Origin of the sequence: Okeania sp. SIO2C2, from assembly GCF_010692625.1 — a bacterium.
Classification (GTDB): Bacteria; Cyanobacteriota; Cyanobacteriia; order Cyanobacteriales; family Microcoleaceae; genus Okeania; species Okeania hirsuta.
In genome coordinates this window covers 144,713-260,055 of the sequence record NZ_JAAHGM010000008.1, presented here as the reverse complement: position 1 = coordinate 260,055, position 115,343 = coordinate 144,713, and the positions used below count along the sequence as shown (strand labels likewise).

Here is a 115,343-nt window from a genome sequence, read left to right as displayed (position 1 = left end):
TTGAGAATATAAACCCAAACACTACAGGTTTTACTTTGCAGCCTGTTGTTGATCTAGACAACACGGGACAGCCGCATCCCTTGTTTTCCGCTTTCAACACGGGTGCGGGTTTCTTCAAGCGCTCGACTATTAATGGGCTTATCAATTCACCGACAATTGACACCACAGGTGGGTTTATTAGGGTTCCCCCATTCAGTCTCCCACTAGATGCCGAGCAACCTGGTCTAAAAGAGAAAATCGACACAGGCGACAACAGAATTAGCTCGAATCTGGTTTTGAAAGACGGCTCTATCTGGGGGGTACAATCTGTAAACAACAATGATCGTTCAGCGCTTCGTTGGTTTGAGATTGATGAGGCTACGAATACACTTCTCCAAGAGGGGCTGATTGCCGATCCTGAGCTCGCGTTTTACTATGGCTCTATTGCTGTCAACGATTCAAAGCAGGTTGCCATTGGGTTTAGCGGGTCAAGTGAAAACCAATTTGTCAGCAGCTATGTAGCTATAGGCGAGACTATCGGAGGGACAACGACCTTCGAGAATCCGCTGCTACTGAAGGCAGGTGTTGATGATTACCAGGTCGGCTTTAGTAGAAACCGTTGGGGCGACTACAGTGCAACCGTCGTCGATCCTGATGATCCTTCTACTTTCTGGACTTTCCAGGAATGGGTTTCGGGCGATAACCAATGGTCTACGCAGATTACCCAACTTAATATCACCAAGCCTACATCCGTTCCAGAACCTGTTTCTGTGTTAGGGTTATTGGGTTTTGGTGCATTAAGTACTCTTAAAACACTGAAGCGTAAACACAACAAGCACGGTTAAACTGCCTTTACTGCTCCAAAAAAAGATCATAATCTCCCCCTCAGTCAGTCTACCGGTAATATTGCTATCTTTGCCTAATAGGGTTAATGCTAGAGAAGTTGCAATGAACGTGCCAACTTGTGGTTATTAGCTGATTTCAGCCTGCACTAAGAATCACAAAAAGGGGTAAGATAATTCCACTATCGGTGATGGTAACTAAGGAATCCTATTTATGACAATTAAATAATTAACTGGACAGTACAAAGTTCTGGGTAAAAAAAAACATTCCCCGCTTTTATGTCAGGGAATGGTGCATACTGGATTAATGATTCTAAATTTTTACCAGCTAATCTCTCGGGATGCACATAATACCTCGAGTAGAGCAAATCCTGAGCAATAATCAGGACTTACGCAAAATATGAAATCATACACCATCTGTAGTGGGGGATTGTACTTAACCTCTACTATATGTGGTAGTTATGCGTAAATCCTGTAATAAATGTAACATTATGACAAACATCACAAAAACTTACATATCTACTTCACTCGATCGACACCAAAAAATCACGGTTGGTTGTACTATTAATCACTACCAAATCAGGAAAAAGAGTGGATGATTAAAATATAGAATTCAAGGTTAATCTTATGCTTCAAATTAACTTACTTCCCGGTGCAATCAACGAAATTATGGCTTCTGCTGCCAAAAGTGGCTTTCTCACAAAATTAGACTGCTATGGCCTCATGGCTGCTGTATTAGACGATTCTCTAAGCACAGAAGATCGTTCTACTGTTAAGCGACTTTCATATTTTGTACTCAGAGGATGGGTACGAGTAGAGTAGACATAGAGTTGGCGATCGATACTTTGTCTAAATGTTATGCCTCAACAAATTCATCAGGAAATGCTTACCTTCTTCCTTTTTCCTTCTTTTCCTAAAACAAAAAAATCATCCGAATAATTCCCACAGTAATAGTTTCATTATCCTCGTCATGTTCGGGATTAATAACTACTAAAACTCCCGGATTAATTGAAATATTGTCATTAATTTGATAACGATAAAAACCCTCCAAATGCCAAGCTGTATCATCATCATCTGGACCATTATCAGTATCAGTTACTTTAGGTGGATTTCCAATTACAAAACCAAGCAAACTTCCCTGTTTACCTAAGTCAGTAAATCCGAAAGTAACTGCCCAATTAAAAATAGTTGCTTCATCTCCTTCCTTAACCATACCAACAGATTTTTCAGCATCAGCAAAACTCCATCCAGTCCAACCGGAAACTGTGAAATTATTCAAAGCACGCCAACTTCCTTGAATACCTAAATGATCTGCCGAAGTAGGAACTAAATTACCAAAAGGCGCATTTGCTCTTCTACTACCTGTTGCTGCTGAAACAAATAACTTCCTTTTTGGATAGTAAGAACGTACATAAGTAATGCCAAAACGGAGGCGATCGCTTGGTCGAATATCTAGTTGTGCTAAACCTGCATTACTACCATTAAAAAATCCATTACTTTCTCTTGGGTTTTCCGGGTCTCTTGCTAAATATCCTAATGATAAAGTTACCGATTTATTAATATTATAAACAACTGTTACTCCAGCACCCCGTGCCCCTTGGGCATAGATAGGATTGAAGCGTCCAAACCTAGAAATTGCCCCTGATATTCTCTTTGCAAAAAGTCTGTTGAAGTTATCAGAAACATTCATATTATACCTACCGCCAATAGCGTCAATATGAACTCTAAATTTTTTCCCAATGGGAAAACGATAGAATAATTTACCAATATCAACAGTATTATTAGTATTTCTTTGAAACGCTAAACGCGTCATATTTGTTCCAGTTATTGGCACTCCATAGGCAACAGTATCCAGAACATCTAAACGAGTTCTAAATAAGTCTCGTCCTGTAAAGCTAGTATTAAAATTCAAACTTACTCGATTATTTAAAACGGTATTATCTTCTAAACTACCACCACCAGCTTTCTCTTCTCCAAAGACATTACTAATAGCAAATACAATTTCTCCACCTAGTTTAGTTGTGGTAGAAAACTGATTTGCTTCTAGTTCTGTAGTCCGTGCTTCTAAGCTATCAATTCTTCCTTTTATTTCGGCAATTTCTACAGCAAAATCTTCTTGTAAACGTTGTAAAACTGCTAAATCATCTTTAGTTACTAAGTCTGCTGTAGAGGCAGCAATTAATTCGGTAATTCTGTCTAAACAAGCATTTAAACCTGCGGCAAATTCATAGCGAGTCATAGGGCGATTACCACGATAACTACCATCGGGATAACCAACAATACAACCGTAACGTTCTACTAATGATTGTAATGCTTGAAATGCCCAATCTGTGGGTTGAACATCGGATAATTGAGAGACAGAAGTAACTTGACCCATTGAGTCTGTATTTTGCTCAAGTTGATTTGGTTTAATGATAATTGCGTCTTCAGCAACTGGAGTTATATTTGGTTTTGATGATTCTTTTTCTAATGTTTTTATTTCAGAATTTATTTGTGTATATTTAATTTCATTTGCTTGAGTTACAGCACAAAATATCACGGTTTTATAGAAGATTAATAAAAGAAAATTCAACAAAATTTTTGACATATTTAAATCCTAAAAAAAATTAAATTTATAGCGCTTTGCCCAGGCAACAGGCAACAGGGAAGAAAGATAAAAGTATCTCACTTGCCTGAGAAATGCTATAATAGAACTCTAAAATAAATGCTACTAGTAATTTATATTTCACTCAGGAAATGGGGGAGTTTCATTAATTAATAATTGATAATGGATAATTGATAATTACCTCTGTTTAAAACTGCTCTTGATTGAATATCAGGAAATATTATTTCTTCTCTTGGTCGATTGGATATGGTTAGGAAACCCATCCATCCCACCCTACGGTAAGCTGCGAAGATCGACCACTTTTTTCCCCTTAAAAGGGGAGGCTTCAAGGCGCGAATTATTTAATTATTAATTATTAATTATTCGGTAATTACCAAAACCCTAGAAAAAACTGTGTTATTAATTAATTTTTATCCGTTAAAATAGGCTAGTGGTGTACAAGTAGTGATACAGCGGATTCCACTTTGGTGAGGTACACCCGCGCGAGCAAGATGCTTCCTCGCGAGCAAGATGCTCGGACTGGGAACATTTAATTATTAATATCTGTACTTCATGTAATTGGAATCTGCTGTATCCTAAAAAAAAGTCAAGTAGTTAAGAGAATACTATTTATTATTTATTTAAAACTTAAAGTTTAAAGTACTTTATGTTCCCTATTCTGTGTTCCCTAAAAGCGATTTTTTTTTGCTTTATTCAAAATTGAGATGCAGCAAATTAGTTTCTTCAGCGATTAAAAAAATCTGTCATATTTATCATCCATAATAAAATTCATCATCGGGCAAACTTCCACCAAAAAGTTTAGGATTTTGCTCCAATAAACGAGAATACCAAAACTCTAAATCCTCTTTTGCATCCTTAGCACTCACCATTTCTAATGGCGTATATCCCAAAGATTTTTTAATAACAGGAGCTTTCAATCCTAGATATTTTGCTCCCAAAGCAGCAGCATCATCAGGATTTTTTTGAGACCAATTTACCGCTTCAACTAATCCATCTTGAATAGTCTGAATTAGACCGGGATATTTATCAATTAAAGAAGTTAAAGCTAAAGTTCCTGCCTGGGGAAAACGAGGCGCTCTACCTGTCACTTTTCCCCATTCTTCTTGTAAATTAATCGCCAGTTTTATATCTAATCCTTGTTGTTGACCGCGAAGTTCAGCACCAGTACCCGCTGGTTCAGATAAAAGAGCTGCATCACCACATATTTATAAGCAGCCAAATTGTTCAGTTTGCGGAGAACTTTGAAGAAGGAAGAGGTAAGAAGGAAGAGGGAAGAAGGAAGAAAAAATGGATGGGGATAGTCAACTTAGGAGCTAATTTTTAATACTCATTTTCTCGAATATACCATTTTTCATTGTCGGGGTAAACTTGTATTTTTTTGCTATATTCCCTCTTCCATAAAACCTATAATTTTGAACATCAACAGTATCATAATTGGGGTGCATCTCATATTTGCAAAAATACTTTTTTCCTATATAATTCCTGTTGCCTGTTGCCTGTTGCCTAAAAGCAATAATTTTTTGGCTTTATTCAAAATTGAGATCCACCCAATAATTGCTATCATTATTAGAGTATAAAAATCAAATATATTATAAATTAAGGCTCCTTAAAAAATAATTATAATAGGTATTCAACTATTTTAAGAGATGTTTATATATTAATTACTTAGAAAATTAGTTAAGGATAAAAGTCATTGATTAGCAAAGAAAAATTGCAACGACTCCTCGAACTAGCAAGTGTTTTTCTCAAAGTAGGTAGTATCGGTTTTGGTGGTATGCCAGCCATTATTGCTATGATAAAATCTGAAGTTACTGATAAGCGAAAATGGCTTACTCAAGACCAATTTATCGACTTTTTTGGTGCTACCAACCTGCTCCCTGGACCAAATACTGTGGAAATTGCTACTCATGTTGGTTATTTGCAAAGTGGATGATGGGGATTTGCTATTGCTGGTCTTTGTTTAGTTTTCCCATCAGCTCTAATTGCAATTGCTTTGGCTATCCTCTACAATCAATTTGGCTCACTTCCTGAAGTTACACCTTTTCTAGATGGGATTAAACCAGTTGTTCTATCCTTAATTTTACTGCCTGTCTATAAGTTGGGCAAAACAGCAATAAAACACTGGAGTTTGGCAGTAATTGTTATCTTTGTAATACCAGCATCAATCTTGGGATTAAATAACATAATTGTTATTCTTCTTGGGGGTTTTTTGGGTATATTTTGGCTTCATTTTTATCGAGAATTTACCACTGAAACTCCGGTAAATAGACCTTCGGAAAATTCTAGAATTCGATTACCAAAAACACTGATAATCTTATTGATACTCCTGGGAATATTTTTATTAATTGATATCCTGACAAAATCCCAGATATCTCTATGGAAACTTAGTAGTTTTTGCCTGAAGGTAGGCAGTTTATTATATGGCAGTGGTTATGTATTAATTGCCTTCCTACAAGATTTAGTAGATCAGTTTCATTGGTTAACTCAGCAACAATTGTTGGATGCTATTGCTATCGGACAAATCACACCAGGACCTTTGATTTCCAGCGTCACTTTTATCGGTTATTTATTATTAGGATTACCAGGAGCAATAGTAGGGACTATTTCAATTTTATTACCTGCATTTTTGTTTAGTGCTGCACTCAATTCTTTGGTGCCACAAATGCGTAATTTTCGCTGGACTTGTGAATTACTTGATGCGATTAATGTTACTTCTATTGCTTTGATGGCATCTGCTTTTCTGACATTATCTAGATCGACACTTATTAATTGGCAAACATTGTTGATTGCTCTATGTGCTTGTCTGATAAATTTTCGTTGGAAGGTAAATATTATTTTGATGATTTTTTTAGGCGCTATTTCTGGTTGGATACTGTTCAGATTTTAATTGTTAACTTCAACTAGGCAGCACTGCAAAATCTATGAAGAATAAAACTCTGAATAAAATTGCCAAAACAGCTTTTTTGTCAAAAATAATTCTCTTTATAAATACTGAAATTATCTTTACTTTTGTTTCTTCCTTCTTTCTTCCCTCCTGTCTCCTGACTCCTGACTCCTGTCTCCTTTCTCCTGTCTCCTTCTTTACTGATTTTTTTCACCATAATTCCAAGGTTCTAAAAATCTACGGATGGGGCGAATAACTAAATATTCAGATATCAAAATTAATACCACTGTTACAACCACCCATGCCATTACTTCCGCTGTATCAAGATTAATTCTAGCTAGATTCATTTCTGCACCAATACCTGTTTCTGATGATAATAACTCAGACATTATTGCCACTCGCCAAGCTAATCCTAATCCAGATGTTATTGAAGGAAATAAACTTGATAATAAATGCGGATAATATAAGTCTAATAATAAATTTTTGATAGGGATTTTAAAAGTAAAAGCCATTTCGATTAGCTGTGAATTGATATTTCTCACACCTTCCACAGCACCAATAAAGATAATTGGTAAAGTAGCAACAGCAACGGTAAATATTGAAGTAGAATTACCAGTGCCAAACCAAAGTAATGCAATAACAATCCAAGCAATAGGTGGTACTCCTTGCAAAGCAGTAATTAGAGGTCTGACCGCTCGACTAATCAAAGGTTTTATACCAGCTATTATTCCAAGGAAACAGCCACTTAATGTTGCTATTGTGAAACCACTAATGGCATTTAAAGTAGTAGTTAAAATAGCCAAAGTTAATTTATTTTCCCTTGCCAAATTTTTCAGAGCAACTAGAGTTTCTAGAGGAGAAGGTAGAATGATTGAACTATAGTGCATTGCTAGTAGTTGCCATATAGTTATAAATCCTAGAAAACCTATTAATTCAGGTAAAATAGCTTGAATTAGTTTGAATATATTTTTATCAAATTTATCGGATTTAATCATCAACTGTTGTTTTAAAAGAACTTGACAACGCTCTAGTGCAGGATGGCAGAAATAACTAACCAGTTACAAAATCCTAAAAGCTTTACCAATTAATACTTTTGACTTTTGACTTTTGACTTTTGACTTCCGCGTAGCGGCACTAGATTAATGGGTAATTTAGGTGAGTAATTAAATAGGTACAAAACATCCGATCCTTAACTACATAATTACCATAAACATCTCTACTAATCAGCTTTCGTTGCAAAAGACTTTTCAATACTTCTTCAACTGAATACTTCAGAGGAATCATTAGGTTTTTCACCTCAAAACTAGCAGTTAGCTTTTCAAGTGTTACAGAATTATCATTTTCAGCAAGCACTCTCAGAACTTTTGCCTCATCAACACTGAGGTCAGAACACCACTTTTCAAAAATAGCATTTCCCACATCCCTGACAGTTGCTTGTAAAGCTTTTTCCCAAATGTCAATTTCCACATATCTTGACAGATGATTACTGAAAAGGTGATAGCAGAGTAATTGCATCTCAAATGGATGTCCCCCAGAATATTTTAATATATTCTGCATAACTTCTTGACTGAATGAAACTCCTGTTCCAGCAAGAGATTCTCGGATGGTTTCTTGAACTTCTTTTTCAGTTAAGGAAGTCAATTCGACTCTAGACAAAAAGTATCTAGAGACGGGATGGTGTTTTTGAACAGATGTTATCTCTACCCAATTTGTGGAAGTTGATGCCAAACCAACTAGAATTTTAGTTTCCATGAGTGAATCTGTTAGTGCTGATTTTAATGTCATCAAAATCTCTGGAACTGCTGCCAAATTTTCTAGGTCGTCAAGCAGGATGACAAATACATCGGTTTTATCTTTAATGTCTTCCCATAGTTTAGTGAGAGTGTCTCTTAAAAAAGCTTTAGGTGATATGATCTTCTGGTTATTATTATTGTTACGCTCAATCTTTAGTCCAGTTCCTAGTATATTAATTTCCAGAGCGCTTAAGAATTCAAGCACTTTCTGAAACCGCTCAACAGGGTAAGGTAGATCGTGTAAAATACCTTCTACTATAATACGAGCAACATCCAGTAAATTTGAATCTGCTTGAATAGGTTCGATGGGAACAATACATGAAATATACCCACGACTTTGACAGATTTTTTTATATTCCCTCAACAATGTTGATTTACCTATTCCCCAATCACCAAGAATTAGGAAGTGTTCCCGGTATTTACTATAAATTGCTCTATTGAGCTTATCTTCAAAGAATTGGAGTTCCTGTGTTCTGCCGCCAAAAACAGTAGGTTCCAAACCTGTCATTGGTGTAAAAGGGTTTCCCACTCGCCTGATTTTCTCGTTACGAGTATCTATAGCTCTTTGAACTGCTGACACTAAATCTTCAACTGCTGTGGCAGAAGATAAAATAACCTCATCTTTCAAATTGCCTAATCTTTCACCTTTATTAATCAGGTGTGAAAAGTCTATTCCTAATAGTGAATTAAGTTTTTTAAGACGGTTGATTTTAAAATTTGAATGCTCTTTAATTTTGCACAAATCTTCTATACTTGCTTTCAATTTATTAAGATTAAATGGTTTGGTTAAATAATCATCTGCTCCCGCACAAAACCCTCTTATCTTATCGAGTTTATCTGAGGGTGCAGCTACCATAATTATGATTAAATTAGGAACCTTTTTTTTTAGACTAACTGATAAGTCATAACTATTACTATCCGGTAAATTTCTATCTAAAATAATTAGATCGGGATTAAATATCTCTTGCAATGTTAGGCAAGTCTCACCATCTTCTGCAACTTCAAGAATATATCCCAATTCTTTTAAATAACTAGCAATTTCACTTCGGATGGCAGGCTCATTTTCTACTAGCAATATTTTTTTTTATCTGTTTACTATTATCAGATTGCATAATAACAATAGTTTTATTGACGTGATTCTTTTTTATGTATTAGTCCAACAATTTATGAGTACAGGACTTACGCAAATTGACTTTGAAACCACCATCTGTAGGGGGGTTAGCGAAGCTTTGCGTTAGCAAATGGTATTCGCCCTCCCTACAAGGGTTTTGATTTTGATTATGTGGTTAACTTATCTGATACAAATCAATACTTTTGACTTTTAACTTTTGACTTTTAACTTCCGCGTAGCGGTACTACGAAGCACTACCAATCACAATATCGCGCACCCGCACAGGTACACAACTATGAGTCATTTGAGCTAACTGCATCGGTTCCCCTTTCCCACAAATATTCGTACCGCACTGCTCCCTTTCAGCAGCACTTCCCACCGCATCAACACTATTCCAAAAATCTGTAGTCATCGAATGATAAGTAACATCTTTCAACATTCCCACAACCTTCCCTTTTTTCACCTGCCAAAACGCATCTCCACCAAATTGAAAATTCCGTCGTTGTTGGTCAATAGAAAAACTACCAACACCATCAATTAAAATCCCATCTTCAGTATCAGCAATCATTTCGTCTAAAGTAGCAGTATGACTACCACCATCAGCACCCGCTTCTAACCCCAAATTCGGAATGCGTACCATCGGTACACTCGACCAACTGTCAGCAAAAGCACAACCATTACTACTACCACGTCCAAGTCGATAAGCTGTTTCTCGGTCTGTGAGATAATCAACCAATATCCCATCCTTAACAACATACCATTCTTGTGACTTCACACCTTCATCATCATATCCCATTGTGCTACGACCACCTGGTTGAGTACGATCGCATTTAAAATTCACCCAGGGAGCAGCATATTGAAGTTTACCCATTTTATCAGTAGTGGCAAAACTGGTACCAGCAAAATTAGATTCATAACCATAAACCCTATCTAATTCAGTGGGGTGTCCAACAGATTCGTGGATGGTTAAAAATAGATTCGTTGGCTTTAAAATTAGAGTGGAGCGAATATCCGCAGGTCCTTTGGGAGCATGAACTTTTTCAATTGCTTCCTCCGCAACTCGCTCTACTTGACTCAATAGATTGGTGGGGTTAATATGCTCATAACCAATATTCAAAGGAGGTCGTTCGTAACTGCGACTTTGAGCATCACTATTAGCAATAGCTGTACAAGTAAATCCAGGATAACTGCGGTAAATTGTTTGCTCAATGAGGGAATCATTGGTAGAAGCAAATATTTTCTCTTCTTTAGTAAAGCGAAGAAAAGAAGCAGCTTTTTTCACTCCTCGCTTTTCATAACTCAATAATTTTTCATTCAAATTTAAAAGTAATTCTGCCTTTTCCGCAATGGGTACTGTAAAAGGGTCAATTTCAATCGGAGTAACATAACTATCGCGGTGGGTTTCCACAGGTACTAACTTTACTGGTGTCTGTTGACAGAGACGACTACCCTTAGCAATATCTACTGCTAGAGCAACAATTCTAGCTACCTCTTCTAGACTTTGGCGATGACTGGCAGCAAAACCCCATGCACCATTGAGCAAAACTCTCACTCCAAAACCAGAGTTGACCCTATCTTCTAATCTGTTGAGAGAGCGATCGCGAGCTGTTAAATTCTGAGAGCGATAAATACATAAGCGAATATCCCCATATTCACACCCGGCCTGACGAATTAGGTCTATTGCGAGGGTAGCTAATTCTGTAGTTTGAATCTTTGCTGGTGCTTGTACCATTCTATGTTAATCTGAATTTTATCTAATTTATTTTATATAATGCACCATTTTTGTCCAAAATTTTAGTTTGTAGGTTGTAGGTTAATCAAAAATGGTTGTAGATTTGAGAGAATCGTGAGGAGTTAGCTATGCCCAATCAATATTCATCTCCAAAAAATCTGTTAAAATTAAAGCTTTTATTAAAATTTATTGGATTAGTAGGAACACTGGTAATTAATTTTAGTTTTACTCGGCCAGTTTTTGCAGCCTTCTTAACAAATTGGTTTTTTGACTCAGACAATAATCAACTCCAGTTTACTCTCCCATCAGGTACAACTCCTAGTTTTTCTGTGGAAAATCAACCAGCTCGTCTAATTGTATACATTCCTAATACTGAGGTTAGTGTAGATGTGACTGAGTTATATCCCGCAGGTTTGGTGCGCCGAGTTAGTCTTTCTCAAGAACTACCAGAACAAGCAAAAGTTATTATAGATTTTGCTCCTGAAGTGATTATATCTACTAAACAAGTACAATTAGAACAGGTCGAGTCACAGGAAAATAGTTGGCAGTTACGTTTGCTTGTGGCTGAGGGGGAATTTTCAGAGCTACCAGAAGCAATAATTTCAGAGCGACAGGCGACTGGGCCAGAAACTACAGAAGTAGAAAATTCTCAAACTACTGAAGAAGAAGAACAAGAAAATAATCAAGCTTCTACTCAACTAAAGAAGGATAGTGTAGGTTTGTTAGACACCGCTCCGGAAGAGGAATCTCCTTTACCCAACCCAGGGCCTTCTGCGGAGCCTTCTATACCATTTTTGGTCATTCCCACTGATAGGCCAGGTAGACTTAGGTCTCCAGTAGTAGATGCTCTGGGTAATGAAAAGCCTGAAACGGAAACTTCTCAGGTTGTAGAAACACCGACACTTCAGACTAGAGAGGAACAAGAGACGGTTATTTCACTTCCTCCAGAGTCCAGAGAAAAATCAAAATACAATACTACAGAATCAGTAGGTGTAATTACTTTTGGAGAACCTTTGCCGGGGTCATCGGGACAAAAACAATCTGAAGATGATTCTTCCATATTAATTGAGGAAGGAGAAGTTGTAGGTTTAATTTATCCATCTCAAGATGTTACATTACCACGAGATATTGAGATACAGGAAGTTTTGCTGCTCAAAGAGGCGATCGTTGACGAATCTGGTAGAGTTATAGTACCAGCTAGAACGCCTGTAGTTGGTGGTTTTGATACTACGACTCATGGAAGTAAATTTATCGCCAGAGCTATATATGTAGATGAGCGCTTAATTCCTTTTTCTGCTGAATCAGAATTACTCCGAGGCCATCGTAATATAAATGAAAAAGTTTTGGCTGCCAGTAGCGCTGGTGGGGGGTTAGGATTATTACTACTGACAGGTTCAGGTTTTGGTTTTCTGGCAGGAGCAGCTCTTGGTGCTGGTAGTGTTGTTTTTACTTCTCCTCGTTCTGTTATCCTAGAAGGCAATAATATTATAGAAGTTCGTGTAGTTGAGGATTTACCTCGTTCTAGGTTCTACGAAGATATTGGCAGTTTTTAGAGGTAGACAAAGGGAGCAATATTATGTCCGGTTGAATACTGAATAAATAAACGACGGAGGAGTCAGGAGTCAGGAGTCAGGAGGGAAGAAAGAAGAGGAGGAAAAGGAGAAAGTTTTTTTGATCACTAATTATCCGGAGATGATATAATACAAGTTAATATGCATTAATGCTTAACTTAAGTAGCACTTCAATTATTCAGTAATTAATTAAGTAATTAATATAGACAGAATCACATTTTTGATAATTAGCACCCCAGTTCTTGTTAATTATTCTGATGTTTACTCTCCCTACTCCCTGCTAAACTTCAACTAGAAGTTATTTTCAGGTGCATTCCCCCCAGGTCCTAACTGACCGGGCAAGAAAAGGTTTTGAGCACTATCGTTTTGATAGATACAATTAATCTCTGGATCGTCATTAATATTTCCTGTATAACCAAAGGTATTCATCCGATTTTTACAATCACGTACTTGCTCATTGTTGACTAAGTTTCTTTTCTCTAGAATTGACCAGTTATTTCTGCGGATGACACACCCTGGTTTTATGTTTGGTTGAGATACATATACATTAAAAGGATTTAGAGTCAAGAAAACTCTCATATTCATTACCATAGCACTAGCTCCAAACTGTACACAAAGTTCTGGGTTTGGTACGCTGCGATCGATAAATTCACGAGAGGCCACATTTTGGGGAGTAAAGTTAGCGGTAGAGCTAAAGGCAATGCCAATGCCAATACCTAAAACAAATACTCCTCCTAAAATTGCTATAGTGGCATAGTTGAATCTAGATGGTTGGGTGGTAGTTTGAGGTCTACGTTTCATATAAATAAAAGTTAAGTTATGGAGCTTAGGCTATAAACTAATAGTGGACGAGCTAAATTTAGATTTTTACTTTCCTAGTTTGACAAGCAAGTATGTATAATTTTACCAGGTAGATTATTTGTCCTTAAGTAAGCATAAATAACCATCAGTAAATTACCTAATTTGGAAATTTTTTGATTAATACTATCATAATTCTCAAATTAGAACGATTAAGTCAAAATTTAAAGGTCAAAAGTCAGATAACCCCCTAATTTTGATTTTTTTGATTTACCTTGTTGAGCAATGTTAAGTTTTATGTTATGATATTTCCAATATATGCTCATAATTTTTGAGTGTAGGCCAAAATATATATCAAATAATATTTAGCTATATGTTTGTTTTCGGGTAAGTTCTAATGAGTTAGCATTCCTGAAAGGTAAAATATTTGGCAAATATTATTGAACAGAGTTAAGTATTTCTACTTTATGTCTAGCCTAAGCATTGGTCTAGACTAATGTGTCTATGTCGTATTAGAATTTTTTAATCAGGATAGAGTAGTGTCTGTCGAGACTATAGAAAAGCGTTCCACTTCCACAGTCCGTAAACCTGCACCACGTTATCGTGTTTTACTCCATAACGATGATTTTAATAGTATGGAGTATGTAGTGCAAGCATTGATGAAGACAGTGCCGAGTCTAACTCAACCCCAAGCTGTCGATATTATGATGGAAGCTCACAGTAATGGTATTGCATTGGTGATTACCTGCGCTTTAGAACACGCTGAGTTTTATTGCGAAAATTTAAAAAATCAGGGACTAACTAGCACTATAGAACCTGATGAGTGATTTAATTGTAATATAGAAGCCGAGTTTCTACCTTGAGAAGCTCGGTTTCTCATTTGTATAGGTGTTGGTAGTGCCTAATTTATCATTTGGCAAAATTGCAAAGTTTTCGGTTCCTATCAGAATAGGAATTTTTATTTTAACATTATTTCTGGGTTGGATACCACTAGCAGCACCAATATATTTTTTTGGGCGAGATGCAAATTTGGCGAGTATATTGGCGATCGCTATCCTATATACAGAGTTTATTATTTTGGTCCAGTTTTGGGGACAGAAAGTTTATCAACAACCACACCTACTACGTCACTACGGTTTAGAAATAAGTAGGGTCAACTTTCAGAATTTTTTTCAAGGTTTAGGAATAGGTTTAGTTAGTCTGTTTGGTTTTTTTATTTTAGAAACGTTTCTGGGATGGGTAATATGGCAGTCACCTTCAGCAAAGTTACCTCAATTTATTCTGGAAGGTTTATTGGTATCTGTGGGTATTGGTTTTGCTGAGGAGTTACTATTTCGAGGGTGGTTATTGGATGAGTTGGAGCGAGACTACAAACCAAAAGTAGCTTTGTGGGTAAGTAGTATTGTGTATGCTTTACTACACTTTATTAAACCAGTTGAGGAAATTTTGCGGACTTGGTTTCAGTTTCCTGGTTTGGTGTTGTTAGGTTTAATCTTTGTTTGGGCAAAACGTGGATCAGTTGAAGAAGGAAGAAGGAAGAAGGAAGAAGGAAGAAGGCATCCCCCCTTGCCCCCCTTTGAAAGGAAGAAGGAAGAAGGCATCCCCCCTTGCCCCCCTTTGAAAGGAAGAAGGAAGAAGTGGATGGTGACTCAAAACCCAACTAATTATCAACACCGTGTAGATAGCGGGGTATTAAACCTAAAAGAAAAAGATAAATTGATTTCTTCTCAACAAGAATTATTGGGTTTGTCTATTGGTATTCATGCTGGTTTTGTGTGGGGTTATTACATTATTAATGTAGGTGGTTTAGTTAAATATTCTAGTGTAGTCGAAGAATGGATAGTTGGGATAAATGGTAATCCTTTAGCTGGTGTAATGGGATGGTTTCTTTTAGGAGCGATCGCTTTGTTTATTCAGCGAAAGTGAATTGGTATAACCTAGATGTAGTTATATCATGTCTGGATAATAGACATCTCCAGAAAAGAGGGAGTAGGCAGTAGACAGTAGGCAGTAGGGAGAAAGAATTGATATATCTAGCGTGAGAATTGATTTGATTTTTGATTTTTCCCAGATGTCTAATAGCGTTCTGATTCAATATCAAGATGAATTAGCTATTGGAGAGCAACCTATTACTGCTAAGGAATGGAGGCAGTTAGTTAATGCTAAAAGTACTTTGGTGAAGTTTCGGGGGCAGTAATCTTTACAGAACAAATTTTTTGGGGAATTTTTAATTTCTAAAGCGACAAGTCTAATATGTTATACAGTTGCAACAGAGGGAGGTTTTGTTTGTGACAGTATGCGTTTACCTTTCATTAGCATTTTTACTCCACCCTTGGGTCCTAAAGTTAATCCTCGACGTTGGGGTTTCACTGGTTGATTTTCTGCTAATTCCATCTCGAAATTCGATAATAGAGTTGCCAATACCAAACGCATCTCGAAATTTGCTAGTGCCATTCCTAAACAGCGACGACTGCCACCTCCAAAGGGCAAATATTGATATGGGGAAAACTGCCTCTCTAGAAATCGCTCTGGCTTAAACTTTTTCGGTTCTGGGTACAAATCTTCTCGTTGGTGAGTCAAATAAATAGAACCAACAATCATTGTACCTGTTTCCAAGCTATAACCCTGCAACTCAATAGATTGTTTTGTCCGACGAGGAAATGTCAAAATTGCTACTGGATATATTCGTAAGGTTTCCTGACAAACTGCTGTGAGATAGGGTAAACGGAAAATTGTCATGGGATCAGCATCTATTTCCAGAGTTGTCAACTCTTCCATCAACTTTTGATATACCTCTGGTTGTTTGTGAACCCAATAAACTGCCCAAGCAAGAGCAGTTGCAGTAGTTTCGTGACCTGCAATTAACATAGTTATCAGCTCATCCCGAATTTCTTGGTCTGTCATACCTTGACCTTCTTCATCTCGTGCTAATAGCATTAAGGTAAGGATATCAGTACGATTCGGATCTAATTGAGAGCGACGAGTGGCTATTTCTGTATATAGGAGTTCATCAAGTTTTTGTTGTTGACACTTATACTTACCCCATGGACTCCAAGGACCTAAATCCTTTTGCAACGCCGGAAAAAATAATAAACTAGCTCGGAGTGGAGAAGCTGTGAGTTCAAGAAAATCTGCCAACATTGACCTGATTTCTGATAACCGGGGACTATCATATAAACCAAACACAGCTTGAAGTATCACCTGCATCGTAATTTCTTGCATCAGTTTACGGGCAATAAATGTTTCACTCACTTTTAAGTTGCTAGCTGCTTCTTTGGTGATGTTACAGATTAACTGACCATAGTTCCGCATTCTGTCGCCATGAAAGGGAGGCATTAATAATTTGCGTTCTCGGCGGTGGCGATCGCCTTCTAAGGACAACATTGAGTATTCCCCAAAGAAAGGTTGTAAAATTTTACTACCAGGAGCTTCATATTCATTATTATCCTTTGTTAATATCTCTTGTAAAGCTTGTGGACTGCTGACCATTACAACTTTACCTGCAGCAGTGATCATGGTAAAAATATCTCCATACTTTTTGGCATAGGATTCAAGAGTATTGAGTGGAGCGAGAAGCAATTGCAGTTTCTGAAAGAGGGGTGGTGTTTTTGAGCCTTTGATTAATTTCATATTAGATTTGTTAATTTTTGGACTGTTTAATGTTAGAAGTTAACAAGAGTATTTTATCGGTTTTTTTGTCTCAAATTCAATACCCTAGTGTTAGACAAATTTTGATGTTAGCGACTGCCGTTTGCGTAGCATTCTGTAGGAAAACAATTAATTATTAATTATTACCTCTCTTTGGCCAAGTTCTTTACATTGAAAAAGTTTTATCGACCAAGAGAAGAAAAAATTTTCATTATTAGTCAATCCTCTTCTTTTCAAGTAGAGGTAATTATTAATTATAGCAATTCCCAAGAAGCGTGAGGTACGCGCATTCGTTGGTTCTAGGAAATAGGGAATAAGGAATAGAAGACAAATCAAGATAGGTGTACCTCATTAGGTTGAGAAACGCTATATTAATTATTAATTGTTGAAAGATACCCTCTAGTAATTATTGCTCTGCTGATTAAATCTAAAACCATTGACATATAAAGAAAAGTGCCTTTTTGGGGTCGAAAAAAGTGCAAATTTTTCAGCTCTTCATGCTCAAAAAGGAGCGTATTTTAGGCTCATAGTTGGGCAGAAAAATCACTCTGACAATTCTTATCGATAAATTGTGGTTTAAAGCCTCACCTTTTAAGGGAAAAAAAGAAAAAAATTTTCCTTTTAGTCAATCCTATCCGCTTTCAAGGAGAGGTAATAATTAATAATTAATAATTATATCATGTCCGGTAGCATCGGTATTGTATAGCAAGGGTAGGGAACACCGGAGCTGGGAACAGGGAACAGTCAGGAATACTTAAGAGCAAGAAAAAAACTTAAATTTCCTGTAGATATTCACCTTTGGGTTTACACAAACGCGCCCCAGCGGACATGATATTAATTGTTGAATCCTATCTCCTCGCTCATTCCCATGTCTCCTGTCTCCTGTCTCCTGTCTCCTGTCTCCTGTCTCCTGTCTCCTTTCTCCTTTCTTCCCCTCCTGGGAGGGGGAGGGGCGAGGGGTGGGTTGTCTCCTACCCCTACTAAAAAACTTTTGAGCGCAAACCCTAATTATTGCTCTGCTGATTAAATCTCAAAGCATTGATATATAAAGAAAAGTGCCTTTTTTAGCTGGAAATACCTGGTTTTGATCCCTTCACGCTCATGCATGGAGCGCATTTTGGGGTGACTATGGCAGAAAAATCACTCTTGCTATAATGAACAACCACCTTATCTATAACTCCCTCGTTCCTCCTGACTCTTAACTACTCCCTACTCCCTACTCCCTACCTCAACAAAAAGACTTTCCATAAGCAAACCCTAATTAAATTAGTATTAGAAGGTAGAGAGTTGAAGCGTCATAAAATTCAAATATCTTGTCTATTTCTGGCATCTAAAAATTTTAATTGTTGATACAACATCCCAATTTTATCTAGCTGAATACCTGCTGCACCTGCCATTCGTAAAGGGTTGCCAATAATACTTTCTATTTCTAAAGGTTGTCGTCGCTTATAATCAATTTTCATGCTAGTTAAATAAGGGTTTAACTTGTCAGTATGGTCTAACATATTTTGAATATAACTATTTGGAATTTCGCACTTACAACTTTTTGCACCCTCCAATACTTCTTGCATTATTTCTGTGATTAAGTTTCTAGTATTAGTATCTCCCATCATTTCATCAGTTCGAGCATCTAGAATTACTGACAAGCTGTTATAAGGAATATTCCAAACTAATTTTTTCCATCTTTCTTGGAATAAATCTTCACTCAAATTAACTTGTATTCCAGCACTTTCAAAATCTTGGGAAATTTCACGCATTTTATTAGTAATACCAGCAGGTTGATAATTTGTGGTATATTTTCCGATTCTAATCAAACCATAATCTACATGGCGAATATGACCATAACCTATTTTATTAGAAGCAATATTAGATACTCCTCCAATTACTCTTTCTTCACCAACAATTTTGGCGATTTCAGGTTCTGTACCCAATCCATTTTGTAAGAGTAATACAAGGTTATTTTCTTGGCATAAAGGTGGGAGTAATTCTGGCAATAAATGGTTTTGCGTTGTTTTTAATGCGACGATAATTACATCACATTTTGGTATTTTATTAGTATTGTTATAGGCGTTAATTTGAGGGAGGTTAAAGTCGCCATCTTTGGATTCTATGATTAAGCCATTTTTGAGAACGTGCGGATAATCACTACGCAGTAAAAAATGAACTTCTAATCCTGATTTTTGTAGTTTTGCACCGTAAAAACCTCCTAGTGCGCCACTGCCAATAATAGCGTAAGTATTTTTTGACATTTTATTGTTCTTAAATTAGACTCTGTTTCTATTTTATTGAATCAGGTAGAAGAAAGCTATATAAATCAATTTTTAACTGGTAAAAATATTGTGTTATTATCAAGTCGATGAAAGTCTCCTTCAATATTATGGATAATACTTTTCAAGTTCTAGAATGCGATACTGATATTTTGATGAAACGATGGAGGAGTCAGGAGTCAACCCACCCCTCGCCCCTCCCCCTCCCAGGAGGGGAAGTCAGGAGTCAGGAGGAAAAAAGAAGGAAGTTTTTTATCAGTAATTAAGCGGACATGATATAAGTCAATTGCCTCTTGGTTTTTTCAAGAAAAGCTAGAAATTATTGAAAATGAAGTAAGAATTATCTTCGGAGATATAAAGTTAATTTTCCCAATAGAAGGTATTGAGTGTAAGATATTAAAACTTGGATCTAAAACTTGGAAACCTGGTAAGCTGAGAATTCAAGTAATACTCAAAAATGCTAGTATTCAAACTATGGAATTTTAATTTTGTTATGACGAATCACCACAACAAGAATCACCATTAGACGATATTCGACAAAGAGAAGATTATCAACAACTTTTAAATAATCAATAAACTTATTACTGGCAAACTGGAAAACTAAAAAAATATTCAGTGTGACACTACTAATGATACTGTAAGTATTATTTTAAATTTATTTATACAGCAGATTTCACCTAAGTTAAGTACACCAGTAGCGGAAAAAATACCCGCACCACAAAAGTTTTATTTAAACCCTATTATTAAGGGCGAAGTCTTAATTTTTTTTTACTTCATATACTTGCATTTTGCTGTATTAAACTCAACTCTATCATTATTTTATCTGTTCAAATTTTTCAACTTTAATTTTGCTACATGAATAGTCTTTCCATTATCCAGTTTAAAATTTTTCCTAAAGCAAATTCTCCTGCCAATGCTAAGAAAATATAATACAGTAGATTCCACTTTAATGAGATACACCCGTCGCGGGCAAGATACCCGCACTAGAAACATTTAATTGTTAATCTCTGTACTTCTTATGGGAGTAATCTGCTGTAATTTATATTTATAATTCCAGCTTAAGTTTCTAGAATGTTCTAAACAAAAAAAGATAGAAAAAAATAGCAGGCAAAAACAGTACTAAAACTAAAGTTATAGTGTTTATAAAAGTTATAGCAGTCGAAGGAAAGGTTAGGAGAAATAAAAAACTTAAAACTCAGACAAAGGAATATTTTTCCTTCTTCCCTCTTCCTTCTGCTATATACCAATTCCTCAAAATAATGCTCTACTTATATTCATTGTTAATTTTTGAATAACTAGGAAAACTCAATAACCATTTCCTCATTTCATCAGATAATTTTTGCCTACTTCTACTTTGAGGATGAATACAAACGTGCTTTGTAATAGCTCTCGCCATCCACTTATCTCCTGTCTCTTTTAAAAATACTTGATAGGAAATTTCAAACTCATCATCTCCCCAACTTTTAGGTATTAATTCAATAGTTAACTCATCTCCACAAAACATCGGGCGACGAAAATCAACATTAGCATGAATAATCGGAATAGCCATTTCTTGATTACTAAAAAAGACTTTCAGATTAATACCAAATTCTACCAAAGATGCTTCATAAGCTTCATGGCACATTGCTAAAACATTAGCAAAATAAACTACTCCAGCAGCATCGGTATCTTGAAAATGAACTATTCTTGTATAGTAAAAAGACATTTATAGATATAGGTTTAATAGTAATACCATTTCTCTCTGAAGTTGCACTTAATAAAAGATGAGAATTATCAGAAGAATAAGGTCAGAGCAAAAAATATTAAGTGCATCGTTACAAAGAAATAATATTAGATTGAATAAAGTTTTAGGTAATAGGTATTAGGTTCAATTGAAAATTCAACTCTAACCACTTATAGAAACCGTAAAGGCAGTCATATTTTCTACCATACTTTCTACACTGAGAACCTGACACCTACTACTAAAGTCCCGGTAGGGAGGATAAATCATATATTTAGGAATTAGGCATTTTTGAGTTCTAGAAACTAGATATCTGTAACGTTATAGTTTTTCTCGCTATATATATAGTTGATTTACCTAAATTCCGAATATCTGTAACGTTATAGTTTTTCTCGCTATAGTCATTCTGGTTTAGATTGAGACGAGGTTTTCTTACTGTGAAAGGGTTTTAGCTAAAAAAGTGTCCCATTCTTATTCAGAATGACTATATATCTATATATAGTTTACTTACCTAAATTCCCAGTCCCCTGCCACCTACAACTAAAGTCCCGGTAGACAGGATAAATCATAAGGAATAGGAATTAGATATTTTTGAGTTCTAGAGACTACATATTATCTGTAACGTTATAGTTTTTCTCGCTATATCTATATATATAGTTTACTTACCTAAATTCCGAGTCGCCTACCACCTAGAACTAAAGTCCCGGTAGACAGGATAAATCATAAGGAATAGGAATTAGGCATTTTTGAGTTCTAGAGACGACATATCTGTAACGTTATAGTTTTTGCTCACTATATATAGTCTGTTTACCTAAATACCGATCGCCTGACACCTACCACTCAAGGAAGGGTAGGGAAAATAAATCATATATTTAAGAATTAGGGATTTTTGAGTTCTAAACACTACATATTTGTAACGTTATAGTTTTTGCTCACTATATATAGTAGTCGAAGCAAAGGGTGCGGACATATCAAAAGCTTAAAACTCAGACAACGCAAAATTTTTCAGTCCTTCGTTCCTTCCTTCTTCCTTTTCTGAACAATGAACAATCACTACAATAAAATTGAGTATTGTTCATTGAACATTCATCAGGACTAATTTTGTAATTAAATTAACCCTTATTTTTAATCATTATTACATCAATAATCTTAGTAGCTACTGCTTCGGAAATTTCCAAAGCATTATATAACTCATTCAAAAGTTGTTCCTCCTCTTCAGCAAGGTCTCCATCTACTAAAACCAAGTCTGTACTAACAGCAAAAACTGTTTCCCTTAACTCCTTTGGAAGTTTAGCAACTGCAGCATCAAACAAAGGCTTAATTTCTTGATTTTTAATCATATTGAGAAGACGGTCTTGCATTTCTGTCTTACGTTCCTTTGAATAATCACTAAACAGTTGCATACGAGAGAAAATATTATTAATACCTTGAGATTCACTCTTAGTAATAACACCATCAGCAGCAACAGCAATTAAAGCGATCGCTGCAAAAGCTTCTGCCGGTTCTAATTGAATATCAGTAGCTTGTATTGTTGTTGTTCCTTGATCGAAAAGACCCATTTTAGTACCTCATTAGTGATTTTTTGACCATTTCTATTTTGAGAAAATATTAGGTGTTATCAAATAAGTTTTAGACTTAATCTAAAACTTAAAATTTACCGAATAATTAAGTTTTAAAGCCTCTTCTCTTCAAGGAGAAGTAATTATTAATTATTCATTATTAATTATTCATTATTGAACACCTACTACCTTCTTCAATACTTCTCAAAAACTGCTAAATTAGCTTTGAGAAAATCAATAAATTGTCGTGCCGTTCGCCCGGAGCGACCATTATGTCTAGTAGCCCATTGTAAGGCTTGATAATCTAAATCTTCAGGATTTAGATTAATTTTTGCCTGTTTTGCCAGATGTCTAACAATTGTTAGATAAGTATCCTGGTTAGCAGGTTCAAAAGTTAAAGTTAAGCCAAAGCGATCGCTAAAAGAAAGCTTTTCTTGAACTGTATCCCAATTATGAACCTCATCACTATCTTTTGGGCGAGGGCGATCGTTAAAAAATTCTCTAATTAAATGCCTTCTATTTGATGTAGCATAGACTACCACATTTGCTGGTCTAGCAGTTAAATTACCTTCTAAAACAACTTTGAGAGCTTTAAAAGTATCATCATCTTCTTCAAAGGAAAGGTCATCGACAAAGATAATAAATTTTTGTGGAATATCGCGTAATTTTTCTACAATTAATGGTAAATCTTTTAGGTTTGATTTAGCCACTTCGACTAAACGAAGATTGCGTTGACTATACTCATTTAATAAGGCTTTTATTAAAGAGGATTTGCCAGAACCGCGACTACCATAAAGTAATACATTCAGGGCTGAATATCCTGCCAGGATAAATTCTGTATTTTTGATTAAGGTATCTTTTTGAAATTCATATCCGATTAATTCCTTTAATTCAACTGGGTCGGGATAAGTAATAGTAAGTAGTTGACCGTTACGCCATTCAAAAGCAATTGATTCAGCAAATAAACCTGTGCCATTCTGATAATAATGAGTGGCTAAGGTCTCAATGACATCTGCCCAATTTTCTAATTTTTTTAACTCGTCGTAGATAGCTTCTTTTTGTTGTGATTGTATTTCCCAAACAATGGGATCTTTTTCTAATTTAGCTATTGTTTGTATCCACTGACTAATTTTTTTGCCACTACATTGAGAAAGATTTTGTAAAATTTGCAAATCGTGTTTTGCTGCTGCGATTAAGGTGGGAGAAAGGTCAGTCAGTTTTCTTTGTTGAACTTGTTTACTAAAGGGATTATCATCCTTAATAATCTGAGAAATTATATATTCTTGCCAGGAAATATTTCTACTAGCAATAGTTCTAAAGCAGTTACTATAAGCTTGAATACATTCAATTTCATTGACATTCTTTTTAGATAGAGATTGTAATAGTTCAATAAAAGTTTCACCTACTGGATTTTTGAGTACAGACTGATATAACAACAAGGATGCTGCTTGCTTTTGTAAGTTGTGAATTTGGGCTATGGTTTGGTAATCTAGAGAAGACATAATTAATAATTTGATTGCTTCTGTAATAACTGATAATTATTCAGTCATATTTGTTTTTATTAAGAGTAATTATTGGTGACTCTGAAAATAAGTCTACTCTCTATAGTTATAGAAAACTATTTTTTTAGATTAACTTAATATATTACAGATATTACTTCTGATAAAGGAAGTAGATACTGATGTTTTGATCAACTTGTACAAGTAAGTCTTATAGCATGGCTATTTCATTCTAAACTGTGCCATTTTATGTATTGACGAAACAACGTTATTTACAGCTTTAGGAAATTTATCTTTCCCTGTCTAAAAATCAATAAATTCATTGTCAAAATCTAGAATGAAATGACCCTGCTCTTATAGATAGGAATACTTGAACTTAAGGTTTATTACTACTAACAATCAAAGCAGTCAAAATCAATGAAAAATTTAATTCACCCTCTCAAAAAAAAATCACTTAAAACGAGTTATAGCAATCCTAAATAGGTCGTGACAAATCAAAAAGTAAATAAAAAAACTGAAACTCTTACCAGTTAAGTGTTCCCAGTTAAGTGTTCCCTAAAAAGCAGTAAGATTTTTGACACGAATAAAATAGGATTGCTATATAACTTTCCTCGCTGTAGGATTTTTATTATTAGTTAATACTGCTTGCTCTAATCCAGAACCTCCTCAGATTTCTAGTAGCGATACCACAGGAGTTAAGAAATAACTTTATGCACCTATTCAGAACAAAAAAGTGAAGGTATGTATCCATATAGCGATACAGATTCTTCTCCTAGAGGTAGCGATCGGGTAAAAAGAGAAGCTCAAGATTTAATTGAACAGTCTAAAGCTAATATTCGTAGTACTGACGAACCTGGGGATGTTTTGGAAAATATTAAGCAGGGAGCATCTGTCGTTCCTGAAGATTTAGATGAATCTGTAAAACAAAATGCCAAAGATTTTGTGACAGGAACTAAGCGTGGTATTTGTAATCTATAAAGAAAACACACAAGGTGCAGCTAAAACTGTGAAAATGGCTGCTGAAAATGCTTCTGATACTGTTATGCAAAAGGCTCAATCAGCGAATAAAGCTACTCAAAAAACTATTCAGAACGGAGCAGATGCAATTCAATAATAGGTATTAATTTTTCAATTTAAGTTTTAATTATTTGATTTATTTTGTCGGAAAATTAATATCTGAAATAAACCCTGAAAATCTTTGATAATACTCTTCAGGGTTTGATATATAGCACAAGGAAGAAGGAAGAAGAAAGAAGGAAGAAGGAAAAATCTTACATTGTCTGAGTTTTAAGCTTTTGATCTGTCCTAACCTTTCCTTCGACTGCTATATTTGAGTTTGAAAAGAGTAGGTTTTAATGGAAACAGATGATAATTCAACAATTAACAATTACTTATATTTTATAGATTTTTCAAATCAAGTTTTAATAAAAATTCAATGTAAAGCGATATGAAGTTTTGATAAAAATCATAACTATTAGTAGAACAAACAACAATAATAGCTGTATAAGTTGATTTTAGTTCTTGAAAATTAATACTAATAATTATGAATATTGCCATAATAGCAGCGATCGCCTATGGTATTTTAGCCATTGTTGGGGGCATTATTGGATATCGCAAAGCAGGCAGCAAAATTTCTTTAATATCTGGTAGTGTAAGTGGTTTACTACTAATTGTTAGTGGTATTATCCAATTAATGGGTATGAATTGGGGTTTAATATTTTCCACAGTTATTGCAACTATTTTAGTAATTACATTCATTATCCGTTTAGTGAAAACTCGTAAAATGATGCCTGCTGGATTAATGATTTTAACTGGTATTGCTGCTGTAGCACTTATGGTTTATCAAATTAGTCTGAACAATTCAACCACAATTTAATCAGGAAAATCGGAGCTGGGAATAGAATAAAGACTTAACTGGATAAATATATAAATATATAGTTTTCTAGTAGAAAAAATTTCCTCCTGTCTCCTAATATCAAATCCGGTAGCATCGATATAAAATCTTTTTAAGGTAGGAGTCAGGAGGACCGAGTCAGGAAGACCGAGTCAGGAGAAAATACAGTTATAAAGATTTGGTAATGGTGAAGATGGACAATATTTTTATACCTAATTAAACGGATTTGATATAACTCCTGCCCTCTACAAATTAAGAATCAAAATTTATCTCTAATGTTATTGTATTAATCCACCCATTAGCCGTACTAAAAATATTAATCAGAATCTTACCATCAGTAATCAAAACACTCTGAATACTAAGCTACTCTAAATAACCTGACCTCTATTTCTGGGCCAGACTGAGCGATCGTCCGAACTATATCATCTCTCAAAGTCTCAACTGTTTCCTGAAACTAAGTCGCAATAATTTCAGCTATTTGTGAACTCCTCAATCTCCAAATTATTTACTGTCTGCTCATAAACCATCTCAGCCTCTATGATTGAGATGGACTTAATACTCCTTGAAATAACAAATTTAATCCACGTCGAACATATTGTGACCAAGATTAAATTGTAGGCGGAAAAATTAGAGAATAGAGCATCATTCCACTCATAGAGTCAAATACCAGACCAGAATCTAAATCAGCCTGAATTTCATTCCTCATCTTGGTTCGCTCAATTACAACAGCAAATGCTTCTGGTCAAGGTTGCAGATATTTTGTCCAATAAATTTGGGCAAATTGAGAATTACTAGAAGCACTACTGATAATCATGGCTATAGTTTGTCCTCCTAAAGAACTTTGAGTAATCTGTGCAGCATTTTCAATCAGCTCATCAAAGTCACTCCAAATATTTCCAGTATCAGGGTTCGTTACATCTTGTCTAACACTTGATCAAATTATTACCATTATCTTTTTGGACAAGTGATTTTAAGTTTGATGATTATATAAACGTTAATTATACCCATACCCGTAAAGACCCCAAAATTAGACTAGCAATAAACATTATGTATGATGACTTAATTAAACAGCATGGAGTTTTATGGTTGTATAGTTCAATTTTATTTGTATTGCCATAGTTACTACCATAAGTGTTAATAATTTGGTTTAAGACTCATGGCACAAGAAAATATTACCTTTTCCTAGATTATGAATCTCTACTTAACCGTTCTCTTCTAGAAATACGTCGGCGTTGCTGAGTGGTAATGATTTTGAGATTAACTTTGGGCGCAAAACATCAGTTTTTCAATTTTACCTTCAGCTCATAGACATCTCCAAGAATCAAAAATCAATATCTATATCCCAAAGAAATTATCAATTCTTTACCCCTACAGCAAAGCTGCCTACTGCCTACTCCCTATGGGTGGAGTAGATGTCTAATTATCATTACATTTAAGCAACGCCAATACGTCAGGAGTTTGACCTATTACAATTTATTGGGTAATGAGACTTATACATTTTTTCAGCTATAAAAAAATTCTAAAAGTAAGAAATAAAAATTATTTAATTAATTTTAACTATTTCCTGTTTCTTCAATAAGTTCAAAATAACTATAGAAATCTTTGGATATAGCGTTTTTATCTGGGATGTTTAAGCCAAGTGCTGGAATAGGTATGGAGGAAATAGTAAAGGAGGGAAAACAGAATTAAACTAGCAAATATAAGGATGTAATGTACTGAATAAGCTCGGTTTTTTTATAATAAAAAATCTCAATCTATATTATGTCTCAAATAAAAACACTATATATCATTTTCTAGCTGAATACTCAAAGAAAAACCGACGCAATATTGTTTCCTTTTTTTCTTCCTTCTTCCTTATTATTTTTTCCTTACTTTAATTACTATCGTCGCCAAATTTTAATAGTTCTGTCTTTACTACCACTAGCAATACTATTACCATCAGGACTAAAAGTAACTGTATAAATCTCATCTTTATGCCCGGTCAAAGTACTAACTAATGCTCCTGTTTCTAAATCCCATATCTTAATATTATTATCCTTACTGCCACTAGCAATATATCGACCATCTTCGCTAATATCAACAGATACAACTTCAGCAGTATGACCAAGAATAGTTTTGATTAATTCTCCTGTTTTTAAGCTCCAAATTTTAATAGTATTATCGTAACTCCCACTAACTATTTTTTCCCCATCTGGACTAATATCAACAGACCTAATTACTCCTTCATGTCCAGTCAATGTATTAATTAATTCTCCAGTATATAAATCTTCAATTTTTATAGTTTTATCTGCACTACCACTAACCAATTTTCTGCCGTCCGGACTAATAGCAATAGAATAAACTACATCTGAGTGATCGGGGAAATTAAAAATTAAGAAACCTGTTTCTAAATCCCAAACTTTAACTGTTTTATCTCCACTAGCACTAGCAATTGTTTGATTATCAGAACTCATAGCAACTGACCAAACAGGTGCCCAATGTTCAAATACTCGAAATAATTCTCCTGTTTCCAAATTCCAGATCATTACTCTCCAATCATAAGTACCTGCCACTAATTTAGTACTATTATTATTCACAGCAACTGACCAAATTGGAGAATCATCTCCAGCTAATGTGTTGATAATTTTTCCTGTAGGAACTTCTAAAATTTTTACTGTTGTATCTCTACTTCCAGTAACTAAATTTTCGCCATTATCACTAAATGCAAGAGCGCCTATAGAAGCATTAAACCTAGACAAATCTTCAACTTGATAATTCTGCCAATTTAGACCTTGTTGACAATTTTGTAAAAGAGATTGAGCTTCAGCAAAAATGCTAGATTTTTCACCAATTAGAGTTCCTTGATTGATACATTCTTCATAGTTGCGCTCTCTTTCTAAATTTTTTACAAAATTCAATTTTGCCGATTCTTGTTCTTGCTGTTCTAATACTTGTTGTTGACGTAGTTGTAAATAATTTTGGAATTTAAGAGATCTATATATAGCAAAAATTATTACAATTAAGGTAGCGATAAATCCTAGAATTAACTGCCAATTCAAAGATGATTGTTTATTGTTATTGCTAAATATTTTTTTAAATTTAGTAAGTAGAGATTTTGGTAAAACTCTGTTTTCTATTAATTCTATATCTTCTTGAGTTAGTCCTAAAATTTGCTGTAGACGCTCTAACTCCTGGCGAGTTTCTTGACTAAAAGGATATTCTTCCTGAATCGCAGCTTTTAATGTTTCTTCATATCTTTCTCCTTTCATCCGATATTTACGGTAAGGATTTAATACTTCATCCTCAATTATTTCCGTTTCTTCCCGGGAGAGTTCTAAACTTTCTCTAAGTTCATCTAAAATTCTTCTCCCGACAATAGAAATATCTCCTCTATCGCTAGCTCGACGAATAACCTCTTCCCGATAAATTTCTTTATTATCTGTAGCGAAACTTGGAAACTCATTAATTTTTTTTAAATCTGCTATAACTTCTGCTGCTGACTGGTAACGTTCGTGAAAGTTATAGCGCACCATTTTATCTAAAATATCTGCTAGAGAAGTAGAACAATTTGTTAGGTATCGCCAAAAAATCTCTTTTTTTTCACCATTTTCATTATCCTTTAGTTTCGATAATTCGCTGCTAGGCAATCCCGTAATTGCCTGAATGCCAATCATTCCTAAAGCATAAATATCACTATTGAATTGGGGATTATATTCAAATTGTTCAATTGGCATATATTCCATTGTGCCAATCCTAGCTGTACGATTTTGCTGACCAATATTAATTTCTTTAACAGCTCCAAAATCAATTAATACTAATTGATTATCCGATTTTCTTCTAATTAAATTAGCAGGCTTAATATCTCGATGAATAACACTATTTTCATGCACAAATACTAAAATTTCTAATACTTCATTGAGAATTAAAATTACTTGTTTTTCAGATAGGGGTTTACCAGGTAATATTTCGTTGTCTAAAGATTGACCAGGAATAAAAGATTGAACTAGAAAAAACTCTCGATCTTCTTCAAAATATGCAAGTAGTTTAGGAATTCGATCATGTTGAGAAAGCTTTTCTAGTATCTGTGCTTCTTTTTGAAATCGATCGCGAACGATATTAATTAATCTTCGATCATAAATACTTGGTTGTAGATGCTTAATAAAACATTGTGCTTCTCCAGGACGACGAATATCTAAGGCCAGATAAGCATGGCCAATTTCCCCTGATTCAATAATTTTAATAATTTGATAGCGTCCATCTAAAATATTACCAATCATCATTATTGTGGTAGAGCCTTTTTTAGTTGATTATGGCATGAAACAATTTACTCATTTTGACATCTACAATTATAAAAAAAATAGTTTTAATTAAGAATATTTTCCTGATTCCAAAACTGAAAATTAGAAGTTTAATTGTAACCCTTAATCATTAATTGATAGAGATATGTTACTCCAGAACACAAATTAATTCTGATAAAAAGTGTAATATAGAAACCAAAATAATAATTTTGGCCACTCAAAACAAAAGCACAATTTTAACAGTGCTATCATAGACAGAAGCAAAGCTAAAATCAGGTATAGGGAGTTAAGTGGATGAGCCATGAAATAATAGCAATTAGGAGACCTGTTAGGCCAAAACAGCCTATTGAGCCAAATTCTCCAAAGGAGGCGCTTCACGAACAAATTGAGTCAAAAGTAGAAAAACCAAATCCAATAAAAAATAGCCCCTCATCAAGAACAGAAGGTACGAATGAAAGGCAATTAGGAAAACCAATAAGTAAATCAGAAAGACCCAAAAAACCAGGAAAACCAAAGCTAAAAGAATCTATCCAACAAGTCACCAATGCTAACGGGAAAGTTTTTAGTTCGGGAGATAAAATTTTAGTATCAGCACCCTGGAGTAGTATTGTAGAAGCTGAAATTACGGGTTTTTATAAAAGTCCTGGAGGTTCAATCTGGGCAATTTTTCTTCCCCAAGAATCTCTACCTAAGTGGAAGTGGGAAAAAGGTTGCATCCGAGCTGAATTATTAAAACAAGCATAATTAAGGCAAAAAAAATCTTAAATTCAGGATAATTTACCATCTAAAAAAAATCCTAAAAAATATAACAGGATGATTTGGGTTGTGTAGAAAATCTCCTGAATAAAACTAAGAGGAAACAGGGAAAAAATATCCTGAATAAAGGGAGGGGGGAGAGGATATATTTTAAACTTTTCTCCTGTTCCATAAATATTTAATCAAACTTGATATAACTGATACTAAATCTGATTTAGATAGGTTACTTGTTAAGGTAGTAAATATTTATCCAAATGGTATAATTCAAACAAATCAATTTCTTAAAGTGCTGAAAGTGTTAGTTTTTCAGGAGTTAATTCTTGAGCAAATTGGAAAACAAAATTTTCTTGCTGTTTAGTTTCTATTGTGTATTGAGGAGTTTCTCTGACCTTAGCGATCGCCTCACTATCAGTTCCGGTGCTCCCTACTCCCTCTCTTGGTGAGCGTTCCTTGCCTTGGTCGATTGGATATGGCGTTAGCGCAACGGATCTGCCAGAGCGGGTTTCCTCGCCATTTTACCCTACGGGAAGCTCCAAAGATCGACCGCTTGCGTCTGTCGCACCCCGCGGGGTCGCACCGCTGCTCCCTACTCCCTAAATTTTTGATTGTGGTTATTCAAACAGACATGATATAATAGTAAAAATCCTTAAAAAAATTTAGAGACGCGATCGCCCACATCTCTAAAATTACTATTCGACTATTTCACCCAGAATTGATATCCTCTCGACGTTGCGCTTAGGCGAAAACGTGGGATTCCTAACCATCACTGATTAGGTTTTTCTGTTCCCTCTTGCCTCCGGAGGAGAAGCTGCGCTAACAGAGGATCTGCCTCCGAGGTCTTTCCCTCTTTTTGGTCTTAAGGTTGCTCCACAATACGTCACCAATCCGATAGCTCCCCTATACACTGCTAGCCCAGCAGCCTCAATTTAAGTATTATAGCACATGGTTTGAAAAAAACCCAATATTGATTGGTTTTCCCATAGAATTATCCCGCCCTCAGGAGAGCGCGGGTATTCAACCAACGTTGAAATAAGTAACTTAATTATTGCGTGACACAGAAGCCTCTTCTACAAAATTGTCACCATCTCTCCTCTGATTTTTAGGAGAAGGTTTTTGATGACGAATCTTCGGTGAGCGTGGCTTTGGCTTTGGCTTCGGAGTTTCATAGACAGGGATTTCTTCCTCCTGAGCATAATCAGGCCCCATCCAAGCAGGACGAGTTTCATCATAAGCTATCTGTAAAGCTGCTGCAGCGACCGCGTGGGGGTCATACTCTTCACCCAACTGAGCAATTAATGGTAAGAAAGAAGCCATCCGTTCCCCACTCAGAGCATCTCGTACCTTATTCTGTAACTTCTGCAACTGTCGGGCCTCAATTTGAGACCGCTTAGGAATCGACCGAGTGTCCAAACGTTGACGCAGATGACGTTCTATCAACCGCAACTTTCGCTTATCTAAAGGATTAATCAACGAAATCGCTATACCTTCACGACCTGCACGACCTGTACGACCAATACGGTGAACATAATTTTCCACACTATCAGGTAAATCGTAGTTAATCACATGAGTTAAATGATCCACATCTAAACCACGAGCTGCAATATCAGTTGCCACTACCCAACGTACTTGCTGATTGCGGAAGCGACTTAGCAACCGTTCCCGTTGGGATTGATTCAAGTTACCATGATATTCATCAACACTATGACCTGCTGATTGTAATTGGTTTGTTAGTTCAGCAGCAGCTTGCCTTGTCCGCACAAATATCAAAGCTGCTTCTGGATCTTCGAGTTCTAAAACCGGCTGTAAGGCTTTGGCTTTCGACCAGCCACGAGGCACCATGTAAGCAATCTGAGTAATTCGCTTCGGAGTTGTCTTTTGTTGAGCAACTTTGACTGTTACTGGCGATCGCAAATACTTATTCACCAGTTTCTTCATTGACTGATCCATGGTAGCAGAGAAGAAAGCTGTTTGATGTTCAGTGGGTGCTGCATCCAGAATTCTTTCTACATCCTGAATAAAACCCATACTCAACATTTCGTCAGCTTCGTCTAAAACCATCATTTTCAAACTATCTAGTTTTAAACTATTGCGACTCAGCATATCCAGAATCCGTCCTGGCGTTCCAACTACGATATGAACACCTCTTTGAAGGCGCTGAATCTGACGTTCAATAGATTGACCGCCATAAACAGTTAAGACCTGTAATCGATGTTTCGTTGGACCCTTGTTATCCAAACCAGCAATTTGACGAATCGCTTCTGTAACTTGCAGCGCTAACTCACGAGTGGGAGTCAAAATCAAAGCTTGAACTGCCTTTGTCTCCAGCTCAATTCTCTCCAATATGGGTAACGAAAACGCTGCGGTTTTACCTGTTCCTGTTTGGGCTTGACCTACAATATCGGTTCCTGCCAGCAAATGAGGTATTGCTTGGATTTGAATCGGAGTAGGTTCAGTAAAACCAATTGTTTCCAGATGATTTACACGCTCTTGTGAAATTCCTAAATTTGCAAACGATAAATCCATTCATTCTCCTAAGTAAATTATTTTACATCTGGTTTTGTTACCCAACTTGGAGGCAGATTTATGCTCAACTATAGCTGCTTATCAGCCCTTGCTCACGATAAACCTGTAGTTATTTGGTAGGGCAGTATGCCTTTGCCAATCACAGTTTCTACTAACCTGATAGCATTAGAGTTAGTAGCTAACATTTCAGTAGTGTCTGTATGTTCTCAACGGCTAGGTTTTAACCTGAAGATCGACGACAGAATTAAAGGCAAAATGCCTGTTCCTTTTCTCCCTAGTTGGGTATAGTGAAGTACCTCTGCTTAGTCTGTGACTTAAATGAAGGTTTCGCGTCTCATCCACTGAACTCAGTGTCTCTGGTTTTTTCAACCTTTATTTCCTCAAAAGGACAATACGCGCAGCCACCCTGCTTCTCAAGGCGGATAAATTCTGATTTTTTTGTAGAGGCTTTCCGATTTTACAGGCAGACAAACGCAAACATTATAAGTTCTGTAGTTTGTCTGATTACCTGAACTACCGCTAGTAGATATAATAGAAAATTTATATTGTTTCTACGACCTTTTAAGTAGGTCAGGCAGGTTATCAACCACTACAATTTGACATCCTCCCGACGCTGACCTGACGGTACAGCGCTGGATTCCCTAGCATCACTGTTAGAGACTTTCTGTTTCTTAGCACCCGCCTTCCGAGATTTACTCCCACAAGGTCTTACAGTCGCTCCACAGACTGATACTGCGAGTCCCGCAGCCTTCGAGCGTGGGCGTTCCCTCTCTTGGTCAGCATTCCGCAAGCGAGCTGGCGTCGTCGCGGGGTCTGACCGCTTGCGTCTTACGCCGACGCGGTTTCCCATCCGCAAAATGTTGATCGAAACGTTTATGTCCCTGTCATGGTGACTACCACACTCTGGACAATCCCACTCTCTTTAGATAAAGATATAGAGATTACTACTGTCTCACACATATCAATCTCAGGAATTTTAAGCCCCTGCGATTAAGTCTCCTTTCGTCTCACTCCTAAACCTACGGCCATAGAGAGGAATTTCCTAGAGGGTCTGTTGAGAAAGGTTAGAGCCAATATTTGGCTATCGTTAAGCTGTTGTATATATCAAGTTTCCGTTGGACAAAGGAAGAAAAAATGACCTTAATTTTGAGGTTTTCCATGTCCCAGCGTATCTACCTACGTTACCGTAGGTATTTTATGATACTTAACAGCTCCCTTTGGGTAGCTCGTCTTTATCTTCATAATGATTAACATAATAACAAATGACTTAACATTTGCCACATTTATTACATATTTTCCTGGAATTAACTTAATTTTTTAGATTTTGTACATTGATGTAGAGGTTTTGGGACATTATACACTTTTTACAGAAGTTACTTAAAAGTGATACAGGCGTTACATATAAAGTCTGTAAAGCAATCAAAGTTAAGAAGAATTTCTGATGTATATATTGTAATATGTTAAAATTTTAAGTTGGGCAAGAAGTCTAGTATAGTTTATATCTTCATAAGTATCATTAAGTTGCAAGACTTTATGTGTCTAATGATGCTTTGGCAATCCCTAAAAATTTACCCTACACTTCAACTGAATGACTAATTGCTTGATTTACTCAAATCTACATAACCGTACAAATCGTAAACATCTGCATCTGTAATCATCGCTGGCACAATTGAACCCAAACGAGCTTTTCCTTGGAGATAAACAAGTCCATCCACTTCTGGAGAAAACCGTGGTGACCTACCAATCAACTCTCCTGTCTGAGGATTTTCCTGTTCAATCAGTACATCAACTACTTGTCCCACTGATTTTTGATTCTGTTTCCCAGATATAGGCTGCTGGACTTGCATAATTTCTTCTCTACGGGTGTCCATCACCGCTTTGGGTAACTGATTAGGCAAAGTATAGGCGGGTGTTCCTTCTTCTGGAGAAAAAGTAAATACCCCAACATGATCGAACTCGTGACGCTTGACAAATTTCACTAAATGTGCATGATGATCTTCCGTTTCACCAGGGAAGCCCACTATAAAGGTTGTCCGCAACACGGCATTGGGCATAGCTGCTTTTATTTTTTCGATTATATCATCATTAACCCGACCTTGCCAAGGTCTATTCATGGCCCGCAATATTTGGGGATGAGAATGTTGTAAAGGCAAGTCTAGATAGGGTAAAATATTGGGAGTTTCTTGGATGGCGGCTATTACTTTGGGAGTCAAACCTGTAGGATAGGCATAGTGCATTCTAATCCAGGGTATATCAACTTTTCCCAAAGCGCGGAGAAGTTCGGCAAGTTTGGGTTTGCCATAGATATCCACTCCATAGTTAGTGGTTATTTGGGAGATGAGGATGATTTCTCTTACCCCTTGCTGTGCGAGTTGTTGAGCTTCAGTGACAATAGATTCTATGGTGCGCGATCGCTGATTTCCTCGTAGATGAGGAATAATACAAAAAGCACAACGATAATCACAACCTTCTGCTATTCGCACATAAGCAACTCCTTCGGATGTGGTGCGGTAACGTGGGGTTGTTTCATCAGCAATATAGGTTGGTTGAGGGGAGACTTCTGTGACGCGATCGCCTTTTTCTACCCGTTGCATCACATCAACTATTTTATGATAATCACCAGTCCCCACAAGTGCTACTGCTTCTGGCAACTCTGCAAGTAATTCTTCTTGGAAGTGTTGCGCCATACAACCTGCGATGACTATTTTTTTGTTAGCTTCTGCTAATTCTACCAAAGTACGAACAGATTCTTCTCTGGCAGTTTGAATAAAACTACAGGTGTTAACGACTACATAATCTGCTAATTCTTCGTTAGCATCTACTTGATAACCCGCTTGTGCTAGTAAACCTATGATATGTTCGGTATCGATACGATTTTTTTCGCACCCTAAGTGAGAGAATGAAATGGTAGGTTTTGTAGACATCTATAAGTTAAGAGTTATTAATTTCGATTGGGAACAGTCCTTTAATATAGCATATTACCTAGAAGTAGGGGAGTAGGGGAGTAGGGAGAAGGGGAGTAGGGAGCAGGGGAGTAGGGGAGTAGTAAAAATAAGAATAGGCGTTGCTGATTCTGGGTATGATTTGATAATTTTGTATTTGTGATTTTTTATTTTGGATGGTTTGAACTACTTTTTAATATTAACTGTTCCCTGTTCCCTATAAACCTACTTTCATACTTTAATTCAGCAATGCTTAAGAATAATATACAATTTGACAAATGGTGCAGCAGACGATTATGGCAGAAAAATCACTCTTACAATTTTTCCGACTATCTCCTCTATAATTCCCATTTCTCCTGTCTCCTGTCTCCTGTCTCCTGTCTCCTACCCCTACTAAAAGACTTTTGAGCGCAAACCCTAATTAGCGGGTGTCAAAATAATTACTGTTCGCTGATTGACATCAGCAGCAGGATCGCTACCAGGGAGTGGTTGAGAAAATCCCATTCCTTTGCCAACAACCTGATATGGTAAATTCTGCTGTTTCAAATATTCGACTACTGCATTTGCTCGGTCTTGAGATATTTCTTGGTTTAACTGAGCACCACCGACCTGAGATGTATGACCTTCAACTCTAATCGTAACTTTATTAGGATCGTATTCTTTAATTTCTGAGATGAGACTATTTATAGTTTGCTCTGCTTGGGGAGATAATTCAAATTCATCAAATCCAAATTTTACTTGACCTAAAGTTTTGGCTTTACTCAAATTCTTGCCTTGTGGTTGAGATGTTGTAGATGTGTTAGTAGAGGTAGCAGCAGAAGTTTCGATTTCTGGCGATGATGTAGCAGTTGGTTGTGCAGTTTCAGCTCCAGAGGTAGTAGTAATACTAGTAGTAGGTGATACGGTCACGGATGGAGAAGTAGATACTGAGCTAGTAGTTGTTTCTGTTTCTGGGGTTTGTGTAGTTGTAGTTATAGACTCTGCTTCAGTGGTTTTTGTATCAGTTGTGAAAGGAGTTGGAGACTCTGCTTCTGTAATAGTTGTTTCTGTTTCTGGGGTTTGTGTAGTTATAGTTATAGACTCTGCTTCAGTGGTTTTTGTATCAGTTGTGATGAGAGTTGGAGACTCTGCTTGAGTTGTTTCTGTTTCTGTAGTTTCTGTAGTTTCTGTAGTTGTAGTTATAGACTCTGCTTCAGTGGTTGTTGTATCAGTTGTTTCAGTTTCTATTCTTTGTACTTGAGTAACTTCTGTTTGATCATCTACATCTTCAGTTTCAGTCAATTGAACATCAATAGTAGGTTTTTCAAAAGCTTTAGGAGTTGCAAATGCCCAAGCACAAATCATCATAAAGCCCATACATCCTGCTAAGATACTAGGACTTAAAGTTTGTTGGTGATGTATTTTTTTTTCAGTAGTCATATCTAAAGATATAGCTCCAAACTAGGTTTATCTGAAATAACTTCTATTAAACTAATATGATATTGATAGAATCAGCAACTGGCACAAAATCCCAAATCATTGAGATTCTTTTTCTTATTTATAGCAGTATTTTATGACAAAGGACATAAATCGTAAATTATTTTTTCTAAGTTCTTTATATCCTTTTAATATTACTATTTAATATTACTATATTCTCAAGAAATTGGATTTTAATTGAAAATTAAATATCTTAAAGAGACGTTCCGCCAGAACGTCTCTAGAAAACTTGTATTGTTGTTAACTAGCCAACTGTATAAGCGGTACTAAGTCCCCACAAAATAAGTAAGACTATTGCACCTAGAATCACAATCGCAGAAATGGCGATCGCGCTGGGAGTATCTGCTCCCTTAAATTTCATTATTCCACGGTCAAGGTCTGACATAATATTTATCTCCTAATTATGTTTTTGATTTTAGCTAAGATTTTCTGGAAATATGTCTATATTGCTACTATATTTTCTCCCATTTCTGTTTATGATTTGTCTCTAATATTAAAATAATAATAAAGATTGGCAATGGTCATATTTTAGGCCGTTTGTAAATTAGATAATTCTAGGATTTTGTCATCAGTGTTAATTAATTATTGACTGATATTAGACTTAAATTGTTTCCTAATCTAATCAGGGGTGTTAAAAAAAGGGAAAATACTTCAAAATCTGATAATTATTCTGGTAATTCTGAGCAGGTTAAAACTGAGGAGGAATCTGAGCAAATTAATGAAGTTTTACAGGTTTAAACAGCAGATTCTCAGCAGTTATCTCAAGATATTAGTTTGCTCAGGGATTTTTTATACTTATTTGTACGGTTCCCTTTACAATCCAAGGGCTTAATTTACTTTTTAAATGTTCGGGAAATTAAGAAGAATGGATTTTATGTTTTTTGAACGCAGCACATAAACAACCAGAATTAATGTTTATGATGATATTATTTATTCCAAGTATCACAGTTTCATTGTTTGTGATTTACTGGCTAATACTTCAGTTTATTAAAGCTCTGGCTTTGCTTAAGCAAAAGTTTCTTGAAATAGACTTCTCCGACATTAACTTTAATCCCTTGTAATACCTGGGCAAAAAATTAGTTTCCGGAGATGAATAATCCAGAAATAGGAAGGTAAAAAACATCAAAAAATTCCCGAAAAAAAATGGTCTAAATGTTAGGTATATTGCCAATAATAAATATATAAGCTAGAAATAAGAATTGTTTAGATATATCGGTTATGACAATATGTAGATAACGACTGTACAGATATCTACATTTATAATGATAGCTTTTTGTCGAATATCTTTACTCACTAATAACTTTGATTCAGATATAATAATAAGATCTCAATAAAATATTAAATATATATACCTATGGATACTGCAAAAATTAGCACCGAATCAGTAAAATTACTATCTATTATTACTGGCAATAAACTAAGCAAAAGAGATATTAATCCACCAGTATTGTTTCTGGCAAATTTAGTCATCATATTGATAGGTGTTATTTATGCAGATGGGAAAGTAGCAGAGGAAGAAAGAGCAAGATTAAAAATTACCCTCCATAAATTTATCCCGCCGAAAGGAAATATCTTGGAATTAACTAAGTTAATGATTAAAGGAGTATCAAAGCAACATATTTACAAAAAAATTGAGGCGATTTTGACATTAACTTATCCTCTGTCTCCTCCAGAAAAATTGTTATTAATTTGCTTTGGTTATGAGATGTCTGCTGCTGATGGAAATATTGATGTACGAGAAAAAAAATATTTGGAAATTATTAGTCGTAAGTTAGGCATTAAAACCAAATATTTGCAGGTATTAGAAGCAGGATTTACTCATCAAGAAAATTTCGCCCATAAGGCAATGGAGGAAGTGGCATATTTACTCAACCCAGCACGTTTCCATCAGTTAGATAATATTTTTGTCAAAGCTGCTAGTGAAATGCTAAATTCACTCTTACCCAACTACAATCAAAATCAAAACAAAAAAAATCAGCCTCAACAAACTGTTGTTTATCAAAGATTAAAAGAGTTTCAAAAATATAAACAACAATTGCATAATCTTTGCTCCGAAATTTATCAAATAGTTACAGTATCAACTGAGAGAGATTTACTGCCCGATACTTTAATATCTGAAGTAAATAAAATATTAAAAAAATTACAATCCCAAAAATTCCGAGTTGCAGTGGTTGGAGAATTTAGTCAAGGTAAATCAACCTTATTAAATGCTTTGTTAGGAGAAGAAATTCAACCAGTCAGAGAAATTCCTTGCAGTGGCACAGTTACAGTTTTAAAATATGGCGAACAAAAGCGGGTAATTTGTCGTGATAAAAATGGTAATGAGATAGAAATTTCTTTAGCAGAATATCAGGAAAAATCTACTATTTCAGAATCAGCAGCTTTAGGAGATATTAGTCAAGAATTAGCACAGTCGGAGATAGAATCAATATTTTTTGAACATCCAGATTTAGAGTTATGTAAAAGTGGCGTAGAAATTGTTGATTCTCCTGGTTTAAATGAACATCCAGACCGTAAAACTATTACTCAAAGATTAATAAAAGATACGGATGCTGTGATTTTTGTAACTAATGCTTCTCGTTCATTAACTCAAGGGGAACGAGAGTTACTTCAAAGTTTGAAATTGCAGTTAAATGGAAATCAAATTAATTTACCTGCAGATAATTTATTTGTATTGGTGAATTTTCTAGATTTGGTCAGGAGTGAAAAAGATCGTCAGCAAATTAGAAGGAGTTTAGAAAATTTTGTCTTTGGTGAAAAACCGATTATTGCAGATGAAAGTCGTTTACATTTTATTTCTGCTAAAGCTGCTTTAGATGCAACTTTAGAGGATAAAGAAAATGAATATTTGACATATTTTTATAATTTCACAAATTCCATAGAAAATTTTCTTACTGTTGAGCGAGGTGTTGTGGCAATTCAGCAATTTGTGATGAAGATTAATAGTTTAATTTCTGAGGCAATAAAAGGATTAGAACAAGCAGAAAAAGTTTTAGATGGTAAGGTGTATTTACCAGAAGAGGCAAAACAGAAAATATTGGAAAAAATAGGGGAAGCTAGTGAAGGGGATGTGAAAATTTTATCAACTACTGAAAAACTGAAAGATAAGAGTATTAAAAAAGCGGCTGAAGCATGGGATAAATGGACAGAAGAATTGAGCGATCGCTTATCTGAAAAAATTAATGAATGGGATTCAGAACATTCACCTCTTTGGGATAAGGAAAAAGTTATCAAGGATTATGCTGAAGGATTTACAAGTTCTCTTTCTACAGAATTAGAAAACTGGGGGAATACAGAAGTAAAAAAAATTGTGGTGAATAATTTACAGATTTTAAGTAAAGAAGTTTGCCAAAATTTAGAGGTTGTTAGAATGAATTTACAAGAGGTTGATGAGCAAATAAATTCTAATTTGAATGAGCAATTTAATTTGGCAATTGAAAATATTAAAGCAGATGGATTAGATATAAATTCTGTAATTAAATTAGAGGAGTATGATGATAATGGAGGTGGTTTATGGGAAGGATTACAATTAGGTGGTCTGACGGCAGGCGCATTATTTATGTTTACAGGATTGGGAATTTTACCTATTATTATAGCTGGGGGAGCTGTGGCTTTGATTAGCTCATTTTTTGGTATTGGTGGTGATAAAGAAAAGGCAGATATGAAAATTAAACAACAAGTTTATAATCTGGGTTTTCAAAAGTTTCAGGAATCTTCTGAAGAAATACTTGATAAGGTTTGTGACAATATTGCTGAAGTTTTCTATACTCAGTTTAAATCTGTAAGTACGGTAATTGAACAGGCAATTTTGCTTTACGAAAATCTCTTAGAACAACAAGATAAAGCTCACATAGAAACTCAGTCACAACTACAAGTTAAAAAAGCATTTATATCCACTAAACAACAGCAACTTAAACAAGTACAAAACCGACTTGAAATAATCTTAACTCAAATTAGTGGGAGTAAATAATACCATTGTTCCAAAACTTTTCTACATTTTGTTGAGTAGGGGAGTAGGGGAGTAGAGGAGTAGGGGAGAAGCAAACTTAACGAAGTCAGAAGTCAGAAGTCAGAAGTTATTTTTGTAACGGGAATTTTGAGCAACTCTCCAAAAATATTTTGCCTTAAAAGGCAGGGTTTTAGACCCATATTATTTTGATAAGAATAATTAACATTAACGTCAACATTCAGCAGTCAGCTATCAGCTATCAGCTAAGGAAGAAGGAAGAAGGAAGAAGGCAAAAATTGATTTAATAACAAATACATAACTTCTAACTTCTCTGTTTGGTCAAGTTTTATCTTAAGAAAAGTGTTTATAAAGTATAGTTTTAAGAGCAGAGTTTTATTACTGAGAGCTGACAGCTAATAGCTGTTTGCGCAGCATTCCGCAGGAAATGCTTACATATTAACTTCGCTAAAATTAGCAAAAAAGTAATTTTGCTTGTGCTAATTAGTTGACAACTGAAATATTGCCCAAGTACATCAGTACTTTTGGTAATTAGTATAAACTACTATTGACTGAAATGAAAAATCCTAATTGAAGAGGGAAGAAGGAAAAAGGAAGAAGGAAGAGGGAAGAAGGAATAAGGAAAAATATTGCCTTGTCTGAGTGTTAAGTTTTCAATCTGTGTTAACCTTTTCTTCGACTACTATAATTCAGAGGAATAAAATCAAATGAGTCGCAAGAAACCTTTTTCTTCAGAAGAGTTTAAACTGTTATATTCTCAAGTTCCTAGATTAGTTGTAGAAGTAGTTGTGAAAACTGATTTAGGTGTGGTATTAACTCTCAGAAAAGATGCTGCCTGGAATAATCTGTGGCATATTCCTGGAGGTACGGTTTTTTATCAAGAATATATTGAAGATGCTGTTCAAAGAATTGCCGTAGAAGAGTTGAGTATTACAGTTACAAAACAACAGTTTTTAGGATATTTAGAATATCCGAGTGAAGAAAAACAACGTGGTTTTGGTTGGTCTGTAGGATTAGTATTTTTATGTACTCCTAATTCTCCACTTCCTACAGAAAATCAAGAAGGAGAAAAAATTCAAATTTTCGATTATGTTCCTGAAAATATTGTTGAAGAACACAAGAAAATTTTGACTCAAGTTTTATCGACTTAAGAGGGAACAGAAAACCCGAAATTTATATTATTAAAAATTATAAATTCATTACAGTGTTTTTCACTTTCAATAAAATACATACAGTGCTACGGGTTAAGAGTAGGAATTAGCTAGGGAAAAAGCGTAAGTAGTTCAACAATGAATAATGAATAATGAATAATGAATAATGAATAATTATCTCTCCTTGAAAAGAAGAGGATTGACTAATAATGAAAATTTTCTTTATTATCCCCTTAAAAGGGGAGGCTTTAAACCACAATTTTTCGGTAAGTGGGAAAATTTACAACTACGTCATTGGAACTGAAACAGAGTGGAAGGAAGCAATCTCAAGGGTTTCAACTATATCAACATTTCGTTATATAAGGGGTTAAAAAAGTGCTAGATTTTCGGTGCCAAGAGCTGCATAAAGCTAGTATTTTTGGCTGACTATGGTAGAACAATTTTGTGACAATTCTTGCTCCTACCTCCTCGTTCATTCCCATTTATCCTGACTCCTGACTCCTAACTCCTACCCTCACCCATAAGACGTAAGCATTCAGCCGTCAGCTATCAGCTATCAGCTATTTGTTCAAAGCAATATTTAATTGAGAAACGAAAAATTTTACTACAAAAGTAAGCTCCAAATTCTATATTAGACATCTCCAAAAATTAAAAATAAAATCAATTATTATCCATAAATTATCAATTATTCTTCCCTGTTCCTTGTTCCCTGTTCCCTGTTCCCTCTTTTCTGGAGATGTCTATTCATTTAAACCCCATCCTTAAGCATCGCGTCTTATTGCTGATAGCTGACGGCTAATAGCTGAATGCTTACCATAAGACTTTCTCAGCAAACCCTAATTAAGCTTTATTTCTTAATAAATTTGACTGATTAACTTTCAAATTGAATAGTAAACAACCTGTAACAAAGTAAAGCATTACTCCATTAAATATATGCCACAAAAAATGAGTTCCTATTGGAAATACCGGACAAATTGCTTGGTCAAGTGTACGAAAAAATAAAGCTATTAAAAATGTAACTACTCCTGCTAAAAACATAAACTTCTTCTGTTTTTTCCCTTGAAAATTATAAATTCCCAATCCTAATAAATATACCAAAGCTGGTACATAACTAAGAGAACCATTTAATACCTTGAGCGGCAGAGTTAGCAAACTAGAAATCAGCAAAACCAACATTAAAATTACAGGTATTATAGGCTTTAATTTCATCACTCTACGGATATAAATCCACAAATAAAATAATTGAAACATCATTATCGGTATGACATCCATTAATAATGCCCAACCTGTAGCATAAGTATGAAATAAACTACTGCCAATACCAATACCTATCATTAAATAAATTAATAGTTTTACACTATAAAATTGCACATTTAAATTGTATGCTAAACGCCAACTTACCCATGCCGCAATAAAAAATGCTATGTTACTTATGGCATTTATTGGCTCATCCCATAAACTAGATTGGAGGCGTTCACAATAAAGATCGATCATAATTCTTTCAACAGTTTTACTCCTGATTTAGATTGAGATAACAACTAAATTCAAGAATTTAGAATTAATAATTTAGAATTTAGAATTATCTCTCCTTGAAAAGAAGAGGATTGACAAACAGGAAAATTTCTATTTATTATCCCCTTAAAAGGGGAGGCTTTAAACCACAATATTTCGGTAAAGATACTAAAAATTAAACAAGTTTAAACTTAGATAATTAACCTTTTCTTTCCTATAGCAATTCCCATACTTGTGAGGTACAAAATTCCTTGGTTTTAGAGAGTAGGGAGTAGGGAGTAGGGAGCAGTAATTCTGGTTCCGTAGAATTGATAAAGAAGAAAAACAACTGTACCTCATTAGCTTGGGAAACGCTATATTTTCTACTATAAACTTACTGTCGCGATCGCAACTGCTTTACTATTACGCTCTACTTTTATTATCCAAAATCTAAAAAAAGTAAATTCTCAGTTTTAATATTACACATAGTAGTATAACTGTAATATAATTAATATAGCACTACGCAAATAGGTTAGGACATTTATAAATGCTCAAAGTTAGTCAGGGATAACTTTTGAATTCTAACTTCTAACTTCTAACTTCTAACTTTTGACTTTTGACTTTTGACTTATAACTTGCGTAGCGCCATTGCTGTGCCTCTAAGAATATTTGACAGTAGAATTATGGCAACTTTTCGGGACATCATTAAATACTACCAGGCATACCTACCACTTTCCATCTTAGGGATCGGAGCATCTAGTGCCCTCGAACTAATTGATTTAATAGTTCCTTATGCCATAGGCCAGACTTTGAATATACTTTCAGACCATTCTACAGACTGGCCAATGGAAAATTTGATTGGAGCGGTCTCCAATCTAACTGGACTACCAAGCAATCAACAATTATCCCTATCAGTGACATTAGGACTAATATTTTTAGTCAGCATCACCAAAGGTCCAACTATGGCTTGGTTAGGACACTGGTATCACTGGGTAGTTCCTCTAAACGCACGTCGAGACCATTTCCAAAACGCCGTCAAAAAAATCCTCACCCTACCTATAGAATTTTATGATGAAAATAACCCTGGACGGATAGCTAACCGTATTTCTAAAGGAGTCTTAAACCACACTTGGACTTATCCTGAAATTGCTGGTGTATTAATACCCAAATTAGTGCGTGTAGTTGGAATTTTTATCGTCATCTGTTTAATAGAATGGCAGATTGCTATTCTATTCTTAATTTCTTTTATCTTTATTCTCAGCTTTACTACCAAAACCCTTCAACATCTTGTCAAAATGGAAGTAACTTTTGATAAGTATGAAGAAAACACAGAAAGTCATAATTCAGAAATTATTACCAATATTAAAACAGTCAAAGCATTTGCTACAGAAACTCAAGAATTCCACAAACAAACTACCCGAATTAACCGCGCTCTAAAATTTATTATCTATCGAATTCATCGAGGCTATGTTTGGCTATCTATGTATCAGACAACAGTTGTTCAATTTTGCCTTTTCTTCATTCTGGGTTTAACATTATCAGCAACATTGTCTGGCGAAATTTCTCTAGGATATTTTGTGACTGTATATACCCTAGCAAGTATGGCTTATGCAGAGATAACTCCCATCAGTCAGCTAACTGAAGAATTTGTCCGTCGCTATGCTTCAATGATTCATTTCCATGAATTTATGCAGTTACCTATAGGTTCTGATGCTGCTAATTTATCAGGAGAAATTGCTAGTTCGTCACAGATTAATGCCTATAAATTTACGGGAAAAGTTGAGTTATCTAATTTGAGCTTTGGTTACAACCAAAACCAACCTGTTTTAGAAGAGATAAATCTCTTAATTACACCTTGTCAAACAGTCGCTTTAGTCGGAAAATCTGGCTCAGGAAAATCTACCTTAGTCAAATTAATATTCAGATATTTTCAACCAAATCAAGGCAAAATTTTAATTGATGGAGAAGATATTAATACTCTGGATATTACAAATTATCGACGTAGATTAGCAATTGTTCATCAAGAAGTAGATATATTTAATGGCACTCTATTAAGTAACTTGATTTACGGTAATCCTCAAGCAACTTTTACCCAAGTTAAAGATGCTTGTAAAATTGCTAAAGCTGATGAATTTATTGAACAAATGCCTCAAGATTACTATACAGTTGTTGGTGAAAGAGGAATGCGATTATCCGGTGGTCAACGACAACGTATAGGAATTGCTAGGGCATTATTAGTAGACCCAGATGTACTAATTTTTGATGAGGCAACTTCCAGTTTGGACTATGAAAGTGAGCGATCAATTCAGTTAGCAATGCATAATATTTTTGGTACTCGCACTACGATTATTATTGCCCACAGATTAAGTACAGTTAGGGAGGCAGATAAAATCGTAGTTCTTGACCAAGGTAAAATTGTCGAAGTTGGTAGTCACGAAGAATTATTAGCTCAAAAAGGTATTTATCGCAGACTACATTCATTACAAGAGACTGGAGAGTTAATAGCTTAAGTTTGGCAGGAGGAAACAAGAAAAAAAGTGTCTACTTTCGTAGCATGATCTAGTACACTGACACATCTAAAATGGTGCAATAAATATAGGTTGGGTTGAGGGACGTTAGCGGAAGCAAGCTACAACCCAACCTACATTTTTAGGCATGTCGGTCCACTAGGAAAAGTTAGTCCAAAAAAGAGAATAACTTCAATCTCCTAAAAATGACTAATACCCTTGATATTTAAGTATTTATGCCTTTTTTAGATAAAACCGTCTGCCTGTATATATTTGAGTCTATTCCATCGCTCTGTTTTGTCTAAGTCCCACTAATATCAATTTTATAAATATTTGCTACAAATGACTGAGCTTTTTACCCGGAGTTAGGACTCAGAATCGGGAGTCATAATAAATGGCTTTAATACCATTTTTAAGTCGAAAATCCTCTTTTTTGTCAAAGGCACATCTGCTACAAAGTATGCACTATCACACTTATTATTTGTAACATTATTTTTTTGAATTGGTACAACTACTATTTCTCCCTGTTGCCTGTTGCCTGTTCCCTCTTTTCTAGAGATGTCTAATAAAATTTTTTCCAAAAACTATTGCAATTAATTTTTTTTGTGTTAGGATATATAAATGTGAGTAGTAAGGGTCGATGCCCGAGTGGTTAATGGGGGCGGACTGTAAATCCGCTGGCTATGCCTACGCTGGTTCAAATCCAGCTCGGCCCACTCACAAATAAAAAGGATTGAAAGAAAAACGCCCGTGTGGCTCAGTGGTAGAGCACACCCTTGGTAAGGGTGAGGTCACGAGTTCAATCCTCGTCACGGGCTTTGGAATTAATTAATAGTATTCCTAAATATATAATATCATAATAAATAAGTTTTGCTTTTTTCAATAATATCATTATAGTCATGGTTAGAGCCAGATGAAAAAAGCCTAAAGTATCAGATGATTATGTAATTAAAGCTTTAGTATTTTAAGTAGAGTTATACATATTTATTTAGCTATTTTTCTCAAATAGCTTCAATGGTATGGCACAATCAATAAGCTAAGTATTTTTTGGGGTAAGGTGGTATGACACCTACAAAACTGTCAGATTCAGAAAAATTAGAAATTGTTGATCTGTATCAAACTACAGAAGATAATACTATTACTCTAGCAGACCGCTATGGAGTAAGTAGTTCTACCATTAGACGTATATTGCAAAGTAATATACCAGAAGATGAATATAAAGAGCTAGTTCACCAGAAACAAAAACGTCCATCTCGTTCCCAAAAAAATAATATTGACCAAGATACAGCAGATGATTTGGATGAGTTAAAAGTCAAGGAAGACTTGGATGGAGAAGTATTGGATGATGGGGAAGATGAATCTGGTGAAGTAGTCAAAAAAAGACGACGAGGGTCTTCTTCATCTAATAATCCTGAGATATATTCGCCAACAGAAGCTCCTAAGTTATCCTTAACTTCTCAAGAAAAGCAAAAATCAAGCGATCGCAATGATTATAATTACGCTCTGCCAAAAGAAGAAATAGAAGAGATTTTAGCAGCAGACCTACTAGAGCAAACCCAAAACAACTTAGATGATTTTGAGGATGATGATTTAGAAGATTTTTCTCAAGAATTTGACGATGAAGATAAGCTCGAAGAAGAAGATGTAGAAACCCCCTATAACCTATCTATTCAGAATTCAAGTTATTCTGAAATTATAGTCTATCCTCTTACAGAATCTGTTTTGCCAAAAATTTGTTACTTAGTAGTAGATAAATTTACGGAGTTAGTGACCAAACCTTTGATGGCCTTTGGCGAGCTAGGACAAATACCTATAGAAGATTCTCAAGAGAGGACTTTACCAGTTTTTGACAATCACCGAGTAGCTCATAGATTTTCTACCCGCAACCAAAGAGTGCTAAAAGTGCCTGATGGTAGAATGTTGCAAAAAACTTCAGTATATTTACAAGCAAAAGGAATTACTCGACTACTGATTGATGGTCAAGTATACAAGTTATAGTAACTACTGAGGTCAGGAAATTCTTGACTAAATTCTTTAAATTAAAATCTAAGAATAGGCACAATTTATTTTCCAGAATCAAATCAAAAATCTTCTTGATGCTCTTTCATCTGTCCAATACCAAGCAGAGGTGGTAGGAGAATAGAACTAACGATAACTCCTATACTCACGCTAAATGCCAAAATTACTCCGATAGGTATCTCGATAGACCGGAAAACAATAAATTTCAAAGATATTGGGGCAGAATTCTGGACTGAGAAGATTGCAATACCACTAACCCACAATGCCAGGATTATACTACAGAGAATTGGCGAAATGAATTTTTGCATTAAATTAAAAAATCAGCTTAGGAAACGGAATATAACTAATTATCACCTTACCATGAATTACAAATTGAAGAAGGAAGAATGAAGAAGGAAGAAGGAAAAACTGTAGTCCTGCTCGCGTAATGTTAGATGGGAATTAACAACGGCCCTTTATGGGAGTATCTTGATCCCACTACTGTTGTCCTTAACCAAAAAAATTACAATAGACCACTATTACAATGCACTACCACCGAAAAAACTAAAGGACTGGAAAGGTGGATGGAGATACTAATACAATTTCTGAATAGTCATGCTATGTTTAATTACCATCTCCCCATCTCCCTATCTCCCCATCTCCCCATCTCCCCATTAAAAAGATACATAGCAAACTGTTTGAGATTTGGTCTAAAATATCGCTGCTTGATCGAACCCCAAAAAACTTGTAGATACCGCAGTTGACTTGCGTGGGTATTAAATCCATAAGAGAAAAGATAAAGGAAACTAATGGTAACTAAATAGTATAAAAAATTTGCCAGATCAAGTGTAATAATATTACTCATCTAAATTATATTTAATTCATTGATGTACCGTAGTCTAAAATTAAATCAATTCATCTAAACTTTAAAATCTATCAATGCTAGTTCCTCTAACTCGTAAAACATTTGAGCAACTAATTCCAACTGTAGCTACGAGCGACCAATATAAATATTATTGGGGAAAATTCTCTGATGTGTTGAAACGAGCTTTAATTTCTGCTGTTGCAGTTTTGACCATTGTTTTAATTAACGTATTTGCTCATAACGATGGAGACCCTTTATTTTTACTCATTGGTATCACAGCAGGTCTTTATTGGTTTTGGGGACCTGTTTTATTAGCTAGTCTTCGCAATATGGAATGTAGACGATACCCATACAGTGGTCTATGGCAAGGACGAGTTTTAGATGTATATATTACAGAAGAAGTTGTTGGTGAAGAAGAAACAGTTAATAAGAAAGGGGAACTAATGATCGTAGAAAATTTAGAGCAACGAATCAATTTAGAAGTAGGTGATAAAACAGGATTTGTAACTGAAATTCAGGCTCCACTGCGCCGTCATCATCAAGGGGTTTCTAGAGGTCAGGTAGCTGTAATGTTAGTAATGTCTTATCAAGAAGATTTAGGAAAAATTGTGAAAAGTTCAGATGTTTATCTTCCTACTGTAAATCTCTGGGTTAGTGATTATCCATATCTTAGAAGAGATGCTTTTATTGAAGCAATTAATCAGGTACGCTCATCTCGTAGAAAAAGTAAACAGCCTCAACCAAGTAATATAGAATATTGAAGTAGCACTCAGCAATCAGCTTCTCAAGATGTACAACGGGGGTTTTAGTCCCACATTAACACGCACCACCGGCTTTTTCAAATATAGTGGGGGACTTAAACCCTTAAATTTTTAGCTGACAGCTAAATGCGGTTTGCCTTTGCATAGCATTCCGTAGGAAAGTATTCCGGAACAGAAAAGCTGATAGCTAGTTAATTATTTCTCTGCTGATTAAATCTCAAAGCATTGATAGATAAAGGTTAAAGCCTCTTTTGAGTTTAAAAAAGTGCCAGATATCACGCCCAAAACCCTCAAAAAGTTAGCATCAAAAGTTAGCATTAAAGGCACAATAATTACAGAAAAATAACTCTGACAAATATATCCGAACTACCTCCTCCATAAATTCTATTCTTCCTAACTACTCCCCTACTCCCCTACTCCTCTACTCCCCTACTCCTGAAAAAATACTTTTTCAGCAAACCCTAATTGCCTGGACCTTGTTGACCATAAGCTTGCCAAGCTAAGTCCACTAAACCATTAATAACAGCCACTGCTACCACAGCACTACCCTTACGGCCATCAATTCTAATATGAGGAATCATCGAATCGTATAAACGTGACTTAGCTACATCCACCCCCACAAAACCAGAAGGAGTACCAATAACCAAAGCAGGTCTAATTTCCTCAGCTTCAATTAAGTCAACAATTGCACAGAGGGCAGTTTGAGCTTCACCTATAACGAAAATGCCCTCTGGATAACGTCGAGCTAAAGTTTCAATTCCCCAAGCTGCCGTAGTTTTTTCCTTCTGGGGTCTAGTTATAGCATCAATTGAACAATAAACAGGATTAACAAAGGTACTTTGAATTACTGGCGCAATACCCACCTGAACCATTGGCACATCTACGACAATAGTTGTACGAGCAGCTAAAGCAGCAGCACCAGACTGTAAAGCAAGGTCAGAGAAACTAATTAGAGACTTATATTCAAAATCTGCCGTAGCATATATTACCCGCCTCACAATTTCGTACTCCGCAGGAGAGAAGGCGTGAGGTCCAATTTCTCTATCAATAATTCCTAAGCTTTGGGCATCTGTGATGTGCCATTCCATATTAAATTATTCCCCTGCCTGAAATAGTTAGTTAATATAAAGTTTCAAAAAAATGAAAATATTAGCAATTAATAATACCCTGGAAGGGCAAAATTTTCCATAAATTTCCACAGGAGTAAATCTATACTTTATATAGCACTACAAGAACTGGTTAGGACATTTTTCAATCCTAAAATCCTTTTACAGTTTGCTATTCCCTGTTCCCTGTTTTCTGTTCCCTATTCCCTAGTGCATAGCGCTATAGATATCAAATTAGCTATCAGATTTTTATAGAGATGTTTAATCGTCGTAAATTTATACTTTCTTCTGCTTTGATCGGTGGTGGTCTAATTACTACTAATTTAATAGTTAAATCAAAAAAAGAGCAGTTATCAGTTCCAGGAATTATTACTTCAGAGAAGATGCGTCCTCAAATTCCTTACGGAGTTGCTAGTGGAGATATTTCTGGTGGAGGAAGGGCAGTAATTTGGAGTCGGAGCGATCGCCCAGCTCGAATGATTGTAGAATATGCTACTAATGAATCTTTCCAAAATGCTGAGAAAATTATTGGGTCTGCTGCTCTAGAAACTACAGATTTTACGGCGAAAGTTAATCTTTCTGGTTTACCTACTTCGGAGCAGATATTCTATCGTGTTAGTTTCCAAGATTTGTCAGATATTAATATTTATAGCGTTCCGGTTATTGGTAAATTTCGCACTGTGCCAAAACCAGGGCGGGATATTTTCTTTGCTTGGTCTGGAGATACTGCAGGTCAAGGTTGGGGTATTAATCCTGAGTGGGGAGGGATGAAAATTTATGAAACTATTAGACAGCTTAATCCAGATTTTTTCATTCACTGTGGGGATTATATTTATGCTGATGGTCCAATAAAATCTGAAGTACAGTTGGATGATGGTAATGTTTGGCGCAATTTGACTACACCAGAAAAGTCTAAGGTGGCTGAAACTTTAAAAGAATTCCGTGGCAACTATATCTATAATTTGTTGGATGAAAATGTTCGTCGTTTTAATGCTGAGGTGCCTCAGATAGTGCAATGGGATGACCACGAAACTACAAATAATTGGTATCCGACTGAGAAGTTATTGAGTGATGACCGCTACAAGGTTAAGAGTGTTGCTCTTTTGGCAGCTAGGGGAAAACGAGCTTTTTTGGAATATACTCCCATCAGTATTAATGGCAATGACCCAGAAAGAATTTATCGCTCGTTCAGTTACAGGCCTTTGTTGGATATTATGATGTTGGATATGCGGAGTTATCGGGGACCAAATACGGAAAATCTCCAGACAAGTCAGAGTGAGGAAACGGAATTTCTAGGTAGTCAGCAAATAGAATGGTTGAAACAGCAGTTACTCAAGTCTAAGGCAACTTGGAAGGTTATTGGTAGTGATATGCCAGTTGGTTTGGTTGTACCGGATGGGGATACTGCTGCAGAAAATTTGGCTAATGGAGATGGGATGCCATTGGGGAGAGAGTTGGAGATGGCGGAGTTATTGCGGTTTATTAAAGGAAAGAATATTAAGAATGTGGTGTGGTTGACGGCGGATGTTCATTATGCAGCAGCTCATTATTACGATCCGAATTTGGCTCAATTTCAAGATTTTAAGCCATTTTGGGAATTTGTGAGTGGACCGTTAAATTCGGGAACTTTTGGTCCAAATGAGTTAGATAATACTTTTGGTCCTGTGGTGAAGTATCAAAGTGTTAATGTTGAGGATAAGGTGGTGAATTTTCCTCCGAGTCAGGGTTTACAATTTTTTGGCACTGTGAAAATTGATGGGAGTACGGAGGTAATGACTGTGACGTTGAGAAATATTGAGGGGAAGGTGGTTTATCAGGTTGATTTATTGCCGGAAGAAAGGGGTAAGGCAGAAGGCAGGAGGCAGAAGGCAGAAGGATGAGAAGGATTTGGACAAACTACCTTTTTATAAACGGATTTGGTATCAGAAGGCGTAAAGTTAGAAGTTATAGCTTACGAGTAGAAAAATTCTAGCTTATTGGTAGAAACTTTCTAGGTTAATGAATAGGAGTTAGGGGATACTTCACACAGGATTAATAAGCAGTATTATTTCCTAATTCCCATTATTCCAGCCATCAATTGAAGCAATCAAAATATTAACTGCTGGATGATCTATCAACTCCTTAAAAGCTTCCTTGCCTCCTTGTTTTAAAGCTTCAATTATTCGAGATTTCAGAGAGGGATTTTTATCAATCTCCTGCATTACCTCACCTACAATTATTGCATTTTCCGTAGGAGTTGCAGAATAGTCCGGTTTAGACAATTGTTGTAATAATTGTTGAATTTCTTTTGCTGCCTCGGCTAAATTTTGCTTTTGTTCTGGGGGGTAATTGTACTGATTTTGAGTTGCTTTTCCCTTACCAGTAACACTACCTAAATTAGAATGATCAATTCTATCAATCTTAATATTAGGGTTATTTTCCTCAGTCATTTTTAATCTCCTTATTTCACTATTTACAAAAATGTTAGTACCATTTTAAATAAAATAGATGTATTATCTTCAGTTGAATTTAACTCAATTAACCCAATTACTTGTTGATTAACTGCCTCAAGTACAGAAACAATGCTAGTTGTTTTATTATTAATTAAATTTAACTCTATATTTGATGCACTTAATATTCTGAGATTTCTTATAACAAACTTTGCCAATTGGTCTAATACTTCATCTCGACTCTTATTACCCATAACAATTACCCCAACTACTTCAATTCCTTAACAACCAACAACTCATTCCCTCGGTCGTCGATCGCCTTAAGAGTTATCTCCCGATACTTCCCTGGTTAAAACGTTGCGCTAGTAGTACCTGTCAAATGTTCCCACACCGAATCTTTACAACTACCTTTCAATTCTTTCTTGATACTATCCCAAGCATTTGTTCGTTGACTTCTAACTTCAAATGAGCGATCGCTTCCTTATAATTTTTAACTCTTATCTAAAATTTTAGGAGATATCTATAAATAATAAAAGACTAGCTCCATTAACTTCTAAATTCTAAATTCTAAATTCTAAATTCTAAATTCTAAATTCTAAATTCTAAATTCTAAATTCTAAATTCTAAATTCTAAATTCTGAATTCTAAATTCTACATTCCAAGTTTCCTTTATTTAAAGTCCAACATTTATCAGCTATGGGTAAAAGGTCACTAGCATCATGGGTGACAACCAATAAACTCCAATGATTTTTCAATTTAGCCAGTAAATTGACCAGTTGTTTTCGCATTGACCAATCTAATCCTGCTGTTGGTTCGTCTAACATTAAAAGATGAGGTTGTCTAATTAGTTGTACTGCTAAAGCGAGGCGACGTTGCTGACCTCCACTTAAAGCATGAGGTGATGTACTTAATAATAAATCCTGAAGTCCTACTTCTTCCAGAGCAGAAGATATTTGTTCTGACCGTATCTCTGGATGGCCTAATCGTAATTCTTCGAGAATAGTAGCGCCACAAAAATGTCTCTCTGGAAATTGAAATACTAAACCACCGAGTTGTTGTAGATGTTCGGAGGTTAATTTTTGGTCTCGCCAGCAAATTTCTCCTTTAGAACATTCAGCTAAACCAGCTAATATTTCTAATAATGTAGTTTTGCCGGAACCGCTACGACCAATAATTAGTCCCATTTGTTGAGGTGCTAGTTCCAGGTTTATATTTTTGAGAATAGGGGTAGTACTAGCTGCTGGATGATAATGTAGGTTTTTTAGATATAGCATTTTAAGAAGGAAGAAGGAAGAAAGAAGAAGGAAGAAGGGAGAATTTAATTTTCTGTAATAGTCTTGTTCTTTTAAACATCTTTTTTATTGTTTCTACTCATAAAAATTTCTGAGTTTGGATTAAAACATTTTCTAGATTTATATGAAAATTGTCTAAAAATTTATATATAATCTAGCTTAGATAATAACATAGAACATCACAAAATCCACTTTAGTAGTAAATTTCTCTATTAACAACCTAAGCACCGTAAACATCTAATTAGTCTCAAAATAACTTATGCTAAAAACTTCATTGATTTGGTGTAAAGAAATTCCATTTTTGAAACAAATATCAGTTTTTTCTAGCGCTACTTTAATCGGTTTAAACTTATTAGTAAATCCAGCAATAGGAGACCCGTTTCGCCAAAAAAATCCTATTGAAATAGGAGAAAAAACTGAAGCTGCTTTTAAAGCAATGTTTGAGGAAGGAGATTATAAACAAGCAAAAGATTATCTTAAAATAGCTGAATCTGAAGAGATAAGTGAGCCACTTGTTTATGCAATGATATCTTCCTTACATTACTTAGATGAAAATTGGGAATCTTTAAAATTGTATGCCCAGAAAACTACTGAAGTAGCAGAAAATTTAATTACAATTAATCCAGTTCGCGGTAATATTTATGCTGCCACTGGTCAATTTTTAGAAGGTGCTTATATTATATCTACTGAAGGTACATTAAAAGGCGCTCCAAAAGCTCTGGAGAAACTTCGGAAAGCTTTAAGTCATTTTGAAACAGCAGAGAGAATAAATTCATCAGATCCAGAGTTAAATTTACTCAAAGGATATATGGATTTAATGTTGGCTGTTAATTTACCATTTTCTGACCCAGAAAAGGCAATAAAAACATTGCAAAATAAAGCTTATCCTCATCATTTAGCTTATCGAGGAGTGGCAGTAGCTTATCGAGATTTAGACAAACTTGAAAAAGCTTTAGAATATGTGGATAAAACTTTATTAGAAGTTCCAGATAATCCCGAAGTGCATTACTTAAAAGCACAAATCCTAGTTGCTAAAGCTCGAGATAAAGATAATGATTTATCAATGAGAAAAAAAGCTAGGGAAAACTTTGATATGGCTTTAGAAAAGTCAGATAAAATGCCAAGACGTTTGGTCGCACAAGTATTTTTTGAACAGTGTAAAAATATTAATAATATAGATGATGGTAAACGACCTTGTGACCCAATGCGAGATGCTATTAGGGATGGTTCAGGTACATGGGGACCAACAGAATTACCACTGCTTTAAAGTAGCATTTAGCAATTAGTAATCAGCACTCAGCAGTAGTGGAGCATTCCGGTACGGAAACGCTAAAAGCTAGTTAAATTGTTAATTCAAAAGTATAAATTTTCAACTAAATTATATTTTTTTCTATAACAATTCTTGGGGTAATGGTGGATAAAATATCTGGGAATGAGAGAACAGATGTAAGGATTCATAGTTTTTTTATCCTGGTAATTTTTGATGATTTATACCCAGATTACTATATTGATAAATCGTTATAATTACTCTAAATAAAATCAGGTATGACAAACATTTATGGAAATACAATTTCGAGAATTTAATCCTTTTGATGTGTGGATTTGGTTAGAGTTTAGCACTGTTCCTTCAACGGCAGAAAAGCATTACATAGAGGAACTATTTGATTCCTGGTTTTTATTAGGAAAACTGGGTGGCTTTAATGCAGAAAATCTACAGGTTCAAGATGCAGGAATAGAGGTTAGTTATATGGAATATAGCCAGGAAGTTGCAGGTCAAAGTATGATGGCTGTTATGCACAATATGGGAGAAGTAGAATATCAAGGATTTTGGGGTCGTTGTTGGTTTGATTTGGGAACTAGCGATGCTTTAGCAATAGATATTTTGACTAATAGTTTTCAACGATTAAGTGAGGAATTTGTCAAAATAGAAAAACTTATTATTGGGGGGCAAAATGAGGATTGGCCTGTGCCTGAAAATAATGATGAAATGGGTTTTTATGATAATAATTGATGTTCAAGAATTTAGAATTTAGAATTCAGAATTTAGAATTACCTCTTCTAACTGATAACTGATAACTGAAATGACCTATCTTTCCCCATTAGCCTTGATATTGATCTGAGAAAATTATATGAGTAAGAAAAATAAAATTAGGGTCTTAGCTTTGGGTTTAATTAGAGATGGCGATCGCTTGTTTATTTCTCAAGGTTATGACTCTGTAAAACAGGAATTTTTCTATCGGGTTATGGGTGGGGGTGTTGATTTTGGAGAGTATAGTCGTGATGCTTTACAAAGAGAGTTTCAAGAAGAGATTCAAGCTGAGTTGACTAATATTAAATATTTGGGTTGTATGGAAAATATTTTTTTGTTTAATGGGGAGGAAAGACATGAGTTAATTCAATTATATAAATGTGATTTTGCCGATAAAAAGTTTTACCAAACAGAAGAATTAACCTTTTGGGAGAAGGAACGAAAAAAAACGGCACTTTGGGTTTCGATAGATAGATTTAAGTCTGGAGAATTGAAAATAGTTCCAGAAAATTTTTTAGAGTATTGTGATTAGGAGAATAATTAAAATGGAGATTAATATTCCTGATGTAAGGGAAGGAAGAAGGAAGAAGGAAGAAGTAATACCAAGGGTGATAAATGTTTGCTACATTTTCCCACTGCGGGGGAGTAGGGGAGTGGGTAGGGACGTTGCATAAGGGCGTCCGTACATCGAAGTAAAGATAAGAATAATTAACAAGAATTAGGGTGCTAATTATCAAAAAAGTTATTCAGTCTGTGTTAATTACTTAATAATTGAAGTACAACTTAAGTTAAGCATTCTTTTTTCACGCTTGGTATAAGGGAATAGCAGAAAATAAATTATCCCAATTTTTGTACTCTATCGTTAACTAGCTACTCTCTACTCTCTTACTTTTTCAATTTCTTCCCTACTCCTTACTTCCTACTCCCTACTCCCTTACTTTCATAGCTAATGGGATAATTTTTTATTTGCAAGTCCCTAAGAAGAAATAAAGGGGAACAATTGCTGGAGATAGGTATTTGAAGTAAGATAAATCTAAATTTACAAGATAAAATTTTTTCAACAGGATAATAAATCTGAAAATTATACTCAATTATTATTGGGAATGAAGAGGAAATAAGGAATCAAGCAGTGGAAGGAAAGGTTAGAACATATCAAAAGCTTAAAACTCAGACAATAGAATATTCTTCCTTCTTCCTTCTTCCTTCTGCTATCAAGTAAAAAATCAAATTGCTGGAGATAGGTATTTGAAGTAATATGAATCTAAATTTACAGGATAAAATTTTATCAACAGGATAATAAATCTCAAAATTATACTCAATTATTATCGGGAATGAAGAGGGAATCAGGAATCAAGCAGTGTAAGGAAAGGGGGCGGACATATCAAAAGCTTAAAACTCAAACAATGGAATATTTTTCCTTCTTCCTTCTTCCTTCTTCCTTCTTCCTTCTTCCTTCTGCTATCAAGTAAAAAATCAAATTTTTGGAGATAAGTATCTGAAGAAAGATGAGTCTAAATTTACAAGATAAAAAAACTTTTCAACATGATAATAAGTTCCAAAATTCTACTCAATCAAGTCAAGTAAAAAACTATTACTCTGAGTTATCAAAATCTGAAGAAAATGATGTTGATGCCATTAATAAATTAGCAGAAACTTATTATAATCAAGGGAATTTTACAGAAGCGATCGCTCTGTGTCATCAAGCTCTAAAAAATCAACCAAATTTTGCCCCAGTCTACAAAACTTTAGGAAATGTACTGCAAGCACAAAATAAAGTCAATGCTGCGATTCGTGCTTATTTATTAGCGATAAAGATTAATCCAAAATTTGTTGAAGCTATTGTCAATTTGGGTAGTATGTTTTATAAAAAAGGGCAAATTGATGAAGCAATGATTACCTATAGAAAAGCAATTAATCTACAACCAGATATAGCAGCAGCTTATTGGAATTTAGGTAAAGTTTTAGAGAAAGAAGGTAGATTTTACGAAGCATTTTTTTTTCAAGAAAAAGCTTTAGAAATTCAGCCAGGTTTAGTTAATAACGATCAAAAAAATCATCAAGATAGTGTGTTTAAAAAGTGGCATAGTCAATAGAATTAAATAGGGTATCCTGAAAAAGTTTTTGGCAAAGGTAGTTCAACAATTAATAATTAGGGTTTGCTGAAAAAGTCTTTTAGTAGGAGACAGGAGACAGGAGACAGGAGACAGGAGACAGGAGACAGGAGACAGGAGACAGGAGAAATGGGAATGAGCGAGGAGGTAGGATTAAGAATTGTAAGAATGATTTTTCTGCGCAACTTTTGCCTAAAATACTAACTTTTTGAGCATAATGAATATCATACACTAATTCAGCAACACCCTTATTTCTTATTTTTATGAAATCAGAAGAGCAACAGCATCCTCAATATCATAAAGACCGCGAAATAGTTAACACCCTGTTAACAGAAAAAGATACTCCTTACAATTTAGCGGAATTGGCAAGATTAAAAATTCGTTATCGAGGTTTTCCTGGTGCGAGAGATATTCAGAGAGACTTAGAAAAAGTTCTGCAAAAATGGGAATTAACAGAAGAACAGTTGCATGAAACAACCCGCGTAATTCATAGTAAAGGTCAGGTATATAAACGACAAAATAACGAACAAGAAGATTGGTTTTAGGTAAGCATTCAACTGTCAGCTTCAGGCAATTATAAGCACTACGCAAATAGGGAGCGGACATTTATAAATTCTCAAACTTAGTCAGGGATTACTTCTGAATTCTAAATTATGAATTCTAAATTCTGAATTCTAAATTCAGCTATACCACGTTAAGTATTAGCATTAAGCTGTTTAGTAATTATATTAATTGGAGGAGAACAGTAAACACATAATTCATTAGCGATTTCTACAGCTTCTTGAGGATTTTTATCTAAATACATTGCGGTTAAAGCAAAATGTTCTCCAGCTCCAATAGCCGCAAATTCATTAATTTTTTCCACTAAATAACTATCACAAATGCGGAAAATTTTTCCCTCAATTCCAATTAAATAATCATTTCTCTTAGAAAAAGAATCATCTTTAGATTTAGCCCAAGTGTAAAATTCAACAATGAAATCTAAAACAGCTTCTACGGTTGGCGCTGCGGGTTTGTGATTTCTGGCAAAAATCTGCATAAAGCTTAATTCCATAATCAAACCAACACCACCAATAACTAAACCATTAATTTCAAAAAGTTTACTTTGTTCGTCTCCAGTAACACGATAATTTTCTTTTAAATGACCGGATACTCGAATACTATCAGAGGCAAACATTAAGCGATCCGAATATTTTCTGGCTGCAACAACACTCATAATATTTAATGAAATTTAATCAAATTAATTATCTACTATTTTAATAAAAAGGGAGTAGGGAGTAGGGAGTAGTTAAGAGTCAGGAGAAATGGGAGTTATAGAGGAGGTTATCGTTCATAATGGTTCCTTGATTTGTCCGCCATACTTACTCCAAAATGCGCTCCTTTTGGAACCAAGGGCGACCTAACTCCTTGTACTTTTTCCGGAGATAACAAGGCACTTACCTTTATCTGTCAATGGCTTTATATTTAATCAGCAAGCCCTAATTATTAAGTAACTATTCAGGTGCTGGGGTTGACAAATAATCATATCTATGTATTTATCACTTTCCAGAAACCTTTTAGTCTCATTTATAGACTATTTAGTACTCTTAGATACAGTTTTCAGTTTTGAAACACTGAGTATGCACAAAATCAAGAATAATGCAACTCCAAGACCTGAATGCTTACATTATTAATTATTAATTATTAATTATTAATTATTAATTATTCCCTACTGCCTAAAATTTAACGATCGCCTGTTTCACTTTTTGCGATAAACATGAAACTTTTTGTTCTCATCAATACTAACAAAACTAAATCCAGCTTGTTCCATAATTTCTTCTTTTTTCCATTGCTTAATGTAATTCAACTTAAGTGTTTGTTGAGCTAAGATTTCCCCATCTTTCTTAAAAAAATAACTTTTCTCAATGGATTCAATTTCATCATTTTCCCCAATTTTTTCTATCTCCTGAGAATAAACAATTCCTGTGGGAAGATTTTGTTGATGACTTTTATGTTCTCCTTGAACACTCAACAGAAATAATCCATCTTGACGCAGATGTTTAGCAACATTAATTAATCCCTTAATATCCTCATCAATATCCTTGGTATGATTTCTTAAGTCAGTCCGATCACCTCGTTGACTTATTACCCAAACTCCTCTACTAGAAACAGCAATATCAAAAGTTTCTTCAAGGTTCATATCATAGATATCTGCTTCTACTAATTTTCCCCATTCTCCTAATCTCTTTCTGGCAATTTCGAGCATTGATAAGGTAATATCTACTCCTGTAAATTCAGCTTCGGGAGCAAGTGGCAATAATTTTTCAGCAAATAATCCTGTTCCTACACCTAATTCTAGTATTTTTTTCCGGCCATCTTTCATTAAAGAATAGACTGCATTAGCCATTCCTTGATAATCATAATTGCCTTGGGTCATCAAAAGGTCGTAATAATCAGTAAAACTATCATAATAATCGGTGATATTAGTATATTGACTCATTGTTAATTTTGCAGGAGTAAAGTGCAGTCCCTAATAAATAATTTGGCTTTTAGTAACTATAGCATGATAATTTTTTTGAAAAATCCGTCTCAATAAATCAGCTATTTCTTTTTTAAATTTGATGCAACTTCATAGGGAATTTGTATCATGCTTAATTTGGATACAATTATTTGATTATATGTTTCATTTTTTACGATAAACATGAAATTTTTGGCTTTCATGGATACTAACAAAACTAAATCCAGCTTGTGCCATAATTTCTTCTTTTTTCCATTGCTTAATGTAATTCAAATTAAGTTTTTGTTGAGCTAATATTTCTCCGTCTTTCTTAAAGAAATAACTTTTCTCAATGGATTCAATTTCATCATTTTCCCCAATTTTTTCTATCTCCTGAGAATAAACAATTCCTGTCGGGAGATTTTGTTGATGACTTTTATGTTCTCCTTGAACACTCAACAGTAATAACCCTTCTTGACACAGGTGTTTAGCAACATTAGTTAGTCCCTTAATATCTTGAGGAATCTCATTTGTATGATTTCCTAGATCGGTCCGATCGCCTCGTTGACTTATTACCCAAACTCCTCTACTAGAAACAGCAATATCAAAAGTTTCTTGGAGGTCCATAATATAGACATCTGCTTCTATTAATTTTCCCCATTCCCCCAATCTTTTTCTGGCAATATCGAGCATTGATGAGGTAATATCTACTCCTGTAAATTCAGCTTCAGGAGCAAGTACTTTTAATTTTTCGGCTAATAATCCTGTTCCTACACCCAATTCAAGTATTTTTTTGTGACCATTTTTGATGAAAGAATTGACTGCAATAGCCATTCCTTAATAGTCATAATAACCTTGGGTCATTAAAAGATCGTAATAATCAGTAATGCCAGTATATTCACTCATGGTTAATTTTCCTGAAGAAATTGTTTTTTGATAACTAAGTTACTTTTAAATGATGATATTATCATAATTTGATTGAAAAACCATGATTAATAAAATTAGGTTTTTTTGAATTACAGTAGTCTCAAATTTTTTTCTGGCATTGCATATTTACGAAATGATTTAGGAATTTTGAATGCCTGGATTTTAAATTGTTGGAGTTCCTTATGATATTGAATTTTTGCTTGAATAGGGAGTTATACCAAGGGTCATTTCAGTTATCAGTTATCAGTTATCAGTTATCAGTTACCAGTTAGCCTCCTATCGGAGGAACTTTCCTATCGGAATGCTACGCAAAGGTTAACAGTACCTCTGGAATAAGGAAGCAAGAAAATACGCAATTCTCTTTTTTTTATCCCCTTAAAAGGGGAGACTTTAGACCACAATTTATCGGTAAAAAAGAATGCTTGTGTGAGGTAAAACTTCAATTATTAAGTAGGGTTTGCTGATTAAATCTTAAATAATTACCAGATAAAGGTTTTAGCCTTTTTAGGTATTGAAAAAGTACATGGTTTTCAGCTCTTCATGCTCAAAAAGTTAGCATTTTTAGCAAGAGTTGGGCAAAAAAATTCTCCCCTACTCCCCCGCTCCCCTACTCTTTAAAAAAGACTTTTTCAGCAAACCCTAAGTAATTAATACAGGGGCAATGACATTTTTGATAATTATTAGCTAGTTAATATTAATTATTCTCTTATATTTACTTCTCCCGTACTTCCCCACTCCCCTACTCCTCCGCTCCCCTACTCCCCTACTCCCTTATTCAACTATTTCCTACAAATTTTTGATAATCTTCTAGTAACCATTGAGGCAATTTAGTTATATCTTCGATTCGTAACTGTTCAGAACGACAATATAACATTGCTGCCAATAAATAATTTATAGCTTTCGGCGCTTCTATTCCTTTGGCAAGTTGAGTAGCTAACTGTTGTAAAAATGTTTGTTCGTTATTAGTTAAAGTTTGATTTTGGATTCCGCTACTGAGTAATGCTTGATAACCTTTACCCATTTCACCCAAGTAAAAAGTTTCTAGTTTTTGCGGTTCTAAATTTATCCAAAAATCTGCCATTTGTTTTCTGATTTGACGCAGCTCTTGAACCACAGATTCATCAGATGGGTCAATATAGTAAAGATTTACACTTCCCAATAATTGATTGATAAATTTTTGCTGTGAAATGTCTAAATTATCTGTTTTATTTGCTGTTAAAACTACATTTTTTTCTGGTCTAACTTCAGCAGTTGTGACTGGAGAATTTTCTGGTAGATGAGGCGATTTAGATTTAAAAGTTTTTTCCAACTTCTGGGCAACTTCTCGACTTTCAAATATCTGTTTATAATCTTCTATCAACCACTGAGGCAAACGATTTTTAGCATCTCGGACTAACATTTTGCTTGGAGGAAAATATAACATTGCTCCTAAAAATGTATTGATAGCTTTTGGATTAGTTAAACCCATACTTGTCTCAGCTAATTCTTTGAGAAATTTTTGTTCGTCTTCGGTTTGAGGTTCGTTTTGAATTCCACTTTTTAATAAAGCTTGATATGCTTGTCTAATTTTGCCTTGATAAGTATTTTCTAATTCTTTGGGAGCTACAGCTAACCAAAAATCAGCTATTTGTTTACGAATTTGACGTAATTCTTCTATTAAAGATTGGTCAGTAGGGTCAATTTCGTAGAGATTCACACAACCAATCAAACGATTGATAAATTCAGAAGTTAAAGAATTTTTATCTGTAGATTCTATAGTTTTTGGCGCGTGAATATTTTCCCATTCTTGGAATAATCCTTGAAATAATTTACCTATCTGTGTAGAGTAACTAAGACTGTCTAAAAATGAAGGGTTTTGCTCAATTTTTTCCAGAATTTCTTGCCGCTTTTGTTGACGTAACTGAGGATTAGTTGCTAGTTTCACTGCTAAATTAATATAACTTTCTTCCCCATCAGCAATAAGATCGTCCATCTTTATCTCTCTCAGTAATGCTGATGCTTGTCGAAACCTTAAAGCATTTCCTTCAACAACTACTGGTGGGAGTCCAACCATAAGTGGATCGACCAGAGAGGTTGCACCACCGTAAGGGAAAGAGTCTAAATAAATATCCGCTAATTTCAAACATTCTTTGATATCTGCTTTACTTGGTAATGCTTTAATTACGACCAAGCGCTTACTGTCGATACCATGACGTTTTAAAACAGACCGCATCTGTTTGATAAAAGGGGCAACTCGATAAGAATTAGTCCAGTTAGGATTAAAAGGATACAAGACTAAAATGGAATTGGGCACTTTTGCTAGAATTTTGGCCCAAGTCTCCCGCATCTCCGGTATAATTTTGTAGAAATTAGCCCCAGAAATAAATATGGTGGTTTGGTCGGTTGCCCCCCAACTAGAGCGAATTGGTTTTACTCCTGAGGGAGGGTCGGCGATCGCGTATCGGAAACATAGTCCGGAACCTTCTAGGTTGGCCAGTTTTTCTGTGTAATGTTCTTGGGTTGTATCTGTTGGTGCAGTAATTTTGCCGGAGATATAGTAATCTATGGAGTGCATCCCGGTGGTAGTGGGAGAATTGATGGATGTAATTTGTATTCTGGCCAGTTTGTGTATTGCCAGCAAGGTAGAATTTTTGATAGTAGCAGTAATATTAGAGCCAATAAATAGAATATCAAGGTTGTCGTTGCGAATAATTTGTGCTTGACTTTTCAATTCTTCTGGTAGTTGTAGAAACTTATCGGCGTGACTTTGGCAATATTTTTCTAAGGGATGTCCGTTAGATTTTATTGCATAAAGAAATACCTCGAATTTACTCCGGTCTAAATACTCGAATACTGGTAGTAAGGAATATGTTTCTGTTTGGGGAGAATAATGATCTTTGAGAATTCCTAAGCGAATTTTTTGGCGGTTAAATGGGCGGTCGTTCATCTTATAATCTAACTCTAACCCACGTTTTTTTAGAGCAAATTCGATAATTTCTGCACGCTTGATGTAGAGATTTTTTAAATTGGGGGTAGTGGTAAAATATAGAGGAATCCAATTAGCATTTTCCACAAAAAACCAGGCGATAACTTGCCATAATTCTGAGTCTGGATTAGTGGATATATTGTTATGCACATAATTCAACCATCCTACTAGAAAATTATGATAATTATCTGTTTCTCCTATTTCTTGAAAAAGTTCGGGAGAGGCAAACATAAATTTTAAATAGTCTGTAGCGAACCAGCTAGGTATGGGAGCTTTTTCGTATTTAATTTCTAGTCGATCTGCTCTTTGATAAAGCATTCCTGCCAATAAATACTGAATGCCTAAAGGTTGGTTAAATCCTTTGGCAATATTAGTTTTTATTTTGTCTACAAATCTTTGTTCTATTTCAGTTAAAGTTTCGTCTTTAATACCACTTGCTAATAATGCTTTATGTGCTTGACCAAATTCTCCCAAGTAAATATTTTTGAGTTCTTCCGAAGTTTGAATATTCAGCCAGTATTCTGCAATTTGCTTTCTGATTTCTTGCAATCTAACTAATGCTGATTCATCCAACTGGTTTTGCTGATAAAGCTGAATATTCTGATTTATTTCTGTCAGAGATGGTAATAAATTAGTTTTAACAGTAGGAACAACTTTTTGTTGTTCTATAGACTGAGGTTTTGGAGAATTGACTGACTGATTTGGTGTCTTAATTAAATCTGTTTCCCCACTGACCAAAACAGAGATAAGTAAATTAACTACAGAAGGAGATTGACTACATTTAAGACCTTCACGAATTTGAGCTATCGCTCCATTAGTATTTCCTCCTTTCAACATAGAAGCAGCCATTTTTATTGCTTCAATTGCATAATGTTCCCTAGCTTGATTAGATAATTTTTCAGCCATTTTTATTGGTAAATAAGTTTGAGTAATTTCTATAGCTTTCCGAGCATTTTCTATATTACCGCCAGACTGCATTAAGCGGGAAGTTTCCGAGGAGGAATGTAAACGGAAACAAGCCAAAATTTCCGGTTCAAACCAAATAGGATAAAAAGCAGTTATTCGCTTCCAAATTTCCCAATCAGCCGCCGAATCTGCCTGGGAACAAAAACCTCCTAAATTTTCATAAACCTTACGTTTTACTACCATCCCCACAACTTGAATTCGTTGCTCAATAGTAATTTTTTCTAAGAAATTTTCTATAATACCTGGAGTTTTTCTTTCCAACACAGACAAATACTTTTTCTGGTCATATTCATCTATATAATAGTGGCGACAAAATGCTGCTCCTACTGTTGTATTTTGTTCAATTCCACGACGTAATTTTTCATAAAAACCAGGCAAGACAAAATCATCATCATGGAGTAGATGAATCCAATATCCTTTTGCTCTTTGTAGACAAATATTAAAAATCGGAGCTTGACCAATATCTTGTGGAAAATGTCGATAAAAATTAACTCTTTCTCCCCCTACCTTTCGGACAATTGCTTCTATTTCAACTTGAATTTTATGGTCTGGACAATCATTTACGACTTCTATCTGCATTTCTTCTGGAGCAGGAGCTTGTTGCAATACACTCTTGAGAGTTTGCTCTAAATATTTGACCTTTTTATAAGTAGGAATAATCACAGACCAAAACGGTCGATGGTTATTATCTGGCAATGGATTAATTTCTGGATATTCAATACCCATTTGATTATTTTTAAGAGTAGCTATTTGAGGAAATTTTTCTACACCTACTTCTACTTGTTGTTCTCGTCTTACCGTTGCCCAAATCCAAGGTTTAGCAGATTTTAAAGAAACTAAATTAAACCCCGCTGCCATTAATAAATCTTTTAATTTTTCTTCAGTATAAGCATTGCCAGAAAAATAATATTGTTGATCTTTTGCCCCTTCCTCATCAAAATTTCCTAAACTTTCAGCGCTGTGGTCATGTACTTGAATTCTCAAATATCCTCCCGGTTTCAAAACCCGAAATATTTCTCGGAAATAACTTTTGACAATAGAAATAGAACGGATATGCTGAAAAATTATCGTCGAAAAAACAAAATCATAATATTCATCAGACAACTCTTGTAAATCATAGCCATTATTAACAAATACCTCCCCATTCTGTTTCCCATCAGCTAAATATTGTTTAGCGAATTGAATCATATTTTCCGAAATATCTACACCATCTACCCGTGCAAATTTTTCTCGTAAATACTTAATAAGACGACCAACACCACAACCGATTTCTAATACTTTCCACTCTGGTTTAACAGGGATACCCTCCAGAATTTGTGGCACCCAAATTTCTATTGACTTTTCCCAAGTTTGCTTTTTTTCTTCTGAGGAAAGTTTATCCATTCCACTGTAAGCTAACACTTGCCCAAACATAGCTTCATCGATAGAATTAACATTCCAAAAATGACGCTGCATTTGCAACTGCTCGTGATTTATTTGAAATTGAATTTTGTCTAAATTTTTCCTATCTTCCATAACAGATAATCTCTCCACTTTAATCTGATCGAAAGTCTGAATAAATACATCAGTCATAATCTTAGCCATTTGAGACCAAGAAAACTTTTTAGCTTGTGCTAAACCAGCAGTTATTAATTGTTGCCGAACTTCTGATTTTTGCACTTCACCCAAAGCATTTACCAATCCATTAACATCATTATCATTAATATATAAAGCTGCTCTTGCGGCAACTTCTGGAATTGAAGCATTTTTACAAGTAATAACTGGACAACCACAAGCCATTGCTTCTAAAATAGGCAGTCCAAAACCTTCATATTTTGATGGATAAACTAAAGCGATCGCTCCAGAGTAAGCCGATTTTAATTCTTGGTCACTCAGTTGTAATAAATGAATTTTACTATCTGAAATATATTGGCTTAATTCTGGCTCTAATTTTCTATTTCCCCCTATACAAACAATCTCAAATTCTGGAGACTTTTGTAATTTAGCAAAAGCTTGAAAGAACAAGATAATATTTTTATAACCAAGCCAACCTATTCTCTCACCTACTATCAAAAAGTATGGGCGATTAATGTTATATTTCAACTGAAAATTAGTAACTTCTTGAGGGGTCGCTCTAGAAAATTTAGGTTCAATTCCGCAGGGAGCTACTCTGATAGAATTTTCAGGTATTTGAGGAAAATATTTTACTAAATCACGAGCTGTATTTTCTGAAATTGCAATATAAGAAATTGCCTGTTTAATACTACGATGTTTTTCTTGCCATGAAGGGTTATCAAGATTTTTAGCTAAAACTTCTGGAATCATATCATAAGCCATAAATATAGATGGCGTTAAGATAGGTGTTGTGTAATAAGTAGAAATGAAAATATCAGCATTTTCTTCATCACATATTTGCTGCAAAATTTGACGGTCTGCATCTATTCTGCCGTAATTATATCCAGGGATAACACGATATTTTATGCCGGGAATTTTAGGTGCAGTTTTTGCTCTGTCAAGCACTAAAATATTTTTAGCAAAACTATCTTTTGACCATACTTCCAACAAAGACTTCCAGACACGAGCGATACCTGTATTATTTATTTGGAAAAATACACCATCTATCAAAATCTTTAAATCTAATTGCTGCTGAATTTTTGATTTTCTTTCTAGAATATTTTCATAGTCTAACTCGGTTAGTTGCTGCTGACTTTTCGCTTTTCTTTCTAGAATATTTTCAGAGTTTACCTCGGTTAGCTGCTGCTGACTTTTCGATTTTCTTTCTGTCAGATTTTCAGAGGTTAACTCACTTAGTTGATGCTGACTTTTCGCTTTTCTTTCTGCAATATTTTCAGAGGTTAACTCAGTTAGTTGCTGCTGATATTTCGATTTTCTTTCTGTCAGATTTTCAGAGGTTAACTCAGTTAGTTGCTGCTGATATTTCGATTTTCTTTCTGTCAGATTTTCAGAGGTTAACTCAGTTAGTTGCTGCTGATATTTCGATTTTCTTTCTGTCAAATTTTTAGAGTCTACCTCAGTTAGCTGATGCTGAGATTTTGGCTTTCTTTCTAGAATATTTTGAGAGTCTACCTCGGTTAGCTGCTGCTGATATTTCGCTTTTCTTTCTATAACCTTTTCATGGTCTAACTCCGTTAAAGCTTCTTTCCTTTTTTCAGGTTTATATCTACCCACCCTAAAGATGCTGAAAAACTCAGAAATTGATAAATTTTTCTCAGTTAATAGATGCAGATATTCTCCATCCGAACATAAATTAAGTTGAAACTTTTGAGCAATTATAGATAATGCTTTTTTGCTATATATCGAAATATGTTGACCCTCCTCCGGAACATAATACCACCAATCATTAACATGAGGATTATCAGGCGGCAATAGCTTTGTACTAAACAAAATATTTCTAGTTTTTTGCAGTATCTTCTCAATCTCTGCCAAAGGATTTATGAAATGTTCAAACACTTCAAAAGCTGTCACTAATTCATATTTTTCCTCCCCATCTATATCGCCTTCCCATCCTTGATAAAAAATATTTTGGCAATACCTATCATATCCATAAAAATCTAATCCTAAGTCACGCATCATACGGACAAATAAACCATACCCACAACCATAATCTAAGAACTTATCATCAGTATTAAAAAAGTTCAGAATCAAATTTTCTGTAATCAAAGAAAAATTCTGATTTCTAGATACTAAACCCACATCACTATCAGCAATTGCTTCCTCATAAGCTTCACCTAACCAATAAGGATTTTCCGTTTGTATGAACTGACAATTAGAACATTGAAAATAGTCAACCTTATATTTATTTAAAACTTGAGCCGTATCAAACTTATGAGAAATAGAACCACAAACTTTGCAATGAATATTTTGAACCTGTAAACTACCACTAAACATTATTTTTTCTGTAAAATTGTCAGCTTGAATATTACGAATAATAGAAGCAGGATGATTCAAAGGAAAAATCATTTCCTCCACAGACATATTAGCAAATCTATTTACACTTGAAGTGTGAGTAGCTTCCCCACCAAAACCAATATTAGAAACTAAATTAAACCTAGGTAAAATAGTTAAACTATGATGATTCCAACAGGCAAACATCCAAGCATAAGCCCAAGAATTAAACCCTTGATAATTCTTCTGAAAAATTTCTGACCAATATTGAACTGCATGACTATTTTGCAGGATATTTTCTAACCATTTACTATCTTTAAGTTTCGACCATAATTGCATCTGATTATCATAATTTTTCCATGCTCTTTGCCAAGTTGCCCAACCCCAACAATGAGAATAATGAGAAAAATAATAACTATATTCTGTGGGATTATTACCAAACTGAAAATTATCTCCAGATATAGCCATTACTTGATTATTATCTTGATATCTTTCTAATAACTCCTGACAAAATTGAAAAAATGTGAGATGGGGCACACAATCATCTTCCAAAATAATTGCTGATTTTACTAAGCTAAAAACCCAGTTTAATCCAGTATAAATACGCTTTCTACAACCTAAATTAATTTCAGCATAATTAGTGAAAACTTCGCACTTCCAATCAACTTGGTTAATTATCTTTCTTGCTGCCATACACTTCTCAATTTCTCCTGATTTATTGTGGCGAGGAGCATCAGCTATTACAAATAATTGAGGAGGTTTTACTTGACGAATTACTTGAAATACTTTTTCTGTTGTATCTGGACGATTAAATATAATTATAACTACAGGAGTTGTTAATTGAAATTGAGTCATTTTTAGTTTAATAGGAAAGAAGGAAGAAGGAAGAAGGAAGAGATAAGAAGGAATAAAGTAGATAAATCTACAGATAAATCAAGTTCAACTAAAGATTTGTTTAAGAAGGAGAAAGTCATTTCAGTTATCAGTTATCAGTACCTCTGTAATAAAGAGGCTTTAAATACGAAATTCTCTTTTTTTTTCCTTAAAAGAGGAGGCTTTAGACCAAGATTTTTCGGTAATAAAGTTGATAGCTGATATCTCACTACTTAATCCTGAGAAACTTTTAATTCTGGAAAATATTTCCATGATTTTTTCTCCTTTCAAAGTAATCAAAACTGATAACTGACTGCTGAGTGCTAAATGCTTACTAAAGTAATAAAAGTTGATAGCTGATACCTGAGTGCTGAATCCTGAGAAACTTTTAATTCTGGAAAATATTTCCATGATTTTTTCTCCTTTCAAAGTAATAAAAGCTGATAGCTGACTGCTGAGTGCTAAATGCTTACTAAAGTAATAAAAGTTGATAGCTGATACCTGAGTGCTGAATCCTGAGAAACTTTTAATTCTGGAAAATATTTCCATGATTTTTTTCTCCTTTCAAAGTAATAAAAACTGATAGCTGAATGCTGAGTGCTAAATGCTTATCAGGTAAGAAAGCTGATAGCTGAGTGCTGAGTACTGAATGCTGAGAAACTTTTAATTCTGGGAAATATCTCAATTACTTTTTCCTCAAAAAATCCATTTTCCCAAGTTAAGTAAGAAGCAAGTTTAAGATCTAGCTGATTCAAAGCATAAGATTTTCTCATTAAATCAGGTTTTATTTCTAATGCCTTTTGCTGATAAATATTAGCCTCAAATAATCTACCTTGTTGCTGTAAAATCTCACCAATACTCCAATATATACCTGCCGATTTTGGTTCAAGTGTAATAACTTCTTGATAGTAAGCGATCGCCTGTTCTAGCTGACCTTTTTGGGAATAAATTTTGCCTAGTTTTGCATAAACTATTGCCAAGTTTGGTTGTAATTTTATTGCTTTTTTATAAGAACGAATAGATTTTTCAATTTGACCTTTAGAATAATAAAAATCCCCTAATCCCTGATAAGCTTCAGCAGCATAAGGTTGATTTTTAATAGCTTTGTAATAAGCCAAAATCTGATGATCTTGACTGTCTAGATTTTTATTTTTTCTTTTAGATCTTGCTTCACCTTGACCCAAAGAAATACCCAAGCAAGACTGCTTTTGACTAGGTAATTTTAAATCCGATAAAAAATCATCACTTTTAAAAAAAATAGAAGTACAGCTTTTATATCTTTGACTAGGTACTAAACCATAAAAATCAATACGTTTAAATCCTTGATGATGAAGCAAAATTACTCCCCTATCATTTTCCTCTCTATCCGAATTATCAAATACTATCCAGCCATTTTTAGATAATTTTTCACCACATATTTCAGCACATTTAATTCTCTCAATTCCATCAATGATAATCACATCAAAATAACCATTCTCATAATTCTGAATTTCCTCAACATATCTTTGCCTATCTTCCCTCAAAAATAGCTTCACATTTTGAGGAATACAAGTTGAAATATAGGCAAAATAATCAGGATTATGTTCTACAGAAACCACCTCCTTAACTCGGTCAGCATACCAAAAACTTGACTGTCCGCTCCCATATTCAAACACTCGAAAATCACCCTTTAACTTATCTTCAATAAATTCAATAGAAGGATAAGAATACCAAGGAAGAGGATAATAATTGTAATCTATAGACTTTCCTTCTTTTAATGAATTGAGCCATCCTGAAGTTTCTAGATAGTTCAAATTAGTCATATTATTTGAGCATTAGTATTTAGTGTGTTGAAAACTAAAGGAAACTGATATAGCGTTTTTCAACTTATTGAGGTGAGTTCATTAATTGATAATGGATAACCACCTGTGGTTAAAACCGTTCTTGATTGAATATAAGGAAATATTATTTCTTTTTTCCCCTTTGATTGCTATTTTATAGAGCCATCAAAAGATTAACAACAAACTTATATATAAATAATTTTGTCTGCTTACTTAAAATTTTTTTCTTATTTTCTATTCCCTACTCCCACGTAAAAAAGGAATTTTGTACCTCACACTTCTTGGTAATTACTATAGAAAAAACTTCTACATCCAATTACCAACTTGATAATACAAAATCAGAATAGTATAAATCCATAACTCTCAGCTAGCTATTAAAGAAATAAAGCAAAGAAACAAGAGTTTACTTAAGATAACCTACAGATAGCCAAAAATTATGAGAACTACTCATTGAAACTACTCCAGAAAAGAGATAGTAAGGAGTAAGCGGTAGGGATGAAGTCTCCCTTCCCTCCAGTCCTCAAGAGAACGCCATATCCATCAGACCAACAAAAAAGAGAACTCCGTATTCTCTTGCCTCCCTATTACAGCAAGTACTAATAACTAATAACTAATAACTGAAATGACTGTTTACTTAATTACCAAACAACATTATCAAAATAATTGGGTCACGCAACCCCACCTTTTAAGGCGAAATATTCTTGGAACCTTGCTCAAATCCCCGTTACAAAAATAACTTCTGACTTCTGACTTTTGACTTTTGACTTCGTTTCCCCGTTACAAAAATAACTTCTAACTTTTGACTTTTGACTTCTAACTTTTGACTTCTAACTTCTAACTTTTGACTTCTAACTTTTGACTTTTGACTTTTGACTTTGAACTACTGTGATATTATATTAGAAATCAGTTAACATAAGTTAATATACCAGGATTAAAAAATAGTCCCAATAGTATAAAAAGATAAGAAGGAGCAACCCCAGTGAATAATAAAAGGTGGAGAAATGCTGGCCTATATGCCCTATTAGCAATAGTAGTCATCGCCTTAGCAACAGCATTCTTCGATCAACAACCCCAAACCAACGAAACCTGGAAATATAGTCAATTTATTCAGCAGGTAGAAACCAAAAACGTAGACAAAGTCAGTATCAGCGCCGACCGTACAGCAGCACGAGTCAAAGTCGCCGACGGTAGTATAGTCCGCGTTAATCTACCCAACGACCCCGACCTAATAAACATCCTCACCAAAAACAACGTAGACATCTCCGTACTGCCCCAAAGTGAAGAAGGTTTCTGGGTTAGAGCATTAAGTAGTTTATTCTTCCCCGTCCTATTATTAGTGGGACTATTTTTCCTACTACGTCGTGCCCAAAGTGGACCTGGTAGCCAAGCAATGAACTTTGGCAAATCCAAAGCAAGAGTCCAAATGGAACCCCAAACCCAAGTCACATTCGGCGACGTAGCAGGTATTGAACAAGCCAAACTAGAACTAACAGAAGTAGTAGACTTCCTCAAAAATGCTGATCGCTTCACAGCAGTAGGCGCAAAAATTCCCAAAGGAGTATTGTTAGTAGGTCCTCCGGGAACAGGTAAAACCCTATTAGCAAAAGCAGTAGCTGGAGAAGCAGGAGTACCATTTTTCTCCATCTCCGGTTCAGAATTTGTAGAAATGTTTGTAGGTGTAGGTGCTTCCCGAGTCCGCGACCTATTTGAACAAGCAAAATCTAACGCTCCCTGTATCGTATTTATAGACGAAATTGATGCGGTGGGTCGTCAACGGGGTGCTGGTTTAGGTGGTGGTAACGATGAAAGAGAACAAACCCTCAACCAGCTACTTACCGAAATGGATGGCTTTGAAGGCAATACAGGTATCATTATTATTGCAGCTACTAACCGCCCAGATGTTCTAGATGCTGCCCTACTCCGACCAGGTCGTTTTGACCGTCAAGTAGTAGTAGACCGCCCTGACTATGCAGGTCGTCTCGAAATTCTCAATGTTCATGCTCGTGGTAAGAGTCTCTCTAAAGATGTAGACCTAGAAAAAATTGCTCGTCGAACTCCTGGATTTACTGGAGCAGATTTGTCTAACCTATTAAATGAGGGAGCTATTCTGGCAGCTCGTCGCAACTTAACAGAAATCTCTATGGATGAAGTTAATGATGCTATTGACCGGGTATTAGCAGGTCCAGAAAAGAAAGACCGAGTAATGAGCGAGAAGCGTAAGGAACTTGTAGCATATCACGAAGCTGGTCATGCTTTAGTCGGAGCGTTAATGCCTGATTATGACCCAGTGCAGAAAATTAGTATTATTCCTCGCGGTCGTGCTGGTGGTTTGACTTGGTTTACTCCTAGCGAAGACCGGATGGACTCTGGTTTGTATTCTCGTGCCTACCTGCAAAATCAGATGGCTGTAGCTTTGGGTGGTCGTCTTGCTGAGGAGATTATTTTTGGTGATGAAGAGGTCACTACTGGTGCTTCTAACGATTTACAGCAGGTCGCTCGTGTGGCAAGGCAAATGGTGACTCGGTTTGGCATGAGCGATCGCCTTGGTCCAGTTGCTCTTGGTCGTCAGAACGGTAATATGTTCTTAGGTAGGGATATTATGGCGGAGCGTGATTTTTCTGAGGAAACTGCTGCTGCTATTGATGATGAGGTGCGCAATTTGGTAGAGCAAGCTTATCGTCGGGCGAAGGAAGTTTTGGTAGGAAACCGTCATGTTTTGGATAAGTTAGCTGAGATGTTGGTTGACAAGGAGACTGTAGATTCTGATGAGTTACAGGAGTTGTTGGCAACTAATGATGTGAAGATGGCTGCTTTAATATAGGGCTATAGCAGAAGGAAGAAGGAAGAAGGAAAAATCTGGCGTTGTCTGAGTTTTAAGCTTTTGATATACCCTCACCTTTCCTTCAACTTCCATATCTTAAATTTTTTCTCCTAATTTAAATTGTGAGTTTATGGCTACTATAGAATCATCCAAATTGACACTCCACGGGTTAAAACCGCATGGATTCTAAAGGTTGTTTAAGCAGGGGATGAATCCACCTGCTTAAACTTCTCATCAGTTGAGGGACTGTCATTGACCCCTACCTCTGAATCATCTATACCCATTACAGATAAAGCTTTCTGAAGATTCATTGGGCATGAAAAACCAAGCCATTGACCAATGTTTTGAGAAGCATTCCAATCAGCATTGCAAGTGTAACCATCAAAACCTGTAAAAGTATGTTTAACTCTTTTACCTATTACACCATTACGGTGGTCTGATTTGCTAGTGTATGGTGCTGGTACAGACTCTACTGGTACACCTGCAACTCTAGCTTTGTACCTAGTAAATAACTCTAGCTGATAAAATGCCCAGTGGTCTCGGTTTTTGCTAGCATCTGACTTATTTTTTCTACGTTGAAGTGAAGTTTGTCTAATACCTGACAAATCCTCAAACCGTAAACCCATGTTGTAGTCTTTGGCAAATTGTACTAATTGCTTGGAAATGACATGATTTATATGAGTCATAATTCTATGCTCATGTCTTTCTATTTCTTTGACTTTCCTGAGCTTTTTCGACTCTTGAAGTAAGGAGCGTAATTTTTGAAATTTGCGTCTTAAGCTTTTTACTTGTTTACCGCTCCAAAACTTGCCAAAACTTAATGGTAATGCTGCCATTGCTATATTATTTTGACCTCTATCAACTCCAATCCAACCATTAACTAATCCAGGCTCCGGAACATCCATAGATACCGAGATTAGTGCATACCAAATACCTTTCCTAGATTTGGAAATTTTGAGAGAGCCTAGGGCTGCATCTCCATTAATAATTTTTTCTAAAGTTTTTTGGTGTGAAGCTGAATGAACTGTTAAAGGTATTCGTTTTCTCTGGCCTCGATATAGACTCAGAGAAACTGTAAATAAATCACCAGCCACGATTAACGCTATATCCTTGGTTATTGACTTCTATTGGCAAACGTTTAAACTTTGTCACCTTGGTTTGAGCACAAGTATTCCTAATAGTTTGATTAATCCACATTGAACCAATTTCAACATGATGAAAATCCTTGCTTGTATACTTGCGACGAACTGATTTATCAACACTTAGCAATGTATTAGCTACTTCAGTATTGAGCAAAGTAAGGCGCTCAAATTCAGCAGCTTTACAAGCATTAAGGCGATAAAAAGGTAGTTTTAGTGTCAAAGTTAATTTACTCATAGTAGGATTAATGATAACATATGCAGGACTACCCATATTGAGTGTCTGAAATTTACATCTTACATTTATCTACTATTTGTCAATAGCTAGAATTACTTAGGCATTTATACTTGTTCAAAATTTGTTTTTTTGAAATTATCTAACTCTGCTGAAAATTAGCATATTTGAGATGCAATTAACGTAAATACAAGGTTATAGCTTTCTTGAAAAGGTCTTTTTTTGAATTTAAATATAACATTAGCATCATATCTTAATGTACAGAGTATGATACAAATCCCTGAAATAACGCAAGTTCGTGAAATATTTTGTAATAATTAGCGAAAAACGAGGCGATTTTGATTAATATAAATAATATTAAAAATAAATTTAATTAGTATAAATTATGCAAAAGGGTCGCAATTTAGTTTTGTTTTTGAAATTTATTTTGCGCTCCCTTGAAGAAAGTAGAACAGAAGGTCATTTAAGTTATCAGTTATCAGTACCTCTGCAATCAGGAGGCTTGACCTTGGCGAATATTCTCTTTTTTTTATCCCCTGAAAAGGAGAGGCGCATACCCAAAATTTGTCGGTAATGATAATTTTCTGATTACTTTGTCATACTTTAATTGGTTGGAGCGATCGCTACAGCAGAAGGATTAATTCGTCAGAAATTAGAAGTGTGTTTGTGCAGCATTCGGACTGAGAAGTTATTTTTGTAATGGGGATTTGAGCAAGGCTCCAAAAACCTGATCGCCAATCAAGGCGGGGTTGCGCGACCCAATTATTTTGATAAAAAAAATTCTCCAATTGCTATAACTACGCTCATCTTGTCTTATCTTTCTCCTCCTAAATTTAGCACCAACATTTTCATTGTCTGAAGCTCCAGAAAAAATCGCGGCTCAAAGGAATTTCCGTTGCATCCTCACCAAAATTCTGATATAGTAAGAGTTAAATGGATTTGTTCGCCTATACACATGACTTTTTATTCAACTAAAATTCCTGGCTCAATTGTTTACAATTAGACCAAAGGCAATTTGTTTAACAACCAAAAAGGCAGTAATAGTGAGTTTGGTAGTAGTGGTTTATTTGCCCGCTTATAAGGAAGTCCTGCACTAGAAGCGACATTGATAATTAGAGTATCGGGATTCCATAATTAAGGAATAAAAATGTAGGGGCAATCTAACCGTAGTTGCCCTGTAATTCAGTAATAATTATATTCGTCGAAGCATAGCTTAGGAAATTACCACTCAGTCAGAGATTACTTTTGACTTTTGACTGATAACTGATAACTGATAACTGAAATAACTTGTCCTATATGAGCAATCTTTCTTATAGTAAATTCACATTGGAAATAGCCAAGAAAAATTTTGAACTAACCTTAGAAGAAAATATAGTGAAAAATTTCAGAATCAAGCTAATAGATTAAGACGAGAATTTAATGCAGTATTAGAACAAAATAAATACACTGGATATTATACTGGTAATTTTACAACTAAATTTCTTTATGATGGGTGTGACAGTGATAATTTTGAAGTAATTGAAGGAGAACAAACAATAGTTTATATGCCACAGTTAAATTTAGTTGTGCATTCTTTGAAATCAAAATATGGTACACTTAATTATCGTTATTCGGGTAATATAAATGGCAATACTTTTACCAGTGACTCTACAGAATATAGTCGAACTGAACAAATAGAAGCTTGTGAGCAAAAAAGGTCACTTGTGATTAAATTTGAAGATGATTCTTTAAGACTTTATTATAGGTCTGATGATAATTCTGAACTTGTTGAAGGTTCTTTTTTACAAAAGTTAGAGTAGTTAGTTAGCCTTCTTCATTAAAAATTATAAAAGATATTAAGCATTGTGAGTAGTAAGCCATCTTGTAGTGGACTGTTTCATCTTAAATGTTGCATTAGAAAATGGGGTGATGGGGGGATGGGGTGACGAAAAAAGCTAATGCACTATTTTAGGTGAAACAATCCATTAGTGGCGCGTCAAGCTTGAAATAGTGTTTTAGGAAAATTATCCAAATCTTAGTCATAGCAAGAATTATACTAAAAAATTTAATACATCATTTTCAGCTTGACGCGCTACTACTGGACTACTCCCCCATTCCCCTACCCCCTACTCCCTTCCTCAAAACACAATTAGCATCCAAAACAAATAAACTATCATTCTGAAAAACAGTACAACCAGATATAGTTGTTGCCAAAGCTGGAATATATCCTAACTGCAAAAAAGTCACCGCTTCCTGTGCAGATTCATATTGCATTAACCAACTATTATCCTCAACATATTCTGGCGTAAAACTACCACGGTGTAACATCCAAAAATCAATTCCATACTTTTGAATAAAATTTTTCACATCTGTTAAATCTGAGCTATATTGAGCAACAATTAAATCTATAGTTCGTTGCCGAAATTGACTATAATAACCAACTTGATAAGGAATAGCATATTCCCTACCCAACAAAATAGAACGTTGAGCAAATGTAGGTAATAAATTTGCCTCCTCCTCCAAAGAAGCAATCAAAATATCTTCAGGTTGTGCTTGAAAAAATTCATATAAATCTGTAGCTCTACCCACTTTATACTTCACCAGAGGAAAGCCTTTAACAAAAGCAGGATATAACAACAGAGATGCCATAATTAAACTTGTGAATACTAAAGAAATAATACCCTGAAATTTAACAGAATACTTTTGTCTATTTTCAGCCCAATTAAACAAAGCATCAATAATTAAAGTCAAAGCGATCGCCGTTGCCAAAGCAATAATTATGCGGAAACTTAATCCTGTATATCTGCTAGGAAGATGTAACCGAAAAAGTAAGGCATGAGCAATGAAAAACATTGCCAAAGATGACAGTAATAGATGTACTAACAACCAAATTCTATTAGTAATATTTCTGATTAAAGGAAAAGCAGATTTAAAAGCCAATAAAAACGGTAATACTAACCCCGCACATTGAGTAGCTGGAGTAAATAAAGACTTGGGAAACATTCCACTACGTTTGCCAGTTAACCAAAAATCTTTTGGATGAACGTGAAAAAAAGTACTCCTCCCATTTGGATAAAATTCCCTTAATTCCATTGCTGCTTCTCGACTAATAGCAGGTCCGAATTCTGAAGAACTTAAAGCGTAGGGTAATAAAACAAAAAATGCCGTGCTTAAACCAACTCCACAAAATAGAAAAGTCCGTTTTTCTGATGATAACTGAAACCTGCCATTTTTCCAGTAAATTAGTTGGAAAATTAGAATGCCAGAAGCGATAAATACATATTGAGGATAAAATAATCCGACCAGAGCAATCGCTATTCCCATTCTGACCAATGAACCTCGGAGTAAATAATATAAAAAAGCCAGAAAAAATGGATAAACAAATGCTCTAGGTGTAGCAGAAGCAACATCATCTTTCATCCAAATAGCTTGATTCATTACCAAAGCAGCAATAAATCCTGCCATTGGTACTGGTAATATCTCTAAACAGATTTGAAAAATATAGTAAGTACAAATTAAACCCAAAATAAAAGGGATAATTTTGGCAAAGATAAACGGGTTAATTCCTATAATTGCTGCACTTTTATAAAGTAAAGTATATCCTGCTGGAGCTACTGACTGAAAATAATCAGCAATTAAATCATTAGGGAATAAATCTGGATTTAAAAAACGCTGCATCCAAAAAATATGTTGTCTAGCATCATCTTGAACACTCAGACTACTAGCAAAAGCTTTTTTAAGTGTCATAAAAGCATAAATTGTAGCAAAAGTCATGCTAAGGCTAAACCAAAATATCACCCCTTTACAAGATTTTTCATCTACGATAGGGGTAGTTAAAAATTTATGTATATTTGTCATTAACATATAATCAACAATTGATTAAATAGGCAGATTTTAACAGATATTTAAAATAATTGTTTATACTATTGGGACTGAAACATTTTCTGGTCGAAAAATGGCTGATAGTCAGTCTAGATAAGGGAATTACGTCAATGCCATAAAAATTCCTAGAACCCTTGTTCATTAATGGATAATTGATAATGGATAATTGATAATTACCTCTGGTTAAAACTGAGAGGATTGAATATAAGGAAATATTATTTCTTTTCTTGTTCGACTGGATATGGCGAGGAGACCCTAAGAGTGACAGAGCCGCTCCGCTAACGCCATCCCACCCTACGGGAAGCTGCGAAGATCGACCGCTTTTTTTTCCTTTAAAAGGGGAGGCTTTAAACCAGAATTATTTAATTATTAATTATTAATTATTCGGTAATTAAGGATTTATGCCTTTTTAACATCAAAGCCTGTTTCTGTATATGTTTGAGACTATTTTACAACTCTATTTTGTATAATTATCACTATAAAAATTATCATACTGGTAAGTTACAGTATTCTGGTTTTCAGAGAAAATTATCCCGGAAATATTAGCTGAAATAAAAATTCAAAAACCATACTTTAAACAGGTTAAAATGCTATTTTAATACCGCATCAATTGCTTTATCAAGCTTTAAAAAAAAACAGGCTTATCTGATTTTAATTGGTAAATTATAATGGTTTAATATATTCAAAAAAGATTGATATATTGAAATATATTATAATTTTTATTATGATTAATTTAAGATTTTTAAAAGCAAAAAAACAGTATAATTTAAATTGAAAAATAGAACTAAAAATGCAATCAATTTATTTTTTTGCAGTTCTAAATCTGTAATAATATTAGTCGCTAAATTCCTTGAATTATTAGTGGTACTTACACATTTTATGGTCAAAAAATGCCTATTTGCGTAGCATTCCGCAGGAAGAATCTGTCTGCATAAGGGAATTACGTCAATGCCCTAAAAATGCCTGGAACCCTTGGTAGTCAAAGAATTATACCTTTTTGACGTGAAGATCTCTATCTGTATATATTTGAGACTATTTTATCACTCTACGAGCGTGTAAGTCCCATGACGAAGATATACAAGAAAAATAATTACTTGTTTAGCACTATCTAATTTGTTGATGACAAAAATCTAGTAAAAAATATGTTGATTATAACTAACGATAACTCCATTAAGTTATATGTAATTTTCTACACCATACTGTATGGCCAACGCCAGGTCTATCATCAAAATTTATTGTGATATCATCAGACTCATAACATTTACTTAATAAGCAACTTTAAGACCTTTAATGGAACCACCAATTGAAAGAATACGACTTTCTCAAACAGCTAAAGATCAGTTAACTAAGCTGAAGCGTAATACCAAAATAGACCAATGGAATATTCTTTGTCGTTGGGCATTTTGTTGCTCTTTAGCAGAATCAAGCATTCCCTCTCTAGTACCAACCCCTGCTGATAGTAATTTAGAATTAACATGGAGAATTTTCGGTGGAGAATTTTCTGACATCTTTTTATTAGCTCTAAAGCAACGTTGTTATAATGATCAAATAGGCATAGAAAGAGAAACTTTGGCCACTCAGTTTCGTCTACACTTGCATCGAGGTATTGGATATTTAGCTGGTAACCCAAACATCAAAAGGATAGAAGACTTAATTGCAATTGTGATTCCTTCTCTCGACTAAATTTTAACTCTAAACATTTAATATTTAGGTATCTCTTGTTATGTAGAGTAAATATAATTTATGTAACTAAATTGTTACATCAAATTGTAAATAAATAATAGAAGAAGTTGAGTCAATACAAGTAATTAACTAAGTTAACTAAGTTAATAGTATAGAAGCATTCTTATCCTAAAGTTGGAGGTACAACAGCTAGGTAGGTTAAATATTGGAACAATAAAAAGGAGATATGCAATGATTCATGCTAACTCTAAAAAGAAATATCTAAATGTCATGGAAGATATGGTAGCACAGGAAGTAAATCGCCAAATTACCTTATTACCTCAAAAGTTAGCGAAATATATTAAGCGAGTTGATGTAGAAACTTATGCGCTGAATCGTCTCCCACCCTTATATGCTTCTAGTCAGGAAGGCTGGAAGTTTCAAACAAAAAAAGCACAAGAAGATTATAGAAAGGAGATTGTGGTAGTAGTACGTCATGCTTTTGCAGCAGTACAAAGAGACTTGTTGAAAAGCTCAACTCCTCTATTTACAGAGGAAACCAAAAAAGTATCCTCCTTAGTAACAAAAGCAGGAGGATCTACGGCAGAAAATAAAGAAAGCAGTAAAAATTATAATTGGAAGCATAGTCAGTACTATCACTTAGGGAGTTCTAGAAGATAAGTAGGGTTTGCTGAATAAAGTCTTTTGGTAGAGGTAGGAGTCAGGAGGACCTCCTCAGAAGTCAGGAGAAATGGGAATTATAGAGGGGGTCGTCGGAAAAATTGTCCCTTGATTTTTCTGCCATAATCGTCCTAAAATACTAGCTTTATGCAGCTCTTTCCACCGAAAAGCTTATACTTTTTTAGACAAAAAAATGCTACAACCTTATATCTGTCAATGCTTTGATTTTTAATCAGCAAGCCCTAAGTATATTTTGAAATGGCTATTACCAACTTAACCATTAGCCATTTAGCCAATTTTTTTCTTAAATTTTTCTCGCAAGATCGAGATAGATAGCTAAAACATTCTTACTTCTGGTATAATAAAGGGAAAAAATGTCCTACTGGCCCTTGACCAAGACCAATTTCTAAAGCATACTCCAAAGCATTTGTGACATAATCCTTCGCCAATTTAACTGCAGAAAATAAATCTTGCCCTTGAGCTAAATTAGCAGCGATAGCTGCCGAGAGAGTACAACCAGTGCCATGAGTATTATTAGTCTCCACCGTAGCAGTCCTTAAAATTTCAAACTGCGCTCCATCAAACCAAACATCTACTCCTAGTAACTCATTCTTCATGGCTCCCCCCTTGACTAAAACTGTTTTTGCTCCTAGCATGTGAATTTCCTGAGCAGCCATCTGCATATCATCTAGGTTATTAATCTCTAAACCCGTAAAAATCTCTGCCTCATAAATGTTAGGAGTAACAATAGTCGCCTTAGGCAGCAAAACATTCTGTAGAGCTTCCACAGCCAAATCATCAATCAACTGAACACCTGCACGGGAGACCATCACTGGGTCTATTACTAATTTATTTAAATTTAAAGCTTCTATCTCTTCAGCTACGGCCAAGATAATTTCCTGACTCAATAACATTCCGGTCTTAGTTGCTTGTACGCCTATATCCGTAACAACAACTTGAATTTGTGCTTTTACCGCTTCTGGGGACAAAGCGTCAACCCTATTTACTCCCAAAGTATTTTGAGCAGTAATACAAGTCAAAGCACTCGTACCATGAACACAATGAAAAGCAAAAGTACGCAGGTCTGCCTGAATACCCGCTCCACCACCACTATCAGATCCAGCAATAGTCAAAGCAACAGGAACACTTGATGCCTTTAAATTATTCATATTATCAAATTTAGTAGTCAGTAGTCAATAGTCTGTAGTTACTTTTAAATAAATAGAACTTATGCACAAATACTGCATAACATTTATAAACTATAGTTAAACCTATAGTGCCACACTATATAAACGTGTTAACCACTAAAGAATGCCTAAATTTACCTCTAACTAAACTACTATTAACTTAATCAACTTCTTTAAATTGCACTGCCGTGCAAGACCAACAAATTTGATATAACAATTAATAGAATTGACCTGGATGTCAATATCAAGAAAATTCCCTTGCTTTAACCATCTATCTATTAGCCCTTGCTTTAACCATCTATCTATTAGTAGGTGGAGTCCGTCGCCTTTGCAGAAAATCAGGAATATCCAATCCTGGTAATTTTTTCTGCTTCTCAGTGCTTTGAGTTGGAGTTGGAGTTGGAGTTGGTATCGACCGTCTTGGCTGTGCTATTTCCTGGGTAGGATTCATTTGTGCTTCTCCACTAAAACCAGTTGCTATAACAGTAATTTTGATTTCTCCCTGCAATTTCTCATCAATTACAGCCCCAAAAATAATATTGGCATTAGGATCGACAACTTCATAGATAGTCTCAGCAGCAGTATTAACTTCATGTAACGTTAAATCAGTTCCGCCAGTAATATTAAATACTACCCCTCTAGCTCCTTCCACAGAAGATTCCAGTAAAGGAGAAGAAATGGCCATATTTGCTGCTTCTCTTGCCCTAGACTTCCCAGACCCCATACCAATTCCCATCAACGCCGAACCTGCATCTGCCATCACTGCTCGTACATCGGCAAAGTCAACATTCACCAACCCAGGCACAGTAATAATATCTGAAATTCCCTGTATACCTTGACGTAATATATCATCTGCAATTCTAAAAGCTTCCTGTACGGGAGTTTGTTCATTAATTACAGATAGCAAACGATTATTGGGAATTACGATTAAAGTATCAACTCTACTTTGTAAAGCAGCAACTCCTTCATCAGCTTGAGTAATTCGACGTCTTCCCTCGAAAGTGAAGGGACGCGTCACAATACCCACTGTCAGAGATCCTGCTTCTTTAGCAATTTCAGCTATAACGGGTGCTGCACCAGTACCAGTGCCACCTCCCATTCCAGCAGTAATAAATACTAAATCGGGGTGGTCTAAAGCATTAGCTATTTCATCCCTAGATTCTTCAGCCGCTTTTTGGCCAATAGCCGGATTACCCCCTGCCCCCAAACCTCTTGTGAGTTTTTGTCCAAGTTGTAAGCGTTTAGGAGCATTGGACAGGGTTAGAGCTTGGGCATCTGTATTAACTGTCCAGAATTCTATACCAGAAACCTCACTAGCAATCATTCGGTTAACAGCATTGCCGCCACCCCCTCCAACACCTATTACTTTAATTTTTGCTGTATTACTTGGCACAATATCATCACTCCTAGATTCTTCCTTTGGGGTGGCTTTGGGGTCATAATTTTGTTCTCCATAAAGTCCCGAGCTATTGCGAAAGGGATTAGAGACATTTTTTGGTAATGGAAAATTTCCTTGTCCTTGGGATTGGGGACTTTCACTGTTGACCCCTTGTTGATTATTCACTATCATTTTTGGGGATGGTAGATATATAGTATTTTTGACTTTTAATTTAATTTATACCTTATTACCAGAATAGCTCTTAGCATAGGTTAATTAGTCATATTCTAAAGTATGGTGAAGTTATCTCTCGTTAAAATCGGAGATAATAACGGGAGCTTCTCAAACAAAGAAGTTTCTTGCTCCTGCTGGCGCAACGCTGGACGAACACAGGTTGATTAACGTCTTACGCCTTCACAAGCAGGCAAGATGATACCCACCTCGTTTAATGTTTTATTACAATATGTTAATTGCAGTATTCTCATCTCTATCTAAAACTATTTTACATAATGGACAAGAATGAATTCTAACTGATAAAGTTAATGGTACTTTCTGACCACAATTACTACAATGAGTGAGAGGTATGATTCGGGTTGACTTTAATTACATGAACACCTTAAATAATTAATAATTAATAATTAATTATTAATAATTAATTATTAATAATTAAAGAATCACATCAAATATGGTAGAATCGGTGTTATTTAATCTTTAAAGATCAGAGTCTATATTGTAGGGGCTAATGGCCATTTGCTCTTACCGATTGTATGACGATGGACAGAATTATACTACTGTGAAGCCAACGGATTTGATATCATTCATTATTCATTATTCATTATTCATTGTTTACCTACATCATCAATTGATTTTGAGAGTTTCGTGTTTCTAGCTATACCTTTAATCTTGAAGTTTTCAACGGCAATTAAGTCATTTTCTTTAACTAATTTATGAGCAGTTTTGTCTGGCAATATCTTCTCTTTGTCTGGCAATATGTTGATATAATCTAGCTATTATATTTTGCACCTTTTTCCAGTTATTTAACTCCATTTCTTTTCTAGATACAATTCTATGCTTTCTGGCTAAATTAGATTGAGATTTTCTATAAAAATTCGGCACAGAAATAGTCTCACCAGTATTAGTAGTAAAAAATTATTTTCAGCCTAAATCAATACCTACAGCAGTCTTAATATTATCTGTAGGAATTAAACCCACCCCTTCAGTTACCCTCCCTGGAGGGGTTAGGGGAGGGTGCTCTTCTAAGCTTAAACTTATATAATAACTATCAGCTTTTTTAGTTATAGTTGCAGTTTTAATCACAAACCCATCTGGTATAGGTCTATGAACTATCACAGGAATAGCACAAAACCTCGTAGTAATTATTTGCTTACCATCAAATTTAATTACTGATGAGCGGATGATTAACTCTACTGAAACAAAATGACCTTAACTTACCTGATTTTTTAAATCTTGGTCGTCCTCGACGTTTACCAGTTTTATCAGGTATTAACCAACGCTTCCAAGCTTTATCTACGTCTTTGCAAATTAACTTGCTGGACTTCGTATGGAGATTTCTTTGTAGTCAGGAAATAGCTTTTTTGTCTGTTTAAGTGCTGATTGCTGAAAATAATAATCTGGCAACTCTTGAATCTCAGCAATAGGACATGACACTATTGAGCAAGGGTCAATTTGACATCTGGTTCTATTCAACCAGTCTAGTCTTTGGCCTAGGGCGTAATTCCAATGCCTTCGTAAAAGTTCTAGCCAATAATCAATTTTGGCTGACTGTTCACAAGTGGGCTTAATTTTGTAGCAATGAGTAATTATCATAATTTTTCTACTACTCTATTACTGCTATATTTGAACATCAATCGACACCTGTTTAATTTACCATAGGCAATTCCCTTCCCGTTAAATCGGAGATGATAACGGGGGACTTCTTGCCGAATCTTGTTGGATTATAACCCAACAAACTCAGAATATTTATTAGTTTTTCTCTATTGGGAACTTAACTAATGATTGAACGTCTCTAATTTAATTTTTCTGTTTTTTTGGAGATTTCAATTTGCAACTTTAAAAATTGGAAGGACATATAATTAAATTTACTTTGGATTTTTTCTAAAACTAAAGGCAAGATTTTAATATACTTTGAAATTATTGTCGATTTAATTCGACTGAATTTTAATTCCTCTAGATTTATTTGGTAATTGGATTAAAGGAGATTCTGGATTTTTCAGATCGATATAGGCAATTCGGCGAGCATCAATTTTATTTGGTAATTCTCGCATTTGGTCTAGAACATTTAATTGTTCGCTAAATCGATAACTGTACTGTCCTAGATGAACTATTCCCAGTTCAGTTGTTAGAATTAAGTTTCCTGGATCCTGCCAATTAATCTCGAACACTTTAACAGGGCTAAGACTTAGGCTTTGGTATAGCAGATGCCAATATTTACGATACTGTTCAGTAAAACCAATTACTTTTAGAGTAGGTAAAGATTGAGTTCTTTCTAGAGCAGAAAAACTTTCTAGGGGTATCCAATTCCCTTCGGCATCTAACCACCCCATTTTTTGTGAGTTACCAGCACCTACTTTACTCTTCAGTTGAGTAATTGCCACAGGACGTCTTTCTGTAATCTCAATCTTTAAACTGAGAGGAAATAACTGCCGACTAATTTTTGCCCGGGCAATTGGGCCGTGGGACTCTAAATTTTTAGCTACTACCTGTGGTTTAATTTTCCAAAGAGACTGAGGATACTCTAAAGGAATTAGAGATAATATTGCTCGGTCTGAAAGTAATTGATTACCTTCTACACTTAACTGTTCCTGTTTAGTTATGAGCCAAATTGGCTGAGTAATTGCCCAGAGCAAAGTTCCTGCTAAACCACCAACTGCTAGTATTTGCCATATTATAACTACTAATCTTAATCGTCTTTGACGCAGCAATGTTTGTCGCCGACTTGACAAATCTGATCGAGAAACCGATGCAATACCATTAGCCATTATATTTATTTACTCACTAATTAGTTAATATTTTTAATGCCACCCTACACAATTATCATTTCGATTTAATCACTTATACAAATATTATTTTAGTTGTGAGATATTTGAGATTTTCAGCAAGCAGGTAAAAGTTAAATGGTCGCCGATGATTGATAATTTATAGAGATTTATGTAGTTATAAATCATAACTTTTAAATATATACAAAAATTTCTACACCAGTAGATGTTTTTACTAATTAATCAAATTTTAGATAGAAAAAATATCTAATTGATTTTCTGTTCTGTTTATTTGTATACTCAATTTTCCCTAAAATTATTACTATCTATTAAGGCTTAAGAGCTGATTTATTAACTGAGCTGTTTGCGCAGCATTCCGCAGGAAAACTCTTATGCTATCTAGGTCTCATAAATTTCTACTTTACTGGCCTACAATCGGTAAAACCTTTGTCCTGTAAGAAATTCAGCCTCTTAATATTTACTCTATAAATCAGCTCTAAGCACCTAGAGGCTGAGGTACCTCTTGCCCATAGCCAAAAAATTCCAGAGAATGACATAGTTAAGTAATATATAATGTCGTCTTTTTTTTTGTTATGGGAAAAACTGTGTTAGAAACTCTTGACTTAATTAAATTTTACAAGTCCTGTAACCCTACCAAGACCCTCATAGTAGGACATCCTGAAGATGAAAATATTACATAGATTTTGCGAGTGTTTAGAGGTAGTGACATTATTCAAGAATTAGAAAGAACAATAACACTACTATCTGGAAATCAGCCAACTTGTCAACTATTTACAGGGCACATCGGTTGTGGCAAGTCCACTGAACTATTTAGACTGAAAGATAAACTAGAAAGACAAGGATATCATATTGTTTACTTTGAATCCTCTGAAGACTTAGATATGGGGGATGTAGATATTAGTGATATTTTACTGGCGATCGCTCGTCAAGTCAGCGAAAATATAGAGCAAGTCAACATCAAACTAAAACCAGGCTACTTCCAAAAATTATTTACGGAAATATCAGAAGTATCTGTTGGTATTGCCAAAATTACTGCTAAAACTAAAGATTCTCCCAAACTACGTTCTCAATTAAGACAATATCTAGAACCACGAACCAGCACCATTCTAGAATCAATCAATCAAGAATTACTCGGACGAGCTAACATTGAACTTCAACGCATAGGAAAACATTGCTTGTGCTAGTGTAGATAAAACTATTAAGTTGTGGACGCACCATGGCAAATTAGAAAAGACATTAGAAGGTCATACAGATAGTGTAAGCAGAATTAGTTTTAGCTCAGATGGAAAATATCTAGCTTTTGCTTCCCACGATCGCACAGTTAAAATATGGAATCTTCAGCAAGCAGAAATTAAACCCTTGAATCTGAAAAGTCATAGCGATCAGGTAACAGCAGTCAGCTTCAGTGCTGATAGTAAAATATTAGTATCAGGTTCCCAAGAATTTTACCCTACTACTGGTACTTAGACATTTTATCGTAGGAAAAATGCATCAAATTCAGTCTAGACAAGGGAATTACATCGATGCCTTAAAAATGGCTAGAACCCCTGGTTATTCAGGATTTATGCCTTTTTGACGTAAAAGCCTCTGCCCATCTATATTTGATCCTATTTTCTGGCTTTATTTTGTGTAAGTCCCACTACCACAGTTCAATTTTTTGATAAATCAATCTTTTGAAGAAGGAAACTATATTAGTTTGACTAACATCACCCCAGGTCGTCAGGCAAGAGTTGCAACCAGACTACAATGTTGTTCAGCGGATATCAGAAATATTTGTGTTGATTGGAATTGGAAGATAAGAAGATAAATTATCATTCTGTTTATCCTATCTCTAAGAATGTTAATCTCATAGAGCATACTGATAGTGTAATGAGTGTAAGTTTTAGTCCGAACAATCAAATTATTGCTTCTGGTAATAAAGATAAAACAGTCAAGTTGTGGAACCGCAAAGGCAAATTACTTAAAACTTTAGTTGGTCATAAAAAATGGGTCAATAGTGTTAGTTTCAGCCCCGATGGCAAAATGCTTGCTTCTGCCAGTGATGATGGTATTGTAAAACTATGGACTCAAGATGGTGAGCTGCTAAAAACTATTCCTGCTCACGATAATTGGGTGTTGGGAGTAAGTTTTAGCTCAGATGGTCAGGCGATCGCTACGGCAAGTTATGATAATACAGTTAAACCCTGGAGTATAAATGGTGAGTTATTGAAAACTTTTTTAAAAGGTTCTAGTGATTTAGTGTAACCAGTATTAGTTTGAGTCCTGATGGTCAGGTAATTGCTTCATCTAGTTATGATGGTAAAGTGAAATTATGGAGTTTTAATGATGATGATGATGGAACTTTGTTGAAAACTTTGAGAGGCCATGGGGATAGTGTCATGTGTGTTACTTTTAGTCTTGATGGTAAATTGTTAGTTTCAGGTAGCAGAGATAACACTGTTAGTTATTTTGTGGAATTTGGCATTGGATGATTTGTTGGAGAAAGGTTGTAGTTGGGTGAGTGATTATTTACATATTAATCCTAATGTTTCTGATAACGACCGTCAGCTATGTGAAAAATTAAATGTAAGGGAACAGAGAATAGGGAATAGGAGTAATATTTTTAGACTTTTTATCTACATTCAAATAATACTAAATTTAATTCATCACTTATAATACATAATTGCAAGTAGAACAAATAGATTTCAGGAGCTACTAGAGATTACTTTCTTCTGTTTTTCTATGATTATATGAAATCCGGTTATATCATGTTTGGATAATTAGTGAAAAAAAACTTTCTCCTTTTCCTCCTCTTTATTCTTTCTTCTTCTTTCTTCCCTCCTTACCCCTGTACGTCGCCAATCCGATGTCTCCCCTACCTGAATCCTGACTCATCACAACAGTTATTTATAAGTATTCAACCGATAGCGTAGTTCCCCCGGAGGGGGCACATGATATAATATCAGACTCTTTTCCTTCTATAAAATAGTAGTCAAAAGTAAAATGAATGATGATAATACCCAGATATTGCCAGAAATGAATTCTCTTTGGCAGGAAACATTAAATTGGCAACCAACAGCAGAACAACACCAGCAATTTCAGCAACTTTATCAGTTGATTCTTATTGGTAATGAAAAGTTAAATTTAACTAGAATTACTAGCCCAGAAGATTTTTGGGAAAAACATTTTTGGGATTCCCTCAGAGGGATTAAATTTATCTTAGAAAATAAGATAAACTCCCAAGAAGAAAAAAAGGTTATTGATATTGGAACTGGTGCAGGTTTTCCAGGATTACCAGTTGCTATTAGTTTACCTCAAAATACTGTTACATTACTAGATTCTACAAGGAAAAAAGTTAATTTGATTGATACTATTCTAGTAGATTTAGCTATTAAAAATTGTTTAACTTTAACTAACAGAATTGAACAAATTGGTCGAATGTTTAAACACAGAGAAATTTACGATATTGCTCTTTTAAGAGCTGTTGCACCTACAATAGTTTGTGCTGAATATGCTTTGCCAATGTTAAAAATAGGTGGTATAGCAATTTTATATCGGGGAAATTTTACAACTGATGAACAGGCTAATTTGCTAGAAGTTGTGAAAATTTTGGGAGGAAAAATCCATACTATTGAAGAATTTAAGACTCCCTTAACTAACAGTATTCGTCATTGTATATATTTGCAGAAAGTAAATAAAACTTCGAGCAATTATCCTCGTCCAATTGGCGTACCTAGTCAAAAACCTTTGAATCATCTAAATAAACCTTAAAAACAAGCTTTAATACTTTCATTTTTTGCAGAAGGAGATACATTTTTGGATGGGATTATTCATCGTTACAATGGTATTGTGATTCTAGAGTTAGAAGAAAAATATTATCAATCTAGCAAGATTTATTTCTCAAATTTTTATTATCTAATCAGAAATTCTACATACAAACTTCAAAGTGCCTTCTATGCTGCAAAGAATTTGGGTAGGAATCAAGTTCATGTTTATCAAGTAAATGATAATGAGTTAGTCAGACAGCGCAATCAGATTAAGTGGGCAGTGAAAATTCCTCAAGCTTTAGAGGACAATGGCTTTTGTTTGTACTATTAATCTATTATACCTTTGATAGAAACTGATTCTGTTTGGGAACATAGAGAAATACTTTTACGCTTGCGAGATCGCTCTGGGAAGATTATTTCCCCTATGGCTTTTATTCCGGTAGCAGAACGTTATAATGTGATGAATCAAATCGATCCCTAGCTAGTGAGCCATGTTTTTGCATATTGAGAACAGTGTTTTCAAGAAGTAAAGAAATTTGACTGTTTGTATACTATCAATCTTTCTGGTGATAGTAGACTTGTCGCTTTATAACTATAAAAAACTGCTAAACCCTTATCATGTAAGGATTTTAGCAATTCCAGTGCAAAACGTATGGAATTACTACTGTGTCTTAATTTGAGCGATTTTTTCTATCTATTTAGCGACAACTCTAGTATTAATGATGAGATGTTTGTTGAATTTTTATATCAGCAATTTGACTCTCATCAAGTACGACCTCAAATGATTTGTTTTGAACTGACAGAAACTTTGGCGATCACTAATTTAAAGAAAGCGGAGATGTTTATTCGCTCTCTAAAGGAGTTAGGTTGTAAGTTTGCTTTAAATGATTTTGGTAGTGGGATGTAATCTTTTGGTTATTTAAGAAATTTGCCTGTAGATTACATCAAAATTGATGGTTCTTTTATTAAAGATATGATGGATAATCCGATTAACTATGAAATAGTGGAGGCTATTAATCATATTGGTGATATGATGGGGATGGAAACAATTGCGGAGTTTGTGGAAAATGAGGCTATTTTAGCAAAGTTGAAAGAAATAGGTGTTGATTATGCTCAGGGTTATGGAATTGCTAGACCAAAACCTTTAATTAGCCAGTAGGTAGCATAGCAAAAGCACATTTCATTATTAAGAGTTATGACTGATTTTGAAGAACAATTATACTAGAACAGGACTTACGCAGTATCGCTATATATAGCGTATAAGTTGGTGGTAATCCCAGATATATCCACTATAATTAGTGCTGTTGTGTAAGTCCTGAAGAATTAATTATCATCATTTTATAAGATTGGGGAAACAAAAAAACTGAGTGTAAATTGCTATGAAAAATATCTCCCGCTAGAAAATTTTCTAACGATATCTAACGAGAGATTAAGGAATGAGAATTTTATTATCTACACAAGTTGAGTTATCCAAATTCCCTATTATATGAGTTATTCAAAAAAAAATCTGGACTTTATTGAATCCTCATTCCTAAGCAAATTTATCAGTAAAAATAGACTTTGTTAGATTCTAGTGGTGATGGCTATTTGGACAAGTTTGTAAGTCTTGAGCCATCAACTCCTCACTTTTTTCCCTCTGGGTTTCATCTACAGGTTGTAAACCAACCCAGTTATTCACAACTTCTACATCAAATCCCACTTCTCTACGATCGCCCACTTGCATTAGAGGACGACGGATAAGTAATGGGTCATTCAGCATCATTGTTAGAGCAGTTTCAGCATCAGTTTGTTCGGGAATTACTGCTCCAGACTTAACTTTTGGAGCAGCTTTGTTAAACCACTCTACTACCGGGCGATCGCCAAAAAATAAACGCAAATTATCTTTTGTCCAAGTTTCTTTCAACAGGTTGTGAGTTTCTAATTGATGACCCGCTGCTTCTAGCAAAGTTTTTTGCTTGGTGTTATTTTTACAGCCTGGTTTTTCATAAAAAATCACCTTTGCCATTGTATTATCTCCTCAGCAGTTTTTTGGTGATTTTCTCATCTTAATGCCTACTTAAATAGCAAATTGTTACCAATTATCAAGAAATTTGATTGTCAAGTATGGTATAATTTAGTATGAGATTTTTATCTCAGATAAAATACTTATCAAAAAGCCAACTTTTCTACATAAATACTTAAATTATCAGTTCATTAATTTTGATGTTCCAGTTATTTTCTTCCTTCTTCCTTCTTCCTTCTTCCTTCTTAATCACCATATTTTTAATCAGTTTTCCTCTCATAAGTTTAGCAGAAACTATAGAAGAAACTGTAGAAAAAACTGTATTAGAAAAAATTCAACAAACGGGGGTACTAAAAGCAGGATTTAGAAGTGATGCAGTTCCTTTTAGCTATATTAGTAGTGAAACCAATCAATTAGAAGGTTATTCTGTTGAATTGGTTAAATTAATTCATCAACGTCTAGAACAAGAACTTGGTAAATCAATCAAGTTAGAATTGCAAGAAGTATCTCTAGAAAACCGTTTTGAACTAATCCAAGATAGAAAATTAGATATTGTCTGTGCTGCTACAACTATTAATAATGCGAGAGAAAAAATAGTAGATTTTTCTATTCCTTTTTTTACTACAGGCATTCAATTGTTAGTAAGAAAAACAGATGTAGAAAGATTTGACCCCATGAAAGGTACTACTGGAAAAGTATCCATAGGATTTTTAGCAGGATCAACTACTGATGAAGAATTTCGCCCTATTTATCCCAATGCAAATTGGCAGTCACTTTCCAACAGAGTTGAAGGTATTAGTCAATTAGATGATGGTAAAATTGATGCTGTTGCTAGTGATGGAATTTTATTACTAGGAGAAATTCGGCAACAAAATAAAACTATTAGTGAGTTTGAACTAATACCTAAAATTCCTTTTACTTTTGAAAATTATGGTTGTATTTTGCCATTACAAAATCCAGATTGGGATAAATTAGTTGATACTACTATTGCGAGTGATGAAAATACTGAACTTTTGCATCAGTGGTTTGACTCTGAAAAAGGTAAGTTTCCTTATGAAAGCTTCAGATAATCTATGAAATTAAATTATGAAATTGAATCATATTTTAGATTTAATTTTTAGGGGATTAAAACAGAAATCATTGCAGATAGCGTGACTGAATGTGGGATTTTTAACCTAATTGAATGGCAACTGTTTTCTACAGTTAAAATCTATCAGTGAAAAAAACATAGCTTTGATAAAACAAAGGGAAAGAGAAACAAGAAATAGAGAAAATTATAAATTTATTTGTTCGACACTTAAAATCTACCAGCAAAAGAAGCATAGCTTTGATAAAACAAAGGGAAAGAGAAACAAGAAATAGAGAAAATTATAAATTTATTTGTTCGACTGGACTTGGCTTAACGAAGTCAGAAGTCAGAAGTCAGATAGGGGAGCTGTCGGATTGGCGACGTACAGAAGTTATTTTTGTAACGGGGATTTGATCAACTCTCCAAAAATATTTCGCCTTAAAAGGCGGGGTTGTGCAACCCAATTATTTTGATAAATTTCTGAATTAACATTTGAATACCAGTAGAAAAACATGAAAGCAAAATAAATTTGAATCATCAAAGTAACTACAGCAGTTTTCGAGTTGATAAGATACAAAGTTTTATGGTTTTAGGGAATAGTGGTTCGACCCCCGTCGGCGACAGACACTGTTAATAGATAATACCAATTTTTCAAAATAATTCTATATTTATTGAACACTTCAGTTATTAACTAATAAGTAAGGTTCATTCAACAATTAATAATTAATAATTAATAATTAACAATTACCTCTCCTTGAAAAGAAGAGCATTGACGCGGAGCGTGAAAATTTTTTCTTCTTTTGGTCGATTGGATATGGCGAGGAGACCTCGCCATCCCACCCTTCGGGAAGCTGCGAAGATCGACCGCTGTCTTGGTTGATTGGATATGGCGAGGAGACCCGTTCTTACAGACCCGCTCCGCTAACGCCATCCCTCAACCGCTTTTTTCTCCTTTAAAGGAGAGGTTTTAAACCTTAATTATTCGGTAATGTTTTTAGCAATTATTTTTATAAAATAAACATATCTTATTCGTTATGTATCTACTCCCTGCTCTCAAGAAGATATAGCAAAAATGCGTGAAATTTGATACATAGCAGTTGAAGGAAAGGTTAGGACATATCAAAATATTAAAACTCAGACAAAGCCAGATTTTTCCTTCTTCCTCCTGGTATAATACCAATTTGAAAAAAGAATGTGTTTGAATAATAAGTGCAATAAAAAGATTTTGGAGTAAATTTCCCTTTGACAAAAAAGAGAATTTACGACCTCAAAACTGGTATTGAAGCAATTCATTCTGACTCGGTTCTCCTGACTCCTGAGTTACCCTCCTGGGAGGGGGAGGGGCGAGGGGTGGGTTGACTCCTAAGAAATAGCCTAACTATTTGTAGCAAATATTGATCAAATTGGCATAATATCCTGTTTATCTATTCTGGTGGGAGTATATTTCAAAGAAAAGTTTTGATGAACATATTATGAAAATAGACGAATTATTAAGGCAGTACGCAAGAGGAGAAAGAAATTTCAGTGGTGTTTATCTACATGAAGTACATTTGCTAGAAGCTGAATTAGAAGGGGCTAATTTTTTTGAAGCAGACTTAATCGGTGCTAACCTTAGTCGGGCTAATCTCAGTCGAGTAAATCTGGCCAAAGCTAATCTTAGTCGAGCTAATCTAATTGGAGCGGATCTAAGCGGGGCCAATTTATCTGGAGCTATTCTGGCAGGAGCTAAACTCAACAAAGCTGACTTAACAGGAGCAAAACTTACCAGAGCAGACTTAAGTCGTTCTAATTTTAGTCAAGTTAATATGATTAATGCTGACCTCTCAAGAGCTATACTCTGTGAAACAGACTTGCACGGGGCCAACTTATATGGCGTGAATTTCCGACGCGCTATTCTTAATGAAGCAGACTTAATTGGAGCTAACCTTACCAGAGCAGATATGGCAGGAGCAGATTTAATTGGAGCAAGTTTAATGAGAGCTGATTTGACAGAAGCTATTTTGAGTGCTGCAGACTTAAATGAAGCAAGTCTTTTGGGTGCTAATATTTCCAATTTGAGTATAGATGGAGTAGCTCTCCAGGGAGTCATAATGCCAGATGGCGCAAGTTATGAAGAGTTTCAAAGAAGTATGCAAGATTAGTACCTAAAGCCTGACACCAATGCTAAGTTGCATGGCTCAGGCTTTCTTACATTTTTAGCATTATATTATAAGACGCGAACGAGTTGGCGTTTGACTGATGCTGATGATGAAGCGAATAAAGATAAATGTTTTTCCTACTGTTCCCTGTTATATGTATGTAGGGTTTGCTGAATAAAGTCTTTTGGTAGAGGCAGGAGTCAGGAGGACAGAGTCAGAAGTCAGAAGTCAGGATAAATGGGAATTATAGAGAAGGTAGTCGGAAAAATTGTAAGAGTGATTTTTCTGCCATAATCGTCCCAAAATACTAGCTTTATGCAGCTCTTGCCACCGAAAAGCTGACACTTTTTTAGACAAAAAAATGCTACAAACCAATATCAGTCAATGCTTTGATATTTAATCAGCAAGCCCTATGTATGATATGAAATACCAAATCAAAAGATTGAATTCCAATCATTAGTAACTATTTCTACATCTGAATATAATTTTTAGATTTCACGATCGAGATTAATTGTCTCCTTTATTTTTCCCTTTCTTCTTTTCCCTTATATTTTGCCATAATTTCCAGGTCTCTACGGCTTTTCAAAATATTCAATCCAAACTAAAAAAATTGACAATATTTCCGAAAATTTAATTCCAAATTAAGACTCACTAACAATAGTTATCCCGCCAGCAAAAATTCAAGTAATACCAAAATTGCTATTTCTAAAAGTGGAAGATTTCCGACTAGTTTCTTACCCTTATCAAGTCGAGACTCTTTGATTTTTAGAACATCTTGTTCTGTATTTAAACCTTTTCTTAAACTGAAGTAGATAGATTGATTATCGGGACTTTAGCAAAAAATGCCTTAAAAATAGTTTTAAACCCTTGCTGTGTAATGCTTTAACGTCAAAAAAGCCTATTTCTTGATATATCTAGATTTGAGCCATTTTTAGCTAGAGCAACGTGTTTTCATTCCTACGGTTGAGTTTGAAGCCATTTTCAGTCTAACAAATATCAAAGTCCCGTTATTTTCATCACAAACATCATCCCAAGTAAATATAGCAATGTGCGCTGGCATATTTACAAATTACAAGAGGTGTCCAATAGCTAAAAGTCTTATATTATAGGTTTTTTATTCCCCCTTCCGGAGCTGTTGCCTTCCGGAGCTGTTGCCTGTTGCCTGCGCACAGTGCTATACATCACTGGCTCGACTTCCTGGTTTATTTTCCACAGACCACACAGGAGCTTATTGATTTTTATAAGTACGAATTCTCACAATTGATAATCTGTTATGGTCTGCCTGTCTTCGCAAATTTCGCTGAATTTATTGAGGCAATTTTCCTGAAGGTAAATTAGGATTAGTTAACCATTTCAGGATACTACTAAAATTTTGAGCTTCTAACATAAATAAAACATGGGGTTGAGAATTATCTCCAATGTTTGTGTACAAACAATCTTTTAAAGCTTTACCAATAAAATTGTTAACTAAACTTTGGTGTTGATTATCTATTTCTAACTCTTCTATATTAGTGGAATTTTACTCCCATTTTTCCGTCAAAAAAATTTGGTAAATGTCCCAAGATGATACCCATTTTCAGTTGTTCTGCCATAAGTTAGGGGTAGTAAATTCTACTTCTCCAATAATAGGATTAACTCGCACCATTAATACAGCTATAGTGTTTCTCAAGTTACTGAGATGTCGATTTACCAGTAAATAAGTTGCATTTTTCAATTCCCTAATATTTCCGACATAATTGAGATTATCGACTAAGAAAATGTAGTTTCTCCCTCTAAAATTGAAATTGCCAATATTTTCGACATTCCAATGGGGAGAGCTTTTGGAAGTTCATTGTGCTTATCCAAATCTAACTTTTCCCACTCCACTAAACCACTAGCTAAGTATTGGAGGGTTTTGGTAATGTCTATTTCTTTGATGTTTGAAGTTATGCCTGAATAATTAGTCATTATATTTTGTAGGAAATATCTTGCTTGTTAAGCGATCGCTACAAAAATTGCCATATCTCACAAATTTAGGTTTATCCTTAAGTTTTAGTTATGAATTTTAGTCTTTTAGTTTGAAAATTTTTAATTTTGTCAGGGGTTGATGACAAAAAATCGGAAAATTTCTCTGATTAACTTAACGAGGTTTCAATATTTTTAGCACTTAAGCTAGGTTTTGTGATATTCTAAATAATATTATAATCCAAAGGATATTTATTACTTTTTTAAAAAATTAAGCTCCAAATACCTACAATCTCGTTGTTTTGAGAGGCAAAGACTCTTCAGTTCTTTTACCATGAATGACTAATATTCCTCGCCTAATTTTTCGGCAGATTGATAGATTAACTATTTTGTGGTATGGAGAAGGAAAAAGTAAGATAAATATGGTCTACTATTTCTCCTAATATAGTCTCCGGATAATTAGTTATCCTATAATGAGCGGAGGACCGAGTCAGGAGAAAGGAAAGATGAGAGTGGGAATTATCTGGGGATATTCCAGCATTTTATGTCTGCATTGAATGGAAGTAGAAAGTGTGATAACTGTATAACCGGATTTCATATCATATATAAGGTTGGATTAAGTGCTAACAGAAACCAACCAAAACCTATATATAGCAAGGCCGAATCAAATTTGAGAATTTGACTATTTCTGAAAAGTCTAAAATCTAACGGTGATCATATTGATAAGATACAGTTCTTTTCTTTCTTCCCTTTTCCCAGTGAAGATATTCCCTGTTCCCTAAAAATCTACAATCTCTCACAATTCAAATAAGACTGCTATATCTATAATTATATTGAATAGAGTTGTTACCTACTGGAGAGTACAAAGTTCTGCTAAAAAACAGTTGGCTCTCAAGATTGAAAGTGTTACTGGGAAAGGTTTACAGCATCTACGCTCTGTGAATGGAGAATTTTTAACCTTGAGTCCGTGAAACCCTTGACTAGCAATAGTTATTCCCAGAACTTTGCACTGTCTAGTTACCTAGATTTCCATCAAAATATTCCGATGTCTTAACCAGCTAAAAAATCCAACTCTTGATTTATTTCTGCCGATAAATTATTCAATAACTGTAATTTATTTCTTAACTTAATCGCCTCCGGTGACTGCTGACTAACAGGAACCTTAATCACTTTTTCTGCTTTTTCTTCATATTTCTCAACTGCTTTTAGAGCTACAGCACTAAAACGACTTAAATAATCTCTAGCTGCATTAGCATAAGCTTGTTTTACCTGTTGCTGATAACTATCTAAATTTTGTGATTTATTCTGTTGATTATCGCTTAAAAAATAGGTAGCACCACCAGCAACTGCAGCACCCATCGGACCTCCTAATAACCAACCTATTCCAGTGGCGATCGCTATATTTTTTACCCCCCCTGATTTTTTGGTTTCTGATGGGGGTGGGGATGGCAAAAAGACTTTAGGAGCTTCAGGAAATGTGATAATTAATTCTGCTGGTTCTTCTTGTTGAAAAAACTCACAAGCTTTATCTATCCATTCGGTAATTTCTTGTTTATATTTCAGAGCTTCTGGTCGAAATTTTTCCGACTCCCAAATATTAAAAGTTCTTTGTTCCAAAACTATAGCCAATTCAAATTGATGGCGCTCCAAAAGTTTAGTTAAATATAGCCAACTTTGGAAATTTGAACTACTTTTTTGAAAGCCTTGTTTAATTAATTTTTCTGCCCGCTTTTGAATCTCAAATTTTTCACTTTTCCGCTCTTGAATAGCAATTAACTCTTTAGTCACTTCCTTAGCACTAGCTTCCATAACTTGACATAACTGAAAAGCGATCGCCTGTATTCTTGGCAATTGAATATCTATCTTTTTCCCATCAGTTTCAACAATATTTTGTAAAGCAGATTCAAAAGTTACTAAACCCGTTGTTTGCGCCACAGAAACATCACCTTTTAAGCGACCCCGCAAAGCAGGCAAAGCATCAACTCGATATAAGTTACTAATATTATTTGGTAGTTCTGAGCGAAAACTTTCTGCCAGAAACCGTATTCTATTGTTAACTTCTGTTTGCTCTTCTGAGGAGAGTAAATTCATAAAATTAACGACAAAAACTACTGTTTTAATACCTTTTTCCCACAACCAATCTCTGAGATTTTCTTGCTCTCCTAAAGTCATCAAATTTCTGGCATCTAAAACCTGTACTACTAGATCGGCAGTTAACAATTTGTCCTGCACCAAAATATCTTGAGCTTCCCGGTCATTTGTTCCTGGTAAATCTAAAAATTCAACTCCTCTTTTCAAGAAAGGATGAGGGCAATAAACTTCTACTGAAGTCACATCATCCCTCATGCGACGGTTATCATCTAAAACTGCATATTGTTTGAGAATATCTGTACCAGTTTCACAAATTTGACTTCCATCTTTCAGATTAATTTTAGTCTGTAACTCTGTGCCATATTTTATATAAATTGCAGCTCCAGTCGTAGGAATTAAATCAATGGGTAATGTTCTTTGACCTAAAAAAGCATTGAGCAAAGTAGATTTGCCATAATTAAATGGAGCAAAAACAGCAATTTTAAAAGAGGAATTTTTCAGATATTCACAGATAGAAATTATATCTTTTTTCAATTGAGAATCTGGCTCAAGTTCTAACATTCCCAGAGCAGAATTAAAATAGCGAATCAAGTTATCAAAATTAGTCTGCAATTCTCATTTCTCCTTTATATATCCATATTATATAGAATTCCTCTTTACAGTTCTGAAAAAAATATTCTAGAAAAAAGGAACAGGGGTCAATACAGTTCACTTAAGGATTTTTTTTGGCAGTTCTGTAATCTGAAGACCTACTCTAATGGTTCCATAATTTATGAATTTTGGTATAATCTGAATTGTATTGGAACAGGGGTAATACCAAATTCAGGCGTTGGTGATTTTGGCTATGATTTTTTTAAATGGCGATTACCTAAATACTAATTAAAAAGCATTTTATACTTTATAAATTTAGCTTTCATAGTTTGATTCACCAACGCCCAAATTCATTTCTAAACTGCATAGAATAATATATTAATCAGAGTTGACTGTAGATCGAGATAGACAAGTTAATAAATTTCATAATTCTGTGCTACTTCACATAAAATTGGTATAACACCTACCACCTACTACCTAACAACTAAGACCTATCACCATGCCACCTACCACCTAATTGTGTGCAGTTTCACATAAAATTGGTATAAGAGTTTTAGATATTTTATCTAATTCATGGGTTTTTTACAAATCATTTAGGATTACTATATAGCAATCCTAAATAATACCTATTTCTTAAATATTTACTAGGGTAAAGTAGTTAAAGAGCGTCAGACTTACTATTGATATCCATAACTGAATATTTGCATACTATACTACTCTTGAGTTGAGGAACTAAACTAAACCAAACCTACATTTATAATTTATGCCAAATTGATAAATATTTGCTACAAATAGCTAGGATATTTCTTAGGAGTCAACCCACCCGCGCGCCCCTCCCAGGAGGGGAACTCAGGAGGACCGAGTCACACGAGAATAGCTTCAATACCATTTTTCAGGTCGGAAATCATTCTTTTCTCTTGGTGCGCTAACAGGTGCGACTGGCGTCGTCGCGGGGTCGCACCGCTCTCTTGGTCGATTGGATATGGCGCAGTTTTCCTCGCCATCCCACCCTTCGGGAAGCTGCGCTAACGACCGCTTTGTCAAAGGACTATCCTGCACATGTCTTTTTATTCCTCTTACTATTCGTAACATTCTTTTTTCACGCTTGGTATTATATAGCAGTCGCCATTACTGTATTTGACATATCAAAAGCTTAAAACTCAGACAACGCCACATTTATTCCTTTTTCTTTCTTCTTCCTTCTTCTTTCTTTCTTCTTTCTTTCTTCTTTCTTTCTTCTTTCTTTCTTCTTTCTTTCTTCTTCCTTCTTCCTTCTGCTATACAATTGCTTTCATAAAATCCTGATAAACGGCAACTATTTTTGTACACTCAGATGACACATCAATTTCTAACTGTTGAAAACGAGCTAATTCTGCATCATTATTAATTTCTTGTTCCTGTTTTTGCTGCAGCAAATTATCTAATTCTGACTTCCGAGACTTAATATCATCATCTATCCTTTCTTTAACTTCCCCTTCATAAGTATCAAAACATTCTTTAATAGCATCATAAATAGGTTGCCACTGTTCATTTGCTACTTCAGGTAAATGTTTGACCAACTCTTTTTTCGCTATTTGAACTACTTTTTTCCGTGCTTCATCTGCCTGCATTACACCCACACCTAAACCTAATAAAGCTAAACCAATAGGTCCTAAAGTTATCCCTGTAAAGAAAGTAATTGCTGTATATATTCCTCCTACAGCCAATAAATTTAGCAAGATATTTTTCCAATCAAAACCCGCTCCGGCCATCGCCATACCTGCAATATTACCTCTAGCTAATGAAAATAATCCCATAGCCCATTTTGCCCAACTAGGAGCATTATCCTCACTGGAAACAGAAAGGGCAGATTTGACCTTTTTTCCTGTTAGTTTTTCAGTGATTTTATCTGTGACTTTTGTATAGGAAGCACCATAATGAGCAGCTCTTCTAGAAAGTTGTAAAAATGCTGCATCCATCTTATTTTCAACAGTAATAGTCCATGCTGCTAATTTATCACTAATATATTGTTCAAATCCTTTTTTTAGTTCTATTTCAAAAGCTTCTCTTTTACCAGGGTTAATGAAATCGATAAATTTCATATCTGGTTGATAGCGCAAAAAGTCTGATTCAAAAGTATGTTCCAGGTCGAGAACATAAGAACGAAAAGAATTAGCAATTTCAGTCGCTTCTTTGTCTCTAACTGTTCTAATTTCTGACTGAAATTGGTCGCGAATTTCAGCAAGTTTATGAAACTCTGGTGCTACAGAATTAATCTTATTTTTTAGCTCTTCAATATTCTGTTCTAATAAAGGAGTACGACGAGCGATCGCCTCTCGTAAATGACTATCTGCTTGAGCTGCTAAAGTTTTTGCTTGCCTAAATTCTTGAGCTGCTCTTTCTTGAGTCAAAAATTGATTTAATGCACCAAAAAATTCTGGAAAACCTGTTCCTTCTAGAGAAACTGAAGGATTTTTTAATCGCCTTCTTAATGCCAGAATTGAAGATAGTTCAAAAACTCTTTCTTGATAGATATTTTTATTTTCTTCTACACAATACTCATTGAGGTTAGCTTGAAAAACTCTTCTTAATCTTATCTCTGCTTCTTCTAATTCTTCTCGGTCATCTGGGTCAATTAAACTATCTTGTACTTGATCCCAAGCATTAATTAAAAAGAACACACTCAACCCTCTACCTTTAATATAATTTTCTAGATAGCGACGTTCTCCTAAAGTACAAGGTTGAGTTGCTCTCATCACAAATAAAATAGCATGACAATTATTGATATAACCAAGAGACAATTCATTCCGTGCTTCTGTATCATTTAAACCAGGACTATCAACAATTTCTATTCCTTTTTCTAAAATTGGTAGGGGATATTCAACCACTGCATAATCAATATCAGGAAATGCTTGTTTTTTTTCTTGTTCTAATCTTTTTGCCTCTGCTGGGTCAATTGTATAGTTTCGTTTGAAGCTCTTAAAATCTAGTGACAGAGGTTTTTTTCCATCATTAAAATGTATAGTAACTTTTTTTTCTGGTCCAAATTTTAATACAGTTAATAATGCTGTACAAGGATTAACGTCGCTAGGTAAAATATTTTCACCTATTAAAGCATTAAGAAATGTACTTTTTCCCCGTTTCATATCTCCCAATACCATCAAGCGGAACACACCAAGGCGGAGATTTTTGCCAGCATTTTTAATATCTTCTATTTCTCTTTCTAAACCTAATTTTCCAGAAGTTTTTTGACCTTCTGATTCTGCTTTTTCTAAAGTTTCAGCTATTGTACATAAACTAGCAGCTACTTCGGTTCTAACTTTAGCTACTCTTTCTAAATCTTGGATAAAATTTTCTGCTTCTATTTTGTGACTCATTTTGATTTGAATAAATTAATTACTTGAGATAATTGTATCCTGTAAATCTTCTTAGTATTTAGACAAAATTATTGTTTTTTTACTTTTCGAGTATAAAGCAATAAGTCAGTTATATTACATAATTAGGGTTTGCTGAAAAAGTATGAATCGTAGGGGTAGGAGTCAACCCACCCCTCGCCCCTCCCCCTCCCAGGAGGAGAAGTCAGGAGTCACGAGGAATGGGGAATTTATAGGAGGTACTCGGAAAAATTATAAGAGTGATTTTTCTGCCATAGTCAGCCCAAAATCCTAACTTTTTGGTCACTCAAGCTTAAAAAGTTGCACTTTTTTTCCCTCTAAAAAAGCTAAAATATTTATCTGTAAATGTTTTTATATTTAATCAGCAAGCCCTAATTATTAAGTCTAAAGTTGGCAGTAGTAGAAACTATGTTTATGTTTTTAGGGTTTTGAGTTACCATAAGTTATACCACAAAAAATATTAGGTTACTATAAGTTACAAGTCAGGAAGTAAATTTATTTTGTATTGAGACTAAAACAAATCCATAATTGACTTAAAACAGTTCCCAAATTCATAAAAATATTTTCCCGCCAATGGCATTCTTTGACTTTTCCCATAACGTTCACCAGGAAATTTATTAACAGTCTTATACTCATTTTACCGAATAATTAAGGTTTAAAGCCTCTCCTTTAAAGGAGAAATAAGAAAAAATTTTCCTTTTATTCAATCCTCTTCCTTTTAGAGATAGGTAATTATCAATTATTGAACAATACTGTTAATTCTGGCTGACTATTTTAATAATGATTTGGATAACACTGTAGATCGTCACTGAAAACTGAATGCTGAAGTTAAAACTGAAGATAAACTCAGTTGATTGGGAGGCTTGAATTTCTTAATTCCTCCTGAATTATGATTATTTATTTATCTAAATACAAATAATTATAATAGGAAATAATAAACCTCCTGTAAACAGTAATAAAAAACTACTAATTCCAATTACAAATGGATAATTAAATAAGATATTTTTACACTAACAGGGAGCAGATAAAATAAATATATATGAATAAGATAACTGCTATATTATATATTTTTAAGAGACATCTCAATTCTCACATCTGATTCTTGATTGCTATATAAACTAAGCTATTTTTTGTTGATTTAAAATCAAACATTTTCTAACGAATTAAATCAGCAAAACTATAAGTACTAAGAATTAATAATAGTATAGCTGTGAATTGGGAAGCCTGTATTTGAGGAGATGGTGTAAGCGCTTCTCTAACTAAAATAGAAATAGAATAACCCATTACATAACTCAGGCATAAGACTAAATATTGCCATTGCTCTGTAACACTCCAACACAATAATAATACTATGGCAAAGACTAACATTATTAACTCAATAAAGCCTGGTGGATTATATTGTATACCACTCCTAAGATTTTGACACCACAGTTGTAAAATTCTCATAATTTTGATATTAAATAAAATCACAAAATTCCGATTAATTACCAGAAAAAAAATTATGGCATTTATACTTAAATAGCAAAAATTTTCATGATTTGTTAATACAGTTAATTCACAAAATTTATGGAATAATAAAATTAAATTTTACTATTTTTTTTGTGTTATACCATTTTAAAAAAAGAATGTTACGAATAGTAAGTGCGATAAAAACACTTGACAGGGGATCTCCCTTTAACAAAGCGGTCGTTAGCGTAGCTTCCCGTAGGGTGGGATGGCGATCTTCGGAGCGGGTTTGCAAGAACGGGTCTCCTCACCATATCCAATCGACCAAGAGAGCGGTGCGACCCCGCGACGACGCCAGTCGCAAGCGGTCAGATCCCGCGTCTGGCACAGACGCAAGGGAATGCTGACCAAGAGAGGGAACGCGCACCAAGAGAAAAAGAGAATTTCCGACCTAAAAACTGGTATTTAAACCATTCATTCTGATTCCTGACTCCTGACTCCTAACTCCTAATAACAGGATAACCTAATTAATTTGCCTTGACTGTTTAATCATTATATTCAACATCAAAAACATCAACCATATAAATAAAAATTAAAAATTTTTTTACTCTCACAGCCATTCAGTCTGTTGTTGAAGACAAGCCAAAGCAACCTCAGTTTCCACCTGAGTAAACTCAGCATAAAATCGACTCACACTCAAAAACGGCTGAGGAGTTTCCAATACAATTAAGCGATCGCAACAATCTGCCAAAAATTTAATCAATTCTGGAGGAGCAACTGGCACAGATATCCAGACAGCATTCGGTTTATGCAACTTAATAGACTTTAGCGCAGCTATCATCGTCATACCCGTAGCTATTCCGTCATCAACTAAAATTACTAACTTACCCAGAGGAATAACTTCAGGCTTTCCACCACTAAGACATTCTAATTGAGACTGTGCTTTTTCCCTTGCTCTTTCAATTATAGCCTTTTGGACTTGTAAATTGCGTGGTTTGTGCCTCGACCACACAATACAACCATCCGCTGTCACAGCACCAAGAGCCAATTCTGGATTATCCGGTAAAGTAATTTTCTTCGCCACCACCACACTCAAAGGACAACCCAACCGACGCGCAATAGTTACTGCTACTGGCAACCCCCCTCTTGGTAGACCATAGACAATAGGCTTAATCATCCACTCAGTAGTCAAACTCATTTGACAGAAATCTGAAAAAATAACCTCAGCCAATTTTTCTCCAGCATCAGTGCGGTCTCGAAATATGGGAATAGATGACATAATTTTCTCCAGCTACTGACACTTAAATTTTACCTTCTATCACCAGAGGGCCAGCACTAAATCAAAGATTATAGTGCCTGGATGAATGGTGAGTATATAATTGTGATTTCCTACGGAATGCTCCGCAAACGATGTCACAATTATATACAAAAATTAATAGTTTATCCAGTAGATATTTCAGGTAAATTCAGTTATAATGATAGATATATTCAAGGAATTAATAATACTTTGCTAGTAATTGAGGCCAAATTAAAAGGCAGTCAAAATCAGTACAAAGTTTTAGATGAAATGATACTAACAAGTCAGTTCATTAGAAACATTTGCTTGCGTTATTGGATAGATCATAAAGATGTTAAGCGCAACGACCTACAAAAGCTTTGTTCACAACTAGCAAAAGATGTTAATTTTCCTTGGGCTAAAAAGCTAAACTCTCAAGCTAGACAAGCATCAGCCGATAGAGCATGGCAATCAATACAACGATTCTACAAAAATTGTAGACAAAATAAACCAGGCAAAAAGGCTTATCCAAAATTCAAGAAATTCACTCGGTCGGTAGAATACAAAACAACTGGCTACAAGCTATCTCCAGACAGAAAAAAAATTGAGTTTAAAGATGGTTTTCAAGCTGGTGTATTTGAATTATGGACAAGTCGTGATTTAGTTTGGTATTCAGAGCAACAAATAAGTCGTGTTAGAGTTGTAAGACGTGCTGATGGATATTATTGTCAATTTCTAGTAAATGTTGAGAGAAAAGAGACTCATAATTTTGAAGGTAATGTAGTAGGAATTGATTTAGGCTTAAATACTTTTTATACTGATAGTAATGGTAAAGCTGTAGATAATCCTAAGTATTTGAGAAAGTCAGAAAAACGACTTAAAAAGCTACAGCGGAGAGTATCGCGTCGGCATAAAAAAGGCCAAAAACCGCAATCAAATAACTACCACAAAGCAAGAATTCAATTAGCTAGGCAGCACCTGAAAATTAGTAGACAGCGTAAAGACCATGCGGTAAAGACTGCACGGGCGTTAATCCAATCTCACGATTTGGTAGTCTATGAGGATTTGAAAATTGCTAACCTAGTTAAAAACCATAATTTAGCCAAGTCAATATCTGATGCAAGTTGGTATCAATTCACACAATGGGTAGAGTATTATGCTAAATTGCACGGAATTGTTTGTGTAGCAGTACCTCCCCATTTCACTAGCCAAAATTGTTCAAATTGTGGTCAAACAGTTAAGAAATTATTGTCAGTGAGGACTCACAAATGTCCACACTGCGGTTATATTGCTGACAGAGACCATAACGCAGCAAGAAATATTCTGGCAAAAGGTTTAGAAATGCTAGGAGCAATAGTCAACAGTACCGAGGGGCACTCGGAACCTGGGGGAAACCCAAAAGCTACGGGAGAGTCCAACCTCTGGTTTGGTGATAGCAATGTTGCCAATCTAAAGTTGTCTCTATGAGCGTAGAATCATCAATGATGAGAATCCCGCATCATAATCTGTGATTTGATGTAGGGAGTATGTCAACTAATGGCCTTTAAGTTGAGACTTTTTACCCAAAACTTTAGACTAAACACATAGTGGCAATTGATTCCTAAATCTCCTTTCATGTCTAACGAAAAACAACTTAGTCTCTTCGACTGGTCAAACAATAATGATTATTCAGAATCTACCTCTGATTCAGACTTCGACTCCAACCTCATCCCCACAGACGCTAAAATTCCAATTCCATCAGAAACATATCAAACAATGGAGCAAATAGCTGTCCATTGTAACCAATGTTGCAGATGTGAGCTAGGAGAAAACCGTACTAATGCTGTCATTGGTAGAGGCAACCCCCAGGCAGAAATTATGATTATTGGCGAAGCACCTGGTCAAAATGAAGACGAACAAGGCTTACCATTCGTTGGTAGGTCTGGGCAACTGCTGGACAAAATTTTGGAGTCGGTGGAGCTAAGTAGCGATCGCCACGTTTATATTTCTAATGCTATTAGATGTAGGCCACCAGAAAATAGGACTCCTACTACTCAAGAAATAGAAGCTTGTAAACCATACTTACTAGAGCAAATACGTCTTGTAGACCCAAAAATTATTCTTTTAACTGGAGCAACGGCAGTTAAAGCTTTGACTGGTGAGAAACGAGGTATAACTAAAATAAGAGGCCAATGGCTGGAGTGGGAAGGGCGACTTTGTATGCCCATTTTTCATCCAGCTTATCTTTTGCGAAATCCTTCTCGGGAGCCAGGCAAACCAAAGTGGTTAATGTGGCAAGATATTCAGGCAGTTAAACAAAAGTTAGATGAATTAGAGGGAGATAGTAATTCTATAGATTTTTAGATTTTTGGTAGAGGTATTTCAATCAATTTGTTCTTTGAATATAAACCCGATTTAATCGTAATTTCTGATTTTTTCACATTAAACTTTTTTGCCAATAGTTTGATTAATTCTTGATTAGCTTTACCATCTACTGGTGGAGACTTCAAACATATTTTGAAACTACCATCTGCTTCAGTTTCAATACTTTTTTGTTTGGAATTTGGTTTAATTTTTACTTGGAAAATAGCCATTGATAGATGGGGGTTATTTATTGATGATAATTTGAGCAGGGATATATGATTTAGAGTCGAGCATTACCGAATAATTAAGGTTTAAAGCTTCTCGTTTAAAGGAGAAACAAGAAAAAATTTTCCCTACCGCGTCAATCCTATCCGTTTTCAAGGAGAGGTAATTGTTAATTATTAATTATTAATTGTTGAACACTTAGCCTCCTCTGTTCTAAATTATCCCCTATGACAGGTTCGGTGTGCGATTTTTTCCCAATAAATACGAAGTTTACTCAAATAAAAGTACTATGACGAAAGCTTAAAATTGATTTAATTAAGTAAAAAAGAAGTACTTATTAGATTTTTGGGCATTGCTGAATTAAGGTATGAAAGTAGGTTTATAGGGAACAGGGAACAGGGAACAGGGAACAGTTAATATTAACAAGTAGTTCAAACCATCCAAAATAAAAAATCCCAAATACAAAATTATCAAATCATACCCAGAATCAGCAATGTCGATTTTTGCAATTAATTTATTGATTTTCAGACAGCTAAAGAGAAATTTATTAAAGCTTGAAATCACGTGGTTTCGTCAATACATAAAATGGCACAATTTAAAATGAAATAGCCTTGGTTTCTGGTAGAGGTAATTCAATACTTTATGTGGAGAATTCCGTTGAAATTTTACTTAGAAAATAGCCAGAATTAAATTACCAATAAAAATCCCCATAAATCACACAAAAAAATTAATACTTCATTCCTCATCCTATCTCCTGAATCCTCTGTTATTCAATACTTTATGTGGAGAATTCCGTTGAAATTTTACTTAGAAAATAGCCAGAATTAAATTACCAATAAAAATCCCCATAAATCACATAAAAAAATAATACTTCATTCCTCATCCTATCTCCTGAATACTCTGTTATTCAATACTTTGTTGTGGAGAATTTGGTTGAACTTTTACTTGGAAAATAGCCCAAATTAAGTTGCCAATAAAAATCTTCATAAATTAAATTGTAAAGGTAAGATATAGCAGTCACAATTACTATATTTGACATATCAAAAGCTGAAAAATCTGACATCTTCTGAGTTTTCCTTCTCTCCTAGATAACTAAAGCCTTCTTTCTTCTTCCTTCTTACTTCTTCCTTATGCCATATCATTCCTCATTCTGACTCTTGACTCCTGTCTCCTGACCCCTATCTCCAAAATAACATCCTTGTAACCAAACTCTAATACCTCTAGCAAATACTCCATTACTACTATCTTCTGGTTGTGGTGGTAAATTTCCTAGTAAACTTTCTTCTATAGAAAACATATTAACTAACTCCCATTGTCTCTGACTTTTCCTCAGAAATAACCAATGAAATTTTTGTAATTCAACTACCTGACTATCTCGATATTGCCTTTCTAAAGTTGTCAGAAAAATTTGATTAATATCCTCCTGAAAAAAAGGCATATCATCTATCGGTAAAGGTTCAAACTCAGGACGACCTGCTATAACTATATTCCGTTCTAAATAATCTTCATTTGATTGGCGATCGCGTTGAATTTCACGATTAACATAACCAGGCAAATCTAATATTAAATCTGTGGCTAGAATTTCTAAATCTTCTGAATTATCCGGGCAAGTAGATTTTGGTTTCCAAGGATCTGTTGATTCTATTTTTTCTATTTCTATTCTAGGTTTTCTAGGTCTTCTAGGTCGTCTTTTTCTGACCATCAAATAATTGTCAATCGTCAAAAATAGGGAATTAGGTAAAGATAAATTGTCACTGGCTATACTTATAATCGTGATTATAGAAATGAATATTTTCAAATAAAATAGCATTCGACTTTAGGATTTTCAGATTGATATTTCCCTGAAAGTTATCATGTCTGAAAAATATTTACAGTTCAGCAAATTTTCCCAATAATTTAATAAGTTTTTTAATAAGTTTGAGGATTTAAGAATTTCCTAACATTAATGGCGACTGCTATAGCAATATTTTTGTAATTGTTATGAGGGGTAGGTTATACCAAGCGTGAAAAAAGAATGTTACGAATAGTAAGAGCGATAAAAAAACTTTATAGGAAATGTCCCTTTGACTAAAAAGATAGTTTACGCCCTAAAAAATGGTATTAAAGACATTCCCATACGACTCCTGACTCCTGACTTCCCCTCCTGGGAGGGGGAGGGGCGAGGGGTGGGTTGACTCCTCAGAAATACCCTAGATATTTGTAGCAAAAATTTATCAACTTGGTATCATACCATTTCTCCTTGATGTATCACTTAATATAGAATAGTCAGTGTAATAAGGTCTGAGCAACAATTATTAAGCGCATTGTTACAGAGAAATGGTATTAGAAGTGAAAGCTATCTTTCATTTTATGAAGCTCAAAAAAACCGAAAGATAAAGATATTTAGCCTTGCATTCTGCCAAAAATCCTGATAGTATGTAATTATTGGGAGGCGTTCGCACCTACGCATGACTTTTTGTTCAACCTAAATATAGTACTCTTTATGTAAAATGACGTTTGAAACAATCGAGCATCAAACATAGCAATACTTTGAATAAAACGCCCCTTAAATTTCCTGACAAATGCGCTCCAAAGCCCCTTTTGGGTCAGCAGCAGCAGTAATAGGTCGGCCAATAACAAGATAATCAGCACCAGCCTTAATAGCCTGACTAGGTGTAAGCGATCGCTTCTGGTCTCCTTTCTCTGCCCAAGTTGGCCTCACTCCCGGACAAACCAACACAAAATCATCACCACAAACCTGTCTCAACTGTTCCACCTCTTGAGGAGAACAAACCGCCCCACCTAAACCAGATTCCTGAGCCAACAAAGCCATCTGCAAAACATACTCTGGCAACTCCAGAGGAATTTTGAGGTCAAAAGCCACATCACGAGAAGTCAAACTGGTCAAAATAGTAATAGCAATTAACCTGGGAGGGTTTTGTCCTGTAACTTTTGCCCCTTCCACAACAGCTTCTTGAGCAGCAGTCAAAACCACTCTGCCAGCAGTAGCATGGATAGTCAACAGATCTACACCATAACTAGCCGCAGATCGACAAGCTCCAGCAACAGTATTAGGAATATCGTGAAACTTTAAATCTAGAAAAATCCGCTTCTGACGTTCTTTGAGAATTGAGAGAATTTTCGGGCCACAACTAACAAACAATTCTAGACCGACTTTCCACCAGATTATTTCCGGTAATTGGTCTATCAGAGTGATCGCTGCTGCCTCAGTAGGAACGTCCAACGGAACAAGAATTTTATCAATATTCATCACTTTTGCTAATATTACTTAATTTTCTATATTCTGGGTATTTAAACAAAAAAACTAAGACGTTGTAGTTTTGAGTCATTTCTACCTCGAAATTTTCCCCTCGCTCTGAGTCAGAAATTTTATCTACTGAATTTTTCCGACTGGGAGTCTCGACAAAATTACTGATTAATTTTCAGTAGTTTATATTTTGGGTATTCAAACAAAAAAACTAAGACGTTGCAGTTTTGAGTCATCTCTACCTTGAGATTTTCCTTCGGTCTGAGCCAGAATTTTTGCCTATTAAATTTTTCCGGCTGTGAGTCTCAGCAAAAGTATTGATTAATTTTCAGTAGTTTATATTCTGGGTATTCAAACAAAAAAACTAAGACGTTG

General features: G+C 34.9%; 98 protein-coding genes, 2 tRNA genes and 5 pseudogenes (1 of these 105 cut by a window edge). 47 read left to right on the top strand and 58 right to left on the bottom strand.

Annotated elements, in window-relative coordinates:
- Positions 1–824, top strand: partial view of a hypothetical protein gene (locus tag F6K18_RS08950; protein ID WP_287520204.1) — the 3' portion only. It extends 622 nt beyond the left edge of the window; the window shows 824 of its 1,446 coding nt (coding positions 623–1,446); the start codon falls outside the window, past its left edge; the stop codon is at positions 822–824.
- A 624-nt stretch (positions 825–1,448) separates the two neighbouring features.
- On the top strand, positions 1,449–1,643 hold the full coding sequence (locus tag F6K18_RS08945; protein WP_124144420.1) for a hypothetical protein: 195 nt from the start codon (positions 1,449–1,451) through the stop codon (positions 1,641–1,643).
- 91 nt (positions 1,644–1,734) lie between these two features.
- Here the strand turns inward: F6K18_RS08945 and F6K18_RS08940 are convergent, their stop codons facing one another.
- Positions 1,735–3,408, bottom strand: coding sequence for an iron uptake porin (locus F6K18_RS08940; RefSeq protein WP_287520203.1), 1,674 nt, complete (start codon positions 3,406–3,408; stop codon positions 1,735–1,737).
- A 770-nt stretch (positions 3,409–4,178) separates the two neighbouring features.
- A complete protein-coding gene (locus F6K18_RS08935) occupies positions 4,179–4,514 on the bottom strand; it encodes a hypothetical protein (protein WP_287520200.1) in 336 nt (111 codons plus the stop codon).
- A gap of 605 nt (positions 4,515–5,119) precedes the next feature.
- Between F6K18_RS08935 and chrA the strand changes: the two are divergent.
- Positions 5,120–6,313, top strand: a pseudogene (gene chrA, locus F6K18_RS08930) (chromate efflux transporter).
- Between the two features lie 79 nt (positions 6,314–6,392).
- On the opposite strand, the gene F6K18_RS08925 reads toward chrA, so the two are convergent.
- From F6K18_RS08925 to F6K18_RS08910, 4 genes are all read right to left on the bottom strand, one after another.
- Complete coding sequence (locus F6K18_RS08925) at positions 6,393–6,527, bottom strand: hypothetical protein (protein WP_287520198.1); 135 nt, start codon at positions 6,525–6,527, stop codon at positions 6,393–6,395.
- Entirely contained in the window at positions 6,508–7,305 is a 798-nt protein-coding gene (locus tag F6K18_RS08920) for an ABC transporter permease (protein WP_287520196.1), read from the bottom strand. Before F6K18_RS08920 ends, F6K18_RS08925 begins: the two co-directional genes overlap by 20 nt.
- 139 nt (positions 7,306–7,444) lie before the next feature.
- A complete protein-coding gene (locus F6K18_RS08915; protein WP_287520194.1) occupies positions 7,445–9,178 on the bottom strand; it encodes a response regulator in 1,734 nt (577 codons plus the stop codon).
- 280 nt (positions 9,179–9,458) lie between these two features.
- Positions 9,459–10,946 carry a TldD/PmbA family protein gene (locus tag F6K18_RS08910; RefSeq protein ID WP_287520192.1) on the bottom strand — a complete coding sequence of 496 codons (1,488 nt, stop codon included), beginning with the start codon at positions 10,944–10,946 and terminating at the stop codon, positions 9,459–9,461.
- A 128-nt stretch (positions 10,947–11,074) separates the two neighbouring features.
- Between F6K18_RS08910 and F6K18_RS08905 the strand changes: the two genes are divergently transcribed.
- The gene (locus F6K18_RS08905) at positions 11,075–12,499 is read left to right on the top strand and encodes an AMIN domain-containing protein (RefSeq protein WP_287520191.1); all 1,425 of its coding nucleotides are present in this window, start codon (positions 11,075–11,077) and stop codon (positions 12,497–12,499) included.
- 309 nt (positions 12,500–12,808) lie between these two features.
- On the opposite strand, the gene F6K18_RS08900 is transcribed toward F6K18_RS08905, so the two are convergent.
- Positions 12,809–13,318 (bottom strand): DUF3172 domain-containing protein, encoded by a 510-nt coding sequence (locus F6K18_RS08900; RefSeq protein ID WP_124144427.1) that lies wholly within the window; start codon positions 13,316–13,318, stop codon positions 12,809–12,811.
- A gap of 536 nt (positions 13,319–13,854) precedes the next feature.
- On the opposite strand from F6K18_RS08900, the gene clpS reads away from it, so the two are divergent.
- The 3 genes from clpS to F6K18_RS08885 all read left to right on the top strand — a co-directional run bounded on the left by clpS (position 13,855) and on the right by F6K18_RS08885 (position 15,512).
- Positions 13,855–14,142: an ATP-dependent Clp protease adapter ClpS gene (gene clpS, locus F6K18_RS08895; protein WP_124144428.1), complete on the top strand. Its 288-nt coding sequence runs from the start codon at positions 13,855–13,857 to the stop codon at positions 14,140–14,142.
- Positions 14,143–14,212: 70 nt separating this feature from the next.
- On the top strand, positions 14,213–15,241 hold the full coding sequence (locus F6K18_RS08890; RefSeq protein ID WP_287520189.1) for a lysostaphin resistance A-like protein: 1,029 nt from the start codon (positions 14,213–14,215) through the stop codon (positions 15,239–15,241).
- Positions 15,242–15,386: 145 nt separating this feature from the next.
- Entirely contained in the window at positions 15,387–15,512 is a 126-nt protein-coding gene (locus F6K18_RS08885) for an SNF2 helicase-associated domain-containing protein (RefSeq protein ID WP_287520188.1), read from the top strand.
- A gap of 59 nt (positions 15,513–15,571) precedes the next feature.
- Here F6K18_RS08885 and F6K18_RS08880 read toward each other — a convergent pair whose 3' ends face one another.
- Entirely contained in the window at positions 15,572–16,945 is a 1,374-nt protein-coding gene (locus F6K18_RS08880; RefSeq protein WP_287520187.1) for a cytochrome P450, read from the bottom strand.
- Positions 16,946–18,267: 1,322 nt separating this feature from the next.
- A complete protein-coding gene (locus tag F6K18_RS08875) occupies positions 18,268–19,212 on the bottom strand; it encodes a putative 2-dehydropantoate 2-reductase (RefSeq protein WP_287520185.1) in 945 nt (314 codons plus the stop codon).
- Positions 19,213–19,340: 128 nt separating this feature from the next.
- Here F6K18_RS08875 and F6K18_RS08870 point away from each other — a divergent pair, with 128 nt between their 5' ends.
- The gene (locus tag F6K18_RS08870; RefSeq protein ID WP_287520183.1) at positions 19,341–19,496 is read left to right on the top strand and encodes a hypothetical protein; all 156 of its coding nucleotides are present in this window, start codon (positions 19,341–19,343) and stop codon (positions 19,494–19,496) included.
- A 19-nt stretch (positions 19,497–19,515) separates the two neighbouring features.
- Positions 19,516–19,716, top strand: a complete 201-nt coding sequence (locus tag F6K18_RS36495; RefSeq protein ID WP_353735037.1) for a KGK domain-containing protein — start codon at positions 19,516–19,518, stop codon at positions 19,714–19,716.
- 778 nt (positions 19,717–20,494) lie between these two features.
- Here the strand turns inward: F6K18_RS36495 and F6K18_RS08865 are convergent.
- The 3 genes from F6K18_RS08865 to F6K18_RS08855 form a co-directional block, all read right to left on the bottom strand.
- Positions 20,495–20,935 (bottom strand): acyl-CoA thioesterase, encoded by a 441-nt coding sequence (locus tag F6K18_RS08865; RefSeq protein WP_287520181.1) that lies wholly within the window; start codon positions 20,933–20,935, stop codon positions 20,495–20,497.
- 1,127 nt (positions 20,936–22,062) lie between these two features.
- Positions 22,063–22,509, bottom strand: coding sequence for a tellurite resistance TerB family protein (locus tag F6K18_RS08860; RefSeq protein WP_287520179.1), 447 nt, complete (start codon positions 22,507–22,509; stop codon positions 22,063–22,065).
- 194 nt (positions 22,510–22,703) lie between these two features.
- Positions 22,704–24,011 carry an ATP-binding protein gene (locus F6K18_RS08855; RefSeq protein ID WP_287520176.1) on the bottom strand — a complete coding sequence of 436 codons (1,308 nt, stop codon included), beginning with the start codon at positions 24,009–24,011 and terminating at the stop codon, positions 22,704–22,706.
- Positions 24,012–24,749: 738 nt separating this feature from the next.
- Here F6K18_RS08855 and F6K18_RS08850 point away from each other — a divergent pair.
- From F6K18_RS08850 to F6K18_RS08840, 3 genes are all read left to right on the top strand, one after another.
- A complete protein-coding gene (locus F6K18_RS08850; protein ID WP_287520175.1) occupies positions 24,750–24,986 on the top strand; it encodes a hypothetical protein in 237 nt (78 codons plus the stop codon).
- On the top strand, positions 24,967–25,122 hold the full coding sequence (locus tag F6K18_RS08845; protein ID WP_287520173.1) for a hypothetical protein: 156 nt from the start codon (positions 24,967–24,969) through the stop codon (positions 25,120–25,122). The genes F6K18_RS08850 and F6K18_RS08845 overlap by 20 nt, the downstream gene beginning before the upstream one ends.
- A 429-nt stretch (positions 25,123–25,551) precedes the next feature.
- Positions 25,552–25,884 (top strand): TMEM14 family protein, encoded by a 333-nt coding sequence (locus F6K18_RS08840; RefSeq protein ID WP_287520172.1) that lies wholly within the window; start codon positions 25,552–25,554, stop codon positions 25,882–25,884.
- Positions 25,885–26,644: 760 nt separating this feature from the next.
- Here F6K18_RS08840 and F6K18_RS36490 read toward each other — a convergent pair.
- Together F6K18_RS36490 and F6K18_RS08835 are read right to left on the bottom strand one after the other, a co-directional pair.
- Positions 26,645–26,797, bottom strand: a pseudogene (locus F6K18_RS36490) (hypothetical protein); the annotation flags it as partial.
- A gap of 985 nt (positions 26,798–27,782) precedes the next feature.
- Positions 27,783–30,158, bottom strand: a complete 2,376-nt coding sequence (locus F6K18_RS08835) for a serine/threonine-protein kinase (protein ID WP_287520305.1) — start codon at positions 30,156–30,158, stop codon at positions 27,783–27,785.
- Positions 30,159–30,473: 315 nt separating this feature from the next.
- Here F6K18_RS08835 and F6K18_RS08830 point away from each other — a divergent pair, with 315 nt between their 5' ends.
- Positions 30,474–30,923 carry a hypothetical protein gene (locus F6K18_RS08830; protein ID WP_287520169.1) on the top strand — a complete coding sequence of 150 codons (450 nt, stop codon included), beginning with the start codon at positions 30,474–30,476 and terminating at the stop codon, positions 30,921–30,923.
- 1,050 nt (positions 30,924–31,973) lie between these two features.
- Here F6K18_RS08830 and F6K18_RS08825 read toward each other — a convergent pair.
- Positions 31,974–33,458: a DEAD/DEAH box helicase gene (locus tag F6K18_RS08825; protein WP_287520168.1), complete on the bottom strand. Its 1,485-nt coding sequence runs from the start codon at positions 33,456–33,458 to the stop codon at positions 31,974–31,976.
- A gap of 126 nt (positions 33,459–33,584) precedes the next feature.
- Here F6K18_RS08825 and F6K18_RS08820 point away from each other — a divergent pair, with 126 nt between their 5' ends.
- Positions 33,585–33,746, top strand: coding sequence for a hypothetical protein (locus F6K18_RS08820; protein ID WP_287520167.1), 162 nt, complete (start codon positions 33,585–33,587; stop codon positions 33,744–33,746).
- 301 nt (positions 33,747–34,047) lie between these two features.
- Here the strand turns inward: F6K18_RS08820 and F6K18_RS08815 are convergent, their stop codons facing one another.
- From F6K18_RS08815 to F6K18_RS08800, 5 genes and pseudogenes are all read right to left on the bottom strand, one after another.
- A complete protein-coding gene (locus F6K18_RS08815; protein ID WP_375341304.1) occupies positions 34,048–34,308 on the bottom strand; it encodes a hypothetical protein in 261 nt (86 codons plus the stop codon).
- Positions 34,309–34,317: 9 nt separating this feature from the next.
- Positions 34,318–34,371: pseudogene (locus F6K18_RS37270) on the bottom strand (hypothetical protein); the annotation flags it as partial.
- A gap of 679 nt (positions 34,372–35,050) precedes the next feature.
- Positions 35,051–36,382 (bottom strand): 30S ribosomal protein S12 methylthiotransferase RimO, encoded by a 1,332-nt coding sequence (gene rimO, locus F6K18_RS08810; protein ID WP_287520165.1) that lies wholly within the window; start codon positions 36,380–36,382, stop codon positions 35,051–35,053.
- Positions 36,383–36,817: 435 nt separating this feature from the next.
- A complete protein-coding gene (locus tag F6K18_RS08805) occupies positions 36,818–37,819 on the bottom strand; it encodes an OmpA family protein (RefSeq protein WP_287520164.1) in 1,002 nt (333 codons plus the stop codon).
- 301 nt (positions 37,820–38,120) lie between these two features.
- Positions 38,121–38,261 (bottom strand): hypothetical protein, encoded by a 141-nt coding sequence (locus F6K18_RS08800; RefSeq protein WP_287520163.1) that lies wholly within the window; start codon positions 38,259–38,261, stop codon positions 38,121–38,123.
- A gap of 969 nt (positions 38,262–39,230) precedes the next feature.
- Between F6K18_RS08800 and F6K18_RS08795 the strand changes: the two genes are divergently transcribed.
- Both F6K18_RS08795 and F6K18_RS08790 read left to right on the top strand, forming a co-directional pair.
- Entirely contained in the window at positions 39,231–41,846 is a 2,616-nt protein-coding gene (locus tag F6K18_RS08795) for a dynamin family protein (protein ID WP_287520162.1), read from the top strand.
- A gap of 704 nt (positions 41,847–42,550) precedes the next feature.
- Complete coding sequence (locus F6K18_RS08790) at positions 42,551–42,994, top strand: NUDIX hydrolase (protein WP_287520161.1); 444 nt, start codon at positions 42,551–42,553, stop codon at positions 42,992–42,994.
- A gap of 840 nt (positions 42,995–43,834) precedes the next feature.
- On the opposite strand, the gene F6K18_RS08785 is transcribed toward F6K18_RS08790, so the two are convergent.
- Positions 43,835–44,488, bottom strand: coding sequence for a ceramidase domain-containing protein (locus F6K18_RS08785; protein ID WP_287520159.1), 654 nt, complete (start codon positions 44,486–44,488; stop codon positions 43,835–43,837).
- A gap of 680 nt (positions 44,489–45,168) precedes the next feature.
- Between F6K18_RS08785 and F6K18_RS08780 the strand changes: the two genes are divergently transcribed.
- Positions 45,169–46,995 carry an ABC transporter ATP-binding protein gene (locus F6K18_RS08780; protein WP_287520304.1) on the top strand — a complete coding sequence of 609 codons (1,827 nt, stop codon included), beginning with the start codon at positions 45,169–45,171 and terminating at the stop codon, positions 46,993–46,995.
- Between the two features lie 362 nt (positions 46,996–47,357).
- Here the strand turns inward: F6K18_RS08780 and F6K18_RS08775 are convergent, their stop codons facing one another.
- A complete protein-coding gene (locus F6K18_RS08775; protein WP_287520157.1) occupies positions 47,358–47,573 on the bottom strand; it encodes a hypothetical protein in 216 nt (71 codons plus the stop codon).
- Positions 47,574–47,626: 53 nt separating this feature from the next.
- On the opposite strand from F6K18_RS08775, the gene F6K18_RS08770 reads away from it, so the two are divergent.
- From F6K18_RS08770 to F6K18_RS08760, 3 genes are all read left to right on the top strand, one after another.
- Positions 47,627–47,708, top strand: a tRNA-Tyr gene (locus F6K18_RS08770).
- 30 nt (positions 47,709–47,738) lie between these two features.
- Positions 47,739–47,810 (top strand) — tRNA-Thr (locus F6K18_RS08765).
- A gap of 244 nt (positions 47,811–48,054) precedes the next feature.
- A complete protein-coding gene (locus F6K18_RS08760; protein ID WP_287520154.1) occupies positions 48,055–48,990 on the top strand; it encodes a hypothetical protein in 936 nt (311 codons plus the stop codon).
- A 628-nt stretch (positions 48,991–49,618) separates the two neighbouring features.
- Here the strand turns inward: F6K18_RS08760 and F6K18_RS08755 are convergent.
- Complete coding sequence (locus tag F6K18_RS08755) at positions 49,619–49,855, bottom strand: hypothetical protein (RefSeq protein ID WP_287520153.1); 237 nt, start codon at positions 49,853–49,855, stop codon at positions 49,619–49,621.
- Between the two features lie 74 nt (positions 49,856–49,929).
- On the opposite strand from F6K18_RS08755, the gene F6K18_RS08750 reads away from it, so the two are divergent.
- On the top strand, positions 49,930–50,616 hold the full coding sequence (locus tag F6K18_RS08750) for a phosphate ABC transporter permease (protein WP_287520152.1): 687 nt from the start codon (positions 49,930–49,932) through the stop codon (positions 50,614–50,616).
- A 461-nt stretch (positions 50,617–51,077) separates the two neighbouring features.
- On the opposite strand, the gene F6K18_RS08745 is transcribed toward F6K18_RS08750, so the two are convergent.
- Complete coding sequence (locus F6K18_RS08745; RefSeq protein WP_287520151.1) at positions 51,078–51,704, bottom strand: precorrin-8X methylmutase; 627 nt, start codon at positions 51,702–51,704, stop codon at positions 51,078–51,080.
- Positions 51,705–51,979: 275 nt separating this feature from the next.
- Here F6K18_RS08745 and F6K18_RS08740 point away from each other — a divergent pair, with 275 nt between their 5' ends.
- Positions 51,980–53,602 (top strand): alkaline phosphatase, encoded by a 1,623-nt coding sequence (locus tag F6K18_RS08740; protein WP_287520148.1) that lies wholly within the window; start codon positions 51,980–51,982, stop codon positions 53,600–53,602.
- A gap of 171 nt (positions 53,603–53,773) precedes the next feature.
- On the opposite strand, the gene F6K18_RS08735 is transcribed toward F6K18_RS08740, so the two are convergent.
- From F6K18_RS08735 to F6K18_RS08725, 3 genes are all read right to left on the bottom strand, one after another.
- On the bottom strand, positions 53,774–54,151 hold the full coding sequence (locus F6K18_RS08735; RefSeq protein WP_287520146.1) for a hypothetical protein: 378 nt from the start codon (positions 54,149–54,151) through the stop codon (positions 53,774–53,776).
- A 23-nt stretch (positions 54,152–54,174) separates the two neighbouring features.
- Positions 54,175–54,405, bottom strand: a complete 231-nt coding sequence (locus F6K18_RS08730) for a hypothetical protein (protein ID WP_287520144.1) — start codon at positions 54,403–54,405, stop codon at positions 54,175–54,177.
- 390 nt (positions 54,406–54,795) lie between these two features.
- Positions 54,796–55,425, bottom strand: coding sequence for an ABC transporter ATP-binding protein (locus tag F6K18_RS08725; RefSeq protein ID WP_287520142.1), 630 nt, complete (start codon positions 55,423–55,425; stop codon positions 54,796–54,798).
- A gap of 277 nt (positions 55,426–55,702) precedes the next feature.
- On the opposite strand from F6K18_RS08725, the gene F6K18_RS08720 reads away from it, so the two are divergent.
- From F6K18_RS08720 to F6K18_RS08690, 7 genes are all read left to right on the top strand, one after another.
- A complete protein-coding gene (locus F6K18_RS08720; RefSeq protein ID WP_287520141.1) occupies positions 55,703–56,710 on the top strand; it encodes a Sll0314/Alr1548 family TPR repeat-containing protein in 1,008 nt (335 codons plus the stop codon).
- Positions 56,711–57,001: 291 nt separating this feature from the next.
- Positions 57,002–57,454: a DUF3531 family protein gene (locus tag F6K18_RS08715; protein WP_287520140.1), complete on the top strand. Its 453-nt coding sequence runs from the start codon at positions 57,002–57,004 to the stop codon at positions 57,452–57,454.
- A 118-nt stretch (positions 57,455–57,572) separates the two neighbouring features.
- Positions 57,573–58,004 carry an NUDIX hydrolase gene (locus tag F6K18_RS08710; protein WP_287520138.1) on the top strand — a complete coding sequence of 144 codons (432 nt, stop codon included), beginning with the start codon at positions 57,573–57,575 and terminating at the stop codon, positions 58,002–58,004.
- Between the two features lie 13 nt (positions 58,005–58,017).
- Complete coding sequence (locus F6K18_RS08705) at positions 58,018–58,146, top strand: hypothetical protein (RefSeq protein ID WP_287520137.1); 129 nt, start codon at positions 58,018–58,020, stop codon at positions 58,144–58,146.
- 831 nt (positions 58,147–58,977) lie between these two features.
- Positions 58,978–59,565: a tetratricopeptide repeat protein gene (locus F6K18_RS08700; protein ID WP_287520136.1), complete on the top strand. Its 588-nt coding sequence runs from the start codon at positions 58,978–58,980 to the stop codon at positions 59,563–59,565.
- Positions 59,566–59,628: 63 nt separating this feature from the next.
- Entirely contained in the window at positions 59,629–59,787 is a 159-nt protein-coding gene (locus F6K18_RS08695) for a hypothetical protein (RefSeq protein ID WP_287520135.1), read from the top strand.
- Between the two features lie 59 nt (positions 59,788–59,846).
- Positions 59,847–60,128 carry a DUF3288 family protein gene (locus F6K18_RS08690; RefSeq protein WP_287520134.1) on the top strand — a complete coding sequence of 94 codons (282 nt, stop codon included), beginning with the start codon at positions 59,847–59,849 and terminating at the stop codon, positions 60,126–60,128.
- Positions 60,129–60,277: 149 nt separating this feature from the next.
- On the opposite strand, the gene F6K18_RS08685 is transcribed toward F6K18_RS08690, so the two are convergent.
- From F6K18_RS08685 to F6K18_RS08660, 6 genes are all read right to left on the bottom strand, one after another.
- Entirely contained in the window at positions 60,278–60,799 is a 522-nt protein-coding gene (locus F6K18_RS08685; RefSeq protein ID WP_287520132.1) for a hypothetical protein, read from the bottom strand.
- Between the two features lie 522 nt (positions 60,800–61,321).
- The gene (locus F6K18_RS08680) at positions 61,322–62,062 is read right to left on the bottom strand and encodes a class I SAM-dependent methyltransferase (RefSeq protein WP_287520131.1); all 741 of its coding nucleotides are present in this window, start codon (positions 62,060–62,062) and stop codon (positions 61,322–61,324) included.
- Positions 62,063–62,245: 183 nt separating this feature from the next.
- A complete protein-coding gene (locus F6K18_RS08675; RefSeq protein WP_287520129.1) occupies positions 62,246–62,893 on the bottom strand; it encodes a class I SAM-dependent methyltransferase in 648 nt (215 codons plus the stop codon).
- An 868-nt stretch (positions 62,894–63,761) separates the two neighbouring features.
- Positions 63,762–71,657: a methyltransferase domain-containing protein gene (locus tag F6K18_RS08670; RefSeq protein WP_287520125.1), complete on the bottom strand. Its 7,896-nt coding sequence runs from the start codon at positions 71,655–71,657 to the stop codon at positions 63,762–63,764.
- Between the two features lie 159 nt (positions 71,658–71,816).
- A complete protein-coding gene (locus tag F6K18_RS08665) occupies positions 71,817–72,224 on the bottom strand; it encodes a hypothetical protein (RefSeq protein WP_287520123.1) in 408 nt (135 codons plus the stop codon).
- A 62-nt stretch (positions 72,225–72,286) separates the two neighbouring features.
- Complete coding sequence (locus F6K18_RS08660; RefSeq protein ID WP_287520121.1) at positions 72,287–73,477, bottom strand: tetratricopeptide repeat protein; 1,191 nt, start codon at positions 73,475–73,477, stop codon at positions 72,287–72,289.
- A gap of 997 nt (positions 73,478–74,474) precedes the next feature.
- Between F6K18_RS08660 and ftsH3 the strand changes: the two genes are divergently transcribed.
- The gene (gene ftsH3, locus F6K18_RS08655; protein ID WP_287520120.1) at positions 74,475–76,316 is read left to right on the top strand and encodes an ATP-dependent zinc metalloprotease FtsH3; all 1,842 of its coding nucleotides are present in this window, start codon (positions 74,475–74,477) and stop codon (positions 76,314–76,316) included.
- A 197-nt stretch (positions 76,317–76,513) separates the two neighbouring features.
- On the opposite strand, the gene F6K18_RS08650 is transcribed toward ftsH3, so the two are convergent.
- Together F6K18_RS08650 and F6K18_RS08645 are read right to left on the bottom strand one after the other, a co-directional pair.
- A complete protein-coding gene (locus F6K18_RS08650; RefSeq protein ID WP_287520119.1) occupies positions 76,514–77,410 on the bottom strand; it encodes a transposase in 897 nt (298 codons plus the stop codon).
- Complete coding sequence (locus tag F6K18_RS08645) at positions 77,400–77,729, bottom strand: hypothetical protein (RefSeq protein ID WP_287520118.1); 330 nt, start codon at positions 77,727–77,729, stop codon at positions 77,400–77,402. The genes F6K18_RS08650 and F6K18_RS08645 overlap by 11 nt, the downstream gene beginning before the upstream one ends.
- Before the next feature lie 1,505 nt (positions 77,730–79,234).
- Here F6K18_RS08645 and F6K18_RS08640 point away from each other — a divergent pair.
- A complete protein-coding gene (locus F6K18_RS08640) occupies positions 79,235–79,489 on the top strand; it encodes a hypothetical protein (protein WP_287520117.1) in 255 nt (84 codons plus the stop codon).
- A 283-nt stretch (positions 79,490–79,772) separates the two neighbouring features.
- Here F6K18_RS08640 and F6K18_RS08635 read toward each other — a convergent pair whose 3' ends face one another.
- Complete coding sequence (locus F6K18_RS08635; RefSeq protein ID WP_287520115.1) at positions 79,773–81,533, bottom strand: hypothetical protein; 1,761 nt, start codon at positions 81,531–81,533, stop codon at positions 79,773–79,775.
- Between the two features lie 1,308 nt (positions 81,534–82,841).
- On the opposite strand from F6K18_RS08635, the gene dndE reads away from it, so the two are divergent.
- Together dndE and F6K18_RS08625 are read left to right on the top strand one after the other, a co-directional pair.
- Positions 82,842–83,234, top strand: a complete 393-nt coding sequence (dndE, locus tag F6K18_RS08630; protein ID WP_287520112.1) for a DNA sulfur modification protein DndE — start codon at positions 82,842–82,844, stop codon at positions 83,232–83,234.
- Between the two features lie 231 nt (positions 83,235–83,465).
- Positions 83,466–83,894, top strand: coding sequence for a late competence development ComFB family protein (locus F6K18_RS08625; protein WP_124144937.1), 429 nt, complete (start codon positions 83,466–83,468; stop codon positions 83,892–83,894).
- A 347-nt stretch (positions 83,895–84,241) separates the two neighbouring features.
- Here the strand turns inward: F6K18_RS08625 and thiD are convergent, their stop codons facing one another.
- From thiD to F6K18_RS08590, 8 genes are all read right to left on the bottom strand, one after another.
- Complete coding sequence (thiD, locus tag F6K18_RS08620; RefSeq protein ID WP_287520109.1) at positions 84,242–85,063, bottom strand: bifunctional hydroxymethylpyrimidine kinase/phosphomethylpyrimidine kinase; 822 nt, start codon at positions 85,061–85,063, stop codon at positions 84,242–84,244.
- A 316-nt stretch (positions 85,064–85,379) separates the two neighbouring features.
- Positions 85,380–86,651, bottom strand: coding sequence for a cell division protein FtsZ (ftsZ, locus tag F6K18_RS08615; protein ID WP_124144939.1), 1,272 nt, complete (start codon positions 86,649–86,651; stop codon positions 85,380–85,382).
- Positions 86,652–86,915: 264 nt separating this feature from the next.
- Positions 86,916–87,044 carry a zinc ribbon domain-containing protein gene (locus F6K18_RS37265; RefSeq protein WP_375341305.1) on the bottom strand — a complete coding sequence of 43 codons (129 nt, stop codon included), beginning with the start codon at positions 87,042–87,044 and terminating at the stop codon, positions 86,916–86,918.
- Positions 87,045–87,298: 254 nt separating this feature from the next.
- Positions 87,299–87,448 carry a hypothetical protein gene (locus F6K18_RS08605; protein WP_287520107.1) on the bottom strand — a complete coding sequence of 50 codons (150 nt, stop codon included), beginning with the start codon at positions 87,446–87,448 and terminating at the stop codon, positions 87,299–87,301.
- Positions 87,405–87,575, bottom strand: coding sequence for a transposase (locus tag F6K18_RS36485; RefSeq protein WP_353735032.1), 171 nt, complete (start codon positions 87,573–87,575; stop codon positions 87,405–87,407). The genes F6K18_RS08605 and F6K18_RS36485 overlap by 44 nt, the downstream gene beginning before the upstream one ends.
- A gap of 39 nt (positions 87,576–87,614) precedes the next feature.
- Positions 87,615–87,809: a hypothetical protein gene (locus F6K18_RS08600; RefSeq protein ID WP_287520105.1), complete on the bottom strand. Its 195-nt coding sequence runs from the start codon at positions 87,807–87,809 to the stop codon at positions 87,615–87,617.
- Between the two features lie 192 nt (positions 87,810–88,001).
- Positions 88,002–88,286 carry a helix-turn-helix domain-containing protein gene (locus F6K18_RS08595; protein ID WP_287520102.1) on the bottom strand — a complete coding sequence of 95 codons (285 nt, stop codon included), beginning with the start codon at positions 88,284–88,286 and terminating at the stop codon, positions 88,002–88,004.
- A gap of 335 nt (positions 88,287–88,621) precedes the next feature.
- Complete coding sequence (locus F6K18_RS08590; RefSeq protein ID WP_287520100.1) at positions 88,622–89,458, bottom strand: cell division protein FtsQ/DivIB; 837 nt, start codon at positions 89,456–89,458, stop codon at positions 88,622–88,624.
- Positions 89,459–90,048: 590 nt separating this feature from the next.
- Between F6K18_RS08590 and F6K18_RS08585 the strand changes: the two are divergent.
- From F6K18_RS08585 to F6K18_RS08550, 8 genes and pseudogenes are all read left to right on the top strand, one after another.
- A pseudogene (locus F6K18_RS08585) lies at positions 90,049–90,645 on the top strand (ATP-binding protein); the annotation flags it as partial.
- Between the two features lie 34 nt (positions 90,646–90,679).
- Positions 90,680–90,943, top strand: a complete 264-nt coding sequence (locus F6K18_RS08580) for a hypothetical protein (RefSeq protein ID WP_287520098.1) — start codon at positions 90,680–90,682, stop codon at positions 90,941–90,943.
- A gap of 315 nt (positions 90,944–91,258) precedes the next feature.
- Entirely contained in the window at positions 91,259–91,720 is a 462-nt protein-coding gene (locus F6K18_RS08575) for a hypothetical protein (protein ID WP_287520096.1), read from the top strand.
- Positions 91,721–91,731: 11 nt separating this feature from the next.
- Positions 91,732–91,947, top strand: coding sequence for a hypothetical protein (locus tag F6K18_RS08570; protein ID WP_287520094.1), 216 nt, complete (start codon positions 91,732–91,734; stop codon positions 91,945–91,947).
- 511 nt (positions 91,948–92,458) lie between these two features.
- Positions 92,459–93,226, top strand: a complete 768-nt coding sequence (gene rsmG, locus F6K18_RS08565) for a 16S rRNA (guanine(527)-N(7))-methyltransferase RsmG (protein ID WP_287520091.1) — start codon at positions 92,459–92,461, stop codon at positions 93,224–93,226.
- A 45-nt stretch (positions 93,227–93,271) separates the two neighbouring features.
- The gene (locus F6K18_RS08560; protein ID WP_287520089.1) at positions 93,272–93,553 is read left to right on the top strand and encodes a hypothetical protein; all 282 of its coding nucleotides are present in this window, start codon (positions 93,272–93,274) and stop codon (positions 93,551–93,553) included.
- A gap of 12 nt (positions 93,554–93,565) precedes the next feature.
- Positions 93,566–93,703 carry a hypothetical protein gene (locus F6K18_RS08555; RefSeq protein ID WP_287520088.1) on the top strand — a complete coding sequence of 46 codons (138 nt, stop codon included), beginning with the start codon at positions 93,566–93,568 and terminating at the stop codon, positions 93,701–93,703.
- A 171-nt stretch (positions 93,704–93,874) separates the two neighbouring features.
- Positions 93,875–94,381, top strand: a pseudogene (locus F6K18_RS08550) (EAL domain-containing protein).
- 411 nt (positions 94,382–94,792) lie between these two features.
- Here F6K18_RS08550 and F6K18_RS08545 read toward each other — a convergent pair.
- Entirely contained in the window at positions 94,793–95,227 is a 435-nt protein-coding gene (locus F6K18_RS08545) for an ArsC/Spx/MgsR family protein (RefSeq protein WP_287520086.1), read from the bottom strand.
- A gap of 197 nt (positions 95,228–95,424) precedes the next feature.
- Between F6K18_RS08545 and F6K18_RS08540 the strand changes: the two genes are divergently transcribed.
- Together F6K18_RS08540 and F6K18_RS08535 are read left to right on the top strand one after the other, a co-directional pair.
- Complete coding sequence (locus F6K18_RS08540) at positions 95,425–96,294, top strand: amino acid ABC transporter substrate-binding protein (protein WP_287520084.1); 870 nt, start codon at positions 95,425–95,427, stop codon at positions 96,292–96,294.
- Positions 96,295–97,765: 1,471 nt separating this feature from the next.
- On the top strand, positions 97,766–98,434 hold the full coding sequence (locus F6K18_RS08535; RefSeq protein ID WP_124142969.1) for a pentapeptide repeat-containing protein: 669 nt from the start codon (positions 97,766–97,768) through the stop codon (positions 98,432–98,434).
- 1,303 nt (positions 98,435–99,737) lie between these two features.
- Here the strand turns inward: F6K18_RS08535 and F6K18_RS08530 are convergent.
- From F6K18_RS08530 to F6K18_RS08520, 3 genes are all read right to left on the bottom strand, one after another.
- Entirely contained in the window at positions 99,738–99,923 is a 186-nt protein-coding gene (locus F6K18_RS08530) for a hypothetical protein (protein WP_287520300.1), read from the bottom strand.
- A gap of 84 nt (positions 99,924–100,007) precedes the next feature.
- Entirely contained in the window at positions 100,008–100,145 is a 138-nt protein-coding gene (locus tag F6K18_RS08525; protein ID WP_287520082.1) for a hypothetical protein, read from the bottom strand.
- A 35-nt stretch (positions 100,146–100,180) separates the two neighbouring features.
- The gene (locus F6K18_RS08520; RefSeq protein ID WP_287520081.1) at positions 100,181–100,378 is read right to left on the bottom strand and encodes a hypothetical protein; all 198 of its coding nucleotides are present in this window, start codon (positions 100,376–100,378) and stop codon (positions 100,181–100,183) included.
- An 830-nt stretch (positions 100,379–101,208) separates the two neighbouring features.
- Here F6K18_RS08520 and F6K18_RS08515 point away from each other — a divergent pair.
- Positions 101,209–101,346 carry a hypothetical protein gene (locus F6K18_RS08515; protein WP_287520079.1) on the top strand — a complete coding sequence of 46 codons (138 nt, stop codon included), beginning with the start codon at positions 101,209–101,211 and terminating at the stop codon, positions 101,344–101,346.
- Positions 101,347–101,425: 79 nt separating this feature from the next.
- Here F6K18_RS08515 and F6K18_RS08510 read toward each other — a convergent pair whose 3' ends face one another.
- The 4 genes from F6K18_RS08510 to F6K18_RS08495 form a co-directional block, all read right to left on the bottom strand.
- On the bottom strand, positions 101,426–103,078 hold the full coding sequence (locus tag F6K18_RS08510) for a dynamin family protein (RefSeq protein WP_287520077.1): 1,653 nt from the start codon (positions 103,076–103,078) through the stop codon (positions 101,426–101,428).
- 858 nt (positions 103,079–103,936) lie between these two features.
- Positions 103,937–104,101 (bottom strand): hypothetical protein, encoded by a 165-nt coding sequence (locus tag F6K18_RS08505; protein WP_287520075.1) that lies wholly within the window; start codon positions 104,099–104,101, stop codon positions 103,937–103,939.
- A 109-nt stretch (positions 104,102–104,210) separates the two neighbouring features.
- Positions 104,211–104,342, bottom strand: a complete 132-nt coding sequence (locus F6K18_RS08500) for a hypothetical protein (RefSeq protein WP_287520074.1) — start codon at positions 104,340–104,342, stop codon at positions 104,211–104,213.
- On the bottom strand, positions 104,335–106,413 hold the full coding sequence (locus tag F6K18_RS08495) for a dynamin family protein (protein ID WP_287520073.1): 2,079 nt from the start codon (positions 106,411–106,413) through the stop codon (positions 104,335–104,337). Before F6K18_RS08495 ends, F6K18_RS08500 begins: the two co-directional genes overlap by 8 nt.
- Positions 106,414–106,555: 142 nt before the next feature.
- Between F6K18_RS08495 and F6K18_RS08490 the strand changes: the two genes are divergently transcribed.
- Positions 106,556–106,705, top strand: a complete 150-nt coding sequence (locus F6K18_RS08490) for a hypothetical protein (RefSeq protein WP_287520071.1) — start codon at positions 106,556–106,558, stop codon at positions 106,703–106,705.
- Positions 106,706–107,586: 881 nt separating this feature from the next.
- On the opposite strand, the gene F6K18_RS08485 is transcribed toward F6K18_RS08490, so the two are convergent.
- Together F6K18_RS08485 and F6K18_RS08480 are read right to left on the bottom strand one after the other, a co-directional pair.
- Complete coding sequence (locus tag F6K18_RS08485; protein ID WP_287520070.1) at positions 107,587–107,877, bottom strand: hypothetical protein; 291 nt, start codon at positions 107,875–107,877, stop codon at positions 107,587–107,589.
- A 610-nt stretch (positions 107,878–108,487) separates the two neighbouring features.
- Entirely contained in the window at positions 108,488–109,156 is a 669-nt protein-coding gene (locus F6K18_RS08480; protein WP_287276323.1) for a phosphoribosyltransferase, read from the bottom strand.
- Between the two features lie 228 nt (positions 109,157–109,384).
- Between F6K18_RS08480 and F6K18_RS08475 the strand changes: the two genes are divergently transcribed.
- A complete protein-coding gene (locus F6K18_RS08475; RefSeq protein ID WP_287520298.1) occupies positions 109,385–110,620 on the top strand; it encodes a transposase in 1,236 nt (411 codons plus the stop codon).
- 147 nt (positions 110,621–110,767) lie between these two features.
- Positions 110,768–111,496, top strand: coding sequence for a uracil-DNA glycosylase (locus tag F6K18_RS08470; protein ID WP_287520069.1), 729 nt, complete (start codon positions 110,768–110,770; stop codon positions 111,494–111,496).
- On the opposite strand, the gene F6K18_RS08465 is transcribed toward F6K18_RS08470, so the two are convergent.
- From F6K18_RS08465 to pyrF, 4 genes are all read right to left on the bottom strand, one after another.
- Positions 111,493–111,726 (bottom strand): DUF167 domain-containing protein, encoded by a 234-nt coding sequence (locus F6K18_RS08465; RefSeq protein WP_287520067.1) that lies wholly within the window; start codon positions 111,724–111,726, stop codon positions 111,493–111,495. The genes F6K18_RS08470 and F6K18_RS08465 overlap by 4 nt on opposite strands.
- 1,133 nt (positions 111,727–112,859) lie before the next feature.
- Positions 112,860–113,423: a hypothetical protein gene (locus F6K18_RS08460; RefSeq protein WP_124142976.1), complete on the bottom strand. Its 564-nt coding sequence runs from the start codon at positions 113,421–113,423 to the stop codon at positions 112,860–112,862.
- Positions 113,424–113,801: 378 nt separating this feature from the next.
- Positions 113,802–113,927: a hypothetical protein gene (locus tag F6K18_RS08455; protein ID WP_275670264.1), complete on the bottom strand. Its 126-nt coding sequence runs from the start codon at positions 113,925–113,927 to the stop codon at positions 113,802–113,804.
- Positions 113,928–114,266: 339 nt separating this feature from the next.
- On the bottom strand, positions 114,267–114,971 hold the full coding sequence (gene pyrF, locus F6K18_RS08450) for an orotidine-5'-phosphate decarboxylase (protein WP_287520296.1): 705 nt from the start codon (positions 114,969–114,971) through the stop codon (positions 114,267–114,269).
- Positions 114,972–115,343: the final 372 nt, after the last annotated feature.

Excerpts from the sequence above, each read along its gene's own strand:
- F6K18_RS08945 (WP_124144420.1), top strand. The coding sequence starts at position 1,449 with ATGCTTCAAATTAACTTACTTCCCGGTGCAATCAACGAAATTATGGCT.
- F6K18_RS08940 (WP_287520203.1), bottom strand. The coding sequence starts at position 3,408 with ATGTCAAAAATTTTGTTGAATTTTCTTTTATTAATCTTCTATAAAACC.
- F6K18_RS08925 (WP_287520198.1), bottom strand. The coding sequence starts at position 6,527 with ATGGTGAAAAAAATCAGTAAAGAAGGAGACAGGAGAAAGGAGACAGGA.
- F6K18_RS08920 (WP_287520196.1), bottom strand. The coding sequence starts at position 7,305 with ATGATTAAATCCGATAAATTTGATAAAAATATATTCAAACTAATTCAA.
- F6K18_RS08910 (WP_287520192.1), bottom strand. The coding sequence starts at position 10,946 with ATGGTACAAGCACCAGCAAAGATTCAAACTACAGAATTAGCTACCCTC.
- F6K18_RS08905 (WP_287520191.1), top strand. The coding sequence starts at position 11,075 with ATGCCCAATCAATATTCATCTCCAAAAAATCTGTTAAAATTAAAGCTT.
- F6K18_RS08900 (WP_124144427.1), bottom strand. The coding sequence starts at position 13,318 with ATGAAACGTAGACCTCAAACTACCACCCAACCATCTAGATTCAACTAT.
- F6K18_RS08885 (WP_287520188.1), top strand. The coding sequence starts at position 15,387 with ATGTCTAATAGCGTTCTGATTCAATATCAAGATGAATTAGCTATTGGA.
- F6K18_RS08880 (WP_287520187.1), bottom strand. The coding sequence starts at position 16,945 with ATGAAATTAATCAAAGGCTCAAAAACACCACCCCTCTTTCAGAAACTG.
- F6K18_RS08875 (WP_287520185.1), bottom strand. The coding sequence starts at position 19,212 with ATGTCAAAAAATACTTACGCTATTATTGGCAGTGGCGCACTAGGAGGT.
- F6K18_RS08870 (WP_287520183.1), top strand. The coding sequence starts at position 19,341 with ATGGATAATACTTTTCAAGTTCTAGAATGCGATACTGATATTTTGATG.
- F6K18_RS08865 (WP_287520181.1), bottom strand. The coding sequence starts at position 20,935 with ATGTCTTTTTACTATACAAGAATAGTTCATTTTCAAGATACCGATGCT.
- F6K18_RS08860 (WP_287520179.1), bottom strand. The coding sequence starts at position 22,509 with ATGGGTCTTTTCGATCAAGGAACAACAACAATACAAGCTACTGATATT.
- F6K18_RS08855 (WP_287520176.1), bottom strand. The coding sequence starts at position 24,011 with ATGTCTTCTCTAGATTACCAAACCATAGCCCAAATTCACAACTTACAA.
- F6K18_RS08850 (WP_287520175.1), top strand. The coding sequence starts at position 24,750 with ATGTATCCATATAGCGATACAGATTCTTCTCCTAGAGGTAGCGATCGG.
- F6K18_RS08840 (WP_287520172.1), top strand. The coding sequence starts at position 25,552 with ATGAATATTGCCATAATAGCAGCGATCGCCTATGGTATTTTAGCCATT.
- F6K18_RS08835 (WP_287520305.1), bottom strand. The coding sequence starts at position 30,158 with ATGATTGGTAATATTTTAGATGGACGCTATCAAATTATTAAAATTATT.
- F6K18_RS08830 (WP_287520169.1), top strand. The coding sequence starts at position 30,474 with ATGAGCCATGAAATAATAGCAATTAGGAGACCTGTTAGGCCAAAACAG.
- F6K18_RS08825 (WP_287520168.1), bottom strand. The coding sequence starts at position 33,458 with ATGGATTTATCGTTTGCAAATTTAGGAATTTCACAAGAGCGTGTAAAT.
- F6K18_RS08820 (WP_287520167.1), top strand. The coding sequence starts at position 33,585 with ATGCCTTTGCCAATCACAGTTTCTACTAACCTGATAGCATTAGAGTTA.
- F6K18_RS08815 (WP_375341304.1), bottom strand. The coding sequence starts at position 34,308 with ATGGGAAACCGCGTCGGCGTAAGACGCAAGCGGTCAGACCCCGCGACG.
- rimO (WP_287520165.1), bottom strand. The coding sequence starts at position 36,382 with ATGTCTACAAAACCTACCATTTCATTCTCTCACTTAGGGTGCGAAAAA.
- F6K18_RS08805 (WP_287520164.1), bottom strand. The coding sequence starts at position 37,819 with ATGACTACTGAAAAAAAAATACATCACCAACAAACTTTAAGTCCTAGT.
- F6K18_RS08800 (WP_287520163.1), bottom strand. The coding sequence starts at position 38,261 with ATGTCAGACCTTGACCGTGGAATAATGAAATTTAAGGGAGCAGATACT.
- F6K18_RS08795 (WP_287520162.1), top strand. The coding sequence starts at position 39,231 with ATGGATACTGCAAAAATTAGCACCGAATCAGTAAAATTACTATCTATT.
- F6K18_RS08790 (WP_287520161.1), top strand. The coding sequence starts at position 42,551 with ATGAGTCGCAAGAAACCTTTTTCTTCAGAAGAGTTTAAACTGTTATAT.
- F6K18_RS08785 (WP_287520159.1), bottom strand. The coding sequence starts at position 44,488 with ATGATCGATCTTTATTGTGAACGCCTCCAATCTAGTTTATGGGATGAG.
- F6K18_RS08780 (WP_287520304.1), top strand. The coding sequence starts at position 45,169 with ATGGCAACTTTTCGGGACATCATTAAATACTACCAGGCATACCTACCA.
- F6K18_RS08760 (WP_287520154.1), top strand. The coding sequence starts at position 48,055 with ATGACACCTACAAAACTGTCAGATTCAGAAAAATTAGAAATTGTTGAT.
- F6K18_RS08755 (WP_287520153.1), bottom strand. The coding sequence starts at position 49,855 with ATGAGTAATATTATTACACTTGATCTGGCAAATTTTTTATACTATTTA.
- F6K18_RS08750 (WP_287520152.1), top strand. The coding sequence starts at position 49,930 with ATGCTAGTTCCTCTAACTCGTAAAACATTTGAGCAACTAATTCCAACT.
- F6K18_RS08745 (WP_287520151.1), bottom strand. The coding sequence starts at position 51,704 with ATGGAATGGCACATCACAGATGCCCAAAGCTTAGGAATTATTGATAGA.
- F6K18_RS08740 (WP_287520148.1), top strand. The coding sequence starts at position 51,980 with ATGTTTAATCGTCGTAAATTTATACTTTCTTCTGCTTTGATCGGTGGT.
- F6K18_RS08735 (WP_287520146.1), bottom strand. The coding sequence starts at position 54,151 with ATGACTGAGGAAAATAACCCTAATATTAAGATTGATAGAATTGATCAT.
- F6K18_RS08730 (WP_287520144.1), bottom strand. The coding sequence starts at position 54,405 with ATGGGTAATAAGAGTCGAGATGAAGTATTAGACCAATTGGCAAAGTTT.
- F6K18_RS08725 (WP_287520142.1), bottom strand. The coding sequence starts at position 55,425 with ATGCTATATCTAAAAAACCTACATTATCATCCAGCAGCTAGTACTACC.
- F6K18_RS08720 (WP_287520141.1), top strand. The coding sequence starts at position 55,703 with ATGCTAAAAACTTCATTGATTTGGTGTAAAGAAATTCCATTTTTGAAA.
- F6K18_RS08715 (WP_287520140.1), top strand. The coding sequence starts at position 57,002 with ATGGAAATACAATTTCGAGAATTTAATCCTTTTGATGTGTGGATTTGG.
- F6K18_RS08710 (WP_287520138.1), top strand. The coding sequence starts at position 57,573 with ATGAGTAAGAAAAATAAAATTAGGGTCTTAGCTTTGGGTTTAATTAGA.
- F6K18_RS08705 (WP_287520137.1), top strand. The coding sequence starts at position 58,018 with ATGGAGATTAATATTCCTGATGTAAGGGAAGGAAGAAGGAAGAAGGAA.
- F6K18_RS08700 (WP_287520136.1), top strand. The coding sequence starts at position 58,978 with ATGAGTCTAAATTTACAAGATAAAAAAACTTTTCAACATGATAATAAG.
- F6K18_RS08690 (WP_287520134.1), top strand. The coding sequence starts at position 59,847 with ATGAAATCAGAAGAGCAACAGCATCCTCAATATCATAAAGACCGCGAA.
- F6K18_RS08685 (WP_287520132.1), bottom strand. The coding sequence starts at position 60,799 with ATGAGTGTTGTTGCAGCCAGAAAATATTCGGATCGCTTAATGTTTGCC.
- F6K18_RS08680 (WP_287520131.1), bottom strand. The coding sequence starts at position 62,062 with ATGAGTCAATATACTAATATCACCGATTATTATGATAGTTTTACTGAT.
- F6K18_RS08675 (WP_287520129.1), bottom strand. The coding sequence starts at position 62,893 with ATGGCTATTGCAGTCAATTCTTTCATCAAAAATGGTCACAAAAAAATA.
- F6K18_RS08670 (WP_287520125.1), bottom strand. The coding sequence starts at position 71,657 with ATGACTCAATTTCAATTAACAACTCCTGTAGTTATAATTATATTTAAT.
- F6K18_RS08665 (WP_287520123.1), bottom strand. The coding sequence starts at position 72,224 with ATGGAAATATTTTCCAGAATTAAAAGTTTCTCAGGATTCAGCACTCAG.
- F6K18_RS08660 (WP_287520121.1), bottom strand. The coding sequence starts at position 73,477 with ATGACTAATTTGAACTATCTAGAAACTTCAGGATGGCTCAATTCATTA.
- F6K18_RS08645 (WP_287520118.1), bottom strand. The coding sequence starts at position 77,729 with ATGGGTAGTCCTGCATATGTTATCATTAATCCTACTATGAGTAAATTA.
- F6K18_RS08640 (WP_287520117.1), top strand. The coding sequence starts at position 79,235 with ATGCCACAGTTAAATTTAGTTGTGCATTCTTTGAAATCAAAATATGGT.
- F6K18_RS08635 (WP_287520115.1), bottom strand. The coding sequence starts at position 81,533 with ATGTTAATGACAAATATACATAAATTTTTAACTACCCCTATCGTAGAT.
- dndE (WP_287520112.1), top strand. The coding sequence starts at position 82,842 with ATGGAACCACCAATTGAAAGAATACGACTTTCTCAAACAGCTAAAGAT.
- F6K18_RS08625 (WP_124144937.1), top strand. The coding sequence starts at position 83,466 with ATGATTCATGCTAACTCTAAAAAGAAATATCTAAATGTCATGGAAGAT.
- thiD (WP_287520109.1), bottom strand. The coding sequence starts at position 85,063 with ATGAATAATTTAAAGGCATCAAGTGTTCCTGTTGCTTTGACTATTGCT.
- ftsZ (WP_124144939.1), bottom strand. The coding sequence starts at position 86,651 with ATGATAGTGAATAATCAACAAGGGGTCAACAGTGAAAGTCCCCAATCC.
- F6K18_RS08595 (WP_287520102.1), bottom strand. The coding sequence starts at position 88,286 with ATGATAATTACTCATTGCTACAAAATTAAGCCCACTTGTGAACAGTCA.
- F6K18_RS08590 (WP_287520100.1), bottom strand. The coding sequence starts at position 89,458 with ATGGCTAATGGTATTGCATCGGTTTCTCGATCAGATTTGTCAAGTCGG.
- rsmG (WP_287520091.1), top strand. The coding sequence starts at position 92,459 with ATGAATGATGATAATACCCAGATATTGCCAGAAATGAATTCTCTTTGG.
- F6K18_RS08545 (WP_287520086.1), bottom strand. The coding sequence starts at position 95,227 with ATGGCAAAGGTGATTTTTTATGAAAAACCAGGCTGTAAAAATAACACC.
- F6K18_RS08540 (WP_287520084.1), top strand. The coding sequence starts at position 95,425 with ATGTTCCAGTTATTTTCTTCCTTCTTCCTTCTTCCTTCTTCCTTCTTA.
- F6K18_RS08535 (WP_124142969.1), top strand. The coding sequence starts at position 97,766 with ATGAAAATAGACGAATTATTAAGGCAGTACGCAAGAGGAGAAAGAAAT.
- F6K18_RS08520 (WP_287520081.1), bottom strand. The coding sequence starts at position 100,378 with ATGACTAATTATTCAGGCATAACTTCAAACATCAAAGAAATAGACATT.
- F6K18_RS08495 (WP_287520073.1), bottom strand. The coding sequence starts at position 106,413 with ATGAGTCACAAAATAGAAGCAGAAAATTTTATCCAAGATTTAGAAAGA.
- F6K18_RS08490 (WP_287520071.1), top strand. The coding sequence starts at position 106,556 with ATGAATCGTAGGGGTAGGAGTCAACCCACCCCTCGCCCCTCCCCCTCC.
- F6K18_RS08485 (WP_287520070.1), bottom strand. The coding sequence starts at position 107,877 with ATGAGAATTTTACAACTGTGGTGTCAAAATCTTAGGAGTGGTATACAA.
- F6K18_RS08480 (WP_287276323.1), bottom strand. The coding sequence starts at position 109,156 with ATGTCATCTATTCCCATATTTCGAGACCGCACTGATGCTGGAGAAAAA.
- F6K18_RS08470 (WP_287520069.1), top strand. The coding sequence starts at position 110,768 with ATGTCTAACGAAAAACAACTTAGTCTCTTCGACTGGTCAAACAATAAT.
- F6K18_RS08465 (WP_287520067.1), bottom strand. The coding sequence starts at position 111,726 with ATGGCTATTTTCCAAGTAAAAATTAAACCAAATTCCAAACAAAAAAGT.
- F6K18_RS08460 (WP_124142976.1), bottom strand. The coding sequence starts at position 113,423 with ATGGTCAGAAAAAGACGACCTAGAAGACCTAGAAAACCTAGAATAGAA.
- pyrF (WP_287520296.1), bottom strand. The coding sequence starts at position 114,971 with ATGAATATTGATAAAATTCTTGTTCCGTTGGACGTTCCTACTGAGGCA.